General features: G+C 56.1%; 90 protein-coding genes and 2 pseudogenes (2 of these 92 running past the window's edge). 42 read left to right on the forward strand and 50 right to left on the reverse strand.

Annotated elements, in window-relative coordinates; genetic code table 11:
- A protein-coding gene (locus tag P1M51_RS19195; protein ID WP_276275354.1) for a MarR family transcriptional regulator crosses the window boundary here: on the reverse strand, positions 1-588 show its 5' portion. 12 nt of this gene lie to the left of the window's left edge; only the first 588 of its 600 coding nucleotides appear in the window; the start codon lies at positions 586-588; the stop codon falls past the left edge of the window.
- 134 nt (positions 589-722) lie between these two features.
- Positions 723-1025, reverse strand: a complete 303-nt coding sequence (locus P1M51_RS20200) for a YHS domain-containing protein (protein ID WP_369685331.1) — start codon at positions 1023-1025, stop codon at positions 723-725.
- A 185-nt stretch (positions 1026-1210) separates the two neighbouring features.
- Here P1M51_RS20200 and P1M51_RS19200 point away from each other — a divergent pair, with 185 nt between their 5' ends.
- The 5 genes from P1M51_RS19200 to P1M51_RS19220 all read left to right on the forward strand — a co-directional run bounded on the left by P1M51_RS19200 (position 1211) and on the right by P1M51_RS19220 (position 6203).
- Positions 1211-1510, forward strand: coding sequence for a hypothetical protein (locus P1M51_RS19200; protein WP_276249035.1), 300 nt, complete (start codon positions 1211-1213; stop codon positions 1508-1510).
- 22 nt (positions 1511-1532) lie between these two features.
- Positions 1533-2048 (forward strand): hypothetical protein, encoded by a 516-nt coding sequence (locus P1M51_RS19205; RefSeq protein ID WP_276275355.1) that lies wholly within the window; start codon positions 1533-1535, stop codon positions 2046-2048.
- Between the two features lie 536 nt (positions 2049-2584).
- Complete coding sequence (locus P1M51_RS19210) at positions 2585-2782, forward strand: heavy-metal-associated domain-containing protein (protein ID WP_276249033.1); 198 nt, start codon at positions 2585-2587, stop codon at positions 2780-2782.
- Between the two features lie 386 nt (positions 2783-3168).
- On the forward strand, positions 3169-5118 hold the full coding sequence (locus P1M51_RS19215) for a copper-translocating P-type ATPase (protein WP_369685137.1): 1950 nt from the start codon (positions 3169-3171) through the stop codon (positions 5116-5118).
- Positions 5115-6203, forward strand: coding sequence for a succinylglutamate desuccinylase/aspartoacylase family protein (locus tag P1M51_RS19220; protein WP_276275356.1), 1089 nt, complete (start codon positions 5115-5117; stop codon positions 6201-6203). The genes P1M51_RS19215 and P1M51_RS19220 overlap by 4 nt, the downstream gene beginning before the upstream one ends.
- 96 nt (positions 6204-6299) lie before the next feature.
- Here the strand turns inward: P1M51_RS19220 and P1M51_RS19225 are convergent, their stop codons facing one another.
- Entirely contained in the window at positions 6300-7097 is a 798-nt protein-coding gene (locus tag P1M51_RS19225; protein ID WP_276275357.1) for an AarF/ABC1/UbiB kinase family protein, read from the reverse strand.
- Between the two features lie 8 nt (positions 7098-7105).
- Between P1M51_RS19225 and P1M51_RS19230 the strand changes: the two are divergent.
- Positions 7106-7201, forward strand: a pseudogene (locus P1M51_RS19230) (transposase); the annotation flags it as partial.
- Positions 7202-7483: 282 nt separating this feature from the next.
- On the opposite strand, the gene P1M51_RS19235 reads toward P1M51_RS19230, so the two are convergent.
- The 3 genes from P1M51_RS19235 to P1M51_RS19245 all read right to left on the reverse strand — a co-directional run bounded on the left by P1M51_RS19235 (position 7484) and on the right by P1M51_RS19245 (position 9047).
- The gene (locus P1M51_RS19235) at positions 7484-7930 is read right to left on the reverse strand and encodes a VOC family protein (protein ID WP_276249029.1); all 447 of its coding nucleotides are present in this window, start codon (positions 7928-7930) and stop codon (positions 7484-7486) included.
- Positions 7931-8319: 389 nt separating this feature from the next.
- A complete protein-coding gene (locus tag P1M51_RS19240) occupies positions 8320-8553 on the reverse strand; it encodes a hypothetical protein (RefSeq protein ID WP_276275358.1) in 234 nt (77 codons plus the stop codon).
- A gap of 203 nt (positions 8554-8756) precedes the next feature.
- On the reverse strand, positions 8757-9047 hold the full coding sequence (locus tag P1M51_RS19245) for a helix-turn-helix transcriptional regulator (protein WP_276249027.1): 291 nt from the start codon (positions 9045-9047) through the stop codon (positions 8757-8759).
- A gap of 444 nt (positions 9048-9491) precedes the next feature.
- On the opposite strand from P1M51_RS19245, the gene P1M51_RS19250 reads away from it, so the two are divergent.
- On the forward strand, positions 9492-10706 hold the full coding sequence (locus tag P1M51_RS19250; protein ID WP_276275359.1) for an acyl-CoA dehydrogenase family protein: 1215 nt from the start codon (positions 9492-9494) through the stop codon (positions 10704-10706).
- A 115-nt stretch (positions 10707-10821) separates the two neighbouring features.
- Here the strand turns inward: P1M51_RS19250 and P1M51_RS19255 are convergent, their stop codons facing one another.
- Both P1M51_RS19255 and P1M51_RS19260 read right to left on the reverse strand, forming a co-directional pair.
- Positions 10822-11805, reverse strand: a complete 984-nt coding sequence (locus P1M51_RS19255) for a MaoC family dehydratase N-terminal domain-containing protein (protein ID WP_276275360.1) — start codon at positions 11803-11805, stop codon at positions 10822-10824.
- Positions 11806-11808: 3 nt separating this feature from the next.
- On the reverse strand, positions 11809-12831 hold the full coding sequence (locus P1M51_RS19260) for a zinc-binding dehydrogenase (protein ID WP_276275361.1): 1023 nt from the start codon (positions 12829-12831) through the stop codon (positions 11809-11811).
- A 171-nt stretch (positions 12832-13002) separates the two neighbouring features.
- Here P1M51_RS19260 and P1M51_RS19265 point away from each other — a divergent pair, with 171 nt between their 5' ends.
- From P1M51_RS19265 to P1M51_RS19290, 6 genes are all read left to right on the forward strand, one after another.
- Complete coding sequence (locus tag P1M51_RS19265; protein WP_276275362.1) at positions 13003-14685, forward strand: acyl-CoA synthetase; 1683 nt, start codon at positions 13003-13005, stop codon at positions 14683-14685.
- A 211-nt stretch (positions 14686-14896) separates the two neighbouring features.
- Positions 14897-16141: an ABC transporter substrate-binding protein gene (locus P1M51_RS19270; RefSeq protein WP_369685332.1), complete on the forward strand. Its 1245-nt coding sequence runs from the start codon at positions 14897-14899 to the stop codon at positions 16139-16141.
- Positions 16142-16168: 27 nt separating this feature from the next.
- Positions 16169-17077: a branched-chain amino acid ABC transporter permease gene (locus P1M51_RS19275; protein ID WP_276275364.1), complete on the forward strand. Its 909-nt coding sequence runs from the start codon at positions 16169-16171 to the stop codon at positions 17075-17077.
- Positions 17074-18114, forward strand: coding sequence for a branched-chain amino acid ABC transporter permease (locus P1M51_RS19280; protein WP_276275365.1), 1041 nt, complete (start codon positions 17074-17076; stop codon positions 18112-18114). Before P1M51_RS19275 ends, P1M51_RS19280 begins: the two co-directional genes overlap by 4 nt.
- Positions 18114-18860: an ABC transporter ATP-binding protein gene (locus tag P1M51_RS19285; protein WP_276275366.1), complete on the forward strand. Its 747-nt coding sequence runs from the start codon at positions 18114-18116 to the stop codon at positions 18858-18860. Before P1M51_RS19280 ends, P1M51_RS19285 begins: the two co-directional genes overlap by 1 nt.
- Entirely contained in the window at positions 18860-19573 is a 714-nt protein-coding gene (locus P1M51_RS19290; RefSeq protein ID WP_276275367.1) for an ABC transporter ATP-binding protein, read from the forward strand. Before P1M51_RS19285 ends, P1M51_RS19290 begins: the two co-directional genes overlap by 1 nt.
- Positions 19574-19718: 145 nt before the next feature.
- On the opposite strand, the gene P1M51_RS19295 is transcribed toward P1M51_RS19290, so the two are convergent.
- The 5 genes from P1M51_RS19295 to P1M51_RS19315 all read right to left on the reverse strand — a co-directional run bounded on the left by P1M51_RS19295 (position 19719) and on the right by P1M51_RS19315 (position 22933).
- Complete coding sequence (locus P1M51_RS19295) at positions 19719-20468, reverse strand: SDR family NAD(P)-dependent oxidoreductase (protein WP_276275368.1); 750 nt, start codon at positions 20466-20468, stop codon at positions 19719-19721.
- A 79-nt stretch (positions 20469-20547) separates the two neighbouring features.
- The gene (locus P1M51_RS19300; protein WP_276275369.1) at positions 20548-21336 is read right to left on the reverse strand and encodes an enoyl-CoA hydratase/isomerase family protein; all 789 of its coding nucleotides are present in this window, start codon (positions 21334-21336) and stop codon (positions 20548-20550) included.
- A gap of 211 nt (positions 21337-21547) precedes the next feature.
- Entirely contained in the window at positions 21548-21937 is a 390-nt protein-coding gene (locus tag P1M51_RS19305; protein ID WP_276275370.1) for a hypothetical protein, read from the reverse strand.
- Positions 21873-22229 carry a hypothetical protein gene (locus P1M51_RS19310; RefSeq protein WP_276275371.1) on the reverse strand — a complete coding sequence of 119 codons (357 nt, stop codon included), beginning with the start codon at positions 22227-22229 and terminating at the stop codon, positions 21873-21875. Before P1M51_RS19310 ends, P1M51_RS19305 begins: the two co-directional genes overlap by 65 nt.
- Positions 22230-22555: 326 nt before the next feature.
- Positions 22556-22933, reverse strand: coding sequence for a helix-turn-helix transcriptional regulator (locus P1M51_RS19315; RefSeq protein ID WP_276275372.1), 378 nt, complete (start codon positions 22931-22933; stop codon positions 22556-22558).
- A gap of 426 nt (positions 22934-23359) precedes the next feature.
- On the opposite strand from P1M51_RS19315, the gene P1M51_RS19320 reads away from it, so the two are divergent.
- The 5 genes from P1M51_RS19320 (at position 23360) to P1M51_RS19340 (ending at position 30222) form a co-directional block, all read left to right on the forward strand.
- Entirely contained in the window at positions 23360-23695 is a 336-nt protein-coding gene (locus tag P1M51_RS19320) for a hypothetical protein (protein ID WP_276249020.1), read from the forward strand.
- A gap of 60 nt (positions 23696-23755) precedes the next feature.
- On the forward strand, positions 23756-25594 hold the full coding sequence (locus P1M51_RS19325) for a hypothetical protein (protein ID WP_276275373.1): 1839 nt from the start codon (positions 23756-23758) through the stop codon (positions 25592-25594).
- Between the two features lie 337 nt (positions 25595-25931).
- A complete protein-coding gene (locus tag P1M51_RS19330) occupies positions 25932-27191 on the forward strand; it encodes a transposase (RefSeq protein ID WP_276249018.1) in 1260 nt (419 codons plus the stop codon).
- A gap of 31 nt (positions 27192-27222) precedes the next feature.
- A complete protein-coding gene (locus P1M51_RS19335; RefSeq protein WP_276275374.1) occupies positions 27223-28755 on the forward strand; it encodes a hypothetical protein in 1533 nt (510 codons plus the stop codon).
- 753 nt (positions 28756-29508) lie between these two features.
- Complete coding sequence (locus P1M51_RS19340; protein ID WP_276275375.1) at positions 29509-30222, forward strand: 26S protease regulatory subunit; 714 nt, start codon at positions 29509-29511, stop codon at positions 30220-30222.
- A gap of 491 nt (positions 30223-30713) precedes the next feature.
- Here the strand turns inward: P1M51_RS19340 and P1M51_RS19345 are convergent, their stop codons facing one another.
- Positions 30714-31088, reverse strand: coding sequence for a type II toxin-antitoxin system VapC family toxin (locus P1M51_RS19345; RefSeq protein ID WP_276275376.1), 375 nt, complete (start codon positions 31086-31088; stop codon positions 30714-30716).
- Positions 31089-31109: 21 nt separating this feature from the next.
- Positions 31110-31340, reverse strand: a complete 231-nt coding sequence (locus tag P1M51_RS19350; protein ID WP_276249014.1) for an antitoxin VapB family protein — start codon at positions 31338-31340, stop codon at positions 31110-31112.
- Between the two features lie 187 nt (positions 31341-31527).
- Here P1M51_RS19350 and P1M51_RS19355 point away from each other — a divergent pair, with 187 nt between their 5' ends.
- The 7 genes from P1M51_RS19355 to P1M51_RS19385 all read left to right on the forward strand — a co-directional run bounded on the left by P1M51_RS19355 (position 31528) and on the right by P1M51_RS19385 (position 42908).
- Entirely contained in the window at positions 31528-32061 is a 534-nt protein-coding gene (locus P1M51_RS19355) for an ArsR family transcriptional regulator (protein ID WP_276249013.1), read from the forward strand.
- A gap of 583 nt (positions 32062-32644) precedes the next feature.
- On the forward strand, positions 32645-33043 hold the full coding sequence (locus P1M51_RS19360) for a hypothetical protein (protein ID WP_276249211.1): 399 nt from the start codon (positions 32645-32647) through the stop codon (positions 33041-33043).
- A 6-nt stretch (positions 33044-33049) separates the two neighbouring features.
- Positions 33050-34108 carry a hypothetical protein gene (locus tag P1M51_RS19365; protein WP_276275377.1) on the forward strand — a complete coding sequence of 353 codons (1059 nt, stop codon included), beginning with the start codon at positions 33050-33052 and terminating at the stop codon, positions 34106-34108.
- Complete coding sequence (locus tag P1M51_RS19370; RefSeq protein ID WP_276275378.1) at positions 34108-36345, forward strand: VirB4 family type IV secretion system protein; 2238 nt, start codon at positions 34108-34110, stop codon at positions 36343-36345. Before P1M51_RS19365 ends, P1M51_RS19370 begins: the two co-directional genes overlap by 1 nt.
- Positions 36338-40507: a hypothetical protein gene (locus tag P1M51_RS19375; protein WP_276275379.1), complete on the forward strand. Its 4170-nt coding sequence runs from the start codon at positions 36338-36340 to the stop codon at positions 40505-40507. The genes P1M51_RS19370 and P1M51_RS19375 overlap by 8 nt, the downstream gene beginning before the upstream one ends.
- Positions 40508-40509: 2 nt before the next feature.
- Positions 40510-41406, forward strand: a complete 897-nt coding sequence (locus P1M51_RS19380) for a DNA primase (protein ID WP_276249207.1) — start codon at positions 40510-40512, stop codon at positions 41404-41406.
- The gene (locus P1M51_RS19385; RefSeq protein WP_276275380.1) at positions 41403-42908 is read left to right on the forward strand and encodes a primase-associated protein; all 1506 of its coding nucleotides are present in this window, start codon (positions 41403-41405) and stop codon (positions 42906-42908) included. Before P1M51_RS19380 ends, P1M51_RS19385 begins: the two co-directional genes overlap by 4 nt.
- A gap of 780 nt (positions 42909-43688) precedes the next feature.
- Here P1M51_RS19385 and P1M51_RS19390 read toward each other — a convergent pair.
- The 4 genes from P1M51_RS19390 to P1M51_RS19405 form a co-directional block, all read right to left on the reverse strand.
- Positions 43689-44162 (reverse strand): SRPBCC domain-containing protein, encoded by a 474-nt coding sequence (locus P1M51_RS19390; protein WP_276275381.1) that lies wholly within the window; start codon positions 44160-44162, stop codon positions 43689-43691.
- The gene (locus P1M51_RS19395; protein ID WP_276249204.1) at positions 44159-44494 is read right to left on the reverse strand and encodes a helix-turn-helix transcriptional regulator; all 336 of its coding nucleotides are present in this window, start codon (positions 44492-44494) and stop codon (positions 44159-44161) included. Before P1M51_RS19395 ends, P1M51_RS19390 begins: the two co-directional genes overlap by 4 nt.
- Positions 44495-44795: 301 nt before the next feature.
- A complete protein-coding gene (locus P1M51_RS19400) occupies positions 44796-45029 on the reverse strand; it encodes a hypothetical protein (RefSeq protein WP_276275382.1) in 234 nt (77 codons plus the stop codon).
- Positions 45030-45125: 96 nt separating this feature from the next.
- Complete coding sequence (locus P1M51_RS19405; protein WP_276275383.1) at positions 45126-46835, reverse strand: MBL fold metallo-hydrolase; 1710 nt, start codon at positions 46833-46835, stop codon at positions 45126-45128.
- Between the two features lie 198 nt (positions 46836-47033).
- Here P1M51_RS19405 and P1M51_RS19410 point away from each other — a divergent pair, with 198 nt between their 5' ends.
- The 4 genes from P1M51_RS19410 to P1M51_RS19425 all read left to right on the forward strand — a co-directional run bounded on the left by P1M51_RS19410 (position 47034) and on the right by P1M51_RS19425 (position 48398).
- A complete protein-coding gene (locus P1M51_RS19410; protein WP_276275384.1) occupies positions 47034-47324 on the forward strand; it encodes a hypothetical protein in 291 nt (96 codons plus the stop codon).
- The gene (locus P1M51_RS19415) at positions 47324-47650 is read left to right on the forward strand and encodes a hypothetical protein (protein WP_276275391.1); all 327 of its coding nucleotides are present in this window, start codon (positions 47324-47326) and stop codon (positions 47648-47650) included. The genes P1M51_RS19410 and P1M51_RS19415 overlap by 1 nt, the downstream gene beginning before the upstream one ends.
- 95 nt (positions 47651-47745) lie before the next feature.
- Positions 47746-48111 (forward strand): helix-turn-helix domain-containing protein, encoded by a 366-nt coding sequence (locus P1M51_RS19420; protein ID WP_276275385.1) that lies wholly within the window; start codon positions 47746-47748, stop codon positions 48109-48111.
- The gene (locus P1M51_RS19425; RefSeq protein WP_276275386.1) at positions 48108-48398 is read left to right on the forward strand and encodes a type II toxin-antitoxin system PemK/MazF family toxin; all 291 of its coding nucleotides are present in this window, start codon (positions 48108-48110) and stop codon (positions 48396-48398) included. Before P1M51_RS19420 ends, P1M51_RS19425 begins: the two co-directional genes overlap by 4 nt.
- Positions 48399-49241: 843 nt before the next feature.
- On the opposite strand, the gene P1M51_RS19430 is transcribed toward P1M51_RS19425, so the two are convergent.
- From P1M51_RS19430 to P1M51_RS19455, 6 genes are all read right to left on the reverse strand, one after another.
- Positions 49242-49604, reverse strand: coding sequence for a hypothetical protein (locus P1M51_RS19430; protein WP_276275387.1), 363 nt, complete (start codon positions 49602-49604; stop codon positions 49242-49244).
- A 25-nt stretch (positions 49605-49629) separates the two neighbouring features.
- Entirely contained in the window at positions 49630-49875 is a 246-nt protein-coding gene (locus tag P1M51_RS19435; protein ID WP_276275388.1) for a hypothetical protein, read from the reverse strand.
- A gap of 518 nt (positions 49876-50393) precedes the next feature.
- Complete coding sequence (locus tag P1M51_RS19440) at positions 50394-50945, reverse strand: hypothetical protein (protein WP_276275218.1); 552 nt, start codon at positions 50943-50945, stop codon at positions 50394-50396.
- Positions 50946-50967: 22 nt separating this feature from the next.
- Positions 50968-51990 carry a hypothetical protein gene (locus P1M51_RS19445; RefSeq protein ID WP_276275219.1) on the reverse strand — a complete coding sequence of 341 codons (1023 nt, stop codon included), beginning with the start codon at positions 51988-51990 and terminating at the stop codon, positions 50968-50970.
- On the reverse strand, positions 51987-53510 hold the full coding sequence (locus P1M51_RS19450) for a LamG-like jellyroll fold domain-containing protein (RefSeq protein WP_276275220.1): 1524 nt from the start codon (positions 53508-53510) through the stop codon (positions 51987-51989). Before P1M51_RS19450 ends, P1M51_RS19445 begins: the two co-directional genes overlap by 4 nt.
- A gap of 286 nt (positions 53511-53796) precedes the next feature.
- Positions 53797-54078: a hypothetical protein gene (locus P1M51_RS19455; protein WP_276275221.1), complete on the reverse strand. Its 282-nt coding sequence runs from the start codon at positions 54076-54078 to the stop codon at positions 53797-53799.
- Positions 54079-54134: 56 nt separating this feature from the next.
- Between P1M51_RS19455 and P1M51_RS19460 the strand changes: the two genes are divergently transcribed.
- Positions 54135-54662 (forward strand): hypothetical protein, encoded by a 528-nt coding sequence (locus P1M51_RS19460; RefSeq protein ID WP_276275222.1) that lies wholly within the window; start codon positions 54135-54137, stop codon positions 54660-54662.
- Between the two features lie 637 nt (positions 54663-55299).
- Here P1M51_RS19460 and P1M51_RS19465 read toward each other — a convergent pair.
- From P1M51_RS19465 to P1M51_RS19475, 3 genes are all read right to left on the reverse strand, one after another.
- Positions 55300-55662 (reverse strand): hypothetical protein, encoded by a 363-nt coding sequence (locus P1M51_RS19465; RefSeq protein ID WP_276249191.1) that lies wholly within the window; start codon positions 55660-55662, stop codon positions 55300-55302.
- A 72-nt stretch (positions 55663-55734) separates the two neighbouring features.
- Positions 55735-56100 carry a DUF86 domain-containing protein gene (locus P1M51_RS19470; protein WP_276275223.1) on the reverse strand — a complete coding sequence of 122 codons (366 nt, stop codon included), beginning with the start codon at positions 56098-56100 and terminating at the stop codon, positions 55735-55737.
- Positions 56100-56534, reverse strand: coding sequence for a nucleotidyltransferase family protein (locus tag P1M51_RS19475; RefSeq protein ID WP_276275224.1), 435 nt, complete (start codon positions 56532-56534; stop codon positions 56100-56102). Before P1M51_RS19475 ends, P1M51_RS19470 begins: the two co-directional genes overlap by 1 nt.
- 552 nt (positions 56535-57086) lie before the next feature.
- Here P1M51_RS19475 and P1M51_RS19480 point away from each other — a divergent pair.
- Positions 57087-57983 (forward strand): OB-fold nucleic acid binding domain-containing protein, encoded by an 897-nt coding sequence (locus P1M51_RS19480; RefSeq protein ID WP_276275225.1) that lies wholly within the window; start codon positions 57087-57089, stop codon positions 57981-57983.
- 1586 nt (positions 57984-59569) lie between these two features.
- Here P1M51_RS19480 and P1M51_RS19485 read toward each other — a convergent pair.
- Together P1M51_RS19485 and P1M51_RS19490 are read right to left on the reverse strand one after the other, a co-directional pair.
- Positions 59570-60367, reverse strand: a complete 798-nt coding sequence (locus P1M51_RS19485) for an IclR family transcriptional regulator (protein ID WP_276275226.1) — start codon at positions 60365-60367, stop codon at positions 59570-59572.
- Positions 60368-60637: 270 nt separating this feature from the next.
- The gene (locus P1M51_RS19490) at positions 60638-61795 is read right to left on the reverse strand and encodes a hypothetical protein (RefSeq protein ID WP_276275227.1); all 1158 of its coding nucleotides are present in this window, start codon (positions 61793-61795) and stop codon (positions 60638-60640) included.
- Positions 61796-61918: 123 nt separating this feature from the next.
- On the opposite strand from P1M51_RS19490, the gene P1M51_RS19495 reads away from it, so the two are divergent.
- Both P1M51_RS19495 and P1M51_RS19500 read left to right on the forward strand, forming a co-directional pair.
- Positions 61919-63025, forward strand: coding sequence for an ABC transporter ATP-binding protein (locus P1M51_RS19495; protein ID WP_276275392.1), 1107 nt, complete (start codon positions 61919-61921; stop codon positions 63023-63025).
- Positions 63026-63070: 45 nt separating this feature from the next.
- Positions 63071-63865 (forward strand): creatininase family protein, encoded by a 795-nt coding sequence (locus tag P1M51_RS19500; RefSeq protein ID WP_276275228.1) that lies wholly within the window; start codon positions 63071-63073, stop codon positions 63863-63865.
- A gap of 4 nt (positions 63866-63869) precedes the next feature.
- On the opposite strand, the gene P1M51_RS19505 is transcribed toward P1M51_RS19500, so the two are convergent.
- The 5 genes from P1M51_RS19505 to P1M51_RS19525 all read right to left on the reverse strand — a co-directional run bounded on the left by P1M51_RS19505 (position 63870) and on the right by P1M51_RS19525 (position 68515).
- Positions 63870-64247 (reverse strand): RidA family protein, encoded by a 378-nt coding sequence (locus P1M51_RS19505; RefSeq protein ID WP_276275229.1) that lies wholly within the window; start codon positions 64245-64247, stop codon positions 63870-63872.
- A 60-nt stretch (positions 64248-64307) separates the two neighbouring features.
- Positions 64308-65156, reverse strand: coding sequence for a carbohydrate ABC transporter permease (locus tag P1M51_RS19510; RefSeq protein WP_276275230.1), 849 nt, complete (start codon positions 65154-65156; stop codon positions 64308-64310).
- Positions 65153-66094: a carbohydrate ABC transporter permease gene (locus P1M51_RS19515; protein ID WP_276275231.1), complete on the reverse strand. Its 942-nt coding sequence runs from the start codon at positions 66092-66094 to the stop codon at positions 65153-65155. The genes P1M51_RS19510 and P1M51_RS19515 overlap by 4 nt, the downstream gene beginning before the upstream one ends.
- A 19-nt stretch (positions 66095-66113) precedes the next feature.
- Positions 66114-67451 (reverse strand): sugar ABC transporter substrate-binding protein, encoded by a 1338-nt coding sequence (locus tag P1M51_RS19520; protein WP_276275232.1) that lies wholly within the window; start codon positions 67449-67451, stop codon positions 66114-66116.
- Between the two features lie 65 nt (positions 67452-67516).
- Positions 67517-68515 (reverse strand): LLM class flavin-dependent oxidoreductase, encoded by a 999-nt coding sequence (locus P1M51_RS19525; protein WP_276275233.1) that lies wholly within the window; start codon positions 68513-68515, stop codon positions 67517-67519.
- A gap of 74 nt (positions 68516-68589) precedes the next feature.
- Between P1M51_RS19525 and P1M51_RS19530 the strand changes: the two genes are divergently transcribed.
- Both P1M51_RS19530 and P1M51_RS19535 read left to right on the forward strand, forming a co-directional pair.
- A complete protein-coding gene (locus P1M51_RS19530; protein WP_276275234.1) occupies positions 68590-69720 on the forward strand; it encodes a mandelate racemase/muconate lactonizing enzyme family protein in 1131 nt (376 codons plus the stop codon).
- Positions 69717-70541 carry an SDR family NAD(P)-dependent oxidoreductase gene (locus P1M51_RS19535; protein WP_276275235.1) on the forward strand — a complete coding sequence of 275 codons (825 nt, stop codon included), beginning with the start codon at positions 69717-69719 and terminating at the stop codon, positions 70539-70541. The genes P1M51_RS19530 and P1M51_RS19535 overlap by 4 nt, the downstream gene beginning before the upstream one ends.
- On the opposite strand, the gene P1M51_RS19540 is transcribed toward P1M51_RS19535, so the two are convergent.
- Positions 70538-71653 carry a mandelate racemase/muconate lactonizing enzyme family protein gene (locus tag P1M51_RS19540; RefSeq protein ID WP_276275393.1) on the reverse strand — a complete coding sequence of 372 codons (1116 nt, stop codon included), beginning with the start codon at positions 71651-71653 and terminating at the stop codon, positions 70538-70540. The genes P1M51_RS19535 and P1M51_RS19540 overlap by 4 nt on opposite strands.
- 81 nt (positions 71654-71734) lie before the next feature.
- On the opposite strand from P1M51_RS19540, the gene P1M51_RS20205 reads away from it, so the two are divergent.
- The 6 genes and pseudogenes from P1M51_RS20205 (at position 71735) to P1M51_RS19565 (ending at position 78990) form a co-directional block, all read left to right on the forward strand.
- On the forward strand, positions 71735-72661 hold the full coding sequence (locus tag P1M51_RS20205) for an acetamidase/formamidase family protein (RefSeq protein ID WP_369685327.1): 927 nt from the start codon (positions 71735-71737) through the stop codon (positions 72659-72661).
- Positions 72662-72716: 55 nt separating this feature from the next.
- Positions 72717-72965: pseudogene (locus P1M51_RS19545) on the forward strand (PfkB family carbohydrate kinase); the annotation flags it as partial.
- 1413 nt (positions 72966-74378) lie between these two features.
- On the forward strand, positions 74379-75101 hold the full coding sequence (locus tag P1M51_RS19550; protein ID WP_276275236.1) for a DUF429 domain-containing protein: 723 nt from the start codon (positions 74379-74381) through the stop codon (positions 75099-75101).
- Complete coding sequence (locus tag P1M51_RS19555; protein WP_276275237.1) at positions 75098-75784, forward strand: hypothetical protein; 687 nt, start codon at positions 75098-75100, stop codon at positions 75782-75784. Before P1M51_RS19550 ends, P1M51_RS19555 begins: the two co-directional genes overlap by 4 nt.
- 444 nt (positions 75785-76228) lie before the next feature.
- Complete coding sequence (locus P1M51_RS19560) at positions 76229-78034, forward strand: DUF262 domain-containing protein (protein ID WP_276275238.1); 1806 nt, start codon at positions 76229-76231, stop codon at positions 78032-78034.
- 314 nt (positions 78035-78348) lie between these two features.
- A complete protein-coding gene (locus tag P1M51_RS19565) occupies positions 78349-78990 on the forward strand; it encodes a DNA-directed RNA polymerase subunit epsilon (RefSeq protein ID WP_276275239.1) in 642 nt (213 codons plus the stop codon).
- 1448 nt (positions 78991-80438) lie between these two features.
- On the opposite strand, the gene P1M51_RS19570 is transcribed toward P1M51_RS19565, so the two are convergent.
- The 14 genes from P1M51_RS19570 to P1M51_RS19635 form a co-directional block, all read right to left on the reverse strand.
- Complete coding sequence (locus P1M51_RS19570; protein ID WP_276275240.1) at positions 80439-82442, reverse strand: pentapeptide repeat-containing protein; 2004 nt, start codon at positions 82440-82442, stop codon at positions 80439-80441.
- On the reverse strand, positions 82439-83341 hold the full coding sequence (locus tag P1M51_RS19575) for a phosphatidylserine/phosphatidylglycerophosphate/cardiolipin synthase family protein (RefSeq protein ID WP_276275241.1): 903 nt from the start codon (positions 83339-83341) through the stop codon (positions 82439-82441). The genes P1M51_RS19570 and P1M51_RS19575 overlap by 4 nt, the downstream gene beginning before the upstream one ends.
- Positions 83342-83345: 4 nt before the next feature.
- The gene (locus P1M51_RS19580; RefSeq protein ID WP_276275242.1) at positions 83346-85130 is read right to left on the reverse strand and encodes a DUF1998 domain-containing protein; all 1785 of its coding nucleotides are present in this window, start codon (positions 85128-85130) and stop codon (positions 83346-83348) included.
- Positions 85131-85228: 98 nt separating this feature from the next.
- A complete protein-coding gene (locus P1M51_RS19585) occupies positions 85229-88936 on the reverse strand; it encodes a helicase-related protein (protein ID WP_276275243.1) in 3708 nt (1235 codons plus the stop codon).
- An 82-nt stretch (positions 88937-89018) separates the two neighbouring features.
- On the reverse strand, positions 89019-92453 hold the full coding sequence (locus tag P1M51_RS19590) for a hypothetical protein (RefSeq protein WP_276275244.1): 3435 nt from the start codon (positions 92451-92453) through the stop codon (positions 89019-89021).
- Positions 92454-93095: 642 nt separating this feature from the next.
- Complete coding sequence (locus P1M51_RS19595; RefSeq protein ID WP_276275245.1) at positions 93096-94568, reverse strand: hypothetical protein; 1473 nt, start codon at positions 94566-94568, stop codon at positions 93096-93098.
- Positions 94569-94863: 295 nt separating this feature from the next.
- Complete coding sequence (locus P1M51_RS19600; protein ID WP_276275246.1) at positions 94864-98691, reverse strand: exodeoxyribonuclease V subunit beta; 3828 nt, start codon at positions 98689-98691, stop codon at positions 94864-94866.
- 2 nt (positions 98692-98693) lie between these two features.
- Entirely contained in the window at positions 98694-102044 is a 3351-nt protein-coding gene (locus P1M51_RS19605) for a PD-(D/E)XK nuclease family protein (protein WP_276275247.1), read from the reverse strand.
- A gap of 262 nt (positions 102045-102306) precedes the next feature.
- Positions 102307-103155, reverse strand: coding sequence for a MutH/Sau3AI family endonuclease (locus P1M51_RS19610; RefSeq protein WP_276275248.1), 849 nt, complete (start codon positions 103153-103155; stop codon positions 102307-102309).
- 170 nt (positions 103156-103325) lie between these two features.
- Positions 103326-105443: a BREX-5 system phosphatase PglZ gene (gene pglZ, locus P1M51_RS19615; protein WP_276275249.1), complete on the reverse strand. Its 2118-nt coding sequence runs from the start codon at positions 105441-105443 to the stop codon at positions 103326-103328.
- On the reverse strand, positions 105440-109123 hold the full coding sequence (locus P1M51_RS19620) for a hypothetical protein (protein ID WP_276275250.1): 3684 nt from the start codon (positions 109121-109123) through the stop codon (positions 105440-105442). Before P1M51_RS19620 ends, pglZ begins: the two co-directional genes overlap by 4 nt.
- On the reverse strand, positions 109116-109754 hold the full coding sequence (locus P1M51_RS19625) for a BREX protein BrxB domain-containing protein (protein ID WP_276275251.1): 639 nt from the start codon (positions 109752-109754) through the stop codon (positions 109116-109118). The genes P1M51_RS19620 and P1M51_RS19625 overlap by 8 nt, the downstream gene beginning before the upstream one ends.
- Complete coding sequence (locus P1M51_RS19630; RefSeq protein ID WP_276275252.1) at positions 109751-113545, reverse strand: hypothetical protein; 3795 nt, start codon at positions 113543-113545, stop codon at positions 109751-109753. The genes P1M51_RS19625 and P1M51_RS19630 overlap by 4 nt, the downstream gene beginning before the upstream one ends.
- The gene (locus P1M51_RS19635; protein ID WP_276275253.1) at positions 113491-114330 is read right to left on the reverse strand and encodes a BrxA family protein; all 840 of its coding nucleotides are present in this window, start codon (positions 114328-114330) and stop codon (positions 113491-113493) included. The genes P1M51_RS19630 and P1M51_RS19635 overlap by 55 nt, the downstream gene beginning before the upstream one ends.
- Positions 114331-114448: 118 nt before the next feature.
- Here P1M51_RS19635 and pglX point away from each other — a divergent pair, with 118 nt between their 5' ends.
- Positions 114449-115343, forward strand: the beginning of a protein-coding gene (gene pglX / locus P1M51_RS19640) for a BREX-5 system adenine-specific DNA-methyltransferase PglX (RefSeq protein ID WP_276275254.1). It continues 3344 nt past the right edge of the window; the window shows 895 of its 4239 coding nt (coding positions 1-895); the start codon lies at positions 114449-114451; its stop codon lies beyond the right edge, outside the window.

Below are 115343 nucleotides of genomic sequence, written 5' to 3' on the forward strand. Positions count from 1 at the left end.
CTGTTCCAGGTCGTCGCTTGGATAAATCCGGTACGTCCGTCCCTGGCGCTCACGGTATAGCAGGCCGCGCTTCTCGAGAGCACTGACCGTCTGGCTCACCTTGCTCTTCGAGAAGTCCGACCGGTCCCTGAGTTCGATCTGCGTGATGCCTGGCGAGGAGAGGACCGGTTCGAGGATACGCCGTTCGTCGTCAGGTAAGAGGTCCAGCACACGTGCCCGAGGCTGGGTTTCTGGATTGATGGTATCGTTCGATTGGGTGGTGGTGGTGATCGACTGTTCGGATTCAGATCTTCCCTGACCGATTTGATCCGATGCATCACTCCGTTGCTGATCAACCGTCCCAGTGCTGGTGACGTCGTCGCGAATCATCAAATACCCCCCACCGATGACAACCGAGACGAGGATGGTCCCGAGGACGTACCAGAGCGGATTCGTTCCGTGAACTGCTCCCATCGACGTCCCCATCATCGATCCCATCTGCTCGAATGCCTGCTGTTGTTGGTACGCCTGCCAGCTGAGCGCGCCACCGATGACAACGACAGCAGCGACGAGGAGACCGACGATGGCATCGGCTCGCCGTCGATTCATCCATCCCACCTCGATTTGCTGTGATACTCGTTCATGTCTGTGAATTGGCCAGACATCGCTGTACCAGTTGTGATTGACCCCCGCAAGACCCAGGGACGTCTCCGCGCACGCAATTCTGTATCCAGGCGTGGTACTCAGTGCTGCTCATGGCTCTGGGAGGGTCCCGTCCCTGAAATCTGTGGGTGTTTCTGTGCGAACTCGGCTGGGTTTTCCTCGAATGACCGCTTGCATCGATTCGAACAGAAGTGGTAGGTTTCACTGTTATACGACTCGAGGATTCCGTCGGCGAGGGCGGCTTGCATATCTAGACTATCGCAACCATCCGTTTTGTTGGTTGTCCTTAATAAAGTGGGGCAGTAGCCACTCTTCACTGTGGATTCGAAGGTATAGTCCGTTCTCGGCTGTGACCTACCGTTCGAAGATCGCGTCCCCCGCATATCGATTACCGACGGTCACTGGTTCTAGTTGTCGATCGTTGCTAACTCCTCCGATAGAGAGGGCGCAAAAACAAGGATGCTGTGGCGTTCTTTTTCCACTCAATGCCCCCTGTCTCAGGCGAAATGGACCCTGCTTTCGAATAGTAAGAGAAAGTCGATTGAATGAGCCAAGCGTATCTCTAGTCATGAGCACTACTACCACCACCCAAGCCGCGTACGGTACGGACGTCACCGCAGAAGCGATGCGGCTCGACGCGCTGGCACTCGCGGCCGCTGCCGCAGTTGTCTCCGCTGTCGTCATGCTCCTGCTCGGCGTATTCGGCGCGATCGGCGTCTACGAGGGCGCAGTCGCGATGATGGAACAGTGGCACCTGTTCTTTGAACCAACCGTCGTCGGAACCGTGGCCGGCATGGTCGAGGCCGCAGTGATCAGCTTCGTTCTCGTGTACCCCTTTGCGTGGCTGTACAACGTCTTCGCTCGATAGGAGACGAACTGGAGGCTATCAAATGTACGTAACCGACAAAGCCGAAATCGTCATCGATGCCACCCCTGCAGAGATTTGGGAGTATGTGACCGACCCGATTCACTGGACGGCGTCGAATCCGGAGGAACATTACGGGCTCGAATACGACACGCCTGACAACCGCCCGCGGGAGGGAGCAACCTTCCACCAGCGCGAAGCGGTCGCCGGCATGTACGCCGATTTGTATGGTCGATTCCCCTACATTGAGTATCCCAACGTGGCGGTCTGGACGGGGACAGCGTACTATCCGCTCCTTCGCGGTCTCGTCACCGTTCGAATCCCCGAGGGCGGCACCATCCGACTCGAAGAGACCGAGGATGGAACCCGGATGTCACACGCCGTCTGGATGGATTTCCCGAACAACCGTCGTGGTCGTTTCCTGAAGTGGGTGTTTACGAGCGTCCTCGACGGGAAGGCGAAGCTCTACGACCATACCAACAAGGAACTCGTCTTCTTCAAAGACCGACTCGAAACCGACGCTGCCACGCCGACGTCGTGAGCGCCACTGACGGGTCGACCTTCCGATTGTGAACCGGAGGCCGATCCACGAATCAACAGAGAAGTCGATTCGCACTCCCAGATCGGAGCAACCGGTAATTCCGAAACGGACCATATCTACTCTATGGAGAATCATTCCGAACACGGGAGTCACAGTCCGCCCAAGTGAGACAGGCCTGGTGGACACGCTACACTGGGCGGACTCTCGATCGACGCAGAGGGACTCCGCTTCGTCCCGACAGACACACACTTCACACCCAGTGACCCGCCCGACTGGAGCTTTCAAGTCCTCACGTCGAGTGGCAATGTAGTGACCGAGTTCGACGAGGCTCACGGACAGCGTGGTCGTCTGATCGTCGTCCGTCGAGACCTAACTCGATTCCAGCATCTTCATCAAGGTCGTGCATAGAGAAATGACACTGATAAAAAACTAAAGCAGCATACCGAGAGTTACTTCGATTTCAAAATTATTGTGCCCTACAGCCGCGTATTCGAAGGGAAAATCTGGATAAAAGGGGGGCGCGTACGTATTCCTGTATGACGACGACCATCACCGTAGACGGGATGTCCTGCGGTCACTGTGAACAGACGGTAACAGAAGCACTGCAAAGCGTCTCCGGCGTGACCGATGCCACTGCCGACCGTGAGACGGGGCAGGCGACCGTCGATGGCAATGCCGACGTCTCCGCGCTCATACAGGCCGTCGAGGAGGCCGGCTACACCGCCCACGCCTGAGACCGCGCAGAACGTTCGAGAACAACCACCCCTGCCGTTCTCTTTCGAGTCCGTTGCTCCCTCAACCGCACAGTGTCAGGGATCGAATAAATAATGCGAAACGGTACCAATACACACCTATGAGAAAACATCCAGATGACGAGCCCTCCGGACACGCGTCACACGAGCACACGACTCACGACCGGCCAGACAAGACCACCACCAAACCCGAACGAACGGACCACCATACACATCACTCGCACGAAGGTCAGTCGGGGCACAGCCACACCGAGATTGAGCGCGGTCACACCGGCGAAACCGTGCACGACGTACATCACGGTGTGCACGTTGACGAGGGTGGACACAGTGACCACACGGCCCACACAGACCACACCGGTCACGAACAGATGTTTCGCCGCCGATTCTGGGTGTCGCTCGTCCTCTCGATTCCAGTTATCTTCTTCAGCGAATTCATCCAGGGCATCTTCGGATACACGGCACCGACATTCCCCGGCAGCGTCTGGATTACGCCCGTCCTCTCGGTCGTAATCTTCGCGTACGGTGGCGTGCCGTTCCTCTCGATGGCTCGGACAGAGGTCGAAAATCGCGAGCCCGGGATGATGCTGCTCATCTCGCTCGCCATCACTGTAGCGTTCGTCTACTCTATCGTGAGCTTGTTCCTCCCCGGGACGACACCCTTTTTCTGGGAACTCGTCACCCTCATCGACATCATGCTGCTGGGCCACTGGATGGAGATGCGTTCGGTCCGGCAGGCCTCCGGCGCGCTCAATGAACTGGCGAAACTCATGCCCGACACCGCTGAGCGCCTCACCGAGGGTGGTGACACTGAGGAAGTCCCTGTTTCCGAACTGTCCGAAGGTGACGTCGTCCTTGTTCGTCCAGGTGCTTCGGTTCCCGCAGACGGCGAAGTCGCTGAAGGCGAGTCTTCCGTGGATGAATCGATGATTACGGGTGAATCCCGACCAGTAGACAAAGTCCCCGGGTCGGAGGTCGTCGCGGGGACGGTCAACCAGGACGGGAGCCTACGGGTCCGCGTGACTAAGACCGGCGACGAGACGACGCTCGCGGGCATCATGCGCCTCGTCGACGAAGCACAGAAGTCGAAATCACGTACGCAACTGCTCGCTGACCGCGCAGCAGGATGGCTGTTCTATATCGCGCTTGCCGTTGCCGGAATCACGGCTGTCGCATGGGTCGTCGCGACGGGATTCAACCTCACCGTCCTTGAACGCGTTGTCACGGTCCTCGTCATCGCCTGTCCACACGCGCTCGGCCTTGCCGTCCCGCTGGTCGTGGCTATCAACACTTCCACAGCTGCCCAGAACGGGATGCTCATTCGGGACCGGATTGCGATGGAGGAGGCTCGAAATCTCGATACGGTGATTTTCGACAAGACTGGGACGCTCACCAAGGGCGAGCAGGGCGTCGTTGGCATCCAGACGGCAGATGGCTGGGACGAAGAGCAAGCGCTCGAGATTGCCGCCGGTGTCGAGGGCGACTCCGAGCACATGATTGCCCGAGCGATCCGAACAGCCGCTGAAGGACGTGGTGTCCAGCGAGCCAGTGTGTCGAACTTCGAGAACCTCCGTGGGCTCGGGGTCAGAGCGACCGTAGAAGGAGAGACAGTGCATCTCGGTGGACCGAATTTGATTGAAAAACTCGACATCGAGCGATCCGACGAACTCGAGTCGTTCGCCGATCAAGCCGGCTCGAACGCCCAAACGGTCATCTACCTCATTCGTGACGAATCCGAGGTCGTGGCGGCGTTCGCTCTCGCGGACGTAATTCGTGAGGAGAGCCGCCAGGCCATCGAAGCGCTCCACGGGATGGGCATTGAGGTTGCGATGCTAACCGGTGACAGTGAGGATGTGGCACGCGCGGTTTCCGAGGAACTCGGTATCGACCAGTACTTCGCAGAGGTGTTGCCCGAAGAGAAAGATACCAAGGTCGAACGGCTCCAGTCAGAGGGGAAACTGGTTGCGATGGTCGGCGACGGGGTTAATGACGCCCCCGCCCTGACCAGAGCGGACGTGGGAATCGCCATCGGCTCCGGAACGGACGTCGCCATCGAGTCGGGTGATATCATTCTCGTCGACAACAACCCGCTTGATGTCGTCCGCCTCATTCGTTTGTCGAAAGCGAGCTATCGGAAGATGCAGGAGAATCTCGTGTGGGCGACTGGTTACAACGTGTTCGCGCTCCCGTTGGCTGCGGGGATTCTCGCCCCCATCGGAATTTTACTGTCGCCCGCAATCGGTGCGGTGTTCATGTCGCTGTCGACGATCATCGTCGCGATTAACGCCCGGCGACTCAAGGGAGTCGACCTCACGACATGACGCCCAAGCCCATCTCGATCGGTGGACGCACGATCCACGCAGGAGAGAAGCTATCATTCCGGTTTGCGTGTGGCGAGACATATCATGGAGATGCACTCGAAATACCGGTTACGGTCATCAACGGCGAGGCAGACGGCCCTCGTGTCTTCCTGACCGCGGCCGTCCACGGTGACGAACTCAATGGCGTCAAAATCGTCCAGGAGGTCGCCGCTCGCTACGAGCCAAAAAACCTCCATGGAGCGCTCGTATGCCTCCACGTGTTGAACGTGCCGGGGTTTCTCGCCCAGCAGCGCTATGTTCCCATCTACGACGAAGACCTCAATCGATCGTTTCCTGGAAACGCCCAGAGTACGCTAGCAAAGCGGCTCGCGAACACGATTTATGAAGAATTCATCTCGAAGTGCGATTTCGGCCTTGACTTCCATACGTCGACACGCAATCGAACGACGATGTACCACGTTCGCGCCGACATGCACGATCCGGCTGTCGCACGGCTCGCCCGGGCGTTTGGCACGAGTATCATCCTTGACGGCGAGGGGTCACCCGGGACGCTCCGGAGCGTGGCATGCCAGGACGGTATTCCGACAGTCACGATCGAGATGGGGCGTGCCCACCGATTCCAGACGGCGCACCTCGACCGGGCACTTCACTGCGTCGCGAGCGTCCTCGCCGAACACGAGGTGCTCCCGGACCGACCGGTATCTTGGCCCGGCTGGACGCGTGTGGTCTCCCGAGGCGGTGAGAAGAGATGGATTCGTGCCGAGACCGGTGGGCTTGTTTCGATGGAGTGGGGTCCACACCCGCTGGTTGAGGCTGGCGAACCCCTGTTCACGATTTCCGACCACTTTAAGAACCACGTGGAGACGATTCACGCACCGTCGACTGGCCTCGTCATTGGCGTTCTCGAAAGTGCAGTGGCGTATCCGGGCCACCCGCTGTGTCACTTCGTAAGTGTTGACGACACGACCGCTGACATTATTCGAGACGACATCAAGCGAGGTGTCTTCGATATCTATCGTGAGGGTGGTTTCCAATGGCCCGAACCGCGCTGGTACGCAGAACACAGTCAGCAAGAGCAGCTCTGAGACTAAGAGCAGTTATCGAGCCATGGACCCGACGAAGATATGAACAGGGCGATAAATATGAGGGTGATTCCCACACCCACCACCGCATAGGCGATGTCAACAGTGGCAATCAGCGCCGTTCCGATGAGTGATGCCGCAGCGAGTACCGCATAGCCGAGCGGGCGGGTGTTCTGTTGTTGCGTGTGAGCGAGGGCTCTCGTCCGCTCTTCTGCTCGTGCGTCCAACTCGCGTTCGAGTTTTGTCGGCAGGCGAAGCACTGCCCAGAGCGACCCCTCCAGTTCCCCCCCGTACTTCCTCGAGTTTCATCCGCGCGGCTCGTTCCATGAACCCATGCTCACGGAGGAATGCCTGTGCTGCAGCGAGGAAGTCGAACTCCGGATCGAGCTGTCTAAGAACACCCTCACTGACCGAACCAACCCGAAGCACGAGCATGATGTCTGGCGGAATACGAAACGGAAACTCGTGGAGCATGCCCGTCACTTCGTCGATAATCTGCTGCCAGTGCACGGTCTCACTCCCCTCTAGGTCCTCGATGACTAACTCGAGGACGTGTCCGACCGCTGTTCGGTTAGCGTCCGGGTCGAGTGCCCCAAGAGCGACAAGCTCATCGATAATCCCATCAACATCTCGGTTGACAGCAGCGAGATATAGGTTTACGACGCTGTTCTGCATGGCCTCCGTGAATCGGCCACTCATCCCGAAGTCGTAGAAGACGATTCGTCCGTCTTCGTCAACGGCGAGGTTGCCGGGATGGGGGTCACCGTGGTACACGCCGTGTTCGAGCCCCATCGTGAAGTACGCGTTCGCCACATCTCGGGCAACCTTGCTCGGGTCGTGTCCCTCGGCTTCAAGCCCGACGACATTGGTAATTTTCGTCCCTTCGACATACCCCATTGTGAGAAACGCTGAACCCGAATGGCGATTTCCACGCCTACTCCATTACGGAGTCAGAGGGGGAGTCCACTGACAAGCCCACGACTTCAGTCGTGGGTAACTGACAGACTGAGTTCGTACTCGAAAGCAGTGATGCCACCAGTAACGGCGTCCTTGCGCTCGTGTATCGACCGAAGAGCGAGCAGAAATCGGCAGACTCCGATCAATGACGCGGTGCCAAAGACATGGCCCAGGCGGTGACCGCCTGGCTCGGTCGTCGAGCACTCCACCAACCTGGCGAGATTTTCCAAGCTCATACCTCAGCCCGTAGTGGCGTCCTCTTCAGAGAATGGCTTGGGGATGCCCTGGCTTAAAACGGTGACCACCAAGAGTGTGGGGGCGACCAGCTAGGCTCCGTCGAGTTCCTCAGCTAACCCGACGATGATGCCTTCGGGGCCGCGCACGAAGCAGAGGCGGTACACGTCCTCGTACTGGGCGACTTCGCCCACGAGTTCGGCTCCGTGGGAGCGGAGGCGGTCGAGGACGTCGTCGACGTCGTCGACGGTGAACATGATGCGGCGGATACCCAGCGTGTTCACCGCCGATTCCCCAAATCCGTCATGGGTGGCCTTGGGCGTGATGAATTTCGAGAGTTCGACGCGGCTGTGGCCATCGGGGGTCCGCATCATGGCGATGTCGCTCTGGACGTTCTTGAGGCCCACGACGCGGTCTGCCCACTCTCCTTCGACGCGCGTCTCGCCCTCCAGCTGCATGCCGAGCTCCGTGAAGAACGCCTTCGCAGCTTCAAGGTCCTCGACCACGATGAGGACGTTGTCCATTCGCTTGATCGCCATAGTCCGAACAAACTAGGTGAGTGGTGCTCAAGAAGACTTCGTTGGCGGAGGAAGCGTGGCGGGGGAGTTTCGTCGCGACTGTAGACCGGCCCTGTCTGCTAAGGAGGGCGGGGCCGGTCCCAGGCTCTCCTTAGGCCCACTCTGGTCGGGGCGTCGATGTGGCCTTGAACTGAATCGCTGGATTCAGTTCATCAGTTGATGGAATCTGTCTGACCGACTCGCGCCCTCTATTCAGCACGGTCGTAGAAACCTCACCAGCCCCTGTCAGAAGCGGCGTGAGAGTGGACGACCGGTCGCGGGGCATGCAACGGGGCTTGGCGAGGGAGGGGGCTGTCACGGTGGTGGGACCGCAACTTCGGGCGGTTTTGAACCCCAAAGAGGGTCATGTGTCAGGGCTGGGTTGGGAGTCGGAGTTCATCTTCGACTTCGTAGAGGTAGCCTTTCAGGAGGAGTTGCTCGATGTGGTCGCGGGCGTCGGCAGGGGCGATGCCGTGGTCGGTCAGGTGGTCGATGGCGTCTGGGCGGGTAAGCTGGGTCGCTGCGTCGGTCGTCTCGGTTTGGCCTCGGAGGTGGGCGAGAACCTCCTGTTGGGCGGCACTGATCGGCGTCCTCGAATTCCGCATACTGTACGTTTTCACGAGCCATGGATTTGGAACTTTGGGTACAGCTAACAGCTACATCAGCTGGGTGGTTTCACCCTGTACGCTGAATGGAATCAGCATCCCTGGTCCGTCTCGATATATTAATTGGGTCGGTTCACCCAAGACGGTGCCTCACGGGTCGACTCTGTTGTGGTGGAATCCGGCAGAGGGTACGTCCGCGCCGCTTATGGGTCAGTCTCGGACGTGCCCAGATACTGCCGTTCCCATTGCTTTCGTGCAGTGAGTTCGCGCGAGCCACGCCGCGTAACCGTATAGTAATTCGTTCGTTTGTCGAGTTCACCCTTCTCGACGAGACCTTTCTCGACGAGGGTATCGAGGTTCGGGTAGAGCCGTCCGTGGTGGATTTCTTGTTCGTAGTACGCTTCAAGTTCGTCTTTGATGGCGAGGCCATGGGGTTTCTCTGTCCCCGCAATGACATACAGCAGGTCGCGTTGGAACCCGGTCAGATCATACATTGGTCGGAGGTAGGCCACGAGACACAAGGATTTATTGGCCAACGATTTGGGAAGTTTCCCACAGCTCTCGAGACTTTTTTGCCCCAGATACGTTCCGCGTGAAGCCCGATCATCAGTTCTGAGCCCCCACGAGTTAACCAACACAGAACCGCAGTCTTCCGCAGTGTTGGTTAACGGCGTGACAGCGAGTAGTTTGTCCGCGCCTGAGCGGCCGAGGCGCGTCAATACGCGCCGACGCGAGGCGAGTTCCGACCGGTGTAGGCGGTGTCTCCACGATTCGCGGTCCGTGGGGTGTCGAGGAAGGAGCATGGGGCTGTCCCTGTCGATAGCACCAGCCAGTCGACGTGTGACTGTTGCGGCTCGCCGTTCGCTCGGATACAGTGGCCTGTAGGGCCACGTATCCACACCCTTGAATTATAGCGGGTGCGTGTGAAGGCATACCATATGGAGTATACTGAAACTGGAGTCGGGCGAGAGCTGGGAGAGCGTGCACGGCAGTTCATGGACGAAGTTGTGCTCCCGGTTGAACGGGAGCATTCGGGTGACGGAGCTGTCTCCGAGGCGGTAATCGAGGAGCTCCGCGAGGAGGCGCGTGCGCGGGGCGTTTACTGTCCCCAAATCGACGAAGAGCACGGTGGTATGGGATATGACTTCCGTGACGTTCTTCCCCTCTTTGAGCAGGCGGGGCGGAGCCTTCTTGGCGGCCCGGCCATGCGCGTGGCCGCTCCCGACGAGGGGAATATGCACACCATTGAATTGATCGGGACGGACACGCAGAAAGAAAGGTGGTTGGAGCCGCTCGTCGAAGGAGAGATTACCTCGGCGTTCTCAATGACTGAACCGAAACCTGGTGCCGGTTCGGATCCAAAGATGATGCAGACAACGGCACAGAAAGATGGCGACGAGTGGGTCATCGACGGCCACAAGTGGTGGACAACAATGGGTTCTGAGGCGGACGTCTTCATCGTAATGGCGCAAACTGACATGGACGCCCATCCCTACAGTGGAACGAGTCTCTTCCTTGTCCCCGCGAACGCCAACGGTGTCGAAATCGTCCGCGACATTCCGCATCTCGGGCCGTCAATCGTCCATTCAAGCCACGCAGAGATTACGTACGATCGGGTACGGATTCCGGAGGACAACCTCCTCGGGACCGAGAACGAAGGGTTCACACACGCCCAGGAGCGCCTCGGCCCGGCGCGACTCACTCACTGTATGCGCTATTCTGGAATGGCACAGCGCTCACTAGATGTCGCGAAGGCGTATCTCTCAGAACGGGAAGCCTTCGGTGGCCCGATCGCGGAGAAACAGGCACCTCGCTTTGCCATCGCGGAGGCAGAGACGGACCTGTACGCCGCCGGAACGATGATTCGAGACGCCGCAACGAAAATCGCCCGTGGTGAGAGCGCTCGCAACGAGGTGTCTGCCTGCAAGGTGTTCACAGCGAACGTTACGCAGGACGCAATCGATACTGCACTACAGCTCTGTGGCGGGAGTGGGATGTCGAAGGACCTCCCCATCGCTGATTTCTACGCGTCCGTGAGGTGCTTTCGCATCGTCGACGGTGCCGACGAGGTTCACAAGCGCACGCTTGCGCGTGCCGCCTTCGAGGACGTCGACACGGCGGAAATCGAGACGCTGTCACAGTTCGAAAACTAGCGGGCACAGAACCGAATCGTCCATCGAACATCACCGGTTTTTCACGACGCGATACGTCCGACACGATGAGGGCGTACAACAGTAGTCACTGAGAAGGCGAATCGACCACCAACAGTCACGGCTCGTGGGTCGAAAACTCTGCAGTAGTCTCTCCACGAAGAACCACGTCGCCCGTTTGGCGAGTCACCGTCAGTTCTGCGGTCACCGCGGAGGAGTCGACACTGGTCACCGTGCCGCCCACAGTCAGCGTGTCACCCAGCCAGACGCGCGCGGTAAACCGTGTGGAAAATCGGCGAATGCGTTCCAGGCCAAACCAATCCGCGACTACGTTGCCGGCGTAGCCAGCCGTGAGCATCCCCTGACCGAACACACTCGGGTTCCCAAGCTCCTTTGCGTACTGCGCGTCGTAGTGAATTGGATTGAAGTCACCGCTCGCACCGGCGTATCGTACGAAATCAACCGGTGTCAACCCCTCTACGATAATCTGTGGCGCGGCATCGCCAACTGCAACGTCTTCGACCGAATCGACCTTGAACTCGGATGCAGGGTGACGCACACGTGCCCGCCCCTCGTTCGAGATATGCGTGTCCGTCTCACTGGCCCCGTTGGGTCCCTCGATGGCGCTGGCCGTTTCGATGAGGGTCGATCGCTCACTGATAACCTGTGTGCCATCTTCGTCTACGTATTCGGTGTTCAAGACGGCAAATGTCATCGTCCCACCTTTCGCCCCATCTCGCTCGTAGACATCAGTAAGCGTCGTTGTTCCAGAGAGTGTGTCCCCGACGTACACTGGTCGCGAGAACTCGTAGGCCTGTTCTCCGTGCAGTTCGTATCGGATATCGAAGCCAAGATCGAACCCAAGCCGTCCAGAACCTTCGGGTCGATATCGGGGGAACATCGACGTCCGAGTGAACGTGAGCGGTGCCGGAATCCGTTCAAATCCCCGTGTTTCACCACCAGCGTCGCGGAATATCGGGTTGTCGTCACCGATAGCGCCAGCAAACTCTGCTACCTTCCCTGCTTCGACCGTCAGCCCCTCGACTGAGTCGACGGTCTCGCCAACGCGAGGCTTCAGTCGGTCGAATGTTCGGTTCGACATTAGCTATGGTTTCACGATGATTTTCCCGAACCCCTCTCCCGCAGAGAGGCGTTCGTGGGCTGTTGGAATCTCTTCGAGTGGGATGACCGAATCGATGACTGGTTCGATATCGCCCGCAAAAACCGCCTCGAGCATGTCCTCAAACTCGCCCATTGTCGCGCCGGTCGCCCCGATAATTTCGAGTTGTTTCCAGAACACGTAGTGGAGCAGTGCGTGGTCTGCGTCGCCAGTTGTCGCCCCAATCGTGACAAGTCTTCCGCCGCGAGCAAGGCTTCGCACTGCCTGCTCGTAGGTCTCGCCGCCAACAGACTCGAAGATGACGTCGACACCGCGGTGGTCGGTGCGTTCTTTGATTGCCTCGTCGATGTCAACCTCGCCGTAATCGATGACATCGTCTGCGCCAAGTTCGCGAAGCCGTTTTGCTTTCTCCTCGGAGGAACTTGCGGCGTAGACTGTCGCTCCCGCGTGGGCGGCAATTTGGACGGCTCCGTGCCCAACGCCGCCGCTCGCTCCGAGGACGAGTACGTCGTCGGTTGGGCCAATCGCAGCGCGGGTTATCAAGCCACGCCATGCGGTTCCAAAGTTCGACGGAATCGCAGCAGCCGTCTCGAAGGAGACGGTGTCGGGGAGCTGAACGGCGTGTTTCGCCTCGACAGCGACGTATTCAGCGTGCCCACCGTCTCGTTTGACGCCCAGTCCGCCATAGTCGCGACACATCGTCGTCTCGCCGTCGTTGCAGAATTCACACTCACCGCAGTATGTCGTGTTCCAGTAAAGGACCACGCGGTCACCGACATCGAACGACTCGATGTCAGATCCAACCTCGGCAATTTCTCCTGCGACATCGATTCCGGTCACGATGGGTGGGTCACCTTCGTAGCCCCGGCGTATCCAGACGTCGGTGTGATTGACGGCGCACGCTTTCACCCTCACCAGCACGTCCTTGCGTCCGATTTTCGGTTTGGGAACATCTTCTACCGTCAGAACCTCAGTGCCTCCGGTTTCGGGTATGACTAACGCTCGCATGGTCGAGTGAACGAGAATTCTCGGTCAGGGACTTATACTTACCCCGCAGGCCGGACGCTGTGTACTCGACGCCGCAATCTTTGCGGTGGCCAACAGCGGACGGCGTCCCAGTTTCCTGACACGACATAGCCTACCACAACGTGTAAAGTCCCGGTTATCATTTGATGTGGCATGCTAACAGTACCCCGAATCGATGCATACCACTTCTACGAGCAAGCGTGGGACGACTACGAGGAACTTCTCGACGCCTTCGAGTGGGAGGTTCCGGAGTTTTTTAACATGGCAACGTACGTCTGCGACCGCTGGGTCGATGACGACTCTCGCGTCGCTATCTACGCTGACGACGGCGCCGATGGAGGGAAGACATACACCTTCGCCGAACTGCAGGCCGACGCCAACGCGATAGCAAATTATCTTCGCGACCATGGTGTAGAGCGGGGCGATTGTGTAGCGATAAACACCCGCCAGCGGCCGGAAACGGTCGTGGCTCACCTCGCATGCTGGAAGCTCGGGGCCATCTCCGTTCCGCTGAGTACGCTATTTGGAACCGATGCCGTCGAATACAGACTGACTGATGCGGGCGCAGTCGCCTGCTTTGTCGACGACTCTAACGTCGATACTGTTCGAGCGATCGTAGACGAGGTCACGTCGTTGGAGACAGTCATTACGATTGGTAGCGTCGACACAGCCGACGACGAAGCGAGCTTCGACGACGCACTCCAGACGGCTTCACGGGTGTTCGAGACAGTGCAAACCGAAGCTGAAGAGAGCGCCATCATCATCTACACCTCCGGGACGACGGGCGACCCGAAAGGCGTGTTGCATGCCCATCGGGTTCTCCTTGGAAACCTCCCCCTGTTCATCACCGGCTTCTGTAACATGGAGCTCCACGACAGCGACGTGTTCTGGACGCCCTCGGAATGGGCGTGGGTTGCCACGCTGTTCGACGTGGTCTTTCCCGCTCTCTTCTACGGGCAGCCGGTCGTCGCTTACACTGCAGACGAGACGTTCGACTCGGAGACGGCGATGGACATTATCGAACGGTATGAGGTGACGAACTATTTCGCCCCACCGACGGCGTTGCGGATGATGGAACAACTGGATGACCCTGGGCGGTGGGACGTCTCTAGCGTCAGGTGCGTCCCAAGCGGGGGTGAATCGCTCGGACAGACCATCGTCGAGTGGGCGCAAGATGTCTTCGAAGGCGCGGCTGTCCACGAAGCGTACGGTCAGACAGAAGCCAACATGACTGTCGGTGACTGTACGAAGCTCATCGAATCACGGCACGGAAAAATTGGTCCGCAGGCCCCCGGTCACGACATGGCAATCGTCGATCCGGAGACAGCAGAGACAACCATTGAACCCGGCGAAATAGGCGAGATAGCCGTCAGATATGAAGGGAATCCGGTGTGTTTCAAGGGCTACTGGAACAAACCGAAACAGACCGAACGGAAGGTTCGAGATGGGTGGCTTCTCACTGAGGACCTCGGGACGCTCGACGAGGATGGGTATGTTGAGTTCAAATCCAGGAAGGACACCGTCATCATCTCTGCGGGCTATCGGATTGGACCAGTCGAGATCGAAGAGGCGCTTGCGACGCACTCGGCAGTCGCGGATGCGGGTGTTATTGGCGTTCCCGACGCAGACCGGGGGGAGGTTCCGAAAGCCTTCGTTGTCCTGTCAACCGGGTTCGAACCAACTGAACAACTCAAAGAACTGCTCAGAAATGACGTCAGGAACCGCCTTGCAGAGTACGAGTATCCTCGCGAGATCGAATTCGTCGACGAGCTTCCGAAGACCAGTTCGGGGAAGATTCGTCGGGCGACGCTTGCAGAACGCGAAGATAACAACTGAATGACAACCTGCTGTTAGGCGCGTTATTTCCATTTCCATGTAGAGTTGTCATAAGGGAAATCGTTATAGTAATACGGAATCACCGTGGTGTATGCGACCACGCCTCAAGCCGGATGGAAAGATAGTCAAACAAGGAATCCCTCCTGTTGACCCTCACATTAATCGACGAACGGTCCTGAAGGGCGCCGGTGTTGCAACGCTTGTCGCATCGATGGCGGGCTGTAGTAATCCCGCATCGGATGACAGTCTCGGCGGTGGAAGCGATGGCGGTGGAGAGATACCCAGCGAACCGCTCCGCATGGCCTGTATCGGATTTACGTCCGGTCCGGCGGCCGTCTTTGGCACGCCAATGATGCAGGCCGCCCGAATGATCGTCGATCAGATTAACGAAAACGGTGGCATTCTCGGCGAGCGGAACATAGAGATGGACGAGGTGGACGAAAACGTCTCTGATGTCGTTCAGGTGTACCGACGGTTGGCAACCCAGGAGGACTACGACATCATCATCGGGTTCATCTCTAGTGCGAATGCACTCTCTGTCGCACCGGTCGCAGAGGAACTCAGCCAGCCGACGATTATCTGGGACACTGGAACGACGGAGCTGTTTGATTCTGCAGTCACCGACCCCAAGTACACGTTTCGAACCTCAGCAAGTAGTTCGACTGACGCAGTCGGTGCTGCGCGACTCCTTGACAACGCACTTCCCGACGTCCAGACGGTCGCGGGTGTCAACCAGGATTACGCGTACGGGCGAAATAACTGGAACCTATTCGAGCGCGCACTTCAGAGTCTCGGAACCGACGTCGAAATCGTCGATTCTCGGTTCACGCCGTTTCCGAACGAGGACTTCAGTTCGACCATCAGCGCCTTGAATGACGTGAATCCAGACTTCATCTTCTCTAGCCTCTGGGGTGGTGACCTTGTGAATTTCATGACGCAGGCGAACGACCGAGGCCTGTTCGATGACACACTCCCCTGTTTCAGCGGTGGTACCCACGTGTTTCACGACGCACCGAATGAAGTTCCAGATGGACTCATCTTCGGGCCTCGAGGACCCCACTTTCCATATGGCACGATGGAGTGGAACTCGCTACACCAGAACTTTGTCCAAAACTTCGAGAGTCGCTACGGTGACACGCCGTATGCTCACGGTGCCTGGCACGCGTGGACAGCATTGTACGGGTACGTCTACTCGGTCGAGCGGGCGTACAACATCAGTGGCGAATACCCGGATGATGACGCCTGGGTGAAGTCGATGGAGGGGATCGGTTTCGACACTCCAAGCGGGTTCGCCAACATCCCCAAAGGGAGCCACAACGCAGTCGAATCTGCGTTCTGGGGCTATTCGGACACCAGCGGGGAGAACCTTTCGCTGCGGGACACCGTCTGGATCGCAAAAGAGGAAGTGAACCCACCGGTGAACTTGACGACCGGCGAGTGGATTGACAACTTCTAGGAGTGTTCATGAATGATTATAGACATAATGGCACAACAGTTGCCGATACTCCTGAACTCGTTATTTAGAGCCTCCACGCTATTCTTGCTCGGAACCGGACTCTCGATTATCTACGGGATGCTCAACTTCATGAATTTGGCTCACGCGGCGTTTCTGGCGTTAGGGGCGTACGTGTCTGCAAGTCTCATACAAGGAGCCAGCAACGCCATTGGTGGGACGTTGGGGACCGCCGCGATGTTCGTTGTGTTTCTCGTAATATTATTTGTCATTGTTCCGGGGGTCATCTCCGTGGTTGGCCTCGGGATGGAGCAGACTATCTTCAAACCATTGTACGGCCTCGAAGACGACTACCAGTTGCTAGCGACGTTCGGCGTCATCCTCATGATGGAGGATTCGATGAAGTTCATTTGGGGCGGTCTTCCGGTGACTTCGTCGGCCCCATCCAATATGCTGGGTGGTTTCAATCTGGTCGGGAACACCTATCCGTACTGGCCGATTTTCGCTGTCGTCGTCACGATGGTCATTGCCACAACGCTGTATTACTTCTTCGAGGAGACGCGCCTCGGGAAAATCACGCTTGCCATGGCCGAAGATGAAGAAGTCGTCAGCGTCACGGGTATCGACACCCGGTCGGTGCACATCAAGGTGTACGTCATCGGCGTTGCGTTGGCCGCACTCGGCGGCGCGCTGTACCTCCCAAACGCCTCGATTACGACTGGACTCTCACTGGAGTTCGTCATCTTGGCGTTCGCCGTCCTCGTCATCGGCGGGCTAGGGAGCCTGAAGGGCGCGATCGTTGCTTCGCTGCTCATCGGGTTCATGCAATCGTTCGGGAGCTACTACGTCCCGCAACTCTCACTCGCCATTGTCTTCCTGCTAATGGCTGCCGTGATGTTGATCAAACCGACGGGACTGTTCGGGGATATCAAAGCATGAGTCAAAATACTGCAACCGGGGTCGCAACGGCACTCAAACGAAATCTCACCACCGCTCCTGGAATCGCGAGTATCGTCCTTATTCTCGGGGCGTTTGCCCTCCCGTATCTCCCCAGCACCGGACAGTTCGAGGTGTTCTTGACGGCCCAAATACTGGCGTTCGCTATCGCGGCGATTGCGTACAACGTGTTGCTCGGATACACTGGCCTCCTCTCGTTTGGCCACGCCGCGTTCTTTGGTGGGTCGGCCTACGCGGTCGGTCTCGTCATGCGGTACACGTCGATAAATGAGATCTTCTTGCTCATCCCTATCGGCATTCTCGCTGCGGGAGCAATCGCGGCCGTCATCGGCTACATCTCTGTGCGACACACGGAGGTGTACTACGCCCTGTTGATGCTCGCACTTGGCTTCTTGCTGTACATCGTCACGCTCAAGTTCTACACCTACACTGGCGGAACGGACGGGGTCCCCATCTCAACCCCGACCGTCGCCGGGATAAACTACCTCGAACTGTGGGGATACGCAGGTTATCTCGGCGGCGTACTGTACTACATTATTCTGTTATCGTTCGTGCTGTCGGCGGTGCTACTCTGGGTGTTTATGAACTCTCCGTTTGGCCTGACGCTCAGAACCATTCGTGACAGCCCCGAACGTGCCCGCGCAATCGGCATTCCCGTCCATCGATACCGCTGGTATGCGACCATCATTTCAGGGGTGTTTACCGGTGTTGGTGGCGCGATGTATGCGTTCCTCAACGGCCACATCACGCCTGACACCATGTTGCACTGGAGTCGGTCGGGTGAGCTGGCATTCATGACCGTCCTCGGGGGTACTGGCTCGTTCTTTGGGCCAGTTGTCGGTGCTGGCGCGTTCATCCTCATCCGTAGTCAGGCCCAGCAGATTACCGAGTACTGGCACTTCATGATGGGGTTCGTCCTCTTTCTCGTCATCGTCTTCGAGCCCCAGGGCATCACCGGCATCGCAAAGCGGGTTCGCGATGCTGTCACCACGAAATTGAACAACCGAGGTGAGAACTAATGGCGATTCTGGAAACCACCGACTTGTCCAAGAAATTCGGCGAATTCACCGCCGTCGACCGGATGAACTTCGAGATCGACCGCGGAGAGATTGTCGGTATCATCGGACCGAACGGTGCCGGGAAGACCACGTTCGTCAACCTGCTCACCGGCGTTCTGGAGGCTACCTCCGGAGAAATCGTCTTCGATACTAAGTCCCTCGGGGACTCATCGGTTCACAGTCGCGCACAAGCCGGACTCGTCCGGTCGTTCCAGATCCCACAAGTCTGTGATGACCTGACGCTGCTGGAAAACGTCCGCAGCGCGGTGTTATCGAGAGAGCAACAGAACAATTCCTTATTCACGATTCTTCCATGGGAGGATTCCTCTCGGGAGGAAGCGCTGGAGCTGCTTGGCAAGTTCGGACTCGAAGACCGGTCTGAGATGAAGGCCGAAATCATCCCGCACGGCGACAAGAAGATTCTCGACGTCGCAATGAGTGTCGCGATGCGGCCAAAACTGCTCATTCTGGACGAGCCGACGAGCGGTGTGGCCACGGATAACAAACATGAGATAATGCAACGACTCAACGATTACTTTCAGACCACCGATTCAGCGGTCTTATTCATCGAACACGACATGGAACTGATTGCGGAGTACGCAGAGCGCGTACTCGCAATGGACCAGGGTCAAAAGCTCACCGAAGGTACTCCAGAGGAAGTCCTCGAGAACGCGGACGTTAAACGTCGCATCCGAGGTGAGGAGTGATGGTGCTGGAAGTGGCAAACGTTCATGCCTCCATCGAGGGGGTCTCCGTCCTCCGGGGAATCGACGTCGCGGTCGAAGCGGGTGAGACAGTCGCCCTCATCGGTCGTAACGGCGCTGGCAAGACGTCGACGTTCCGCTCGGTGATGGGGCTTCGAACGGTTGATAGCGGAACGATTCGGTTCAAAGACGAGAACATCACGAACTGGGATACGTTCAAGCGAAAGCGCCTCGGAATCGGGTTTGCTCCCGAGAACCGACAGCTCATCTCTAAATTAACCGCCCGAGAGAACATCGAGATGTCACTCTGGGGCGCCGACAAAGCGTTCGATGTCGAAGCGCGGATGCAATCCGTTCTCGACATCTTCCCCGCCATGGAGGAATTTCTCGACCGGGACGCAGGAAACCTCTCCGGTGGCCAACAGCAGATGGTCACCGTCGCCCGCGCGCTTATCGCCAATCCCGACCTGGTGTTGCTGGACGAGCCATTCGAAGGACTCGCCCCGAGTATTAAAAAAGACCTCCAGAAGAGCATCTCAGCTATCAAGAACGAACTCGGAACGACCGTGTTCATCGCCGAATCCCAACTCAACCACATCGAACGCGTCTCTGATCGTCTGTACGTCATCGAGCGGGGCGAGATAATCGCACAGACAGACGAGCCTGCGTCGATAAGAGACGACGAAACGTTGATGCAGATAACTGGTGGAAGTTAGAACGCGTTGGCAACCGTTCTTATTTTCGGTAGCAATTGGTAGTGACCCGGTTAAAACGGGTCGTTCCAAGCATCGCTGGGCTTGATGCACAATGGATGCAGTTCGACCGACGAGAACCGGCACGCCATCTCATTTTGCGAGACCGTCAGGCGCACGAATAGCCACCGTCAATTACAAGCGCCTCGCCGGTAATCCAGTCTGCTTCGTCGCTGGCGAGAAACAACACTGCGTTTGCGACGTCCTCGGGTTGGCCAAGGCGCCCCAGCGGGTACTCCTCTGCCATCCGCGAGGCGACATCTTTCCACTCTTCTGCAGAGAGATTACCCTTCGGCATGGACGTCTCGGTGATACCCGGACAAACGGCGTTCACGCGCACGCCCTCAGGACCGGCTTCTGCGGCGATAGCACGGGTAACGTTGACTACGGCACCTTTGGTCAGCGAGTATCCAGCGTAGTTTGGCGACCCGATGATACCTGCCAGCGATGCCGTGTTGACGATCGACCCCGAGCCCTGGTTCTTAAAGTGCGGAAGCGCAGCCGCACAGCCGTTCCACACTCCGTTGATATTGACGTCGATGAGACGGTTGAGTTCCTCGTGGTCGAGCCTCTCCATCGGTGTTGCGTTGTGCATGAGGCCGGCGTTGTTCACGAGGATATCGAGCCCATATTCGTCAGCGGTCGCGTCGATAGCGGCCCGAACTGCCTCGAAGTCACGGACGTCGAGTTCGAACGCCACCGCCTCACCACCAATGCTGTCGACAGTTTCTTTGACGCTGTCGTAGTCTACGTCGGCACCCACGATAGTCGCCCCTTCGGCCGCGAATCGCTCCGCTATGGCGCGACCGAGTCCCGATCCTGCTCCGGTGATGAACGCAGTCTTGTTAGCAAGTCGCATATGGTGGCGATGCGTGAGCGAACCCTTAAAACGAGAGTATTCGGGTGAAATCTGCGTCTGCGTCTGTGTCTACGTCGACTTATCGACCTCTGAATTCGGGGTCACGCCCGTTCAGTCGCGCCTCGAACCCCTCTGTACGGTCGTGGGTCTTGTAGAGAGGCATTGCCAGTCGGTGTTCGGTCGCCAGCCCCTCATCGAGGGGGACATCGAACGTCGCCTGGAACGCTTTCAGTGCGTTCTGGATGGCAAGCGGTGCTTTCTCAGCCAGGTCGTCAGCCAGCAGTCGGGCCCGCTCGTCAACGTCGGCTTCCGGGACGACCTCGGTAACGAGGTTACAGTGTTCGGCTTCTGCTGGGTCGATGTACTCTCCGGTCAAAACGAGTTCTTTCGCTTTCCCGAGGCCGACGATACGCGGGAGCAGCTGCGTTGACCCCTGGTGGGGAAAGACTCCGAGAGTCACTTCGATGACGCCATACTTGGTCTTCTCGCCCAACACGCGGAGGTCTGTCGGGAGTGTTAATTCGAAGCCGCCAGCGATGCCAGCACCCTTGATGCCAGCGACAATGGGCGTCGTCGACTCGTCGATTGCGTTGAGTAGCGTCCGGAACGACCGCTGGAACTCGTCCTGTTCGCTGGCCGTTTTTTCGTACATCATGTCGAGTTGGAGTCCAGCGCAAAACACCGAGCCGTTCCCCAACAGCGTGGCGGCACGGATGTCGTCGTCGTCATCGATGCGCGTTATCGCTTCGGTGAGGTCTGCGACGGTTTCCTCGTTCATCGCGTTGCGTTTCTCCGGCCGGTCGAGAATCACGTCCGCGCGACGCTCATCGTATTCCACCCTTACGTGGCCGTTTCCTATTGCTGTCATACGTACGCATCGAGCATTGCGACAAAAAGTGTTCGTACGGGGCGGCTCTCCGACAGCCGTCTCTCATGTTACCATATCCCACAAAAGTAATCTCGGAAAAACCAGTGGATGAAATTTGCACTTCAAAGCCCGTGACGCTTGATTTCGAACCCTTAGCGTCTCTTCTTGACATGTAAGCGTTTATACGCTGGAAGAGTCAAGATTAGATTGATCAATGAGTCTTGATGAGGCGGTTGACGAAGCGCTCGCGACGTACAATATGTCGCGCAGCGAAGAGGCCGAGGAAACAGGCCGAACAGTCGCCACGCTCCAAGACTAACAGAGCTGCTTGGTCGAGGTTCCGAATCTTTTCAGCGAACGCTGCTTTCGATAGCCCCGGCGTTTCCTTCAGCTCCGGATAGTCTGCGCGTTCGACGGACTCCTCGGCGAACTCGATCCAGAGGTCTTCGTGCTGCTCCGCGTAGACGACCTTCGCCTCGCTCGGGTACATATCCAGCTCGTATGCAGTCAGGTCGATTTCGACCGCTTGTTTCCGCTCAAGTGTTCTCGCGCCGAAGCGGTACAGGTGCTTGAAGAGGACGTTCTTCCGCCGAACGGTCAACAGCCGCTTCGAGCAATTCCACCAATCGAAACGCGACGACCTGCCCCTCACGGGGGAGTTCGGCGATTCGGTCGCTGAGCCACTTCTGGTCGAAATCAATCTCGTTTGCGTCTTTGATCTCCGTGCCGCTCTCATACAGGACGTAGACGGGGGTATCAAACGGATAGCCGATGAGCTTCGTCGCGCCATCTGAATCTTCACGACGGGACAGAATCTCTGATTGAGAGGCCGAGCTATACTTCAGCGAGAAGTTCTCGGCTTGGGGATGGTGATAGTAGACGACACGAGCCATCTGTGCAGAGGGGTTGGTGACACGTGCTTAAATCAACTCGGCGTTCGCGCTATCAGGCTCTGGATGTGGCTTCGCAGTGACACCACAAGATATGGATGCATTTAGTCTGAGGATATCGAAGAACGGGACTTCTCGCGGCAGTTGTGATTATGGCCACGAACGTAATGAGAAATACTTCTCCAACGGTGAGAGATTAACCAACAACACAGGCCTATCTCGTAATCTGTTGGTTAAGAGGGCGCAGGAGAGATTCCTGTGAAGACCCGGTCACTCGAAAATCAGGACTCGACTCTCGCGTTGACAACCAAATTGAATTCACAGGTTGCTCATTCATCATGAGGAGCGATCATCTCCCGCACGAACCGGAGATACTCCTCCGTAACCCATTCACCGCGGCCAGTCAGCGCATACTCCTTTCGCCGTTTGTCGCTTTCCTTCGTCTGTTTGCTGATCAGTCCGGAATCGACCATCCGGTCGAGACTCGGGTACAGTCGCCCATGATTGATATCCTTCGGGTAGAGGCCTTCAAGCGCGTTCTGGAGGGTCACTCCTTCCGCGCCCTCAAATCGATGGATGAGACAAAGAAGAACTGTCTGAAAGGCGGTGAGATCTGTCGGAATATTATACCGAGAAAAATCAGTTGCCCCGGAGGGAGCGTCACCGTTGCTTGCTGTGTTCTCGTCCACCGGGTCTGAATCAGCCATATCATTTCATCCAAACACAGATGTATAAAATTCTGTGCTTCACAGACGTCAAAGCACAAACGGTGTCATACCAATCAACGTAGTTGTCTTGCGATTTATCGAAATTCTTCGCGTTACTAGATTAGTGTTTGGTGTGGTTCTCTAACTTCACAACCGATTCGCTGGCAACTCCATCGTATTGGCACCTGAATCCGTCGTAGCGCCTCATTGCACTAACACGCACTCGGTGGATGCCTGGGATCTGATCCCCTCTTACGTCACACATCTGAACACCACCGACATGCTGCACCTCAATTCTCTCTAACTCTTCCAACTTCTCGATTAGCCTCTTGAGATTACGTTTCGAATTCACACTAAACCATCTAAATTCAACACTTCAACAATGTTAACTAAGGTTTTTAGTGATGGTACGTTGATGAAATAAACATGCGCTCTCGACACGGAGTCCAAAGATTCCTGGTCGTCCTGACCGCGTTTATCACCAGTACCGGCGTCGCTGCTGCTCAACAGAACGAAATCAGCAGCTCGCTCACCCAGATCGAGCAGTTCGTCGCCACAACCCTCGGTCAACTCGGCGTCATCGTCTTCCTCGTTGGCGCTGCCGTCTGGTTCGTCTCCAGGCGGAGCGCCGACCGCGCCCAATGGGGCTGGCGCGGCATGTGGGGCGGCGCGGGGATGATTGCCCTCTCGGTCAGCTACAGCGTATTCGTCGGCCTCTTCGAAAACCTCGCCCCCGGGATACTCGTCCCAGTCCTCCCCTAAGAACGGCTTCGGGTGGTTCGAGAGCGGGCCACCGCTCGATACCCCCTATCACAGTGATTAATGACGGACAGACGTCCCCTCACCGGCCTGGTACTCGTCGCCCTGCTCGCACTCCCCGTCGTGAGTGCGATCACACCACCAACTGGTCTCACACCCAACAACGGGACGCGTGCGTTCATCTCCGACGACCGTGACCCAGACGCCGGGACCCTTCCGCCGTTCGTACTCTCCACCCTCGACGCTGTCGTCCGCGCGGAGAACGTCTCTGTGGCGAACATCAGTCGAATACGCGATTTCTCGTACGCGACGACCCAACCACCGTATCGCGTCGGGCCGAACCAGCAGACACTCAGCGAGTATCGTCTCGCTCAGTTGAACTCGATTCAGCGCAACGACTCGACGAGTCTCTGGCTCCCCGACTCAAAGCGCTCGAACGGCACGGTCGTCAAAGACGCCCATATCACGATCCTCGGGACAAACGAGGGCGTGCGGACTGGCATCGGTGCCGAAGAGGGTAACCACGCTGCAAACGACAGTGATCGACTGCTCATTCCCCGGAACGGGACGGTGCTGACGCAGCTCGATTACTCGACGCTTCTCCCAAATCGGACGTGTACGGTTGCTGGCGACACCAAGACCTGTCTCTCGTACGATCTCCTCGAGCAACAGGTCGACCGAAGCGTCCGGATCGGCACTCAGACGTGGGAGAGTGATTCAGCGTCGGCCCGGCAACTTGAGTACGAGGGAGCGAAGGCAACCGAGCCCACGACGTTGCAGGTTCGTGCGACGATTACCTCGACCGTCGCCGTTACGACGAAGACCTACGTCCGCGATGCCGTTGGCTGGCAGCTGTCGAATACAACGGCCGATGAGACGCTCAGCCTCTCGCATACGGTCCAGGACAGCACTCCTGCGGTCGTCACGTCGAACCAGAATCTTAGCGTCACGCAGACGGTCGTCCGCTCCGAAGAGGGGATCGACCGAATCATCCTCCAGTTCGAGGGCCCACAGACGCTCTCCGACCGCCGACTCTGGAGCTATGCTCGGTCCAAGGGGTCGACTGGACGCGTGCAGAACGTCTGGAGTGTCTATTCGCAGCGCCGGTACACGAATGCGACACGCGGTCGACGGCTTCTCACGACGTCGAACACCACCCTCTCGCTCTCACCGGGTAACACGACGCGACTCAACCAGACGCTCGCTCAGCAGCTTGCGGCCACAAACGAACGGCAGCGCACCGTCCCGTTCCCGAACGTCCTCGAACAGCGCCTCACCGCTCGCAGTCGGCAGCCGACGCTCCGCTGGACACAGAACACGAGCGTCACCGCTGCTCCCGAGATCACGAGACTAAGCGGCTTCAATATGACCGGCGATGCGACCCCGCTCGACCGACGTGTGAATCTCACCTCAGTGCCGCCTCGCGGCTACACGACGATCGTCATCACGAACGTCGACCAGCCGATTACGGAGGTCCGCGACATCCACAACGGTTCGATTCCGGTGACCACACAGACCGTTCGCGAGCAGAACGCGAGTCTCACCGCGACGACACTCAATGAGACGCACGCCCGGGTCCAACTCACAGACGCGCGTACTGGCCAGCCGCTGTCGAATCGAGCGGTCTGGCTCAGCGGAGCCGCCCAGGGACGAGTAACAACGAACGCCAACGGCACGGTCGTCGTCGAGCGGCGTGACCTCTACGTCACCGCCTCGTTCACGGGCGCAACCAACGTCTCCGAGAACGTCTACTACGGACCCGCACAGACACGAGTCGCGTTCCAGCTGGAACCATTCAACATCTACCAGCTCCTGACCAGTCTCGCGGGTGCACTCGTCTCGGTGGCGGCGTTCCTCGTTTTCTTTGTACCGTTTGCGTACATGCGGAGGGGAACTGGCTAGCACCCGTGGCGTACTTACTTGGATTTCCACGCTGAAGCTCACGCAACAAACACACCACCGAACTCAGACCAAATGATGGCATATAATCAAGCGCATTCCCCTGCCTTCAGGCGCGAGTCGAGCGACCACAGAACGACGCAATCCACCGACGGCACTCAGTCTGGGGTCTCCACGTTTTCGAGTCCCCGCTCCAAAATATCTACGTATGCCTCTGTGAGATTCATATCGTTTTCATCGGCGTATTCGTGGATTCGACCGTTCAACGACCACGGTATATCGACGTTAGGGCGCATGGTCCAAAAGACTTTTAGTCGATTTGGTCCAAATATCTATCGGGATGAGGCGTACCAACACATTCGTCGTTCGACCCCGCTCCAAACAGGATGCGGCGTTGCTACACGACCTGTTGGACGCCTCAGCCAGCCTCTGGAACGAACTCACCTACGAGCGCCGCCAGAACTACTTCGACGGCGAAAGCGTCTGGGACACCGCCGACTACCGCAAACAGTACGTCGGTGTTCTGGGGAGCGCCACTGCCCAGCAACTCATCCGAAAGAGCAAGAGCGCGTGGAAATCGTTCTTCTCGCTCAAAGAGAAGGGCGAGCAGTGTTCCCCGCCCGGCTACTGGGGCAACGAAGACGACGGTCGCACCTTGCAAACGTGCATCCGAAACGACCAGTACACGCTGGAAACCGGCGACCGCTCACGCCTCGAAATCCCCGTCGGAAGCGAGCTCAAAGAGAAGTACGACCTCGGGTACGCAGAGCGTCTTCGCCTCGAAGTGGCGGGCGTTCCGAAGTGGGATGGCAAACAGGGTCGGCTGGAACTGTTCTACGACGAGTCCTCGGACCAATTCAGGGCCTTTCAACCAGTCACCGTGGACGATTCTCGACTGGATTCACCACTGGCTTCGGAAGAAGCCGCTCTGGATATTGGTGCGAACAACCTCGTCGCCTGTACAACCACAACCGGCCAACAGTATCTGTACCATGGACGCGGCCTGTTCGACCAGTTCCGCGAGACGACGCGGGAGATTGCCCGGCTACAGTCCGAGCTCCGCGATGGGCGCTACTCCTCGAGCCGGATTCGACAGTTGTACCGTGGTCGGACGCGACGGCGCGACCACGCACAGAACGCGCTGGTACGCGACCTTCTCGAACGCCTGTACGAGGACGGGGTTTCGACGGTGTACGTCGGGGACTTAACCGACGTGCTGGAAACGCACTGGTCGGTTCGGGCGAACGAGAAAACGCACAACTTCTGGGCGTTCCGGGCGTTCATCGACCGACTCGTGTGTACCGCCGAAGAATACGGCATCACGGTCGAAGCACGGTCGGAAGCGTGGACGAGTCAGACGTGTCCGAATTGCGGTTCCACGACAGACACGATTCGCCACCAAGACACGCTTACGTGTCGGTGCGGGTTCGAGGGTCACGCCGACCTCGTTGCAAGCGAGTCGTTCCTGAGACGGCACACAGACGCACCAAGGCCGATGGCACGGCCCGTGCGATTCGAGTGGGACAGCCACGAGTGGCTGGAGTCACCACGCTCTCCCCGTCCCAAAGAAGTGCGCACGAACCGGAGTATCCACGGATAGGAGAAAGTCGCTCACGTCGGGGGTGGCGCTAATGCCAGACCCCGAACGTGAGGTTTCCCGCGCCTTTAGGCGCTTGGAGGATGTCAACGGATCGAGAGTCCACATCCCACTCGACGTCGTCCATGACAGCATCGGTCCCGATACCCTGGCGTCCCTCCAGCACGGCATCGCGACGCTGCCGACAGATGCCATGCTGGTGCCGCTCGCCGCTGGCTTCACCGACTGGATTGCGAACTTCTTCACCTACATCCTGACCGGAATCCTCGGCTTCATCGGCGAGCTCATCGCCAACGGGATGCGGACGTTCATCATCTTCGACAGCCCCTACTCCGACCCGACGATGCAGGCGGCCTTCCAGCACAATCTCGATATCTTCCCGCAACTACTCGTGATCATGTTCATGGCGGGGGTCGCGACGAAACCGTTCGCCGACCAGCACGAGGCAACGAACTTCATGCTCGTCTGGAAGGCGCTAAAAGTGATCATCTTCGTCGCCGTCGCCCGCCAGATAATGCACTTCGGCCTCCTGCTGACGAACGCAATTATTCGCCACATCTTCACCGCAGACTACGGTACTGCGTTCGGACCGGAGGTGCTGCAAGCCAGTCTTGACGGGGCTGCGGCGTCGAGTGCTGGCGTAATCATTGGCGGACTGATCCTGAGTATGGTGTCCGTGGCGGGCATCGTGCTAGCGCTCGGGGTCTTCGTCCTACGGGAGTTCCTGTTCAATGCGACGTTCATTCTCCTGCCTGTCCTCGGGGCGATGCTCTTCCTGGACTTCGGGCCGCTCCGCTACACGTCCGAGATCGCGAAAACCGCTCTCCGGGCGACGGCGTTCATGCTCCTCGCCGGGATCGTGATGGCCGGTCTCTTGCAGACCGGCGCTGCGGCTGCTGGTGCGTACGCGGACATGGCCGGACAGGGTGCAGCAGCGGCACAGAGTCAACAAGCTGGTGACCCTGGGTTCGGGGAAGTCCTTGAGGCGTACCTCTTCTGGTTGATTGGCCTCGTTGCGCCCGCACTCGTCGGGATCAAATCTGCGGCGATGGCCGGGCTGTCGCCGCGTCGAATCTCCGGTCGTCAAGGGGCGAAAAGCAAATCGAGTTCCCAGAGTTCGTCGACGAACCAGTCTGGTGGAAAATCGACTCGTACCGCCCTGATGGAACAGGCGAGGCATGGAACGTCAAAGGGGTTGCGAGGAATCGACAAACGAACTAAAGGAGTGGGAAGCACCGCTGTGAGGAAGGCAGGCTCTGCTGCAGGACGAACAAAAAGTACGATTGGGAACGTTGCTACGAGCGTTGTTTCCGAAGAGAAGGTTGAGAAGGGAAAGCGAATCGGAAACTCCGGAAAGCAAGGTGGGAAACGAGTAATCTCAGATGCACATGCAGGTGCGGACTATGCAACGCGAAATCTCCATCAATCCCCGGTTGATTGGGCTGAAGCAGGCCTTGAACGCTACCGAGACAACCCGGTTGTCGATACATCAGATGATACCGGACCGAAGCAACGTGAGCTGAATGACTGGTCTGACAGCTCTTCTAACAAGGGCCAGTCAAAGTAGGGTTGACCGAATACATATACAACGGGATTCCATAAATTAAGAATAACAATGGACGGACAAGAACACACTACGTCCACAAACGGGGGGAGAACCAGTAGTCAGCGGAATTTCGATGAGATATTCAAATCAATTATCACATCTCTATTTTCAACTATTGTACTTTCCGCGTGTTACCTTCTGGTTCCGTTAGGCGTGATTTGGGTAGCGGCCAAGATGCCTAACTCAATCGGGTGGATTGCAGCAATCCTTAGTGTGCCTGCTATTTGGTTCGTACCGAGTGTTATTGCAATAGTCGCGACTACAACTATAGAATTCGTAGTTGGGCAGGACGACGAAGATGTGGAAAGGGGATGGTTTTTAGGAATAATCGTGGGGTCAGCGGTGTTAACTGCGGTCTGGCTCCTTCCGCTTTTAGAGGGGTCCTGGCCATTGGTTGAAGGAGTAATTCAGCCATTACGGATTGCTGCCCTATTTGACGATCCTCTGCTTGTTGGCCTGAGTTGGCTAGTTACCGTACCAATGATGGCGTATGCTAATCTTGCCGGACTCACGGACCCTAGCCCAGAAAGTGATACCTCGAAAACAAAGGAGAAGCAGCGCAGCCAGTCAGGTACGTGGTCTGCGAATCCATCTGCATCCACGAATAACACGGATGGCCGGGACAGGAAGGCACCGAAGAACGAAGATCAGCCGAGAAATCGAAGCTATCAATGGGAGGCTGCACCAGAGACGCGGTTTGCAGATATTGGTGGGATGGAGTCGCTGAAAACGAAGATCGAGCGATCAGTCCTCCGACCTCTGACCCGAATCGACGAAGCCTACGAGCGATTCAAAGTCTCCCCACCGAATGGAATCCTCCTGTACGGCCCACCTGGAACCGGGAAGACCCTGTTCGCCCGAGCAGTCGCTGGTGAACTCGGCCATCCGTACCTCGAGCTCTCTGCAGGCGATATCAAATCTCGGTGGATCAATGAATCAACCGAGCAGGTCAACCGACTGTTCGACGAAGCCCAGCAGTTTGACCGGTGCGTCATCTTCATCGATGAGATCGATGCGCTGCTCGCCGGTCGTGGAAACGACCTCCACCGTGAACATGCCCAGGTCGTCAACGAGTTCCTCGCGCACCTGGATGACGACGATCCGAATTTCCTCGTCATTGCAGCGACAAACCGTGCCGACCTCCTCGATGAGGCTGCCACCCGCCGAGGGCGATTCGACCAGCAGTACGAAATCGGCCTCCCTGACAACGATGCTCGTGAGGCAATTTTCCGCGTTCGACTGCGTGAACTGCCGACCGCGCTCGACGAACGCGACTATCACGAGTTAGCTCACCGCTCAGAGGAGCTCAGTAGTGCTGATATCGTGGGAATCGTCGACGACGCTGCCATGCACGCCGCGGAGCGTGATGCAGAGGCAATCACGCTCGATGATCTTCACGAATCGTTCCCCAACACATCGATTCGATGATGTGGAGTGGCTCTGTTTTACTCCTTAACTAGTGATCGCTATCAGTAAGCGTGCTGAACAGAGAGCGCAAATCGGTCACAAAATGAGGCCCGAGACGCAGAGCCTCGTGGCTGGTGTGATAGAGTGGTGTAGAACGAGTAGTAATTCACTGGTAAGAATCATTAACTTATGGACTGTGTGAACCAATCGTTAATCGCTCTATGACAGCCCGAAAACTCTTCATTCAAATTCGAGGAAGTAATCTGCCTTGAACTCTCGATGACCCTCGGAGAGATAGCTACCAATACTCTGTGAGGCAAACAGTTCCACCTCTGGTTCAGGGTCGTCTTGAAACTCTAAGAGCCTCTCGAATTCACGATCTCTTCTACATTTCCTGACGTAATACGTGAGCCTGTTCCGCTCCGGTGAGATCTCGTGAGGGAATATTTCACTGCGAGCGGTGACCGCTGTATAGCAGTAGATTGGAGTCGAGTAAGACTCCTATAGGTGTGTCAGTAGGTTTCGACTTCGAGGTTCGGAATCTGGTCGAAGTGGCCGACGTTCTTCGTCAGCACCGGCTCCTCGTGGACGAACCCTGTCGCACCAATAAGTTCGTCGCTCGGGTCGTTCAATGGCTCGTCTCGGCGAGTGAGTTCGCCTGCAATTCGTCCCGCTTTCCGCGCGATAGCGGGCGTCACCGGGTACACCTCCTTTGTGCCGAGAATCGCGTCGACGTTGTCGCGTTCGGCCTGCGTTCGATCGACGTAGCCGATGCCCCAGTACAGTTCATAGAGCGTCATCACGGAGAGGCGTTCTGGAATTTGCTGGTCTTGTAGTTCGATGGCTTTCTCGAGGGCGGCCGCATCCTCCCGTCCAACATCTTTCAAAAATAACGTATACAGAATCAGTCACTCGCGCTCCTCACGGTGGCGAGGGGAATAGTCGTCGTAGGCTCGGCTTTGGGCCGTCCGGATTTCTTCGACCTCTTCGTCGGTGAACAGTCCGGCAAGGTCGCTGATCGGTCTGTCGCGTGCCAGCCGCGCGACTGCCTCGGAGACGGTCTCGCCCTCGCGTTTGCGCCGTTCCAGTGCGTGATAGGCGTCCTTCGTCAGGCGGACATTCTTGTAGTCCGTGCTCACGTGTATACATATGTATATAGAGTGGATATTGCTACCGGTCACTGCTGACTACCTTTTCTGAATTCAGAGAAACTAGATTCCTATCAATTTCTGAGTCTTCGAGCAAAATCTATGAAAACCTTCGGCCAACTGACGAAATATCTCTGCACGAGGTAAATATATTAGTCTTGGGCCTAAATCGTCCTCCATGCCCGAACCAGACACTAACCCAGTGGCGGAGTTCAACCTTGCCGCCGAGTTCGGGGCTGAGTTGGCTGCAGCACCGACCGACGAGCGTGTCTACCGGGTCGCCCTCCAGCTCTACGAACCGACACGCGTTGCGGGAGTTGCTGAACGGGCAGAGTGCTCACCCGATACTGCACGTCGGCATCTCACCCGGCTCGTCGATATCGGCGTCCTCGACCAGGTCGGCGACTCACCCGCAACCTACCAGCGGAACGAATCGTACTTCGAGTGGCGAAAACGCAACCGGCTCAAACAACTCTCGACGGGTCAACTCCAAACTCGCCTCACAGAGCTAACCGCTCGTGAACGAGAGTTCCGCGACCAGTACGGCGTCGCCCGACCTGACGATGTCGACGCGTTCGACCACGCCGACTACGATCAGCTCGAAGACGTATGGTTAGACCTCAGCGAGTGGGAAACCGTGCGGCGCCGCATTCGCCGACTGGAAGACGTCCGTCAGCAGCGAACGGGTGACTTCCCATCGGAGGCCGCCTGACTGTGGGCGAGCCGGGAGACAGTCAGCGAACCATCGACGCGGCAACGCTTCGCTATCTGGCACGGATTCTCGCACAGCAATCGGAAGTGAGTGGAACATCGCTCTTCCCAGCGAACAAGCAGGAAAGCCTCATTGTGCATCTCAGTCGTGACTACTATCCAACGGCGATGACGGCTGTCTGGTTGGAGCTCCGCGTCTATACGAACGGAGAATTCCACGTCTCATATCTCGAACGGTATCGTGGGGACCAACGTCGGTGTCGGTGGGACCGTCACGACCAATCACACAACAGCCGTGATCATTTCCATCCATTCCCGACTGCGAGTACAACCGGAGCTGAAGATCGAGAGTTCCCCCCAGACCTCACGACAGTGCTTCAAACGGTCGTCCTCCCATGGGTTGAAGACCGCCTTGGAGAAGTCTGGGAAGAGTAAAGCGGGTCGCGATTGGCGGAATCGCTCCGAGACCAACCACGTAGCCAGGTCACCAAACTCGGCAATGGTAGCACAACGAATATATCGAAAATCTAATACTATTTGGAAAAGTAACGTAGTAGGGTAAATATTAACTGTCTGACTTTGTAATGAATTACCACATGGAGACCTTCCCCATCGCAGGTCGAATCATCAACACCAAGTTGGTCTTCGGCCTCACCGCCCGCGAAGCAGGCGAGGTCCTCATCATCCCCTTTCTCGCCCTCGGCATCGCTCAGAGCCTCGGGTTCACCGGCACACTGTTCATGATCGCTGGTGGCATCGGTCTCACCCTCGGCATCCTCATCCTCCTCGTTGCGCCCGCTGGCCAGCGACCAATCAGCTACGCCCGTGCTGCAGCTGACTATTATCTCTCGTCGAATACCTACTACAATCGCCGTACTCGCCCCGAAGAGGAAACACCCCTGGTCCAGGACGTCGTCGGCGTCCGGCAGGACGGCCTCGACATCGAGACGATCGAAGCAGAGCAGGAGACCGAATCGAGGTGACTGTGCATGGGCTCTGCCTCCTCCGACGAGACCACCGACGGAACCACCGCCGAAAGCGATGAGGAACACGCAGTAGACGAGACAACGAACGGGAACGCTTCATCCGATACGTCGCCCGGACACTCAACGAGTGCGTCAGCGAGCGAGTCGGGGTCCACTTCGGACCCCGAGCTACAGAATGATGCCCAGCCGACCGCTGCGCTTCAGAACGACGCATCGCCGACAGCACCGGAGTCAGACCTCGAAGTCCTCCAGGCACTCGATACGTTCCTCGACGATATCGATACGGATCTCCCGACCGCTCGCGAACGGGCTCGGGCTCGCGACCACTTCGACCTCGAAAACCGGCTCGGCGAGTCCACGACCACGCAAGAGAAACTCGGCTTTGACTACGTTCGCGACGACGGCATCGCCGTCGACGAGAACAGCTACATCGGGCTGCTGAAAGTTCATCCGCAGAACTGGCTCTCGCTCAGCGACCAGGCGAAACGCGACACGATGAGCGCGTATATGTCGTTCCTCATGTCGCTCGAGTCCAGCGTCGCTGTCCCCTGTTATCCGAAGACCTTCGACCTGACTGGCCACCTCGAACGCTTCTACACCGCCGGCGCGAGCATGGCCTCGCGTGGTCAGACGCCCATTCTCCAGTACGGGCGCAAGTTCTACATCCAGTGGGCGAACACGAACATCGAAGACGAGGACCTCAAACAGCGCGATTTCTACATCGTCACGCGCGTCGACGCCGATCAGGTACACAAGGATCTTGAGACGGGGAGTGTGTTGAGCCAGCTCGGGACGCTTCCAGTCATCGGGACGGTCTTCTCGGGGATTGTCGATCGAACACCACTGGGTGACTCCCATGAGGAAGCCCGGACCGAACTCTGTATCCGCGAGGTTCGGCAGCGCCAGCGACGGATTACGAACAAGCTCGGTCGGACAGATGTGTCCATCGAACGAGTCACCAACCGTCAGGAAACGATGGAGATCCTCTATCACTACTACAACCACGTCGACCCAACGTTCGAGAAGTTCTCGCATGCGACGAAAACGGAGGGTGAGCACTGATGGCGGGGCGATTCAATCGCCTTCTCTCGTGGCTACCCGTGGGGAATCGCGAGCAAAGCATCGATGATATCGACGACGAGACGTTCGACCGGGCAGCGGAAATCCTCGAAGCGAACGGGGACGACCTCACGAAGGAGAACATCCGCGAACAAGCCCAGTACCTGCTTGAGGTCGAGGACGTTGACGAGGGTGAACTCCGAATCGGCATCGTGCAGGACGAGACCGAGCAGACGCTTGCCGACCGGGATGTCATCGCACCTCGCCAGCTCCAGGAGGTCTCGAATCTCTTCGAGTCGGGCTACATGGTTCGCAATGACCAGTTCGTCCGTACGCTCACCATCCACGGCTACCCCGAGCGCGTTCCCCTCGGGTGGCTTACGGACCTTTACACGACGAACGACCAGGTCCGCGTCACCCAGCATATCGAGCCACGCGATACCGGATCAGTGCTCCGGAAACTCCAGAAGCGTCTCACCCAGTTGCGAGCCCGCCTCCACAAGAAACACGAGAAGAACCAGACCGACACCCACGAGGCAGAGGCGGACCGTGACATGGTCAAAGACCTCATCTGGGACATCATCCTTGGTGAGACGAAGCTCTTCGACTTCGCGATCTATATCGAGATCATCGCTGACACCGAGCAGGAGCTCGACGACGCCACCGAACGCGTCGTCGAAACGCTCGGCACAGCGAATGCCAAGGCAGTCACGCTCGACAAGCGCCAGATCGAATCACAGGACGCCCTCGCCCCGCTCGGCGACGACCCAATCAAAGCGACCCAACTGATGCAGGAAACCGCTGTGGCGACGATGTTCCCCTTCATCGAGCCGGCTGTAGCCGACCCTGAAGGCGTCTTCTATGGGTTCGACGGGACGAACACGCCCGTGCTGCTCGATCGCTACCGGCTCTCGTCGTACTCGAAGGCGATCGCCGGGAAGATGGGGTCGGGTAAGACGTTCGCCGAGAAGCACGAAATGTACCATCGCATGATGATGGACCCCGAGATCGAGATGCTCGTCCTTGATCCGCTCGGGGATTTCGTCGACTTCGCGAACGACCTCGGCGGCCAGGTCATCCGCTTCGGTGGGCAGAATACGGTCAATCCACTCGAAATACGGCGCGGCATCGACGACGTCGCGGACGACCCGTTCAAGAAGAAGTTCCGCTCGGTGATGGAGCTGTTCCGCACGCACTTCTCGGCGGTTGCCGACCAGTCACTGAGCAAGGAGCAGGAAGGCATCCTTCGTCGGGCAGTTCGTCTCGCCTATCTCAAACACGGTATCACTCCCGACCCAGCGACGCACGAAAACACGAGCCCGACGATGCAGGATGTTCTCGACATCCTGCACGCACTCACCGACGGCGACCGACCATCGGCGTTTCTCGAGCTGCACGCGGATGCAGACGAGGAGCGCGTTCGCCCGGAGATCGAACAGCTAGAGCTGCGGTTCAAAGAGGCCGACGAGAAGTACGCCTATCAGCTTCTCCTCGGCCTGGAAGCGTTCCAACACGGTGGGGAGAACGACAATCTGAACGGGCAGACGAACGTCGAACTCGACAACCGGCTGGTCGTCATCGACATGTCGATGTTCGCCGACACGGGACAGGCACCGCTGTTCATGCACGTCATGTTCGACTGGATCTACCAGCGCGCCCAGAGCAGTGACCGCCGGACGCAGGTCACCATCGACGAGGCCCACTACCTCCTGCGGCGAGCGGCGACGACGGACATGATCGACCTGTTCATCCGGCACAGCCGCCACTTCAACACGGCGATCACGCTCATCTCACAGACCGTCGACGAGTTCATCGCGAAGTCCGACAAGAAATCCGAAGAGGCCGTCGAGAAGGCGCGGAACGTCTACAATCTCTGTGACATCAAGCAGATCTTCCATCACGAATCGGTCAGCGACGCAATGGTTGACTTCCACGGTCTCACGCCCTCTGAGCAGAACTTCATCGCGACCGCCCAGACCGGCGAGGACGGTGGCTACTCCGAATGCCTGCTCGCGGTGAACGACTGGACGAAGTCGCTCGCCCTCCACGTCAACGACTACGAAGTCCAGGTCCTCGATGACGACCTCGACCCGTGGGAGTATCTCGTCGACCAGCGATACATCGACGCCGGCGACGTCGAGTATCTCGCCCAAGAGGGTCGTGTTGACGACTACGCGATTCCGGACTCGTTGCTCGATGAGGCCGGTGTCTCGACAGCACCGCAAGAGGCCGATGACTAATTCGCGTCACTACATTCGAATCGAGCCATCGCGGGAACGTGTCGACCCTGCGGATATCGTCTCCCGGCTGGCTGGCCTGCGCAAGCTTCGAACGGGCTGGAAGATCAAATTCGATCCACGGAAGAGTCCCCCCACGTTCGAATTCCTTGCCCTCACCCAGGGGACGGATGCGCCGGTTCGATTCTATCTGGGCGTTGATGACGAGGGATTGCTGCCGACGCTCGAATCCGAATTACAGACCGCCTATCCAGCGAGTTACGATATCTACGAGGAAGCAATCGACCTCCGAACTGAACTCTGCAACGATGACCACCTCGGTGACGGTGGAGAGAACACGGAGGCTGTCGATGATGGAGGCGACACCTCACTTTCCGAGCGGACGCCACTCGCAGCCCGCTGGAGCGGTATCGGTGAACGGAGTCGCGACTGGATGACGCCGCTCAAGCAGTACTCACAAGTCCAAGAAGCGGGAACCCAGTCGGGAAATCCGGCACGAGCACCACTCGCGACGGCCGTCGAACGGCTTACGGAGGCCACCGCACCCACCGCGTTGCAAGTGTTGTTCACCCGCTACGGGAACTGGCAGCGAGCTGCCGAAGGTCGAAAAAAGCAGATCGAGACCAAACACGATGGCGCACTCCAGTCCGCACGAACCAGCCTCGCCGATATGGTCTACGGTGCCGACCAGGAGCGCATTCGCGATCGTCGACGAGGTCGTGACCCACCGCACGTCGGCGAGAGCACCCGGCAGACGTCGAGTGCCGCGAGTGGAGCGGTTGCCTCCCGACAGGCACTCATCGACCAGAAGGGGCCCTCACAGACGTTTCTCGTGAACCTCCGCACCGTCACCGTCCTTCCAGATACTCCCGAGGACGCAGTCAGAGCCCAAGCTGCGAACAATATCGAGACGCTGGCGAACGCGTTCAACCACCTCGACGGCTACTTCTATCACCTCGACGGCAGTCGCGTCTCGAAGAGCCTGACGAACATTCGCGACCCAGCTCGGAAGGAACTGAGCCGACTGCTGAATCGGTCGTTCAACCAGTCGTGGATGGGGAAACGTCGCCCGCAACTCGTGTTGAACGCGGACGAACTTGCGAACTTTGTGGCGGTGCCGAGCGCGCAGACACTCACAACTGAAGGGTCACGCGGTGCTCGTGGCAAGGAACGACTCCGCCAGCCACTGCCGTTACCCGACCCGGATCTTCTCGAAGCGTTCTCGGGCCCAGGCATGGCGGTTGGGAAGCCGCTCCGGAACCGGAACGAATCGCTGGACGAGCCGATCCGCATCCCACCAGATCTCTTGACGACGAGTTACATTCGGGCGGCGTCGACGGGGAGCGGGAAGTCAACGGCCACGCAGGCCGAGATGCTCTCGCTTCACGAGCATGTCGACGGGCCGACTGTGCTCCTCGAGGGGAAGGGTGACGGGATGGCCGAGAACTATCTCCACGCCCACTACGCCACGAACGGAAACCTGGACGACGTCTACTATTTCAACGCGCCAGACACCCTGCCGGCGGTCTCGTTTTTCGATATTCGCCCGGCGCTTGCAATGGGGCGTTCTCGTGCGGACGCTGTCCAGGATAAAGTCGAGCATTTCCACGAGATCATGCGACTCATCCTCGGTGAGGAGCGCCATAATCAGGCGTACGTCGCCAACGAAATCCTCACGTTCCTGATCAAGGGGCTGTTCGACCGGGAGTACGGCCACGACGCGTTCAGCCTCGAAGACCTGATACAGGCCGTCTTCCGAATGAGCCGAGAGAAGACGCTCCCCGAACTCTGTGATGCGAACGCGCACATCGAGCAGTCGCTGGTCCAGAAGTGCCAGGTCGATGAGCGTCAGTTCCAGCAGACGATGGGTGCGGCAGCGAATCGACTCGACAAGCTCGTCGAACACGAACACCTCTACCAGATGTTCACCCACGTCCCTGAGTGGGACGACGAGGCCGAGGAGTACGTCGGGAACGCCTTCGACTTCCGTGAGTTCGTCGACGACGACGCCGTCATCCTGTTCGACCTTGGTGAGTTCCGGGCTGAATCCCAGCACGCCCTGACGATGATTCTGTTGAGCAATCTCTGGGACGCTGTGCAGGGTCGCCGCGGAAGGGGCCGGTCGCTGACCGGGGATGGCAACGACGACGAGGATGCCGATGATACGATTGTGAATATGATCATCGAGGAGGCTGCCCCAGTCGCGACGTCCTCGCTGGTCTACGAACAGTTCATTCCTCAGGGGCGCGCGTTCGGCGTGAGTCTCGGGTTGATACTACAGTACCCCGAGCAAGTAGCGCAGTACAGTACGTCCGATCGGGCGTATACGGAGATTCTGAACAACGTCAAGACGAAGCTCATCGGGAATATTGCGACGGATGCGAAGCTCGCCGAGTCGATGGCGCACGAGAATCTCAGCACGTCCGAGTTCCGTAATCGCATCAGTCGGTTGCCGGACGGCGAATGGATCGCTCAATTACCGAGCCCTCGGTTCGGAGAGACTGGTCCGGCGCCGTTCTCGCTCGCATCGCTGCCAATTCCCGAGGGGCACCCAGAGAGCGAGGCACCGCTTTCGGGCGACGACCGGCATCTCTTCGAGGAGCAACAGATTCCCCGGGTGATGCGACGAACGCAGGACGAGTGCAGTTTACCGGGACGGACGAGTCGATTCGCTCGCGAGGAGGTTCGGGAGACGCTCGACGAGGTGGGCGATGACGTCGACGGAGAGTCTGCGTCGGCGAGCGAAAGCACAGCCGCCGCTGAAGCAGCTGCCGGCGGCACCCCATCGGAAACCTCATTCTTCGGTGCACGTAGCGCGAGCGACGACACAAGCGCGTCTGTGGACCGCGAGCAAACGACCGCGACGAACGAGGCCCAAATGTCATCGACTGAGGAGCGCTCCATCGGTAGCGCGCCCATGTTCGGCGCAGCTGCCGACGAGTCACAGGATGCTGAGAGAACTCCACAGTCTTCGACTCCCGAGCCGGCAGGCACGACGGCTCAAGAAGAACGGGCCGACGATACAGCGGAGACGTCGGAGACGACAGAAGCATCGGGTGGGACGTCACTGCCCGAGCACATCCGCCATGATGCGGATGCCGATCGCTACATCTGTGGCCTCTGTGGAGCCGAGTATACCCCGTCCGAGGAGCGGAAGGCCAGTGCGTGCTGTCAGTTCGCGTCGAAAGACGACGTCTTCGTCGCAGCCCGCCGAGCGCGGTCCACGGCCGAGAGCTCCAGCGAACTGTTCACGCGACTGGGGAACATCACCGAACATGCCGACACGTACGGTATCGAGATGACGATCCAGGACTTCGCGTCGTTGGATGCGTCCGCTGGCGAGACCGCCACCGCCCCCAACAGCGGTACAGAAGCATCACCAGAACCAGAGCAGGACCCGACCACCGACAACTCACCCCCGACTCGGTTTCAAGCGGCAACGACGACCATTCCGGATGAGACTCTCCGCGAGGAAGGTGTCACACGCGATGAGGCGGCATTTCTCGGTCTCGTGCTGGATGCGATGAACCACCAACTCGAGGAGTATTCGCTCACGGAGAGTATGACTGCGCTCGAAGAGCCCTTCTCAAATCTCGACATCGAGACGCTTACACAGAAAGCGTTCCTCGAAGAACACCGCTCGTTCCGCCAGAAGTACTACACTGTGTTACCGGCTGGCCGTGAGTTTCTGGATCGCTCGCTTGAGGCCAATCCGGGCGTCGGCGATCTCGGTGAGAAAACCCCACACAAAGCTGGCGTCGTCTTCCTCGAAGCCTGGCTCGCCCAACAGGAGGACGTCGCTCGAACGGAGATCTACTATCAGCATGGGGACGACACAGTCTTCGACGTCGCTGGCTTCGATGCTTCTGACGATCTTGCCTGGGTTGGGGAAGTGGAAACGCCGAGCAATAATTCCGAGGCGCTGCTCGCGGACTACGAGAAGCTTGCGAGCGTCGACGCGGCTGCTGTCTGGGCCGGTGAAGATAAGGCATTCATTCTGGACGCGATCGAGACACTCACCGACGCCGGGAAAGTCGATTTCTCGCTGAGTTCGACCCAGCGACGGACGATTAGCTCGCTTCGCGCAGCAATCGGCGAGTACGACGATCCGGGGATGAAGGCACTCCACACGTTCCGAAGTCTCGAAACGGAGGTGCCTGAGTAACGATGGCCCTCTCATGGCGAGAGGCGACACGAGAGGAACTCCACACCTACTACACGGAGGCGTTTCCCGAGTACGTTGACGAACTCCCCTCATTCGTTACCGTCGATGGGCCCAGAGAATTCGCTATTGCGTTTCGTGAGGGATACCCGATCCGGAAGCAGGACGCTCCGGATCGGTCGTTCATTCGCCGCAATACGTGGCAAACGAGTCGGTCAGGCGACCGGACAGTGCAGCAGTTCGAGGCGACTGAGAACTTCGTCGAGTTCATTCAGCACCCCGCACGGTACGACCCCGCTCAGGGCAGTGCCTACGCCCTCGCCGATCCGGACCTCTTGGATCGACCGGAGCCACGCCCCGACGCGGTCTACTATGCGCTCGATCACTGGGATCGGCCGTGGGTGCTCGCAGTCGATATCGACGCGAAAGACATCGCCGCAGAGCGCGCTTCCCGTGAAACCACCACTGGTGAATCAACCGACGATGTCGAGACTGAGCAGCTTCGAGCCGCCGGGATACTCGACAGCCCCCCTGAGGGATATCCCTACTCGTTCGACGATATCGAGCAGGCCCTCGACTACGGCTTTGCAGTCCAAGAGATCTTCGAGGATGACTTCGCGGCCGACGAGACGATGGTCGTCTACTCGGGCCAGGGCTGTCACGTCTACCTGCTCGATACGGATCGCGAACACCACTACGACGAACAAAGCCGCGAGGTCATCAACGACCTGCTGCTCGACGAATATGAGATTCCCATCGACCCAGTCGTCACGGCCGATCGACGCCGGGTAATGCGGCTACCCTACTCGCTACACGCCGATGTCTCGCGTGTCGTCCAGCCCATCGACGGTCCAGGATTCGACTTCCGAACCGAGGCGACGCCCAACTTCCTTGACTCATGAGTCGAGACACTCCAGTAGACGACGAGTATACGGCGTACCGAGTGGCCGCCCTTCCACGGGACGAAGGCGAGTTCCAGCTCACGCAGCTGTTCGAGCGTGGGTATCAGCGCTGGATGGTCGATGGCGAGCAGCAAACGGAGAAGATGCTTGCAGATATCGAGCGGTTCACCACCGAAGCGTTCGCGCCGAGCACGCGAGAGCAGGCAGCCGAGCGCCCCTATGTGGACGATCCGGGAGCGCTAGCCATCCTCACGACGCTCGGGGCAGTCTGCATCATGGACCATCCGAAACTCGCGGATACGCCGTCCCGTCATCTCGCGCTCCTCGGTGATCTTCGCGAACTCTACGTCAACAATATCGGGTCGCTCGTTCGCGAGTACGATGACTGGTCGCTCCATCAGGAGATCGCCGAAACCCTCTACGCGAAAGCACCCGGCGAGGACGGCGTCCATCCAGGACGTGTCTGTACGGACATCACGACCCGTCCTGAGTTTGGCGAGGGGTACTATCTCGAAATCCCACTCGTCGCCGCCTCACGAAAATGTCTGGCTCGTGCAGAGGGCGATGAGAACCAGCAGGGAGAGATTCAGGCCCACATCGCGGACAACCACCTGTACGTCCCCGTCTCGGATTTCATGGAGAAATACCGCGAGTACGCAGAAGACGCGTTCGGACGTCTGCTCGCGGTGCAAGAAACGGCGCTGACTGCAGACCAGCGGAGCTGGCTCACCGCGAACGAATCAGCGATCACCGACCGCATCGACCGGTTCTTCCAGGCCGGGCAGACCCACCGTGTGTGGGAGAACTGGAGTCGGCAGAAGCGCGATATCCGGACGATCATCAACGCCGTCAAAGCCGCGGACGCCGACACTGCACAGCTCGATGAGCCGCAGACAGCACGAGATCTGCACGAGGCGCTGGAGGGGTACGAGCCTGACCGGACGTGGGAACGGCATGCCTGTAACTCCTTTTCGACGCCACGGAGTCTGGGGAACACCCTGACCGCGATGCAGAATCACGCGAGCGTCTCTGTCGAGCACAAGTGGGAGAATCGCTATACGCTCACCGAGTACAGCGATGGGGCGCGCCCCATACACGTCGACGGCCTCGAGGACTTGTTCGAACTGCCCTGTCTGGCGGCGATGGACGACCGTCTCCACGAGAAGAAGCCTGTTCGGAAGGATCTGTTCAATTTGGTGCGGATGGCGTGGTGGCTCCCCCAGTACCGGGACGCGAGTACGGAGGAATTCATCAGCGACGTGAAAGCCCTGTTCTCGCGGTGGTCCTGGTATGACGACGAGGTGACGGAGTACCAGATCCGGTACGAACTCGACAACGATATCGGCGGTGAAATCCCCCTCCCGATGAATTGTGCGAATGATGATATGCAGCGGTACTGCATCGGACGTGACCAGTGCCCCTACTCGATCTATGGGAGCCTTCCGTTCCCAGAAGAGATGTACGAGCAGATCGACGACCAGCCGAAACACGCGCCGCAGTAGCCGGTGTGGAACCACCCTATCTATCAAAACTCAAACTCACTCTACTCATGGCTAGTCCGCTCCCCATGAGGTCCGTTTTGCAAACACGATGTAGGCGTTCTATCCAGTAAGAATAGCAGCGTGAGCCGTTCTCCACCCTTCGTTTTCATATAGAACGAGTGATGGTTTTCATATACGATTGGAAACATGATTCGGGCGTCTGACCGCAACTCCGTAATTCCTCGGTGAGAGCGTTGGATACTGTGCATATACCATCTCGTGGGTTCGAACTCGTTTGCAAACACGATTTGAGGGGACGAGAGGACCCCTAAGCATGTCTCCAAGTGTCTACGTTTATTATCACCCTGCCTGTACCTCGCAAATCGTCCAAAGAAAAGGTGGGGTGCAGGGGGGAGAATGGATGGTGTGTGCAAGGAGGACGAATCAACCGGGTAGCGATGACTGAAATCACAGACCTATCAGCAGTCGTATCTAAACTGATGCGACGATATCTGGAACTGGACTGTCGGTGGTGGGGGAGAGCGTGAGCCAAAGAAGTACAGAGGAAATGGCAGTTGGACCTGAGCGAAATACAGCCGCTGTCTTTCGGTTGAATGTCCAGCCACTATCCTGATAAGTTGGTTGTGCGTGGTTGCTCTCTGCGCCGCTCTGAGTGGTGGTGACCACCACGTGAGTGGCGGTGGTGACGGCTGGCGCTGACACCGGGACTGTCTTCCCTCACGGATTCCGGTCAGCACCAAGCACTGCGGTGTGGGACCTTCGGCCTGGGCGGCGACTGACCTACTCGGCTTCCGGGTACTCGACCAGACGGGCCAGGTTCTCCAGACTCATGCCCCACCCGGTGGCTGCGTCCTCTGCAGGGATCGGCTTGGGGATGCCCTCCTGGCGTACGGTCACCTTGGTTCCATCCGCAACTTCTTCGAGGGTGATGGTCACGGTCATTTCGCTCTGCATCTCGGGGGTATCCGTCTCGAATTGGTCTGTCTGGACGATACGCTCGTTGGGCACCAGCTCGACGTATTCGCCGCTGAAGCTGTGCTCGTCACTCTTGTCGAGCGAGGTGAACGTCCCGCGGTACGTGCCACCGACCTCACCGTCGGCGTGGTCGTATCTTGCGGTGTAGCCTGCCGGCGGCGAGAACTTCGCCAGCGCGTCGGCGTCCAGGAACGCCTTGTAGATGCGCTCGGCCGGTGCCTTGATCACGCGGCTCACTTCGATGCTTCCAGTCTCCGGTTCGTTAGGTTGGTCGCTCATGGCTGATCGTCTTCTTCGACTTCTTGCGCGATGGCCTCCAGCGTGTCCTCCCAGAAGATCCGGTATTGGACGATCCAGGAGAAGGCTTCGGACAGGGGCTTGCCCTGGAGTGCGCACCGGCGCACTCGGCCGTCGCGGGTCTGCTCAAGCAGCCCAGCGTCTTCCAGCACGCGCAGGTGCTGGCTGATCGCGGGCAGGCTGACGTCGTGGGGTTCGGCCAGCTCACTCACACTTTTCTCACCCTCCGAGAGCTGCTCGATGAGCGAGCGTCGGGTGGGGTGAGAGAGTGCAGCAAAGACCGCGTCCAGGTCAACGTCAGGATGCTTAAGCATCTTCTAAACTATCGCGTCCACTATACTTAAGCATTTGCTTAAACGAGAATAGAGGCCAAAATTCTGACCCCGGCCAACGTTCAAGCATTCCACGTGGTCCGGACGTGACGAACCCCCCTGCTGAACTACTTCTGGGAAGGCACCCGATCCAACCACTCTCTCGATTCCTCTGGTAACTATGCACCCTGTATCTTGCACCCCCGTTCTATCAGCTACAAGAAGTGTGCCAACCGAATCTCTGGGTCATCCGCGAATCCCTATGAGAAGCGGCATACAGAAAAGCGAAGTAGGCCTCGCTCCGTCAGATCCTCGATGGCAGCCGCAGTTCGTCATCGACTTCGTAGAGATAGCCCTTCAACAACAGCTGCTCGATGTGCGCTCTCGCGTCGGCACGTTCGACGCCCTGCTCCATGAGATGATTGACGGCGTCCTCCCGGGTGAGGACCTCGTCGTTTTCCGCTGTGTCGAGGTACTGCTCGATGTGATCGAGTGCAGCTTCCTCGCCGGAGTTGATTGGCGTCCGCGACTCCCACATTGGTCCATATACGAGGACGACAGATTAGGAATTTCTGGTCGCCGTCACTAGACTGTGACTCCCCGCTGATGCGTCACGCAGAGACAGCTACGTATCTTAAGCCGACTGATTGTCATCCCTCTCTGAGTCTAGGCCGTTGAGGAGACGGACGCGGAGCCGCTGGCCGTGTTCGAGATGGCCCGGTGGACCCTCAAGGCGGAGCAGAATCGCCCCATCACCAGCATCAACGACGCGGGCGTCGATGTCGTGGCCCGTGACTGCCGATTCGATTCGGTCGAGACGGGCATCAATCCCTGACAGGACGGAATCGATATCCGGGTCACCGTCAGTTGTTGGTAGCTCACCAGCCATCCCGTCGGTCATCACACGACCTGTGGAAGGCACCGGACTGTCAGTCGCTTGCTGCGGAGCAGGCGTTTCACTCGACGCGTGCTCGGTGTGTTCTACTGAAAGCCGGTCACGAAGCGCGGTCAAATCGAGGCCTTCCGTGCCGAGATCAACATCGTCGAGTCGCGTTACCGTCGGGAGCGGTATCTCCGCGTCCGCAATCGCATCGCCAAGCACTCCGCCCATCGTGGTCGTCCCGGACTGCACCCGACGCTTCGTCGACTCCGTCACCCACGGTGGCGGTGTCCAGCCCGACTCATCCAGAAGCGTGTAGCAGTCCGTGTTATCGGTGACCCAGACATAACTGGCGTACTTGTCCTTGTACTGGTTCGCAGCGGCGCCCTGTTGATGTGTAATCACCACGTGGACCGGAGAGAGTGCCTCGACGACGTCGTCGATCGTTTTCGGGATGGGGTGATTGCTGAGCGAAAAATGATGGGTCGTACACGCCGCACTCGTCACCGGGGAGCTTCCGCCATTGATGAGCTGAACGAGCGTCGCACCTGGGTCGTCCGCGATCGTCTCGAAGAGCCGCTTGGCGCTCCCGTCGATCGGTACCTCTGGCCCTGCGATCGTCACCCCATCCGCTTCCAACACTGCCGACGGGTCAGCAAACTCGGGGGTCGTCGAGACGTTCGGGACGCTGTAGTCAAGCCGGTCGTAGAGCTTTGCCACGTGGCCAACAAGCCTGATCGAAAGCCGTTCGTCCCACTGCTCGGCGAGATGCCCGAGGAGATACGCCACCTGCAGCCCGGTCAGGCCACTGGCTGTCGTGAGAACAGTCGAGCCGGCCCAGACGCGTTCACAGATCGTTCCGACAGCATCAGTGAGTGTCGCTTCGAAGTCCTCGCTCGTGGCGGCCGTCAGGACGAGAACGTCGACATCCACGGGGAGGTCGAGATCGAAACCCGGATAGCCAGCAGTACGACGGGTCGTGAAATCGCCGGTGACGAGAATCATTCGGCGCTCGTCGTCGGCAGTGACCTCGAAGAGAAAGCCCGCAGCCCCCGGCGTGTGGCCAGCTGGAACGGGATGGACGCGGAGGTCAGGAACGATCTGCGTCCACTCATCAATCGGTTCCAGCTGCTCGAGGACGCGATCCGTATTCGAGAGGTCGTAGTGGTCCGCACCGGCCGCGAAGACGTCCTCGAGGATGGTGGCCGTATCGGTGGCGGCGTACACTGGCGCACCATGTGTGAGGGTGTCGCCGAGCGAGTGATAATGATCGAGATGAGCGTGTGTGAGACAGACTGCCGTGAGATATTCGTTGGCCGCTTCGTCGAGGAGCTCATCGATTGCGACGTTCTGTCCAGCATCGACCAGCACACAGACTGTTTGGTCGGGAAGTAACCCATCAATCCGGAGGACAACCGACTCGCGCCCGGCGTACGGGTTCGCGTGCTGGAACTGGATCTCCATCGATGTCTCCCTCTTCAGAGCCCGACAGTATATATCATCACCACGACGGTGGAGCAAACCGCCGTGCAGGTCTGATGAGGTGCAACGACCGAGTCGGAGGGTCGCAGCGAGTCCTTCTGGATTTCGATATCGTTAGTGATGTTTATCGGCGCCAGGAGGCGCGAGGCGCACTTACGATCGTGCCTCGCGTGAGTTCCTATGACTGGTCCAGACATACTCGACGACACTGCAGCCGATCACGAGCGGCTCGAAACCGAACTTCTCGCACAAGACCGGGATGCAGCCCGGGTGGTGACAGCGGATATCGACGAGACGACGGCGCAAAAGCTCGTCAGTGACCTCGTCGACGATGGCGTCGTGACGGCGGTCGCCGAACAGCGAGTCCTCGTTCACGAACCAAGTACCGAAGCCTTCGACTCAATACGACAGCTAGCTGTCTTCCATTGTGGCTGGTCGGCGGCCCGCGACGGTCACGAGGCAGACGAATGATACAGCAGACGCTGTCCGGCTGTGCTTTCTGTGAAGCAGTGCCCGGATCCACGACGGGAGTAGCGCATACGTGGGGGAAAGACGACCGAATCACTCACCAGATCTGCGTCGACTGCGCCGTCCAAGAGCATCCCGATCCCGACGAGCGTGATTACCACGCCTGCGATGGGTGCGGGCTCGTGGTCGACACGCTCACTGCACTGACGCGATTCCGTGTTGAACTCGGGCATCTCGAAGGGCCGGTGCAGCTGTGTACTCGCTGTAACCCCGGTGGGCCCGCGACGTACTGGACGCGGGGCCTCGAGACGCACGTCGTCGATGAATAGCCCGCTCGGCCCACCACTCCCAGTCAGTCAGCGAGAACGAACTGGCTCAGAAATACGTCGATACATCTAATACATACAGCGACAAAGCAATACATATGCCCATCGACATCGAGACGTTCGAATCCTCCCCCGAGGACCACCTCCAGCACTCCGGGGAGACGAACGCTGATCGCGTGATGCGATTCCTCGCTACCCATCCTGATCAGGCGTTCACGCAGAGCGAGATCCGCGATGCAACCGACGTCAAAGCCGGGAGCATCAGCGTCGTCCTCTCCCGACTCGAAGATCGAGGGCTCGTCCGGCACAAGGGCAACTACTGGGCGCTCGGTGAGGCCGACGACGTCGCCGCGTACACCAGCATGCTCGAGAGTACGCGAGCGGCCAACGACCGCTTCGGCGAGGAGGACATGGACGAGTGGTTGGAGCACGCCGTCGACGACGAGGACGAGGCGACTGAATGAGCTACCAGCGCGGGGATGTCGTCTGGGGACCCGATCCGTTTAAGTCGGGTGAGAACCCGCGTCCGTGGCTGATCCTCAACAACGACAGCCATCCGTTCGGTGATGAGGAGTACATGACGGTCACGCTGACGACGACGCCCCACGACGAGGGGGTTCCCCTCGAAGACGGCGACTGGGTTGAGGGTGGGATGCCCAGGCAGAGTTACGCCTCGCCGTGGACAGTCGCGTCGCCGAAGCACGCTGCGATCGTCCGGCGGCAGGGTCGAATCGACGAGCTGAAGACGTAATCTCGGACCCTCCAGCCGACACTCGATAGCGAGTGGCGTCTATGGAGTGAAACTCGCCTCAGCCCCAAACAGATTGAACGCATCGTGCTGCGAGAGGAAGTCCTGGGTGACCTACTCATCGCCCTCGTTGAGTTCGTTTTCAGTTACCCAATTTCCGTCAACATACTGTAAATAACAGGAGTACTACGAGACAAATCACTGGAAAGAAATGGTTTCTACTGTCTTCAATTTTTTAAGATCCTATTGCATGAATAAAAACACTCTCACTCTGTATCTATCGACATGAATACGACGCGACCACGCCACCCGGAGGACTGGGGTAGCTCGATACTTTGAGACCGACTAAGGTTTGATCGTCGCAATTGGCACTCGCCCACGCGAAGATTTCGCTCTTGTTAGTGGACACGACGACTACGAGGGCACCGTTTTGAGGGAAGTTCTTGATAGAACTCTGGTTTTCCTGGCCTGGTTCAAGTGTATACTGGCCTCGAAATTGAGCCGACTCCGTAAAGTCAATTTTTGTCACCGTACGCGGGCCTGTATCGTGGTTAGATAGCCCTTGATCGATTTCAGAATCAACAATCGTCCCGTCTCGATATTGGACCTTCATAGAAGCTGGGAGTTCAACAACGTAGACTTCGAATGTGTTGTTCACGTTCGCTGAATTGTTGACGACGAGTTTGACCGGCTGCTCTTGTTCAGTAGAACCACTGAACGGTGTGGTACAACCCGCTATGATGAAGAGAGTAACGAGGCAAAGTACTGGAAGAAAACGCAGAACGGACATATTCATTGTTATATTGTGGTGATTTTTACTACGTTCTCTATTCTCTTAATCCTAGTTCAGATTGGGGCTAGTGAGCCAGGAAACAACGGGTTCGATAATTGATTCCTGACAGCATCCGCGGTAGTCTGGGTTCCATCAAGCTCATAATCCATTACCGGATGGGGCCCAGACCCCGATCTAAATGCGGTCTTATAGCCCCACGATCCCAGCCTATCGAACGGCGTGTACAGAGTGAAACTCGCCTCAGCCCCAAACAGATTGAACGCATCGTGCTGCGAGAAGGGGCCTTGGGTGACCCACTCGTCGCCCTCGTCAAACTCGTTTTCGTCTCTCAAGATCCCGCCCACATTCAGCGTGTGAGCCGGATAGACGCTCGCGTCCCAGACTCGAACGAGCCGGGCGCCGTCGGCCAGTAGCATAACCCACGAGAGATACGCCGGGAGCTTAGAAGAGTCCGCCCTCACAGTTGTACGCCGATCCCGGCCCGTACTCGAACAGGGTGACGTCCAGGAAGACCAAATCACCGTCACAGTGAGCAGTCACATACGAGATGATTTCGGCCTCGTCCCGGGAGATGACGACAACCACGGCGAAGTCCGCGGGGAGTTCCTTGACGGAACTTCGGTTCTCCTCGCCGGGGGCGAGGGTGTACCGCCCGTGCAGCCGGGCCGAGTCGGGCAATTCAACCATCCTGAAGGTGTGATTATCGCCTGGATCATGTGCGCCTAGTCCCGGGCTAATGGGCCCCGTTGCAGTAAGCCCGTCATCACGTCGCTCCGTTACATTCGCTGGGAACTCAACGACCCAGACCTCGAAGGTGTGCGTCACGTTCGCCGAGTTGTTGACGACGACCGTGACGGGCCCCTCTTGCCCGGTCGGCCCGAATGGCCCAAGGGTGCAGCCCGTGAGGACGAGGAACACGCATACGCACAGGATTGGGAGAGGACGCATGAGAATATTACCTGTCGCTGTGGTTGGTGGGTGCTTCGTCGCGAAGTTGCTTAACCTGTGTCATGGAAGCGATGGGAAGAGGGGGTCCGATAATGTATTCTCGACAGTCAGGGCAGAGAGGATCGCACCATTTTCATTATGGAACAACAGTGGATGGTCACCAAGCCCGCTGCGAAAGAGGTTCGCGTACCCCAACGACCCGAACGTGATGTGGGTGGCTGTGAATGGTGGTGAGATGAGGTTCATCATCGAGTCACTCAGAAGAGCCCTCCCTCACAGTTGTATGCCGATCCTGACCCGTACTCGAACATGATGACCTCCACGAAGACCAGGTCACCGTCACAGTGAGCTGCCACCAGCTCCCGGACGCGGTCACCATCATAGATGACCACGACAACTGTAGACCCCGTCTCGAACTTCTCAATGGAACTCCGATTGAGGTTCCCCGGATCAAGAGTATACCGGTTGTGGAGCCTAGATCGGTTGGAGGGCAACTCGATGGATGTGACGAAGCCGTAATCATCATCGAGCTTGTACGTGCTTAGTCCCGGGCCTGGTGACGCTCTATCGACCGTTCCATCTTTCTTCCGAATGCGGACCTCTTTATTGATTAATTCTCCCTCAACCACCCACACCTCGAACGTATGCGAGGTATTCGCCGAATTGTTCACGACGACTGTAACTGGCCCCTCTTGGCCAGTCGGGCCGAGGCTACAGCCTGCGAGCACGACGAGGACGCCCAAACACAGCAGCGAGAGGAGACGCATGTTTCTGCCTTTATTGACCTCCGTCTTTGTTACGGTCTTCATTCTACTCTCACGTACTTGCATATCATGGAAGCGGTGGGAAGAGGGGCTTCGAGAGTGTGCTCTCGAGTGTTTCGATCGACAATATCGTCCCAGGATCACTAAAGTCCAGTAGAGGATGGTCACCATGCCCGCTGCGAAAGTGGTCCCCGTACCCCAACGATCCGAACGTCTCGAAGGGTGTCCGCCCGAGCAAGCGGCTATCTAACACGAACTCCCCGAACGCCGTATCCTGCGTCACCGGCCCATCCCGCGTCCACTCGATCCCTTCCCGAAACGGCCGCTCGTCTCGCCAGAGCCCACCCACGTACAGCGCGTGGGCGGGATATCGACTTGCGTCCCAGACCCGGACGACCTTTGTCCCGTCGGCCATCACCACGACATCCAGGAACGCGTAAAACGACGGGATGTTTTGCCAAAACAGCAGTACCGCCAGCGGGATGTTCCCGGCGAACAGTTGGGCGAGCGTATACCCATCTTTCAAGGCGACGATGTAGGGGTCGTTGCCCCCGAGGATGATCGAGGCACGCACTCCCTCGACGGTCCCGCCGCTGCCGTCCGGCACGGTCACGAGCTCGTCGGTCGTGTACGGCCCCTTCACGTTCGCGGGGAGGAAGTTATCGGCCCCATCCAGAGAATCCAAGATAGTGACGAAGAGGGTCGACTCGCCGGGACCACCCTCTCGCGTGATCGACGAGACCGAACTCGGGTTCTGCATGCTCGGGTCGTCGTACAGCGCGTCGTACTCGCCATTGAGGACTGTCCGGCCGTCCGTGTCGAAGCCGATCTCGACAGCTGTGTTGATCCGGAAGTTCGGGAACGGGTCAGTGTACTCCTCGAGAGTTTTACTCCCAAGGGCGGTCGAGATAGTACTGGGCAAGCTCTGTCTGTCATCGCCGTGGAACCCCTCGTCCAGAAAGTCGGGGATGGCGCTGTTTCGTGCTGTCGCGGTGGGATCGTTGGGATCACCACTGTTCTCGTTATGTCCGAAGATGGACGTAACTACGTTCGCCTCCTCGGTGATATCCCAGGGTACTGGGAGGGTCATGGTGATCCCCCATGGAACCGGAAGGTCTCTCCATCGATCGTCACTTCGCAACTTTCATCTGCCAGAATCTCCGCCTGATAGGGAACCTGGGTGCCGTCCTGATGATTGAACGTTCCCTCTCGAAGCGAATCGGTCTGCGTCTGGACGATTGTGTCCACACAGGGACCGTAGGTTCGCGCGAGCGCCCGGCGTTTCCGGGACATCCGCGTGACAGCGACATCATCCGGATTGTCGGTCAGGTGGACGTTATCAACGTAGACCACCCCGCTGTAGTCGAAGCCCGACCCCGGCGGGTAATCTTCTGGATACCACACGAGTTCCAGCTTGTCAGCCGAGGCGAGCTTCGTCGCACTCAATCCGCTCAGATCCCACGCGATTCGGCCGCCGAGCCGCTGTGCGACCGTCATCTCAGGAGATTCCTCGACACCACCCGGATCGGTGTGATGATACCGGAAGCGGAATGTGACCGCCGACTCCGAGTTCTCGACCGATGCTGGAAGCACATCGGCCAGCAAGCACGGATAGTTCACGAAGTCAGCCCGGTAGGTCGCCTGCTGGGTTTCGATGCTCGGCTCAGGGTCGCTATTAACGCTCACCTTGAGTGCATACTCACCCTGACTGACGCAAGCAGGCTGCTGGGCTCCACTTACTCGGCTACACTGATTCGTGCTGTTCGCCGTCCACCCATTTAGTCCGTGTTCGAATCTGCCGAGTGCCGTCGTCTTCACGAGCTTCCAGGTGTCATAGTACCGGTCGACGGAACTGGCCGCGGGCAGGAAATAGCCGAAGCCACCGCTCACCCAGGTCGTATCCGAGGCCGTAAGTTGCGCTGTTTGGGTCCCCGAACTATCGAAGTGCGTAATCGTGAACGTACCGTCAAGCCCCCACTGGACCTCGATTCGGTTCCACCCGACGATCGAGAACGCCGCCGTCGAACTCGCGAGTTCTGTCCACTGAATTCCATCATGGACATAGAACCGGAATTGTCCCGCCGATTCGAGGCGAATCCGATACTGTTCGCTCTCTGGTTTGTCGTTGGCGTCTCCCTGTGCGCCGAAGATGACGAGGTGTTGATCCGTGTTCGCGGTATCTTGATAGAACCAGAACTCGAAGGTATCTCCCGCCTGAGGGGCCTGCGGAATCTGGGCCGGCATTGCAATCGCGTAATCGGAGCCGCCATTCCCAGCCTTCGCCCGGAAGGCGTAGCCACCCGAGTGAGTGGGACTTTGCACCAGATCGAACGCAGTGCTGTCGTCAGTCGTGTATTCGGCGAGCGAGCCATCGTCGTAGTCGTCGATGACCGTGATTGCTGCGGCTGCAGGCTTCGATGTTGCTGCGAGGAGGGCACTCCCGCCTCCGATAAATCCTGCAGTGAAAACACCAGCTGTTTTTAAATAATGACGTCGCTTGAGCGGAAGCGGTTTTCCGCTTGTCAAGAGGGAAGGAGTCTCAGACCGATGTCCATCGGTGGATTCGGTTTTATCGGGTGTGTGGTCGGCCTGATTCTGCGAATTACCCATCTTCTAACACCAAACTCACCAAAAACCTCAAAATACATATAATTATGTATTTTCTATAATTCACTCTATCCAACTATTCTTCAACTCGATACAATCAAACGAGTCACCGCTTGGGAGTGACCCATTACTGGTTGCGCCCGACACCCGGACTCGGTCTGTCGGCACATTCGGTGAACAAACGCCGAAACAACCGAACGTCGGGTGCTGACTGCACCCTCTGTATGTGTCACGCTTCCAGTCATAGTCTGATCGTTTCAGCAGAGCTCACGGCCTCACTCTCTCACGATCAGATCGTCGTTGAGCGACGTTCTACACGCCCATCGGTTACCGCGACGGCGTCTTTTGCTTCCAGCCGTCGCACAATCTCCTGTACGTCCGCTGCTGGCCAGTCGAGTTCCTGTTGCAGGTCAGCCACCGACTTCGGGTCGTCAAGCGCGTGCAGCACTTCGAGCTCCTCGTAGACGCGCTCAGTGATCTCGGCCACGGGGTCGTGCAACGGGGTCGTCACGTTGTGTTGTTCCGTGAGATCGGCCAACGCTTCGTTCACGGTCTGACTGTAGACGGTCAACTCACAAATACGCCCTACAGACAAGATATATGTGTTTGGGCCGCGAACGAACGAATATGAGTGACGATCGGTCGCCAACGGTTGACGCCGCAGAGCAGTGGCGTACGGACCGAACGACCTTCCAACGTGTCTACGATGTCCTCGTTGGGACGGATGAGCCGGCGTCTGCACAGCAGTTTGCAGAGTGGGCAGACTGCTCCGAGAATGGAGCCCGACAGGCACTCCAACAACTGACCGAGATGGGTATTGCAGACAAAACCGACACACGGCCTGCAACCTACACCCGTAACACCTCGTACCTCCGGTGGAAGCGAGTTGAACAACTCGCCCGTGAGCAGAGTCCGAGTGACCTTCGGGCACGGGTTGAGGAACTCATTTCAGAGGATCAGAGCTTCCAAGCAACCTATGGTGTCCCAGAGCCGGACGCTGTGGTCACGACTGAAACGGCGGTAGCTGATCACGAGATGCTTCACCAGCAGTGGGAGGACCTCTCTGACTGGCGGACCATCCGCCGTGACATTCAGGTCATCCAGCAAGCAGTCCACCGTGCAGAAGCACTGCGCGACGACCGAGCACGAGTCTGACCCGTGACCGAACGGACAGAAGGGCCAAGCGGCCCACTCGACATTCCAACGCTCACTGTGTTGGCACAGCGGGCGGCGACACACCCACTCATCACCGAGTGGCAGTTTCGGCCAGATTCACTCAGTCCACGTCTCCTCAAACTTCAAATCGATCCAACCCAGTACCCAGCGTCACTGAGTGGTGTGCGACTTGACGTCCGATGGTTCGAAGGCGGAATGTATTCATTCCACTATCTAGAGACTGCGTCGAATGAAACATGGCAGTGCCGCTGGGATAGACATCCGAAGCCACACGCGCCGACTGCTCACTTCCATCCACCCCCGGACGCAAATGACCTCGTTGAGCCCTCACCTCTCGAAGCAGACCACCACCTCGCGGTTCTGTTTGCTGTCCTTGAGTGGCTCGAAAAGCGAGTGAGTAAGCACCACGACATCTCGTGACACTCAGATCGTCACCGGAGGAGCGATGAGGTCGATATCTTTGGTCGTTTCCTTGAGTCCACGAAACGCCATCGATCCACCGCCGATAAATCACTTCCGTAAAGATGGGCTCGACGATTGAACCCCGGCGACTTCACGGGTGACTCACGGAGACTGAAGTGAGGCTTTTGGACTGAGATACGAACTAACGACGGACTTAATCGATAGCTTCAGCCGCTGTGATGTTTTTCGGACCAATATAGATTAGCAGGCTCTCTGGCCCGGAATAGTCGAACGTGTGAGTAAGCTGCTTGCCTTCCGATCTCGCAGTAATGTTGTATACTCCATGCCCGCTGTTTAGGCTGACTTTCTTGTTTTCTCTTCCGTCGACAGTATAGGTGTCATCAGCGATTGTCGAGTTGTTTTTCGTGACGGTCAGTGAAACCTCTGTAGATTGGTTCTGTTCATTGTACAGATATATTGTCGGGCCGGAAGGGTCATTGGATCCCCCGATACCGCCTATACAGCCCGCCAGTGAAACAGTACTAACCAGCAGCAAGCCGATTATGATTTTCTTCATATTCGTTACTACTATTTATTTTCATGATATGGTTTGTGGAATAATATATGTGCTGGTAACTAAACACCTCACTCATGACATTCCGAGGTTATAGACGACCTCTTGATTCACATCACCATACCGGTGGGTGAGGATATTCCGAAATCCGACTGCTTCTTCCAGCTGTTCCTGGACGTCGTGTGAGATAATATCTGCATTCCCGAGCGACTCAATCTCCTTTTTTGCGGTCCCACTGGGTGAGAGCCCCTCCGACGCGCGAATATGCTGGGCGAGGTCGATACAGGACTGAATAAGATTCATGAACGTCCGCTCAACCGCTCGCTGGACGATGATCTCGTCAACATACGCCGCCTTCGACAGTCCCCGCATTTGCTTCAGGTCATTCGTGTACTCGTTGATGTACCGGAGCTTGTCAACAACAATATCCTCGTCGACCACTAGACGTCACCACGAGCCAACCGATCGATGAATTCCCGTTGTTCTCGTTCTCGCTCGCTCGCACCTGCAGTATACGCTGCGTCGACGTGCTGTTTGTACGCGGTAATGACCGCTGGATCACCACTGATGCGAATCCCATCCCTGAGCGCAGCGTGCGCAACGTGCGTTGGCAGCAACTCGATATCGCTCACGTCGACGAATCTGTCTGCGTATGCTTGGAGGTCTGCGTCGATACGGTTGCGTCGGCGGAACCGCTCGGCTTCGGACAGGTCATCCGGGAACTGGAGGGCAATATCGACATCCGATGTCTCCTCTGCCGTTCCTTTCGCATGCGACCCAAACAGCACTGCGGAGATGACCTCGGTTTCATCGAGATAGTCCCTGATTCCTTCGAGGTCGATTGTTTCGACAGCGAAGTCGTCCGGTTTGGGCATACGAGTACTTCACGGTCTTGGGTAATATATGTCCGTACTCTCTGGCAATCGGTACGGCTCGCCCCGCTCGCCGCGTTCCGCCTTCCGGTGAGCAAAGCTCACCGTCGTCTCGTTCGCTTCGCTCACGAGCCCTCCGCGGCGCTCGCGACCGACCATTCCGGGCTGTCGCGGTCTCGTTCCTCCGTCACTCGACCGCGTTCCGGGCTAAAGTGCATGTGCCCTCGACGCCTGCATTAAGCGCGTTTTCGGTTGCGCCCCTCGCGGGCCGGACACGAGAAACGGCTTAACGCTGGCCGCTCGCTCCGGGCGGGTCGTTGTCGCACTCACTCCGCTCGCGCGACAAGCCTCACCTCGCTGCGCTCGGTGAGACGGCGCGCGGTGCTGGTTGATTGTCCGCCTCAGACGCGCTCTCGCTCGCGCCCCAAGGGGCGCTTGCGAAGGCGCGAGCGAGAGCGCATAGATGGGTCTGTCGGTCGGTGTCGTCGAAGAACCGCGATGTAATGGCATCGCGGTGTCGGGCGCTGAGCGCCTTCGGAACTAGGTTGAGTTCCAATGTCAAGTAAGAACGTTACCACTGATGTAGTTTCGGTCGACGAACAGGCATTCGAAAACGCGGACGAAGCGGCGGTCGACGAGGACGGCTTCGAGGTCGTCGATGAGACGCCGGCATTCCAGGCGACGGTGCAGATGGAAGTTCAGGCAAAGGTCGATGCGAACCACCCGGACGGGATGGTCGACACCAGTGACGAACGGATCTATGGGGCGACCCTCGAACAGGAAGAGCGCATTCGGGCGCGGGAAGCCGAACTGGAGCGCATCAGTGCCCAGGCAGAGCTGGGGACGCAGGACGGTCGGGAGAAGCGGACGCGAGACATCGCGGCGAAGCGGAGCGTTGAGCGGCGTGCAGCGTTCCAGAAGCGGGCGGCGAGCGTGAACCCGTGGGCAGACCCGAAGCGAGGTGATCCCCGTGCAGAACTCACGCAGGAGCAGTTGGCGGCGGTGAATAAGCAGTCGATGCGGCTGTCGAAGAAGCTAGATGGCTGGTCGCGAGCGGCAATTGGTCGGCGGCTGGGTGAAGCCGTCGTCGGTGGGAAAGACCTGATGAGCGCGGTCGTCGGGGTGTTCGAGGAGTTGCAGACGGCGCCCGGGACGGTGGTTCCCATCGGGAAGCTTGAGGACGTCAATCGTAAAGAAGTGAGCATCGAGGGCCGTGTGACGCAGCTTTGGGAACCTTCCAGTCCGAGCATCGCTCAAGTTGGGCTCATCGAGGACGAGAGCGGTCGTACAAAACTGACGAGCTGGAAGGCGTCGGATGCTCCGTGGATCGAAGAGGGCGAGCGCGTGCGGATTCACGGGGCGGCGAAGAACTGGTATAACGGGCGCGTCTCAGTGGCCCTCACTGGGTGGAGCACCGTGATGTTCCCCGAGCGCGGTCGGTGGTGGGAATAGCCAGTCTTCGCACCCTTCTTTTTGCTAAGTCCCGAACCGACCCGGACCCCACCTCCCCACCCTCCGCTCCGTGCTCGCTTCGCTGCGCGCGCAGCCACGACCTTGTCAGGACGTATCCAATCTTTTTTCATGGTCGGGATGTCGTAGCCGCAAAATGTATCATATGTTGTTCAAATTGCTGGATGTCTTCTCTGGTAACGGAATCGTTGCTTTGTGCGAGGTCTTCTAGCCCCAAGCACCAATCCTCGAATGCTTCTTTGATTCGGAAGACTGTGAACGGATTAGGTCTCATTTTATTTGGAGTTCGTAGTCGTTGTCGATCAGTCTCTGGGAGAAGTCCCAGTCTCTTCTCCAGGTAATTGTATCTTCGTCGAATTCGCGTTGACAATCTCACTGAATTTCAGGCAGAAGAGGTGGAGGAGCGTGATTTAATCCAGTGACAAGTCCGGTGCGGTCAGACGTAGTATATACTAGAAATTCGTTGCTGTCCATCGAGAACCATTTCCATGTTCGTTCACTGTCTAGGGAGGAGGCACACCGGCAACATCTCTTGGTAGAATTGGAATGTAATCGGAATCTCCGGATACCGGTAGAATAAGCAGGATATCGATAAAATACTTGTCCAAAACATTTTGATTGTTTTCCTACTTGTTTGATTTGTTGGGAGAGTAATCACTAGAATATATATTTTTAAATAAAATGGTATATTGTTTTTCTCTCTGAATCTAATTTAAATTTTGTATTTTATGCCTATTTTATTGGTGTAGCTTAAATAATATCGTATATTAACGGTGTATCAAGACATTTAAATTCCAGAAATTCAAATGGCACAATAAATTTGTCATATAATTTGTCAAAATATAGAAAATTATGGGTGTCAATGCTAGCACGTATCGCGGATGCAAACAGGCGACTGTACGGGCGTTTTCTTCAAGCAGTGTGACAATAAGATAATCCGCGTACTCATCGAAGTAGTCCACCAACTGTGAAGTACGGACAACGTCAAACGCTCCAAGTGGGTTGAACACCATGAGTGGCACTTCCTCGGGTACCTCGTTAATAAGATACACTGCAAGCCCGAACACGAGACCCGACACCTGTCGATCTGACTCCCAAAGGGGGCAAACAGGAGCCATCCTAACTCACTCCCGCGTCGCTCGTTTGGCTCAGGTATCCCTTGTTTGTACTCCGATAACGCTCCTTCGTACCCGAGAAGAATTCTCCGATTTCGTCCTCTGTGAGGTTCGCGACAGACGTTACAGCAGTATGAATCAGCCCCTACAAATAAAAATTTGTAAATATCAAAACCAATATTTTCAGATAAAATGAAAATTACAACCATACTTTTGTAAAGGATTGATGGAGTGCAGATACGCACTATCTCCAATTTTCCAATTGGAGGCTTGCTGAGTCGAGGTGTGAGTGCGATTTCTCACCGTAGAATCACGCTCCCAAATCTATTAATTGTAGACAGAATGCCAAGCTAACTACACCTACACATCAATAATTACTCCCGGCCCTCCAATGAAATTTGTTATATACAAAACCAACGGGTTTTCGGTCGATATCTTGCAGTTGGATTGTACCTATTCCCTATAGAGCTCCCCAGTCTGAACGTTTACTTCGATAATATTTGCTGCTTCCATTACCGCCTCGGGATATTCTTCGACGAAGGTATTTCTCTTCAATCGACTCGATGGGGCGGAAATACTGATCGCTCCGATCGGGTCTCTCTGAGAGTCCAAAATTGGGGCCCCCACTGCTCTGATTCCAATAACAGCCTCTTGTTGATTTACGGCAAATCCGCGTTCTTGAATTGTTTCCAGTTCGGCGGCGAGTTTGTCAGGGTTGGTGATCGTATTGGGAGTTTTCGCCATTAGACCGTGCTTGTCGATGATATTGTTGACCTCTGAACGTGGTAGGTGAGCAAGAATCGCCTTCCCGCTGGCCGAATAGTGAAGATAGCGATCAGAATTTTCTCGATTTTTAATGTAAAATTCGATCCCGACGGCATCTTTTCCGAATGATTCGTAGAGAATCACTTCGAGTCCGTCGTCTTCGATGATGAGGTGGACCGATTCACCTGTCTTGTTGGCCAGGTTGTCTACTACTTTACGTCCATGTCTGTAGAGTGTATTGTGGTTCTTGACGTACTCACCAGCGAGGACAAACCGATATCCAAGGTAATACTCGTGAATGTCTTTGCGGACCAGACAGTGGTCCTCAAGCGTCGAAAGGTACGTATGGACTGTCCCCGGAGATAACCCAGTCGCCTCTGCAATTTCTGTGAGTGTCGCTCCGTCGTGGTCTTGTATCGATTCGAGGAGCTCCACTGCTCTGTCCACGGATTGAATCTTGCGTGGTTCGTTAGTGGTGTCTTCCATAGTATGAGCATCAATAGCATTTGCCATAATGGTTTTGATATATCCAAAATTCATTGGCCTCAACCTGCTGCTATGTTCGCTCCAATAGGCTCCCAATTATTCGAGTACCATGGTAAAAGAAATCATACGGACCGTTCGACACCCAATCACCCGAACTAAAAACTTGCAGTAGTGTGGTAAATGCAATCCGACAGTGCAGTCACTACAGAATAGTTCCAGAGAACCAAAACTGAATCCACGCTCGAGAAGTCAGTGAGACAGAAACTGAACCTACCGATAGGGACGAATCGCTTCGGTGACCCACTCGATGTTCTGTTCGGGAAGGAGGCCGTAATTGTAGAACGAAATCCGTGGCACTCCTTCCTCGATAAGTCCGGACACGATATTATCGAGAGTGGACGCATCATCGACGATTGGATATCCAGGGAGTACGCCCGCGTGTAATGGAATTTCAGGTGTAAGTTGGTCTGCTTCGCGTACACAGTTTACCGCATCTGCTCTCGTCGCTTCGTACGCTGCAACCGTATAGTAATCGACGAACTCGGAAAGTGCGTGGAGGTCCGCTCCTTGCATCCACGTTTGACCGACAGAAACTAACCCGACGTAGTACCCAAGGTTCGCACTTCCTGCAGCAGTTGCAATGTCCTCGTACAGTCGACTCAGAGTTTTGAACCGAACATCTGCGTACGCTGCGACGGTTGGGTGGCTCTTGAGCCACGCAGCCATGTCGGCGTCGTGCGGAACCGTGCCTCCGGTGATTCCATCGACAGTCTGTTGTGTGGTTGTCTTTGCCAGGTCGGAGTTGACTCCAGCAGATTCAGCATTCGCTTGACACTCCGAACAGAAGCACAAGCCAAAGAGGAACTCGCCGAGTGTCCCGAGTTCGGTGTGGAACTTGTCGTGGTGCCAGCCGAATCCAGAACCGTAGAAGTAGTCGAACATCTCCAGTTCGATTGCAGAGAAGATGTCCCGACCAGCTAGGTCTTCAACCACGTTTGTGAGGTATGCCTGCACCATTGGCTTCGAAGGACAGAGGCCAAACGCGAGAGAGTCACCGAACGCGTTTTCGATAGTCGCCTCGGGATGGTTCAACCCTAATCGAGAGTTGTGGACACCGACTGTCCACGAGTTCAATGCAATGTCGACGTCTCGAAGTTCGTCCGCAATGGTCTCGATCCAGTCGTTATCTCCCATCGTCTCATTCACGACCGGTTGGAGTGTCTCGTAGTGGTCCCCCGGTTGGAAGTATGAACTAGCCTGTGCGAAGAATGTTCGACGCTCGGGATTATGTGGTGTGAAGGCCTGTACAGAGTGGTAGTTCGTCGCGAGATTGAGTTCTGTGATCCCAGCATCTACCAGACGATCGGCGACAAACTGTGGATCTTCGTCGAGGATGTCCCACGGGTATGCCCAGAATGCAAATTCCATACTACTTCCTCTTGGGGCTAGCCCTTACTATTTATCTAGTAAAACTGCCAACTCGTCGCCCTTCTTTCGGAACCTGAGACAGAGTTAAGTGAGCGTAGAGAATGGGTAGTGATAGGATTTGTCATGGGAGAACTCGAACTCGAACACGTAACGAAAGTATACGGGGGTGACCCCCCGATTACGGCGGTCGAAGACATCAACATCGAGATTAAAGATGGGGAATTCCTCGTCATGGTTGGTCCTTCCGGATGTGGAAAGTCGACCACGCTTCGAATGATTGCAGGTCTCGAGGAGGTTACTGACGGCAATATTAAGATCAACGACGAGATCGTCAACGAGCAGCAGCCGCAAAAACGGGACATAGCGATGGTGTTCCAAAATTATGCACTCTATCCGCACATGACTGTCCGTGAAAATATGGAGTTCGGGCTTCGACTGTCTCACGACCTCTCTGACGGGGAGATAACCGACACTGTCGAAGAGACAGCGAAAACCCTCGAGATTGCGGAATTACTCGACAAACTCCCGAAACAACTCTCCGGGGGCCAACAACAGCGCGTCGCCCTCGGCCGTGCGATCGTTCGTGACCCGGCGGTGTTCCTTATGGACGAACCGTTGTCGAACCTCGATGCGAAACTTCGTACACAGATGCGGACGGAACTCCAGCGACTTCAATCAGATCTCGGAACAACCACCGTCTACGTCACGCACGACCAGACGGAAGCGATGACTATGGGTGACAGAATTGCGATTCTCGACGATGGCGAACTCCAACAAATCGCTCCTCCAGAAGAGTGTTACGACAACCCGAATAACCGGTTTGTCGCCGGATTCATTGGGAGTCCGTCAATGAATTTCTTCGAAGTCTCGGTTACCAACAATTCAAGCGGAATCTCAGTAGATGGTCCCGGTTTCAGCGTGGGGCTCGACGGTATCAACCTCGATTCGGGGGAGTATACTATCGGAGTCCGACCAGAAGACTTCAGTGTTGTCGAAACAGGTGGAATCGAAGCCACAGTCGACGTCGTCGAGCCGATGGGGTCGGACAACTTCCTCTACCTCAATACACCTACTGAGTCCGAGTTCACTGCGCGTGTCGACAGCGAGTTCCGGCCAGAGGAGGGAGACACTGTGCGAATTGGATTCTCTTCGTCGGAAGTTCATTTCTTCGACGACACTGGGGACCGGGTCAACTCCGATGTGGAGACACAAGTAAATACAGCAGCGTGAGACGCGGGTAACGATTATCGAACTATCTATAGACTTAAAATAACAATGTACGAACATATAGGGTCCTCGAGTGTGGATTGGGCTGGAAAGTCGTATCAGGAAATCAAAAACATCGGCCAACAGGATGGATCAGTGCTTATCATTCCCGTGGGGAGTATCGAACAACATGGACACCACCTCCCAGTTTCTACGGATACCATCCTCGTCGACGCAGTCGCCCATCTTGGAGCGACTCGCGTCGAAAAAGACGTTCCCATCATGGTCACTCCAACGATTTGGACCGGATACTCTCCACACCACATGTCCTTCGGAGGAACCTTCACGCTCGAACACCGAACGCTCCTCTCAGTATTAGAAGAGAGTGCGTCATCAGCGCTCGAAAACGGGTTCGACGCTATTCTCTTCCTGAACGGGCACGGGGGGAACATCTCACTCATCGGATCCGCGGTCAGTACAGTTGGGACGGAGCATCCAAATTCGCAGGTTCTCGGACTTACCTACTTCCAACTCGCGGCATCTTTCATCGACGAAATTCGTGACAGCGAACTCGGTGGGATGTCTCATGGTGGAGAATTCGAGACGTCTCTCATGATGCATCTTCGGCCGGATCTCGTCTCCGAAGGGGATGCCAAGTACTTTCACGAACCGTACGAACACGGCGGGAAAGATCTTGTTCAGGGCGGCCCGCTCTCGGTGTACCGTGGATTTGACGAGTACTCACACACAGGTGCAATTGGCGCACCGGAGCTCGCAAGCACAGAGAAAGGAGAAGCGATTTTCGAGTTGTTAGGGGACGAGATGGAATCCATCCTCACTCAAATCCACGAACTGAACCGATAGACTCCTACGGCGTCCGAGCAATGACTTCGATTTCTACACCGATATCGATTGGGAGGTCTGCAACCTCTACAGCACTTCGTGCTGGGTACGGTGCGCTCATGTACTCTCCATACACTTCGTTTACAGCGTCGTAGTTAGCCATATCTTGAACGAACACAGTCGCCTTCACAACGTCGTCGAGCGATGCCCCTGCCGCTTCGAGGACTGCAGCGACGTTCTCCAGTGTCCGCTCAGTCTGTTCCAAAATCGTCGCGCCAACGATATCGCCAGTCGACGGATCTACTGGCCCCTGTCCGGAGACGTAGATACGATCGCCATCGATGATTCCCTGTGAGTACGGACCGATACTGGCTGGTGCATTGTCTGTCTGTATCTCTTGCATTACAATACCAGTTTTACAGTACTGTGCAAAAAAACTGCGGACGAAACGGAGTGGAGAAACTTAGTCCTTGACGGCACCGCTCGTCATTCCGGCGACGATGTACTCTTCGAGGAACGCGAAGAGGAGGAGGAGCGGAATGACCCCAATGACCGCGACTGTGAGCATCATGCGCCAGTCGACACTCAAGACGCCGACCATCGAGAAGATACCTCGCGGCACGTTGTACTTCCCACTCGACGTAAGGAACGTCAGCACGAACAGCAGACGGTTCCAGGCGTAGAGGAACGTGTACGTGATGCTCGCGACGAGAGCAGGCTTCGTCAGTGGGAGCACTATCTTTCGGAGAATCAAGAATTGACTCGCACCATCGATGCGTGCCGCTTCTTCAAGTTCGACCGGAATCGTCTTGAAATATCCATACAACATCCAGATGTTGAACGGCAAGGTAAACGCGGCACTCGGTATGATGACCGACAGATACGAGTCCATCAGGTCCAAGGTGACAATGATGTCGAACAGGCCGACGATGAGGATGACCGGTGCGAACATCTGGACCACAAGGACTGCCAGCAGGAACGTTCGCTTCCCGACGAAGTCTTTCCGTGCACAGACGTAGGCAGCAGGAATCGCTAGCGAGAGCGTCAATAAAACGGTACTGATGGAGATAATGAACGAATTCATAACCCACGTAATGACTTCTGTTTCCCCCCATACCTGGAAGTACGCAGAGGGGTTCAGGTTCTGCGGGATGACCTGTGCAGGTGAATTGAATATCTCACCGGCTGGCTTGAGGGTCGTCGAAATCATCGTATAGAACGGGAACATCATTATCCCGAGAATGATAATGAGGACCCCGTAAATTCGTACCTGTTGGAGTGACGAACGCGATTCAGAGAGCTTGATGCTCATATCTCCTCACCTCCCTGCATGTAGATACGGAGATACAGGATGGCGAACACGAGGAGGATGGCGAAGCCAATAGAGCTGTAGGCGGCGGCCATTCCAAGGTTCCCGTTCTCGAACCCAGTCTTGTAGATCCAGATAACGAGGGTTGCCGTCGAGTCGAGAGGGCCACCTCGGGTCATCGTCCAGATAACGTCGAACCCGACGAAGGTCCAGATAGTCGATAGGAGAGTGGCGATGAGAATCACCGGCTTGAGCTGCGGGATAGTGATGTATCGGAACTGCACCCACCGATACGCACCGTCAACTGCCGCTGCCTCGTAGAGTTCTTCCGGGATAGACTGAAGCCCTGCAAGGAAGATAATCGCCATAAACGGCGTTCCAATCCAGATGTCTGCGGCTATCGCACCAAGCCACGCGATACTGGGGTCACCCAGGAGGCCAATTTGCTGATCGATGAGACCGAGTTTCAGTAGGATTGCGTTCAGGTACCCGTACTGAGGTTGCTCGATCCACCGGAAAATCACAGCAGAGATTGCGTACGGTATCCCCCACGGGATGAGGAACGCCGTCCGGAAGAACTTCCGACCTTTGATGTCCTGGTTGAGGTGAACGGCGATAAGTAACCCTAGCAGTGTTTTTATCGTCACCGCGAGCGCAACCCACCGGAACGTCTGCCAGAGCAACTGGTAGAAGAACGGATCGGAAAATATCTCATTGAAGTTTTGGAGGCCGACGAACACCTCGACAGTCGACGTTCGGGGTGATTCGTAGAACGCAAGTCTGAGCGTCTCGAGGATGGGATAGAGAACAACAGCTGCGAGGAACACAATCGATGGCGTAATGAGTGCGTACTCAGTCCAGTGGTCCTGCAGGTACGACACGGCCCGCTCGACGGTTCCTTGCGATTCACTGTCGTCCTGTGCATACTCAAATGAAGACATAATCAATGGCAGAGACCAGTTAGGCCTCGATCATTTCCTCAAGGTCGGCTTGTGCCTCGTTGAGGGCCTTCTCTGCCGACTTCCGTCCAGAGACAGCTTCTTGGACTGCCTTCACGAGACGGTTCGTTACCTCGCTCAAGTTCGCCAGCTTTGGCCGTGACCGGGCGTACTGTGACGCTTCGATGAAGGGTGACCACAATGGGTCCTCAGCGAAGTAGTCTCGGTTACCGACCTCTTCCAGCACAGGCATGAAGCCTTTCTTCTTCGAGTACTCGAACCGGCGGTCCGTGTCGAAGTAGAAATTGAGGAGGTCCTTGACTGCGTCTTTGTTTTCGGCCGACGAGTACATAACCATACTATCCGTCGTCGCAAGACTGTATCGTCCATCGGGTCCTTCTGGCATTTGGACGATGCCGTAGTTGGTCCCTGTCTTGTTCTCTTCGATGTTGATACCCACGTAGACGTGACCGATGTGCATCGCAACGTCACCCTGCTCGAACAGTTTCCGCACGTCGTGTCGGGTCGACGAGAGTGGAGACGATTGGGTTACCTTGTGCTCCGTGACAAGGCTACTGTAGAACTCAAGCCCTTTCACGCCCGCGTCGGAGTTGACGGCCGGTTTGCCGTCATCGTTGATGATGTCCGCACCGTGGCTCCAGTGATATGGCAGCCACTGTGAAACGGTCGTGAGTCGGTCTGCAGCGGGAAGGCCGTATGCAGGCGTATCGGTGTTCTCTGTGACTTTCTGTGCTGCAGCGAGAACGTCGTCCCACGTGTCAAGTTTCGGGTTCTCCGGGTCGAGGCCTGCTTCCTCGAAAACGTCTTTGTTGTAGTAGAACGCCTTGTTCGAATAGGCCCATGGGACGCCGTAGTAACTGCCGTCTATTTTGGTCGTGTTTGCGACTTTCGGGTAGAACTTGTCTAGGAACTCCCCTTGCATGAGGTCGTCGAGTGGGTCGATGGCCTCGAGGTTCTGGAACTGTGGAATCCACCGGGATGGAAGCCGACTCACGTCTGGGGCTTTGCCACCCTTCACTCGAGTGACTAGCGTCGATTGGGCGTTATCCCACGTGACGCTGGTGAAATCAAGTTTGTATCCGTTCTCTTCTTCGAATTTCGCGTTGTTCTCTTCGAAGAATCCCTTGATATTGTCCCCGACACCCATCGTGAGGAACTGGACGGTTTTTCCACTTGAGCCGCCTCCCGAATCGTCACCGCCACCGGAGTCACCGTCTCCGCCACCACCTCCAGTACACCCTGCAACAGCGATCATACCCCCTGCGCCCCCGAGCGCACGCATCAGGGTGCGTCGAGTGACATCTCCGCTACTCTCGTCAATGTTGCTAGCTTGCTCCATCGACAAAACCATACTCCTTATCAGATATATAGGTTTGGGAGGGCATCACATAGCACTCGAAGATGTCACTCAAAATGAGGAATTACGTCGGATTCAAACACGTCGATCGTCTCGTATGGATCTCCACAGTTCGATCCAACGAGGACGCGAGTGACGCCCGCATTTGAAAACTCCTCTAACTTCTCGATAATTTCTACGGTGTCGTCGGTAATCGTATTCAGTTCCCTAATCTCTCGGTCACTCATATCACTCAGTTCTCTATTTGCCACCGCTTGGACGCTCCGTGGGTCGGGGTTGGATAACTCAGCGTGGTCGGGGATGTACTCACCACGCTCTCGAATCTCCCGAACGAGTTTGACGGGGTCGCCGTAGTTCACCGAAACCTCGGTGGTCACGTCGACATCTTTTAAGGAACGCCCAGTTTCGGCCAGCCCGGCCGATAGGTTCGGGAGTATTTGGTCCTCGATGAGTGAGGCAGATGCCGCCGTAATAAGGTGGTCAGCATACTTCCCCGCTGCACGGGACGACTGTGGGCCCCAAGCGGCCCAGTGGATGTCGATGTCTGAACGGGGGGGCGTGTGGATTTTGATATCCTCGTACTCGTAGTACTTGCCCTCGTGGGTAATGTAATCGTCTTCGGTCCAGAGACGCCGCATCAACTGAATCGTCTCGATGAGCATTCCAACACGTGTCCCCCACTCCGGCCACTCACCATCGACGAATGCAGCTTCGTTCAGCGCTTCACCGGTCCCGACGCCGAGTTCCAGACGGTCGGGGAACATATTGTCCAAGGTCGCGAGTGCTTGTGCAAGCACGGGTGGGCGGTACCGCATCGTAGGACACGTCACAGAGGTTCCCACCGGAACATCCGGAATCTCGCTCATCAAAGTCCCGAACCACGGAAGGATGTGGTGGGTGTATGGCCGAGAATCGAGCCACGGTTGAAAGTGGTCACCGATCCAGATACCCTCAAATCCCGCATCTACAGCAGCCTTCGCCAACTCGATATCCTCGTTTGGTGGTCGAAAACAGCCGTAGACGTTGTAGTGTATCTCCAACGTCATCACCCGATCAACGGGAGTTTCTCACATAAAATGCAGGGGCAGGGTTTATGTTGACACATTGCACATCAAACCTCATGGAGGTAGCTAGCGTTGACGTCACTACTGTCGAAGTTGAACGAAAGTTCGGGTTCGGAACGAGCACTTGCACCCTTATTGAACTTACAACGGATACCGGTGAGTCAGGGGTCGGTGAGATACCAGACATTGAGGACCCCGAAGCAGCCCCATCTGACACCGAGATAGAAGCCGAAATTGAGTCGTTTCTTTCCGGGCGTGATCCACGCCAAATTCAATTGCTCACAGATGAAATGTACGACGCCGTCTCGTTCGGAAAGTTCGAGTTCCACTCGTTCCAGCAACTCGCCTTAGGTGCCATCGATACCGCTCTCTATGACCTCGTGGGAACTCATCTCAATACACCAGTTCACCAATTGCTGGGTGGTCGGTCCCACGATGTACCCATTACCTGGGTTGTGTTCACGAGAGGTGGAGAAGACGAACTTACCGAACTGCGTGCAGAAGTTCAGGAGAAGGTCGAAGAAGGATTCACAGCGTTCAAACTCAAAGTCGGGGAACGTGAACCATCGGTAGACCTCGCACGCATCGAGGCTGTACGAGACATCGCAGGCGACGACGCGACAGTCCTCCTCGACGCACAAGGACTGTGGAGTAAGTCGGAGGCAATTTCGACGATTCGCAAGTTTGAACAAGCAGGCATCGATGGTGTCGAGACGCCCGTCGGCCACCCGGACAAACAAGCCGATGCACCGGGATATTACTACGACATTCCACTGTTCCCCGACGATATTGCTGAGGTTCGTGCTGCCGTCGACACGGCACTCATCGAGCACGTACTCGACCCGGCGTTTGGACTCGAACTGATCCAAGCAGACGCTGTCGACGTGTTCACTGTGGAAGTGTGTTCAGGTGGCATCACACGTGCAAAACGAATCCTCGACATCGCTGCATCGGCCGGTGTCGACGCACGTCTCGGGAGTACCGTCGAACTTGGCCCGGGAAGTGCAGCGGCGACGGCACTCGCGACTGCGTCGACGGCAGTGACGTATCCATGTGACCTTATCGGTCCAGCACTTTACAAAGGAGCAGTTCTCTCGAATCGCATCGAATATCAAGACGGGTGTCTCTCAGCACGTGACGCACCCGGATTTGGAATCGACGTCAATTGGGAACTTCTCTCTCCATGAGAGAAAAGCTACTCGCCGACGACGTCGCGATTGTCACTGGTGCAGGTCAGGGAATCGGCCGTGCGATTGCAGAACGGTTTGCCGGTGAAGGTGCGTCTGTGGTCGTCTCAGATATAAACTCCAAAACGGGGGCTGAGACTGTCGACCGAATCCACGCCGACGGCGGTAAGGCGACGTTCGTTCGAACAGACGTTAGCAACCACGAGGACGTCAAAAACCTCATAGATATCGTCGTCGACGACTACGGGGGCCTTGACATCCTCGTCAACAACGCAGGTGGAAGCATAGACGACGATAATCTTCATCGAATCGACGAGGAGACCTTCGAGAAGAATGTGAACGTGAATCTCAAGGGAACGTTCTTCTGCTCGAAAGAAGCACTTCCGGTCATAGTCGCAGATGGTGGCGGGCGCATGGTCCACATGTCGAGCGTCAACGCACTCACGGGAATCGGATTGACCGCGTATTCGGCGGCGAAAGGTGGAATCCTTTCCTTGTCTCGCAATATCGCCACTCAGTACGGTCGACACGGGATTCGGTCAAATGCACTTTGTCCGGGAACCATCGAAACAGAGAGTCGGCGCAAGGAAATGGCCGAGACTGGCGACACAACTGCACACGTTGAATGGTTAGAAGAATATGCCCTCGGTCGATTCGGCCGACCAGCAGACGTTGCCAACGCAGCACTCTACCTTGGATCGGACCTCTCATCGTTTGTCACCGGGACCGAACTCGTCGTTGATGGTGGACTTACGTCGGGTCTCAACCACCGACTCGAACAAGAAGTCTACGACGTAGACGAGGTTCCGACCCGTGATTAGAGACTGATTCGGTACTGTTCGACCTTGTCTTCGTCGACGACCACTCCCAGACCGGGGTCGTCAGGGACCTGAATTTCACCCTCATCGATAGTGAATGGAGTTTCGATGATGTCGTCTTCCCACGCGTAGTATACCGTGTCCGGTGGGAGGTTGATTTCTGGGGTCGATGAAACCGCATGGAGAACTGCAGCAGTCTTCACGCCGAGGTCAAACGCATTGTGGTGCGACAGGGAGATACCTAGGTCACCTGCGGTGCCAGCGAGTCGTTTCATCCCGAGAATTCCGCCGGATGGGATGATGTCGACGACGCCTACGTCGATTGCATCCTCTTTTCCAAGTTCGAGGAGGTTCCGCTGGAAGTACATATCCTCATTCGCACAGATGGGAGTTCGAAGACGGTTTCTGAGCCGTTTGAACGTCCCGAAGCTGTCAATTCGAATTGGTTGCTCCATGTACTGGAGGTAGATGCCCTTGTCTTCGAGCATCGCACCGACTCGAACGGCATTTTCAAACGTCCACCCTTGATTGGGGTCGAGGCGGAACTCAAGGTCGCCGTCGGCCTCGTCGTGCATTGCTTCGATACGCGCCACGTCCTGTTTCCAGTCACGACCAGCCTTCGTTTTCAATACAGAATACCCTCTGTCGAGTGCTCGTTGGGCGTGCTCCCGAGATTCAGAGGGACTGAGGATACCAACACAGTACGCGAACTCAACCACATCGTCACATTTCCCCCCAATGAGCTCGTGGACGGGCGCTTCACGATACTTCCCCAGGGCATCCCACATCGCCATTTCGACGCCCCCAATGAACGTGTTGATGTCCATGTACTCGAAGAAGAAGCTGTCAGTGAAGTCTTCTATCTCCCACACCTTCCGTCCTTTCACATGGGGTGCGATGTCGTTCTCCAGAATCGTCTTCGTCGCCTCAGGTGAGAGCGTGTTCCGCATTTCTCCCCAACCTGTGATTCCGCCCGACGTCTCGAGACGGATCAACATCCGTCCCATCGTCTCAACTGCGCCGTGATTCGTTACGTAGGGTGCAAGTCCCTCTGGTTCGTCTTTTGATTTTACACCCATCTCAATCGGAATCGCCTCTAGCTGTGTAACTTCCATCTTGTATTTCACCGTGTGGGGGACTATCATAAAACCCTACGCTGACAGAAGTTCTATGACTCTTCATCGAAATACCGTACTATGCATCGGATTACTCGAGAGCAACAAGCATCAGTTGGGTTTCGCTACGCGTTTACTGACGACGATGACCCGCTTATCGAAATTCAGCCCGGAGAGACTGTCGTTGTTGAGTCTGAGGACTCATACCATGGACAAGTCTTGAGAGAAGGGAGACGTAATCGGAGTACTGAGCCACGGTCAAATCCGCTCTCGGGTCCGATATACGTCGATGGAGCAACACCCGGGGATACTCTCGCAGTCCACATCGAATCTATCGAACCGCTCGACGGGCGTGCGTCGACATACGTTCCGAGTTGGTGGTGGTTTCTCGGTGGCGTTCCACTCCGTGAAGCGATGGACGAATTCCTCGAGAGTACCCATCCGGATGCTGGCGTCTCGTTCAGTATCGAAAATGGAACGGTGTCGGGTGGGGGGTTAGAAATGGAATACGACCCGATGCTCGGGACGATCGGAACTGCACCACGCGGCCCACCTGCACCGAACGGTCCTGCGGGACCGCATGGCGGAAATATGGATCTGCCGTGTATCAAACCTGGTTGTACGGTGTATCTCCCGGTGTCTGTCACTGGTGCAAATCTGTCCCTCGGTGATGCACATGCTGCTCAAGGCGAAGGAGAGATTACAGGTGTTGCAGCTGAGATGGCTGCTCGGACGAAACTGCAGATTGACGTTATCTCGGGTGGGAATCTTGCTGCACCCCGCGTGGAAACGGACGACGCGTTGTTCGCTGTCGCTCCTCGAAACCACTTCGCTTCATTCGAGGAGACGATTAGGCTGGCATACGTCCTTCTCGTCAACTGGCTCTGCGAACGTGGTGACGAAAAGTGGGATGCGATGCGTCGGTGCGCCCTCAGTGGAAGATTAGTCGTCGGGAACACGAACTGTGTCGCAGCAGGATTAGATAAGTCACGTCTCCCGTACCGTTAGGAACCTTTTTCCCAACGAGTCGTGATAGCAAGCCACATGAGCTACGAGTCGCTGAAAGCGAGCCTTCGAGAGGGAGACATTCGACCCAATCGGAACTGGGGACGCGTTCGTCGGTGAGCATCTCGCAGCTCGGATTACCGGAGACGGTCAGTTTGAGGCACTCGAACAAGGAACCGCAGCTGCTGCGCTCAAGCGTACTCATGAAGGTGACCTTGCCGTAATCACACAAGATGAAGTTGACTGGGTTCGAGAGTGCGTGAGATACGAAGTAGTTTTGAAGAATTATCAAAAGATAATTTATTAGCTATTATTTGTCATGAGTGCGTTGATGATACTCCCAATAAACCACATCTTCCGAAGTTGTTGGCTCGCCTGGATAAGAATACCCATATAGTGTTTTTCACACATATTACTTCCTACATTTAGTGGTATTGTTTGCTAATTTACGGTGCGTATCTCCCATTTCCCCATGGCAGATACATCAAATATTATCCTTGTAGAACGATGGCGTTCTCAAGTCCAGAATGGCCCTTCTCTCCGGAGAATCAGTCTTTGACATACTCCCACGACTGAACTCAAGGGAGTCCAATCACAGACTTGGTTTCCACGACGACGTTCCCACCTCACCGATGGGTCGGTTGAGGGCCGAGTCAGTACGACCCCCGACCGAGATAGCGGACATCAAATATGGTCTCGATGAGGGCATATCCCTCCCTCAGACTGGGTTGCACAACCAAACGCAAGGCAATGGTTGTTCCGGGAAATGTCCGATTTTCACGACTCAAGCCGTGGGTTTTTTCTCCTCGATTCTATGTAACCCGACTATTCATCTTGTACGGACTCGCTCAACCGATATTGATGTAAAAATTCTATTGTTTCATGCTTCCTCTCAAAATTAAATCTCTTTCGAGGTGCTTTACTGGAACTATCGGAGAGAGGGTGTTCCGTCGTTCTCCTCAATCGATCCCCTCCGCTAGCTACTGATTCGTGTTCTGACCGAGTATACTGGAAACGCTGGGGTCTAGGTAGTAACTAATGGAGCCTTTACTGGAAATGCTGGAACCTCGTGGTCTCATCCTCTCGAATTGACCTCTTCCAGGACCTAAAGTCACGGGAATCCAACCATGGGGTTTCAGGCCGAGCGCAGCCCTAAGTTTTCAAGACACATTTGTTCCAAGCGTCTCTTGCTGGGTATCATCGGCTTGACTGTCTTGTGAGACGGTCAAACGCCCCCCTTCCTCAGCCAAGTAATCGCCATTCGCAAGATGACCGAAGAACAATACGACAGTGAACGCAGCCTCCAGGAAAGTCTGACAGACTTTCCACGGTTACTGGCTGGCGACCAGATGACTGAGGGAAACGCTCGTCGGTGAGAGTTAGTCGCGAGATGGCTCCGAGTCGGAGGACAAATGAAACTCCGGAAATTCAACAAATAGTCCCAAATACGTGAGACTTCGATCCCTTCGTCGGAACACTCATTCCATGTCTATCCATCTTTGAGGAAGGATGTCGAGCGAAAAAGAAGGAGCCGATACAGCGGAGGTAGGAGCAACGCTACAGAAACTCACAAAAGCGTTCGAGGAGATGGGATCTGAGGTAAGAGTCCCCTCAATTTTCAGAATTCGAACTCGTGAGCGGCGTCTCACGCGCTTTTACGCGAGGATCAACGCTCTCCATAATACCAGCGAGTCTTCCATCGGTGTACTCGCCGAGGACTATGCCAAGAGCTGAGAGCGCGGTCGGTGTCGATGCCTGCCCATATGGGTGGTTCGCGACTGTCCTTACCGGGGGCAGCATCGAAACGGAGCTTTACGAGGACTTCTCCGCTGTTCATTCAGATTACCAAGAGGCTCGAGTGTTGGTGGATATTCCAGTCGGGCTCCCCACGGGAGGCAGGCGCCGCTGCGACATCCAGGCGCGTGACCTCCTCGGCTGCCGTGGGAACTCCGTGTTCTTTCCGCCGTGCGAATCTGCAGCCTCCCTTGCGAATTACGACGAGGCGAACGCGAAGCATCAAGAGGTTATGGAGCACGGTCTCTCCCAGCAAGCCCACGCTATACGTGAAAAAATCAACGAGGTAGGAGCGGTCGTGGGCGAGACCTACGACGGACCAATTTACGAGAGTCATCCAGAGCTCTGTTTCTTCGCGCTCAACGGGCAGCCGATTGCCTACTCGAAGTCTTCGGAGCGAGGCCTCGCGTTCCGTCGGCACCTCCTCGAACAGAAGTACCCTGGTATGAAAGACGAGTACGAGCAGGTACTTGACGACACTCTCCGGAAGGATGTTAGGCGAGACGACATTCTCGATTCGATGGCTCTCGCACTCGCCGCACAGAGTGAGGAGTTACAGAGCGTCCCAGAAGATCCAGAGCCGGAAGTCCCGCGTATCTACTACCCGACCACACCCGCGCTTACAGATAGCCCGTGGAGTAAACCATGACGGTTCAGGAGGCAATCAATCAACTGGACGCTGAGTTTCAAGAGATTCCTCTGGGGTTCACAGTCGAGACCGCGCTTCAAGCCCGGCTCCTTGAACTCCTACGGGCCAAGGTGGGAACGACGATTCAGGTACGCGGTGGCTACAACACGGCCGATGCGACCGGGTACAAGCGAAAGTATCTTGATCGAATCGCAAAGCCACAGTCCATCAGTAGTGTCCAATCGGAGGTGAACTTCGGAATGTCCGGCGACGGGAATCGGAGCCTCGATATTGCAATTCTAGAGCCGTGTCACGAGTCGGAATATGACGACCTCGACTATCTGCCAGAGGTAGAGGGTCCGAGGGTTACAGTTCGCCTCGTCAACGGAAGCAAGTACTTCTCTGCTGCATCGATCAAACACGCGATCGAGCTCAAGTACATCAAGAACGTAGACGTCGCCGGTGCAAGGTTCGAATGTGACAACATCGACGAGTGGTCGCATTTCTCAGCGGATTTAACCAAACTCGGCGACCTTCCGGGTGCTGAATCACGACACCTCATCGTCGTCTCGAATAAGAATCCATTCCAGCAAGGAGAGGCCGACAGTCGGAGCACGGCGAAGGCTCGGCGTCGCTACGAGCGAGTCGAAATGGCGTGTGCAAAGCGGGGCGTCGAACTCACCGACATCCATCCACGGGACTAAGCCAGTTAAACCAGTTGAAGAGGTGTGCTCTATTAGCGACCAAATTAATTTGGTCTGAGCCACAATTCAACTGACCCGATGTCCGTACTAGATTGAGTTTATCGACTCTTGGTGGATGAGGGTACGCCGTACTGGCAAATGTCCAGAAACCCAGTATCAAAACAGGGCGATGAAATATGTCTACGAAACGAGCACCGACGAGAATGTCCACCAACTGCCGCTCCTCACAATTCAGGCTGACCAGCTTGTGCACCTGTTCGTTCAACTCCTTCTGCAATTCCAAAATTTTATAAACGCCGCATTGGGAGCCTAGGAATACAACGCCTCAGCACTTGATTTTTAGCTTTGAAGGAAAATCGTTTCCCGATTAACCGCTGACCCCACCAGACTGAGTTTTATGTTCCCACCGGTACCTCTGAATAATATGATGAGAGCGGGTGCGAAATGACTCAGGATAAGCGACCGACGGAGCGAATGCTGGACGAAATCGACGACGGGAACTACGTCATCCCGCATTTCCAGCGTGGCTTCGAGTGGGATCCCGGGATGGTCTGTGACCTGTTCGCCTCCGTCCTCGACGAGTACTACACTGGGACACTGCTCCTCTGGGATTTGGAATACTACAATGGGAGCGGCGAGATGTGGGACGTCGTCGAGGGCGTCCCCGAGGACCGGCTTGCTGACAGTCCGAACTACGCCATTCTCGACGGCCAACAGCGGCTCTCGTCAATTTACTACGCTCTTCACTCACCAGCGATGACCTTCCCCAGCCGAAAGTCGTACTACTACTTCTTCCTCGATATGGACGCGTGCCTTCGAGAGGAGTACGACGGGGCCGTCGAGTACGAGTACCGCCTCAATCCCCGTGATACGGCAGATTTCAAGAAGCGGCTACCAGAGCTACTGCCCGAGCAGGGTCTGTTTCCACTCTGCCTACTCCGAGACGCCGAGTTTCGGAATTCGGAGACCTTTGAGGAATGTCTCACAGCGTACCACGACCGGCGGAGCGAACGGGGACACCCGGTCTACGAGATGAGTCAGATGAACCTCTACCGGGAGTTCAACGGTATTTTCGATCGTATTCTGAACTACCGCTTCTCCGTCGAAATCCTCGACACGGCAAAGCTGGAGGAGGTTTGTGAGATTTTTACCCGAATCAACAAGAAGGGCATGACGCTGTCGACATTTGACCTGATGAACGCATTCCTTTACCCGGAGGGCATCGCCCTCCGCAAGGAGTGGGACGAGCTTACGGGTTATGATCAGCTGAAGGCCGTCGACAACTCGATGAGCACGAACGTGCTGAAGACCATTGCGCTGCGCCGGCGTGAGTATTGCTCCTCGAAGTACATTTATCAGCTCATCCCCGGCACTGAAGTCGAGCGTCGGGACACTCCAGGAGAAAGCCGGATGGAAGTGCCCGTAGCGACCGTCGACGAGTTCCGCGAGTTATGGGATACCGCAATCGAGTACAGCGAGGCCGCCCGCCAGCGCATCATCAACACCGGCACGCACGACTTCGGTGCCATCAAGAATGGGTTCATTCCAAACACCACCACCTTGTCCGTGCTGGCCGCGCTCCTCTGGGAGTACGACGAGCGGCTCACCACGGCACTCGAGGAGCCTGAGTTCAACGATCGTCTCGTCCGCTGGTACTGGTCGGCGGCCCTCTCACGGGACTACAGTGGCTCCTCTGACACCATCATGTCGCAGGACTACCGCGAGATGCGCACCTGGTTCGCCGACGACAGCGAGGTGCCCGAACGAATCCGAACGGTGGACGAGGACTTCGTCTCGAACGCCCTCGACCTCCAGAGCGTCACGCAGGGTGGCCGATATAAGGCCATTCTCGGACTGTTCGGCCTCAACAACCCCAAGGACTTCCACACAGGCCGGCGGCTGGGAACGTACAACGCGTCACAGATAGACGACCACCACATCTTCCCGAAGAACGCGGAGGGGCTGTCGCTCACGGGCGAGCGTAAGCACTCGATTCTCAATCGGGCGCTCATCCTTGATGAGACAAACCGTACGGCAATCAGTAACCGCAAACCGAGCGACTACCTCCGGGACATTGAGGCGACAGCGGACGAATCGGTCGAAGAGCGGCTCGCCGAGCACCTCATCCCTGCGGATGGCGTGGATGCACTCTGGAACGACGATTTCGACAGCTTCATTGATGCGCGAGAGCGGGCAGTGCTGGACGAGGTCCGGAGGCGCCTCGGGATTTCGGAAATCTACGGCAGGTGAGTAACTAATCAGCACTCACCATTGATACGGTATTAATATCGGTGTCGACTGGGTGGGAAAGGGATGTTTTGCGGTGAGTGTTCGTTCGAGAATTATCTATTGCACACCCAATACGTTTTATTTTATTGACCAAAATTTCCAGTCGGATGTGTACCGGCGCCGGATTTCGTAGCCCCCAGGTTATTGGCTCACACTACCAGTTTCGAATGTATTGGGGACATCGTATTTACCCTGATACTGAGATTGGGAAACATTGGCTAATTGTTAAGTAATTTGGGAATGTATTGAGTAAATAAGAATATTTTCTGAATGCCATGGTTGACCAACCACCAATAAAATCGACTGAAAAGGATGAGTTCGACACTACTGATGAACAACTCGATTTCAGACCTTCAAAATCACAAGAGCTGGACCATTCTCCAGACGCGTTTACCGTAGGCTATGATCCAACTGGCAGTACCCGCGTGGGAAGTGGTCGTTCGAAGGGACGGACGCTTCGACTAATTCGCCTAAACGAAGGCCGTCATCACGCAGATGGAAGGCATAGTATTCGTGAAGCAGCACGAGATAAAAAACGGATTATTCAGTCGTTTTGCTCAATTCTGGAAGTTACTCCGCACCAGCAACGTGAAGCGGTCGCAATCATTGGTCGACTCAATCTGGATAGATTCGGTCAACAAAAACGCCTCGAAAAAGTCGCCCTTGGAATTATTAGATTTGTCGTTGATAGTGACCGGGAACGTCACTTTTTCGAGGGGCAGGACCCCACAAAACTCAACTTCCGCAATGTAGACCTGTCTCGTTTCCCTCCTAAGTTCGCTGAGAATCCTCAGTACCGTGCACTCTGTAAGCAGTACAATCTCTCTGGAAAGGACCAGTATAGTATTTCCCAACTAATAAAACGAGAACTCAAACGTACTGGATATTTTTCTCGCGCCAGGTCAGGGCGACGTTGAGGACAAGTGAGTCAAGATACTCACGAACATGCACACATATTCTCTAAACAGTATTCCAATATCCCCTATCTATTACCCTCACGCATTTTCCTTTAAGCCTTTCCTGCAACAATAAATTGGTGAGGTCGGTCGGCCGGGGGGGTCGCCGAAGGCGAAACGGCTGACCGGAATCGGGGCCCGAAGCTCCGGCTTCGAGTATTAACCACCGAAGCCGAATGGCTTGAATAGCCCCTGGCCTAGAGTAGATGTCCCAGAACCCTCTGGCTACTACTAAACCCTTAATTGGAATCGATTGTCGATTAGGGGTTAAAGCCTTTTTACTAATCGCGCTATCGTATCCCGCGCGAAACTGAATAAAGTGACTGACTCATCCCTAGGGGTTGTCCTCAATACGCTACTCTCTTTGACGTAGCGAAGCCAATAGCGAGGACTCCATCCTTCTTGCTACTTCGACAATAAATCGACTCAACATTCGATTAGTGGCAATACTGTAGCGAACCCCGATTCAGTGCCTCTCAGAGCAGTCAGCACAAGGATACTTCTTCGACAAATGTCAATACATTATACACACTTAGAGTCATACGTACCGCCAATAAACGAACCACACGCGACCGATAGATGGTGTGAACGCACACCCGCAGAAATCTCCATTGAACAAGCCTGGAAATTAGCGATTCCAGTCGAAGCACCCACCATAGATGCCCAAGACGTTCGCCTCTATTCTCCCTATGGCGCAGTACTAATCCTTCGTGCAGGACTGGTCCGAACAACTTACCTAAGTGATGAGAACATCGATATCTCCAGCTTGGCTCCGTGCAAATCGTGCGAGGATTTAATCGATCCGCTCAGAGGAGATACCTGCCCATGGTGTGGAATCGAGATTCGCGGCCAGTTCCGAATCAGACATGTCATAATCACACGGAAGGGTGACCGTCAATGAGTGGGTTGCCGTACGTCGAGCTCGGTGATCTCGATGGCACCCACGGGTTGATTCGCACGAGCGGCTTCGTGAATTGGGAGACCGATATTTCTACGTACAAGCCGTTTCAGCGAGTTGGGATTGGAGATAGTTCGATAAACCCTCGGTCTGTCGTTTGCACGGTCTGGACGCCAGATATTGACCTCGAAGTGGGTGTTGGGTACTATTTTGTTGGCGTCGACACGGTGTGGGAGAAGGGAAACGAGATTCAATTGAAGCTCTACGATAGGTGCCGAGCAACCGAGTTCTGGCGACGGGAATAGGCATGCAATCGCCAATATCTGTTTCGAGGCGGTCAAGGCGGTTCAAGAACCGCACCAATGACACATACGTATTGTACTAGCTCATGAATCTCACCCGGAGACAACTGAACAGCAAGATTTCTCACCTCTTCGAATTCCGGCTGTTCCGTAAATTTGAATCTGTAGCCGTACGACTGGCGGTATTGGGCGGTCCGTCAGTAATGCCGTCACCGGCCAACTTGACGTGTCAAGACGAAGACTACCAGCGCGAAGAAGAGCACACCCAGCCCTGTCTCGAGCGTCGCTATCACTTCACCAGCAGGACTCACGCTGAGTTGTCCGTATCCAAGCCCGGTGAACGTTGAGAGACTCAGAAGGAGGCCGAACAAAGGCGCGATATATCCAACCTCGAGGTACCCCACCGGCCCCAGATTAGTGTGTGTCAACCCCATTGCAGGATAAACGAAGGGCATCACTCCAATGACGAGGACTGCCGTCCGCTTCACTAATCGTGAAAGCGACTCTCCGTAATCCGTCGTAATCTGGGAGAACCGGTTGATATAGAGTGGGACAGTCGCTCCCTGTTCGCGGTGGAAGCGTTGTTCGAGCTCTTTCCTGTTACGGAAGTAATGGGTAGCGAAATCGCCGAAGGCGTTGTCCCTCATGACTTGCTCGAGCGTGCCGTAGACGGACATCGCCTTCCGAATCGATGATGTTTGCGTAGTAGCAGTCTCGTGGACCTCGGCGTCGGAGCGCGGGTCATAATTGACGTACAAGTTCGAATTGATTTCAGCTAGGTTCTCTTCGGTGTTAATCTCATTGAACTCGGTTCCCCCTCCGATGCGTGCCGATTCGAGCATCGCCCCGTACATCGATGCGCCCTTGAAATCGGCGCGGAAGAGCTCGGTCTGATCGAACGCGACCCGTTCAACGTTCGCGTTGACGAAGCTAGCACCACTTGCCTTCGCGTCCGTGATTACCGCGTCGCTGATATCCGCACGGTCGAACCGAGTCTCGACGAGCCGAGCCCCGGAGAACCGCGCAGCGTCCAACCGGACGTCGCGTAAATTACCACCACTCAAATTAGCGTCGGTGAAGTCGAGCCCCTTGGCGTTCTGCGATTGTAAAACAATACTCTCGAGGTTTGCATCCTGGAACGATGCCTCGTCGAGGATTGCTTCCGTTAAATCGGAACCACTGAGATTGGCTTCGTCGAAGACGCTACCCTTGAGATTGCACATTCCGAAGGTCGTATCAGGGATGGAGGCATTCCTGAAGGAGACTTCCTGGAGGTTCGCGTCTATGAACCGTGCATTGGACAACGTCGCATGTTCGAAGGAAGCACCGGTCAGCGTCGCCCCATCTAACAAAGCGCCAGAGAGGTTCGCACGGTCGAAGCGAGCTCTCCTAAGAAACGTTCCGGTTAGGTCCGTACCCTCTAGTCGTGCGCCGCTCAAATCGACGCCCTCGAGCGTCGCCCGTCTGAGATTCGCATCGTCGAGGATGGCCCCGCTGAAGCGGCATTCCGCGAGATCCTCGGTCAGGGTCGCGTTCGTGAGGTTGGCGCCACGAAAGTCTGCCCCCTTGATTTTCGCGTAGGTGAAGTCCGCACCTTTCAGCTCTGCACCACGAAGATCCGCACCCTGGAGATTCGCGCCGCGGAAGTTCGTTCCGGCAAGCTCCGAGTAGGAAAGGTCAGCTCCACGAAGTTGTGCATCCTCGAGTTGCAAGGTTCCGAATGAGGATCCAGAGAAGTCCATTTTATCACCGATGATTTGCTCCCTGGATTTCGAAATTGCATGGAGCGTCAACGGCTCTTCATTGGAATTCTTCGTTTCCTCTGTCACGCCATCGTCAGTCGAGGCGACGTCTGCGACCGTCTTGGAGTCATCAAGCATATCCAGGAGAATCTCGGCTTCGAACTCATCTTCCGGGGCACCACCTGCAGCGAGATCCTCCCTGCGCCAATCATTCTCGATTGGGGCAACCTTCAACGGGTAGTCGATATCGAATGGTATTTCGAACGATTCTTTGGAGTCGTCGGGTATTGCGCCCGTCAACGCTGCAGAGATTGCAGCCACGAACGGGCCGACGATTTCTGCCGTATCAATACGGTAGACGATGAGTGGGTCGCCCGATTCGATATCCAGCGGCTCGGGATAGCGGAGCACCCCGTCTGCGATGGTCGTTTCGAGGAATGACTCGTCGCCAGGGAACACCCAGACGGTCATCGCCCACCCACCGGGAGGTCGACCAATCGGGCGCTTGCGAACACCTCATCGAAAATCGTCGCGATATCGTCCACCGGTGGACCTTCGATAAGGACGCCCACCTCGAAGTTCGACCCCAAGCTCGTCGTCGTTAGGTTCGCGCTTCCGACGTAAGCGATGGAATCATCGACGACCATCACCTTCGCGTGGGTCGCCACCGCCTGTCTCCCTGATTCGTCGAGCTCGAACAGTTCACGGACGTCCAACAGCCGCCGGGCTTCCGCATCAAGTTCATTGTGCATCCGGTTGAATGTCGCCCTGTGGCTCGGCTCTGTCACCTCGCGCGTCAAGATTTTCGTCACCGCCCCCTTCCGTGGGAGGCCGATGATGTCACCGATAATCCGTTGTTGTGGATCGAAGTACGGATTCGCGATACGGACCGATTCGCGAGCTTCAAGCAACAACCGACGGAGGCGCGATGGCAGCGGGCCCACGGTCTGACTCGCCAATCGGGTCACGGTCGTGCCGGGGGGGACCGTCGTCAACGTCTCGACCTGAGTCAGGTCGGACTCCAGGGGACCTTCGCTCTCGAGCGCTCTGACCGCGATTCGTTGCTGGGTCAGGACCTCGAGGACGCGATCCCGATTGAAGGCGTACTCCGAGTCGACGAGCGATCCACCCACGGCGACCCGGCTTGCAGCTTCGGTCTTCAACAGCCCGATTAAGACCGCTTCCTGTGCCCGTCTGCCGAGAGCCGAACCGCTCCGATTGAACACCGCTCGGCCGCTCGCAATCATTTCGTCCGCCGCCTCGAACCACTCTATGAGCGTCTGGATGGCCTCCTCGTCTCGAAGGGACCCTGCGATGGTGTAGTCATTACAGAGATTGTTGAACCGGTCCTGGGAGTGCTCAGCGACCATGCGATTAGATATCCCAGAAGGCCGGAACCTTTGCTCCATCCCCCACAAGAACGGTCCTGTCCAGTGTGTTGTTGAACGACTGGCAGGTGAACTCGCTCACGTGCATGCATGCGTGACAGGCAGCTCCCGACTCGTCTTCGATGCATGCGGGATCGTAGATACACTGGACGGCGTGCTTCTTCGCCTCGTCGACCCAATCATGGAGGCGGGTCTTGAACAGGGTGAACATCCCGCCGAGAGCGAAATGCTCCATGCTCTCGGCGTAGAGGATAATGGATGGTACCGTCGGGAGGATGAGCTCCGAGATGCTGTCGGAATCCAACCCACACTGCTGGCTGGCGGTCGACATCAGTGCATGGCTCATCGTATGGAGCAGCTGGTACACTTGCTCGGTCATCTCGTCCTCAATCGGTGTGAACGGGTTCTGCAGCTCCGTCGGGTCGATGTTCTCGAGGAACCAGGTCTTGAGTGCGACCTCGTCTTCGAGGTCGGGTGCGTTGGCTCCGTTCAGCACGCCAGCATCGAGCAGCCACTCGATGATAGCCTTCCTATCTATCTCGAGGACGATAGCCTCCGATGGCGATCGATCGCCGTACGCGGTCAGCGCATCGCTCGAGGCGGACTTCTCGAACGCCTTCAGGTCGACCTTGCTCGCCTGGATGTCGTCTCTGGTGTAGCCGAAAACCACTGAGAGCAGTGGGAAGCTGTCGACAATCCATGCGTCAGACACGTTGATACTTCGCAGTCGTTTGCGGTAGAGTCCGGCCTGGCGGTACTTTCGCTCGAACTTTGGATCGTCGACGTAATCTGAGAGTGGACGCGGGACCGGATGGCGGTTCACGTTCCTGACGTGCTGGCGCGGTCCTTCGTACCCCTCCGTCGAGCGGATGAAGGTGAAGAGCTCGTGGGCGATATGCGAAAACCGCGTCGAGTCGTTCGGCAAATCTACCCTCGTTTCGTTCTTTTTCGCTATCTCCACACGGCCAGGAAGCCCGGTCTGTGCGCTCCCGAGCGCGTCGAGGATGTCATCAGCAACGTCAGCAGGCACCTCTTTGAGGCGGTCTTCGATACCTGCCAACTGCTCGCCATCGATACCGCGTCGCGTCGCGACCGATTCGAGGGTGATGCCTTCCTGGTTCAGGTCGAGTAACCCAAGGTGCGCATGCATTAGCACCCGCGCCCACTCGTCGTTGAAGACGAGATCTCGAGCCTCCGGTCCCACGGGTGGAATCTCGACCATCACCTCCCGCTGTGGGTAGTAGACCGAACCGCTCTGAAGCGGGCTGGCCTCGCTGACGTACTCCGAACACCCGCTACATGGGCCGGTCAAGGATTTAATCTTCTGGCGGCACTTCCGACACCGGAACTCGAAGGTGTTGACGTTGTCTGGATCCCCACGCTTCAGAAAGACGTCTTCCCAACCGTGGCCAGGCTTATCACACGCTTTCGGCATAATGTTCGAGACCGCCCCACAGTCATGGGTCAAGACCCATTGCAGCTGGTGTAACTCGCCTTCACTACACCGGGTACAGGTTCCCTTCGTCGACGCGAGGTGCTTGTGGTTCTTTGGGTTGAACACCGCGTTGCACTGTCGACACACCATCGTCATTGGGAAGAGGTCGCCCTGGACCTCCTTGGGTCGGTAGATATCGATGGCCGCGTTCTCGATGTCGTTCCACGGCTTCTCGTCGCTGTTGCGGAACTCCTTGACAGCGCCGGCGATGCGTTTCATCACCCGCTTCTCGTCGACGTTCTCCATGCGGTCGACCTTCCAGTCATCGACCTGCATTGAGAAGCCCTCGCGCCCGTAGCTGAACAGTGCGCCAGGCGTGAACGAACTGAGTACTTGTGCGATTCCACGCCGCATCTCCGCATTACTATTATCCATCAGTGGCCACCTTCTTTGAACGACTCCACGACGACGGTGGAGTACCGGTTCGGAATGATGTCGATTTGTTGGTCGATATCCCGGAGGCTATTCATCGGCCCGTGCTCGTCCTCGGCGTCACCCGTCACCACATTCGCGATGAACTCCTCGCGGGGATCCTTCCCCAGGGGATCTTCGACCAGCCGGTCCCACACTTTATCGAACTGATCTTTGATGCGCTCACGGTAGAGGTTTATCCCGTGAACGTCCGACCACTCTTGTTCCTGTTCCTCCGTAACCGAGTAGGCCCGCTTGATAAACTCGAGGGCGTCCTCGCTGGTGATAAGGTCACGGTCTAGGGCTTCGTTGTACCCCTGGAATTGGTAGAGCGACTTCTCGGTCTGCCCTTCGAACTCGTGATGGTAGTACTGGAGGAACAGCCCGACTATGAGTCCGGGCATTGTCCGGTCGATAGCGAATTGGGCCCATCGCTCGAGCGGAGTCGCCTCGACGAGTAGGTCCTGGTAGCGGTGGTAATGTTCGAACTTTGTGTAATGCGAGCGATCTCGAGCGCGAATCGCGTCGAAGAGGACGAACACTGTCCCAGGATACCTTCGACCGACGCGTGAGTACGCCTGGATGTACTCGGCAGTGTTCCGAGGCATCCCGAAGAAGGAGATGAAGTTCAGCTTGTCGATGTCTACACCGTGTGAAATCATCGACGTCGCGATGACGATATCGATAGGCCGATCGGGATTGTCAGATTCCAACCGCGCTAGCGCGTCGCGGACCACGTCCATGTCTGTCTCTCCCGTAAGGGGGACCGATTTGAGTTCGTGATAGGGCTCGCCGTACGCCTTCAGCTGCTCGTTGAGCATCTGGTTGACGTTACGCTGCAACATATCACTCTTCGTCTTCGCGATGTTGTAGTTGACCTGTACCTCATACATTCCGAGCAATTTTTGGTAGATGTCCTTGCGCTCAGCCACGTCCGTGGGCAGGTCGAGTGGACCACCGAGTTGTGATTCCGGAATCTCCGCGAGCGCAGCATCCAGTCCGTCAAGGTCATCAGATTCCAAATCTCCCTGGAGTTCCTGGACGAGCATTGCCCGTTCGCGGATGATGGAGTTGATGGCCAAGGTTCGCGAGATGGTCCGAGGTATCGCCCCAACCATTCGACGCCCGAGTTGATATGGATCTTCGTACGCATAGAAGGACTGCCGCAGCCGCGGCCCCTGTGTCGGGAAGACGTTCGTGTCCCGCCAATAGAGCGCGTTTACCTGTGACGAAGCTCCCTTGATGGTCGCGGTCGCCGCCACGATTTTCATCTGCCACCGGCCGTCAGTGTAGCGGTTCACCAACTCTTGGATGAACGTCTCGTAATGAGAATCGAACGCACCAAATTCCTCCCGGAGCAGGTGCAGCTCGTCTTGGATGAGTATGGATGGCGGATCTACAGGCTCTACCGGAGTCAAATCGGCGCTGTCGCATCGGAGCTTTTTCGGGTAGGAGTTGTCGGCCATGAAGCACTCCTCCTCGCTGGTGAGGCCGTGCTTCTGGCAGCGATGCTTGACGCGACCGAAGAGCGTCCGCATCCTGCGCTGCCAGCCGACGATGGCGATTTTGTCGATGGTGCTCACCACGAACGTGGGAGCGTGACGGTAGACCTCCTCGTCGGTGATGTAGATGGGTAGCTCTGCTGTCTTACCACCCTGGTGTTGCACCTCTGGGCACTCAGGGTTCTCGCACTGATGGATGATTCGCATTCGCTCCAAGTCGCCCGTGACCGAGACCGTCTCGTCAGCGTCGCAGTACGGACAGTCCTGGACCATCAGCCACTCCTGTTGCTTGTCAGGGTCGTCCCTTGCCTCCTTGACGTAGTTCGTGTCGCCTCCACGATCGCTCATCGAGTAGGTCTTGTTCGGCGTGTTGTTCCGACCGACAAAGTAGCCGACACTGAACGATTCACCTGCCATCGCCGAATCGTCCCGGCGGATAGTTTCGGCCATGCAGAGGACGTCGGCGATGCGCTGGAGTTGTTGCAACGAGAGCAGGCGCAGTGGGAACTTCGTGAGCGCGGTCATCCCGAACTCCTTCCCCCGGAGGCGGTCGTAAAACGCCGCGAAGACAACCAATCCAAGGTATGCTTCGGTCTTCCCACCACCAGTCGGGAAGTAGATGACGTCACCGACATTGAGCGCATCAACGATATCCCGCTCTGGGTCTGCTTGCGCGACGATATCCGGGAGCGTCATGACGATGAAGACGATTTGGAAGAGCCGCCATTGCACGTAATCTTCACCCATCTCGGTGAAAGTCTCGTTCAGCGCGCGGAACGCCTTCTCAACCTGTGGGTCGTTCGCGATGAGTTCACGCCCCTGATGGAACCGCTCTCGTTCGGCAGCAAAGTCCCTGAGCGTCTTCTGGTACTCCTTCTGTGCCGCCGACGTTTTGCCAACCAGTATGTCATCTTCGAGATTTTCGTACTGCTCGTAGGCCGAGTCCATTTCAGCTTCGATGTTCGCGAGGACGCCATCAATGTCCCCATGTGCCAATTCGCTGAAGGGCGCGTCAACGGTCTCTCGGGAGTGATACTTCGGCTGCTCATATACAGGGACAGTGGTCGTCTGAAGACCGGTGACCGGATTCTTGCTCATACGCTCGACCGCGCAGTTCTCACCGATGGCGTAAATGTTCCCGTCGTACTGGTAGTGATCTCGAATCTCCTCGGATGGGAAGGATTTGAACAATGGCGACCCGGCCTCGACCCCGAGAGTGACATCGAAGAGGTAGGACTGCCAATCCTCGTCGGGTTCCTCTGAGTTTGGATAGTCTTCACCGAAGCCGTTGACGAGCGAGACCGAGACGGCTATTCGTCCGTCGTCACGCTGGCTGGCGGTGATTCGGAGGTACGCCGTCCACTCGACGGGTTTGGGCGTCTCGGAGAACACCTCCTCGAGATGTGCCTCGAACGATGGTTCGTCGGTAAGGCTCTCCGCTGGAACAGAGTCGGCCTCCCAGCGTTCGACACCATCTGTGGATTCGCAATAGACCCGCTCGGCTCCGTGGTACGCCTCTCGCGCCGCCTGTAACTGATTGGTTATATCGTAGTGTAGCCGTCGGTCGCGTTTGGCGGCGTCACGAATCTCCGCCCCAGGGACAGAGATTGGTTCAATGGACGGCGATAGCCGCTCGAACACCCTCAGGAGGTTTTGTTCATCGTAGGTGGCGGTCCCTCCATCTGCGTGGACCTCCCGGTCCTCGTTCGTCACCGCGAGTTCGCCATAGGAAGCCTCCTCCAATTCCCCGTATCGGAGTTGCTCCTCGTATTTAGGATAACGACGGTAGAAGAGCTTTAGATTGGGTTGGAACTCGAACTCTGCGTCGTCGAGCTCGTCGGAATCGACCTGGAACGTCAGCCCAAGCGAGAACGGTGCGACATCTTGGCCGAAGTTCTGGAAGCTATCGTCCTCTGCTTGCGCCTTCCGGAAGCGATACTGACTCGCAACAACGCCGGCGAAACATCGACGACTCGGTGTGTTCCCGTAAAGCGTCTGTTGCTCTGGTCCTCGTCCCGTAATCCGGTCGATTAACCGTCCTGTAATGACATGGTCCATCGCCTGATGGCGACGGTACTTGGTATCCCCCTCTGTATCGAACGCCTCTTCGGGTGGTCGGGTGTACTCTGGATCGTTCCGAGGTGGAATTGAATCGAAACGTGGTTTCATATAAGGAATTTGTCTGTTGCTGTAATAAGATTACCGTCGAATAACTTCATCCTCTACCGATTTCATCTCTGGAACATAATCGTCAGTTCTCGGTAACGTCGATGACCGCTTTGACGACATAGCTGGTCGAATGTTGGAGAATCATTTCACAGTCGTCACCTCCTTCGGTGAGCGTCTTCGCGACGTGCTCTCTGATTTCACTCCCTTGATGAATATGTGCACCGCGAATCTTCCTAAGTCCAGCGTCGATGAGATTGCCGTTCGAGCCCTTCAATGCGGGCTTATCGAACGCCTTGCCGATGAGTTGGATATCCTCGACGGCCCGGGGCCCCATCGTCAAACTCGGGTCTCGAGCCAGCTCGAGAGCGTCGTTGGCGATGGCGACGCTCTCGAACCAATCGCGAACCCTGACCGAACTACGATCGATACCGACACTTCTCGCTTCCCCGATTATGTAGTGGTAGACGACGGTCTCGGTGGGTTCATCGGCGCCGACCTCCTCCTGAATCTCCGTCAGTATCTCAGAGATTGTATCGTACCACGTCCGCAACTGGTCGGTCACCCTACCGCCTTCTATATCCGCGTAACGCTCATCGAGCCATTCGTCCCAGAGCTTGTTCCAATACCATGAATCAATCTCGAGGATAGTCGTCCCTTTGGAGAGCTCGGCTGGCGAACGCCACCCGTACTCTGTCTCGACATCTTGCCAGTGAGCGATACGCTCCTCGACGAGCAACCTCGTCCCAGATTCCCGGTGGAGCGTCTCGCCATCCTCGGTCTCGATATCGAAGTCCTGGTGGACGTAATCGTCGTACCGACTGGTGTCGTGGTCGAACTCGCGACCGAAGCGAGAGTTATCAAGGTGCTCAGAGAGACGGTCCTCGAGCGAATCAGCTTCTTCCGCCACCCGTGAACCTGACTCTTCCTCTACCCGTCCTTCGAATCCATCCGTATCTGCATCTTCCGTGGCCTCCTCACCTTCGGACCGATTAGAGACGGAAATCTCCGGATATGGTAACAACGCGGAATCGGTCACCTGGAAGGCAGCGTTGATTCGGTCGATGAACTGGTGGAGGCGGTTTTGGAGGTTCTTTTTATACCGACCTTCGTAGGTCAATATCGTCACATGCTCTGCGTTCGGATGCACGAGACACCCAATGTGCTGTTTACGCTGCGGCCCGGCGATGAGCAATTCATTGCACCGGTCGATGTCGCGAACTGATTCGCGGTCGGTCACCTGGACCTTGTTTCCAAGAGTGTGTCGGAACAGTGCCTTGTCCTCGAGAAGGCGTTCCATGAGAGTATGACGCCACGCCGGTGTAGGCGTGAAAATCCCGAGCGAACGATGTTCGGTGACGGCAGCTTCGACACGGTCGCGGATTGCATCGTAGAGTTCGTTCCGTTCATCAAGTGCTAGGAGGAGGCGCTCCAATTGCTCGTGGACGTCCGATGCGCCGGCACGAGTCATCATATCTGCGTTCGAAACGAAGGAACCGAACTCGTCGACGAACTCACCCATCGTCCAGGATTGTCGACCTCGTTTCCCCCGTCGACGTTTGTCCAGGACCCACCTATCGTAGTAATCCGCGGGGACAGGCAAGCGCTCGAATCGCTTCAGGTACGAATATGACTTCCACCCACCGAGCTCAGCGCCGTTCTCGACGAGGAACATCGCCGCTTCATTAGCATCTTCGAACATCGGTATCAGCCGTTTCGCATCGATTGCGTCAATCCGAATTTCTTTTTCCGTCGCTAGGGCCTCGAGTTCAGCATCGCTCGACAACGGGACCGGTGATTCCGGACGATAGACACCGTCCCCATCGACTACAGACCGTACCGCTTGGGTTCGGGGAAGCACATCGACCTCCGACAAATCAGGTGGGAAGTACTCTGGAACGCGGTTCTCACCGTGTTCTTGCTTCGTGTAGATGCTGTAGATAGGACAGACGAGCTGGTCCCTATCGACCTCGTCGACGACTCCCTCTTCTTCTGCTGTGACCCGAGAATGAAAGTTGAAGAGTATGGGGCCGCGGTCAGCGATTACCTCGAGTTCAGTGTCTCGCGACACGAGGACGAGGTTGGCGATACCCCCGTCTTCATTGCAGCGGTGTTCGCCGTCGTAGACGAAACTATGTGGGAATAGCTCCTCGAGCGGCTTGTGCCCCCCATTTGAATCCACACGGAACCGACCCGGAATATCGATGCCATATCGCCTATATTCTTCTCGAATCTGTTTTTTACCACCCCAATGGGAGGTCGTTCCTTTGGTATAGAGGATGGTATCTTGTCCCTGGAGTGAGCTTTCCAGAAGGACTTCGATGGCGAGGGGGAGCACGATTTGCGGTTGAAAGCCAGGCCAGAGAATGGGAACCGTCCGACCCTCTTTCGTCGCCTTCCGCAGACCGCTCATCATGGACGCTCCAAGTTCGCCGACCGAGACAGGCTTCCAGTCGCCTCTTTCTTCGTAGCGGAGCACCTCGAGCGATTCTGCCAACCAACTGTATGCTGGCTGGCCACCAGTTGACTCGAGTAACGCTTGGAGGTACGATTCCGCATCCTCGGCGATTGCAGCCGCGTAGCGGAGGATGACGACCACGGCCTTGCAGCCGACCTCGTCGGTCTCGACAGCGAGTTCGGCGACCGGGGCTAGGTTCCCGGACAACAGCGATGGTGCGTGTGTAGAGATGGGCGTGAGGAGCTCGAAAGATTTCTTCTGGACGGTAGTATCGTCGCTCTCGAGCCACTCCAGTGCCTCGGACATCGCGTTCTTCACAGCGTCGATTCGGGTGTCGGAGCGCAACATGGCGTCGAGGCCGTTGGCCGCTGCCTGAATTAACTCTGGGCTCGAGTCCGGGGACACGTCAATAGCCTCGACCAACGTGGTTTCTGACAGCTCGCTTCCAGCCTCCGTCGCCAGAATTTCTACGAACGCATCGACCGCGATATCACCGTTCGGAGATTCGAGTAAATCGAACAGTTCAGTTTCCCATTCAACGACTAACATCGGATGATGCTTGGCCAACAATCGGAGCCCATCGCCAGTACTCGAATCTGATGGCACGTCTTCGGCCAGCAGGTTTTGAATCAGGGTTTCCGTGGCGATTTCGAGACCACGCTGTATCTCGGCCGCTGCAGCCCCGTATATCTCCTCGTGACGTTCATGAATCGCTTCGATAGCATCGAACCGGCCAGATGCTCCGAGTGCACATGCGACCGGCCCGGAGTCGCCACATGAATCTGAGTCGAAATAGCGAAGTATCGGATCGAACGCTGAATCCGGCAACGACCTGAACGCCGTAGGGTGATAGCTGGCGAGTTTCGAAATCGCCTCGATGCTCTTCAGCTTCCACATCGCATGGGTACCGCCCATGAACTCGAGTAGGTCCGGAAGAACCTCCTTTGCGGTCTCCTTCGAGATGGTCTCGTTCGCAAGGGTTTCTAGGGCATCGTATCGCGGCTGGTACTCATCGGAGCGAAGCGCCTCGATGAGTCGATCTTCCGAGTTGGTCGCACTCATTCGAAAATCCCTACTTCAACTTGGTACTCGGTATCCCCCAACATCTTATCTGGTATTCAGTGGTCAAGTTAGTTAATTGTTAGGGGGCTGTCTATTTCTACCGGGCGGGTCCCCATCGAAATAATCGTCATACGGGGACCGGGTGGACTTCCTCGTAAGAGTGGTGGCCGTGGAAAAATGAAAATGAACGGTACACCATCAAGGATACCGAATCGAGGTATTTGACCAAGGTCCAATTGGACGTGACGCTTCTGTCGAGGAAATCGATGCAGGTTCAGATGCACACCTCGGTCACACGTTCAGGAATCTCGTATCGAATGAACTTGACAACGCCGTTGAAGGTGCAAGAGTGAAATAATCGTAATGAGCCCCTCGAGATTATGCTACTCTCGACCTCCTCCTCAACTCACAGCCAGGAGAGAACGTCGTGCCTGCGAATACGGACTAATCGGAAACGAAAGCCACCGGTGAGTGCACCTCACCGCTCCGTTTTATTTACCTCCTCAGCAATGTGAACAGAATTCTATTACGGAGCAACCGAACTATACTATTGTGAAAGTCACCGACAACACTCAATGATTATCATATTCAATACTTGAGCAGAAAAACGATATTACCGCAAACTGAGGTCAATGAATCTGATTAGTTTCGATTCGATAATGAATCGATACAGTCTCGTAGAAACTGATATTCCGAGAAGAGCTGGTTTGCCCCGCGAACAGGGTCAGTCAAGGTAGATCCATCACTCATCGTGTGAATAATCGGGTTGTAGTGTGCCACAGAATTTCGAAGATGAACCAAATCACTGAGCTCAATTTCATACCCTCGAATATCACGCTTAATCTCGGTTTGCAAATCATTGCTCTCTACAAGTTGTACGAGCTGATCAAGCCGTCCACATGCAAGCTTATCAGGGTATAGAGACCTATCACCGCGATAGCGAATCGAAACATTTTGATCATCTTCCCAATTCGGGAGGTGCTCTCTGATTAAGCTGCGTAAACCGATTTCGAATTCTGAAAACAAGTCAAACAGATGGAGATAGACTGGTAAGCTGTTGAGATCGAATCGTGTGACGATACCTTCAATATCTTCATTCGAGCCAACGAAGCGAAATCGTTCCTGACTTAATTCGTCGATAACTTCTCTTATCGATGCGGTCGGTTGTAGAAGATTGTGCGAAAAGAGTGGTTCAACGATATCACCAATCGTTACGCCGTCGTCGATGCGGGTCCCTTCTCGTGAGATATACCCTTGAAGACCGGTTCGTGTAGCTGCGTTTTCGAAGACGAGAGCAGCATCGAAATCATGACATATCATATCGAGGAAGACATCGGCAATCCGTTGGTCAACCTCGTACCCGTATGGATTCAGGGTCATCATCGATGTAATGTCCAGTTTGGGGTTCGACTCATCCAATCGCCCCATCAGATTTCGCTCTTGTTCTGATGGGTTGTAACGATGCAATCTATTTCCATCAGATGTAGTCAGTTCATTCGAGATGACTGTTAGCAGTCTCGGAGATTCATGCAAATGGGCCTCAAGATTGATTTCTTCTATCGCTTCGGTCCGATAATAGAGGAGCTTTCGAAGAGGGGCAGCAGATTCATTCGTTTTGAGTTCGTTTGAAGTCAACACTACCGCCCGACCAGACTCGCTTAATCGACGGAGTATTTGCTCGATGTACAGGAAATCTGAATCGACTGGTGAAGCATCCTCATCGGTTATCAGTGCGGAGTTTATCGCATAATCTCGCCGTGTTTCCTTATCTAGGTCGTCCCAAGGGATATGAGTTGGTGAACAGATGATATAGTCAAAATCCAATTCAAGATTGACTCCTCCACGGAAAAAATCATCTTCAATTATCTCTATGTTGTTTTTATTCCGGTAACTGTCACATATTTCACTTAGCTGACCTTCATCTTGCCCGAAAACGTATCCATTCGGCACACTCCATGACGCGTTCTCTTCACAGAGACGGTCTACTGTATCGATGAGTGTGCCATCTGTACATCCGAGATAGAGAATATTATCGAATTTTGTTGGGTAGGTTCCTCTGAAGAGATATTGGACCATCGCCTCCGCAATGGAATCTGGAATCGGTTCGTCAATCACATGAACAATTTCAACAATCTACCATATCAATACCCTCCCCATAGACTCAAGATATGCTGTCTATGACGTAGTCACTAAATTGACCGGGACACCCTATCCGAAGCGGACATCATCATTCAGAATGTCGGGTAAAGGTGAATCCCAGTAGAGCGAAGAATTGTATATACAAGGCTGTTTCAAGTCCTATTCGAAGTTCATTCCGAGCCATATCAATGACTGGTGAACGTGGATAAGCTAATCAAGGTTCCATGTCCGTACGATGTCAACTCCAATTCGAAATTCCATCTCAGAGGGTTTACCTTGCCCCAAAATAGTCCATGGACTCTGCAACACAATCCTCGATACGATTCTCAAGTTGGTTCGCGAGTTTATCGAGTTCTTTTGAATCATATTGTTGCGTCCAATAGTCCTCTACCGAAGTGAAGAACAGCGTCGTCCGAACTCCCCGTGTCAAATCCGCCTGGTGTAGGGCGACGGCGTACGCCTCCAACTGATTCTGATATCTAGTCACTGCAGATTCGATATGATCTTGTGGGACGTCTCCCGTTTTGTAGTCGATGATGTGAAACTCATCATCCGTGACGAGCAACTGGTCGATGAGTCCTCTTACTTCTCCATGTTTGAACTCTGCGGTCACGATTGTCTCTGCATGTGAGGAGGCTTCCGATTCGATTCGAGATTCGAGGAACCGCAATGCCCGTCTCGTGTGCATCTCGATGAGTTCCATATCCAACGCATCCACGGACACGTCTGGCTCGGCAGCGATGAATCCTTCCGCGATGGTCTTCCACTGCTCCGCAGGGGCCCGAAGTTCACAGAGTTTGTGTACGATATCTCCGAGTAGGGTCGCGGGTAATTCAGACTCCGGTCTCTCCGAGCCGCCTTCAGCAGGCTCGTGGACCAATATCACCCGATTTTGAAGTTCATCGTAGACGAGTTCTCCCTTCCGTGCGAAGAGCGCCTTGAGACCTGAAGGAGTGAACCTATACCGTGAATTTGCAGACATCGGAATCGACCGTTCGATGGTGGTAGTTGGGTTCGATGATTGCAGCTTCGGTTGCCAATCGACCGCCTGTTCTGGTAACCGTACGGTGTAGGTTCCGTTTCCGAGCGAGCCGGTCGCACTTCCGGTTGATTCGAGCTCATCGACGATTTCTGGGTCGAGCAGTGCATCCTGTACCCAATCGCGCCACGAGGTGGCCGCTTCTGGATTTGGTGCTCGGATGGCTGAAAGCCCGCTCGTAGACACGTCGGCTGACGATTCTATGGCATGGGTGCCAGAGAGGATGAGGTGGTCCCGGGCCCGTGTACAGGCGACGTAGAGGATACGTTTCTCTTCGGCGCGCTCTTCCAGTTCTCGCTGTCGTTTGATGCTGATTCGTGAGACTGTATCCGTCTCGTGGAACGCATCATCAGATTTCGGGGCTTTCATCCCGACAGCAGGACCGCTAGGCAAGGTTTCGAATTCTAGTTTCCCATCGGCGATGGAACCCCTGTTCATGAACTTTCGCGAAACTCCAGGGACGGCGACGACCGGGAATTCTTCGCCTTTCGCATCGTGTATGGTGAGGATGCGGACTCCCTCTGCATCTTCGGGGATGGTTGCTTCACCCTCACGACGGGCATTTTCGACCCGTCGCTCGAGTCGCATAACCAACGTCGCAAGGCTGGTGATGTCGGTCGCGTTTCGAAGTTGATTTCGCAACTTCTCTACGTTGGCAACCGCTTGACGAGACCGTTCACCTGCACTAATGCTGACGAGGAAACTCGTTTCGTCGATAATACTGGTGAGGAGTTCACTCCAGGATTCGGTAGCGGGCGAGGTCGTTGTCACTCCTGCCGCAGCTCGCCATTCGTTGATTCGTCTCACGATTGCACCGATTTCTGGGTCGGATGCTCTTCGGAGTGAGTCCCAGAGGGGGGTTGAGCCGGTCGAGCGGTCGTCCCCGAGGAGTGCGGCTATCTTCTCATCTGGTAACCCGAACACAGGGGATCTGAGAGTCGCGTACAAGGCCCGTTCGTTCTCTGGAGAGACGAGCGTTCGGAAGAGATTGATGAGTGCTTCTATCTCAGGGGTTTCATAGAAGCCGATTCCCGAAGCGACTGTGTACGGAATCCCAGCGACGGAGAGTGCTCGCTCGTACGTCTTCAGGTGCGTTCGACTCCGAATGAGAACCGCGACATCGGTCGGTTCGACCGGGCGTGTCTCGAGTTCGTTCGCTTCGCTTCCTTCACCTCGTACACGGTTCAACACTGCCTGCCGTCCATCTTGTTCCTCATCGACGGTCTCAGATTCGTATACCAACGTCTCCTCTGCGAACAGCCGAGTTAGCCGTGCTGCGAGTGCCTCTGCTTCGAGTTCTGCCCCATGTGAGACTTGCGTTGCATCGATTGGTGCGTTCTCCTCGTAGAGGTTCTCGATGAGCTCTTCGTTCGTCGGGACGCAGAGGTACTCTACGGAGGCGTCGATGTCCTCAGGGTTATTTCGAGCTGGTTCGAGGGGTTGTGGACGCGCCTCGAAGGGAGCTGCCGTATCGGCCACGAAGATTCGATTGAACAGGGCGTTCAGGAAGTACAGGACGTTCGGAAGCGTCCGGAAATTCAAGGATAGCTGCTCACCGTTCTCGAGAGCATCCGAAAACTCCTCACCTTCGCCAGCATCCGTCGTCACTGCGCCCCGATGTTCGTTCGCCGCTTGGAGCTCCGCCTGTACAGCCCCGAACATCGTCACATCCGCGTTACGGAAGCGATAGATGCTCTGCTTGCTGTCACCCACGACGAAGACGTTGTCTCCCTCGTAGGACGTAGGATTCGAGGTGGTCAGGTGTTTGATGATATCCCACTGTCGTGGATTCGTATCCTGGAACTCATCGACCATCACGAAGGCGAACTGCGACCGTAGCTCGTGCAATGTCTCTTCCGATGCATGGTCCTCGAGGAAGGTGTAGGCGAACTCGATTTGATCTGTGTAGTCGACGAGGTTCTGACGGCGTTTCTCAGCTGCGTACCGGTCACCGACCACGATGAGGACTTTAGCCAGTGCAGTTAGATACCGAAAGCTCCGCGCATCGGACTCAATGTTCACGTCCACTAGGAGTGCCGGTGGGTTGAGCCACTCCCACAACGTTTCCATCGCCTCAGCGACCGATTGTTGTTCGGCTTCGTATCCGTCCCAATTCGAATCGATCCCGTGATAGTACGCATCTGAATAGCGCTCCCCCTTCGATGTGGTCAGGATATCACAGATTTCGTTCACGCATCTCTGTCGGGCTCGATTGTCAACATCGACATCTTGGTCTCGGATGCCGTACGCTTGGAGTCGCTCGAGAATTGAGGTGAGTTGCTTCCACGCTTTATCCTTCTCACTAATCGGTGGTGATTCGTCGGCGAGCCGTTCGAACGTCTCAAACGCGTGCGATGGGGGACCCTGGAAGGTCTTGCGTGCGAAGGTGGGACTGATGGGATACAGGTTCTCCCATACGTACTCTGTGTACTCCTCACGTGTGGCATCCCGCCACCGTTCGGCCCACTCGAGGCTCTCAGGGCGCTTCGTTAACAACGATGAAAGTATCGACTTGAGGTCGCTTCGTGTGAAACGGCGGGCAAGTGTCCGAATCTCATCGGTACCTTCGAGCGCTTCGATGGACGACGCGACCGTCCGTTCGATGAGTGCGACGGTCTCGTCTTCATCGAGCGTCGTGAATCCAGGGGCTATCTCCGGTACGTTGAGTGCGTGTTCGCGTAGTAATCGAGAGCAGAATCCATGGAGAGTGTGAATGTACCCGGATTCGATATCATCTGCGATTCGCTGCCACCGTGCGAACGATTCCTGGTCGTCGATGGTCTGTAACTCCTGGGATACCTCCGTCCGTATCTTCTCTTTCAGCTCGCTAGCAGCACGTTCGGTGAAGGTGGTGGTGAGGATGTTCTCGGGGCTGAGTCCTTGAGAGGTGTCATCGAGTCCACCACTATCTTCGAGAACGGTCTCTCGGAGTAATTCCATATACCGTGCGGTCAGGGTCGTTGTCTTCCCCGTCCCTGCACCGGCCGTCAGTGAGATGTTTCGGTCGTGTGTTCCGGCAGCAATCTGTTGTTCCTCAGTCAGTCGGTCCCAGTCGACCATCTTCAGGCACCCCCTTCAGTATCACTTGCTTCATAATGGATTCCTCGGGCCATCTCTGGGATGTACGAGGGTGATTCGGACGTCTCCAGCTCTTCGATGGTTTCGTGGCGTTGATGCGGTCGAACATCGCAAACAGATTGGTAGGCACAGTACCGACACCCAGCATCGTTCGGGTCCAGTATCGTCGGGTGGAACGCTCCTTTCTCAATCGCAGCGGTAATTCGTCCGATACGGCTCACGATTTCTTCGTCGATGAACGTCCGGAATTCTGCGTGCGTCTCGAACCGAGGATACTTCCAGGCAAGCATCGCTGCTCCGCCCCCTTTTCGCATATGGGCAGTGTGCTCTTTCGAGCCGATTTGACCTTTATAATGGTTGACCTCCAGTGGGGGTTTGAGTTGGTAATATGACCCTCCAACGGTTGAAATATCAGCGTCGTCTCCTTTCTCGAGGACCGACTCGGCCATATGCGCGTAGAGTGGAAGTTGGAAGCGCAATCCATCCAGGGTCGCGGCCTCGTTAGGCGTATTCCCTGTCTTGTAATCTCTGACGACGAGATGGAGTCCGTCCTCGTCGCGATAGGTGTCGATTCTGTCGACGGTTCCGGAAATCGGAATCCTTCCGTTCTGGGTCTCGAGTTGGACGGGCTCTTCTTGCAGGACGGTGGTATCGAACTCACGTCGGCGTCCGAAGCGAGCCTCGAACCAGGTGGGAGTCACGGTCGTATTGGAGAGTAGTTCTTCTTCACGGAGGAACCGACAGAGAACGCCGATTTCCGGTTCGTCGGGTCGGCGATTCCCGTAATAGGGATTCGAGGCTTCGTCACCTAGTCCAGCGAAGACCGCTTCGAGCCAGGCTCGTTGGAACGGCGTGGGCTCTCGGGTCAACGTCTCATCTAACTCTGCAAGTGCGATTTGGAGTAGTTGGTTCTGCCAGTACTTTGTGTCAGAGATGATTTCGTCGACGGGCTCTCCGAGGGAGTCCTGCTGTTCGAGGTAGAATCGTTCCACGACCGCGTGCACGAAGCTGCCCTTCTGGAGTGGACTCGCTTCTGCGGTCAGCGAATCGTCCTCTTCGATTCCAATCACCGTTTTCATGTAGAACTTGAATCCACAGGCCGCGTAGGTTTCGAGGGCGGTCGGACTGTAGGATTCAGAATCGGTCGGATGGAACAAGGCTCGACGCGTTTCCTCAGACAAGCGGGCATCGTACCGGGTGAGGCTGGGTTCGCTTCTGGATGCCGCACATGCACCTCCGGCTTGAGCTCTTTCAGCACGCTCTGCATCGAACGTGCCGACATCGGCCGCGGCCTCGACCCACTCAATGACTTCTTCTGGTCCATTGATGGCGAGTGTGGAAGCAAGGGACCGCTGCACGTCCTCTCGACAACCAGTCTCTTTTGGAATCTCGCGAGCGTCGAGTCCACTCACACGATGTATCTCTGCCAGGATGTCGGCTTCGACGAGAGGGGTCCCATCAAGTTCGTGTGTGGGTGCGGAGAGAGTTACTGAATCAGCCCCTGCCATCAGGGTCGCGACGTGGTACCGGGCACGGAGCTGTGTATCGGCACGGGCGAAATCCTCATGGGCCTCGTTAATCGGGTACGTAAACGCCAATCGGGTTCGATTCGCTGGGAAGCTTCCAGCGGTAAGCCCAACGATGTACAGCCGGGAGAATGTTTGAATCCCGACTTCGGACAAGGGTTGGAGGACCACTCGATTCGACGAACGGTCCACGGATAAATCGACGATTTCTGCTTGGAGCGCACGATTAAATCGTTCTTCAGTACCGCCATCGATGTCGTCATCGACCATCGGAGCTGTTTCCGCGAGGGTTCGCGCTGCGTGCAAGATTTGAGAGTGCGCTCTCTCCTCAACGCTCGCCGAGTACGGTCCTCGTGTGTCTTCTAGTGCCGTCGAAATTCCGAGGTATTCGAGGAGTCGTTCAAGCTCCCCAGGAAGCTCGTGGAGTGATGTGTCACATCTCGCATTCAACTCTTTGAGGAGTGAATCGACGATTCCCTGATGTTCCTCGATTAGATGGTGGTATGCCCGTGCTAATCGGGGTGAATCGAGGCGTTGGTCAAGATTCGACAGCGCTGCCACCACTCGCTCGGATTCATCACCTGCGACGGACACAAGCGGGTTCGAAAGTAATCGAACGAGCGAGTCCGTATGTGCTGATGAATCGATGACTTGGAATGCTGTAGAGATGGCGTCTCCAACGCGCGTCTCGAAGACCGGATAGTCGAGCGAACTCGTATACGGTATCTCGTATTGCTCGAATACCTCCCTCGTGATATCACGATACGACTCAGCGTTCGTGACCACGACGCCGATATCCTTCGGTTCGATACCGTCCGCGATATCGGCTTGTATCGACCGAGCGACGCCACGAACCTCTTCAGGTCTGTTCATCGAGGCCATCCGTTCGATATCCGGCACAACTTGTTCCGGTTCGTCGAGTGCGCTGGTTGTAGTGTAACACTGCCTGACCAGTTCCGCACGCGCATCACCACCCTCATCCAGAGGCGGAACCCACCGCGATTCGAAGCCCATCTCGAGATAGGCTTCTAAGACTCGGCCGACCGCTCGGTCGACGCCAGGTGCGTTTTCAGAAGAAGGGGAGAGAGATTCCTCATTCATGAGTGGCAGAATCGCTATCGTCGGCCACGTTTCGACCACACGTTCGATGACCATCCGTTCGAGGGGGGAATAGAGGGTGAATCCACCGATGACGACCACGTCGATTGACGGGCGGAGGGTGGTGAACGGTTCTTGAGTCTCGACGACACGCCCGTAGCGCTCGCCCCGAATCGATAACGGAGGACCGTCATGATGGGTCGCGTAGTCTGCGCGCATCTTCGAAAACGAACGTTCGAATTCGGCGGTGACCCTCGCTTGGTAGTCCAACCCGAGCTCGCACAGTCGAGCTTCGATTTCAGACGAGTCCAATAGGTTCGCGAACTCCATGAGCGTCAGCAGCTCGTCGGCTCTATCAGCCAACCCTCGTGTCGGTAGCCCGTCTGGGGTGAGCGGGTTCGCTGGCTTGTCGAGATGTTCGAGCGCGAGCTCTACGAGCCGATTCCGTGTTGGACTCCGCATGTGCGTGTGGATGGTTTCACCGAAGGCACGTTCATGACAGCTGTGAACGAAGCCATCGATGGTTTCCACCGACAGTTGGAGTGGACGTCCAACGTCATCCCACCGCTCCTCGATGATGGGAATACGCTCTTGAGTTGGCGTGAGATACAAAACGCTATCGACCATCCCCGTGGCTACATCGGTTGCCTCGGTGAGTGCGTGTCGGTCCAGGCGTTCGGCATCTGGACCGGTAAGAAGCAATCGAGACATCTGGATTACTAGTCAATTTCGGAGACAATCTCCATGTAACTTTCCCTCACATGGATTAATTAGAGAAAGCGCTAGTCTTGTGCTTCCCGTCCTTTTTCGTCAGACCATACATTTCATTCAGAATACTACTTAAATACACGAAGGGATGCTGGTCGCGAACACCGGCCGTCCATTCGATATACTCGACCCAGAAGTCGAGGACGCAGTTTCAAACTTTAGCAACTCGACAAAATCGCAAGGGCGATTACTTGATTTTCAACCGTCAAAAATCGTTAAATGTTTTCTGTCTATTGGTTCCTGTGAATTCTTTCGAGGATTGTAAGTTCGATATTTCCCATAGTTCGTCTAGTTGGATACCCGAGGCACCACCTCGCTTGCAAGGAGGGAGTCCGGTTGATTCATGTAACACCTCTAACATCGCCCCAGACTTAATAGTCCAGCCACGTCTCTCTGCATATTCGTTGAATGGATGATTTCCCGGTGCAACGAGGGCACTCCGCGATGAATTCTCGGGGTTTTCCTTGTCGAATCCACCTCCATGTTTCGGACACGTACCCAGAAACTCGGTATGTCGCTCGCTGGGTGACTCTCTTTGCTGTACTTTCTCCTGGATTGTTTTGAAGTCTGCTTGAATTTGCTTTGAACGCTCTTCAGATGGTTCCCAGATATTGTGCCAAATGATAGGGAAGTTCGCGCGGTTCTCCCCTTGTAGGTGAAGATACCAGATGATGAGCAATCGCTGTAGTTTCTTCTCCAAGGCGGGGACCTCTGTCCAATGGTCGGCTTTCACGATGTCTCCATAGTCGACCATACTAAGGACCAGACGTTCCTTCGGGCGGACTAGTTTTCCCCCTCCAGTTGTCTTCAGTGGTGTGACCTTAAGTTCGATTCCTGCTTGTTCAAAATCGGGAGCTTGGTCACTGTTAATCTGGATTCCGAAGTAATCCTCCTCAATAAGATTCGCAACAGCCATTTTCGAGCGGTGTCGTTCTGAGTTGGCACGACCGTGGATTGACTCGCTAATTTCCTGAAGGGTTTTTCCGAGCAGGGCATCTGACGCTGCTTTTATCTCGTCCTCATTTGCATTCCTTCCGAGAGCCGGGTTAACCATGTTTCCCCGCTGATGGACACAGGTTCATCGGTGAATCTTCTGAGCGAATATTGAACGCAGTTATCCTTAATGATTGTGCATTGGATTTTTATTCACCCAATCTTGTAGTCTAAAAACACTCAGGAAAATTCGAATTCTCCGATACCCATGGTCGAAATCGACCATCTTAGTCACTTTTGTTGGATTTCAAGAAACGACAACATGCACTCTTGTGGAAGAAGACCTCCATGATAGTACCGGCTGTCAGTGTAGCCTTGCTTGCTAAAATGCTGTCGAGGGTCTACAAGGAGACGAATATCGTCCTCCAGATATTCCAATCCGGGTGTTGTAGACGGAAGATAAATTCCACCGGATGCCTCAGAAGCTCCTTTGCCGGCGACACGGCGAAATTTCACCTCGATGTCACTGGAATCAGGGTTTACTGACTCCATGGTCGTTCCCTTTGGAAGCAAGACGAACCCATGGTCTGTGACAACGTAAATATGCTTCCAGGTTTTCTTCTCGAGCATTTGTTTGATGAGTTCAAAGAGGTCGTCGACGTACGCCTGGAAGTGTGCCTCGATATCACCAACCTCTCCCTCACCAACGTCGTCCAACTCCTTGTCGTAGTAGGCAATACGGTGATGCTGCCAGCCCTTGTTAGGCATGGTTGGTACATCCCATCCTTTCTTAGTAAGGAAGTCCACACGGTTCTGCTTGGACGCAAGTGACTGCCCCCCCTGTTCGACCGTCAAGGACCCGTCCTTCATGCGAACCGTAAATCGGCGCGACTCACCCGGCGTGAGTGCGGCCATTCCGAACTTCGTCTCCGAGGGGAGGGTCGACATTCTCGTCTCTTGTCTCACCTCGAACTGCTCTGCGAGGCGGCTGGCAAGCTGCTGGGCTAGGTCGAAGCGAAGCGCGTCAATGAATAGTATAGCGACCGTCCCTGCACTCTTGAACTCCTCCTCGTGGTCATTCCACCACCGATGAACAGACTTGTGCTGAGCAAGGGATTTGTCGGTCTGCATCGATGCATCGACCGCCTTGGCAAGTGTCTCGAGATATGTTCGGTATCGGCTGGTCGCCAGTTCATTTCGCAGTTCCGCGAGTGAATCGGTCGCCGGGTGCGTCGCCGGGAGGGCCTCCTCTGGTGACCCCGTCAGTTGCAACTGCAGGACTTCATTGTCGATTTTCCAGGTTCCATGATTTCGGTCGGCGTATAGTTTGAATGGATTTTCGTCTTGGTCTCGGTTCTCCCAAGCGCGGAAGTGTGCTTGCAGTTGTGCCAAGTTCGCTGCCTGTTGCCAGAGGGCAACCCAGGGTGAATTCTCCGAATAAATCGATAGCACCTTCGTACGCTGTCGTGCACGCTCGAGACAGGTCTCTGAGTCCTGCTTCTCGAACGCTGTCTGCCATGTCTCCCAAAGGGCGGCATCAAGTGCACCATCGACCGGACATTCAGCATAAATCCAAACATCATCGAGGTTGTCGATGACCTCGTCCCAAAAGTGATTACGGATGTACACCTGAGCCCCATCGGTCGATCCACGATACTGGAGGATACTAGGCAGCGGACTATGTTCCGACTCCCCGAATCCACTGGGGAAAAGATTGGAGTCGATGCCAGCGTCGACAAGCCATCGAGCGACCGCCCATCGCCGGACTGTCTCGGTTATTTCCTCAGGGTCTTTATCACCCTCGAGTGGGACACTATGTTTCGTGTGGATTCGGTCGGCGACCTCCTCGACCGTCATCGTATCGCGGTCAATCTCGGGCCATCCCTCACGGAGAAGATGCTCCAAAAGCTGACCATCGCCTTTTGTAAGAATCTCCTCGCTAAGGGCGTCAAACCGTGGGATACCACCGGTCGCGAACCGCTGCTGGATGATTTCGGCAGCCTCTTCGCGAGCGGCCTTGTCAAAGCGTTCCACATCGAAGATGTCCCATGGGGAGACCTCATACAGTTCTGCGAGGAGTTCTTCGAGGCTGCATTCGATTTCGCCGCCGGTCTCTCTGATGTCGCGGAACCAGTCGCGTCTGTTCTTGCCTTCTGGAATATACCACACCTTCGGCCCATCGACGACGCGCTCCTCATCGACAGCCCCGACTCGAAGATCGAGCGGAAAACGGTCGGCAGCTCGAAAACCGATACCGAGCTGATCGGCGGCTGCTTCGACGACATCAGCGAGGAAGCCCCCGTCATCCCACCAGACGACACGGACCGGGCCGGAGTGACTGTCTGGGAATACAGCCTCAATCATCGCTGCAGCCTGTTGTTCTCTTGTTTTAGTCGGCTGTGTCTTCATCGATTCCCCTCCGTGTCGATTACGACGATGGTTCCATCGTCGCGGCCTTCAATCTCGTTCCACAGTACCTCGAGTTCTGTCATCTTGTCTACGACGTCTTCACCGCCCAGAACGGTCTGGCCTTGTGAGAGCAGTCGTCGAGCTCTTTGGGGGGTTGGAATTTCCATGCCGGAGAGTACCCGTTCGATTTGCCCGGTGATGAACGCGTTCGGCTGTGATTCGGTGAGCGACTCGTGGAGGGCTGTGAGGCTCTCGTACAACGACCCGTCGTTCGTTTCGAGCAACGAGCGAGCCGCCTCCAGTTGTGCGGCCTCAGATGTCACATCCGACTGAGCAAACACCTCTTCCGCGAGTGATTCCGTCGTTGAAGCTGCTCGTTCGTTGAGCGAGTGAAGCGTGTCGAAATCGACCGCTGGTAATGTTTCCTTAATCGACTTCAACATCTCTTCGAATGTCTTGCTACCGACCAGTGTGGTTAGCTCTGTACAGAGTGCCCTGCGGTCGTCCGTCTGGGTCGGCGTTCCAGACAGCTTGTAAACCAGCTCTTGCAATCGTCTGGTTCTGAGCTCGTGTGCGTTCTTTATTTGGGTTTCGATGGTCTCGACATCGGGAATCGCCTTGCCTGTTGCGTAAGCTTGCATTTGTGTCACCTCTGGTGCGTCTTCGTAGAGCGCTGCGGCATTCGTGGAGGCTGCCTGGAACCGATCCCAGAGAGACTTGGTATCTGACTCCGACGTGAAGAGCGGTGCGACCTGTTCATACAGCGTCGCCTGCTCTGCTACCGTTGGGTTCGTCAGGCGGTCAGCATCGAGCTCATCTCCTGACATCGCCGGTTCAAGTGCTTTCTTCAAATCCTTGAGGTTGCCCCTGGACCCAAACGCCATGTTCGATTTGGTGACAACAGAGCGGATGGTCAAGGCGTTTTCATTGACCCACGAACTGAGACCGACAAGTAATTCAGCTGTATCGTCGGTCTCGGGGGTCGACCCGACAAGTGCCTCATAGACTTCAGTAAGTCCCTCGGTTGGTGGTTCTGGGTCGAAGTCGAAAACAGCTTTCTCGAGTTTCGTTCGGCGTATAATGGTTCTAGCAATCTCAGTCGTGTCCGTCAGACGTTCTCCGCTGACGCGCACCTCGACACGATTGGTTGCGACCAACACGAATAGAATAGCATGAAGTGCCTTCAGCGGTGATCCGAGGAAGGCCCCACGGCGACCTTCGAATGTCTCGAGGATTCGCTCACCGCTGATACGATTATCGTCGGGGAACTGCTCCTCGAACTCCGTCACCCAGCCGTCATCAATCGTCCGTGGGACGATGTTCACACCTAGGACCTTTGCATCTGCTTTCTCCCAGGTTGGTGGCCATTGGCCGCCATCATGGAAGAACTCTGTGAGTGCTTTGAGGTCCTCGATTTGGATGGATGGCTCAATGCTTCGACGGTTCGGGAACTTGTCCATGACCGCTGCTGTGACGGCTGCATCGAGATGCTTGAGATACGACCCGAATGCGGCCTCGTGAGAGGGTGTGTAGACCGAGCCATCGTTGAGCCGAGTCTTGAGATTTTCCTGGAGCTTCTCTTCCTCGACTTGTTGCTGGATTTGAAGCTCTGGCTCGGGATTCGCCATTCCACCGAGTACAGACCGCATCGCGATGAGCTGACGGTATCGTTCTCGAATCGCATCGGTCAGTTCGACAGCAATCAGCACGTCTTCTGTTCCACCCGGACCGCTGTTCGCCTTCTGCCATACCTTGCGTTCCTTCGTGAGAGTGTCCTTATCAGTCGCAAGCAGTCGGATGACGATTGCATCGTAGCGGTCGTTCGGTGCCTCCGGTACCGACTGGGTGATGCTATATCGAACCGTGTACGAGACGTCCTTTAGTTCGCCGAAGGTACCAGAATTGACACCATCAGGCGCAGTCAATCGAGTCGATTCGACCTCCTGGAAATCCTGCTGGATGTTGCTTCGGAGTTGATGTGCGGGCAGGTCTGTCGCTTCCTTTTGGACCTCCTGCCAGAACCGGATGTCCGCTTCCGAGAGGATAGTGTAGGTCGTTGGCGACGCCTCGACATCCTCACGGATGAGGTTCGCCTCGGCGAGCACCTGTAATTGCGTTTCGACATCAGCCTGCAAGGCCGCGACGTCTACCCTCACATCGTCCACCATGAGCCTAGCGAGGTTCTCCGCAGTTCGTGGAACCTCCTCGACCTGGCTGAGGAGGAACAGTGCTTTGGCCGTTCGAACGGCGAGAGCGTCATCGAACGTGTTGTCGACCCTATCGATGAGGTTCTGGGCCCACTCCTCGATTAGCGTCGTGTCTGTTGCGATGACGTCATAGAGGACATCCCATGAGACGATTTTTCCCGGAGGCAGCTCTGCCCAGCCATGTTTGTCGAACAGCGAGCGAACACGCACCAACAGTGCCCGACCTTGAATGTACTCGCGGTCGGTCTCCTTGTCACCCTCGATGAGGCCTTGCATCACCTTCCGGAGCAACCAGAGGTCGTGATCGCGGAAGGGGTATGACTCCACTGGGTCTTCGTGGATGGACACCTCCGCATCCTCGATGACCGTCGGTTCGATTTCAGGGGCTTCTGAGAGCACTTCGGTGTCAATCCACTCGTCGCCAGTCGTGGATTTTTGCAGCCATCGTTTTCGGACGATGGTCTCCGTGTCTGCTCCATTCAATTCGATTTCCTCGGTATACCACGCCTCCTCATCGACCTCTCCGATGAAGTTTCGTTGCATGTCACGCATACGCCACTGACCGGTCCCGATGATGGGTGGATTGAGTCCCTCTATCAACGCTGTAATCGTCTCAACGACCTCCTCGTACCGATTTGGCTGTGTTCCTACGTAAATCGCAATCTCATCGAGACCAATGAGGAACTCGTAGGTGTCACCGTCTTGTTGGAGGAACTGCTTCGTTCTTGCCAGACGGTCGACGATGTCATTCGGGCCGAACACGTCGTCGGTGACGTTCTTGGTTGCCGCCTCGATTTCTTCCTTGACAGCAGCGGCTGTATCCAAACCAACATCGTTGGCTCCATCGAGCCGTGGGATGGCCGCTTTAAGCCACGGTCGGAGCGAGGATGGCCGGTCAACAACATCGGAGAGCGAAAGGTCGCCGTACGTATGCTCTGCGAGTTCGTCCCAAAGTCCATGGACTACCTCGAGGCGCCAACAGAACTCCAGAAGCCAAGTTCGGCTGGTCTCGTATCCACGCCGACGCCCGAGTTCCTCGAATAACAGCATCGGCAACTCGGCGTCGGCGCGATCTCTGTCGAGAAGGTTCATGAACAGCGGCAGTAGATGGTCGATGTGCGAGTTCACGAGCGCATCTCGAATTGCCTTGAACCCGGACGTTTCGTTTGCCAGTTTGTCAGCATACTCCTCGAGACCTTCCATTTCGCCAGTTGCGACACCGGTGAGCTTCAGCAGATGTGATTTCCCTGATCCGAACGTAGCATGGACGTATCGGAACCGGTGGGGCTGTCCACTGTTCTCGATGATATCTGCGATGGCCATGAGCACGCGCTCGGCACTCGGCGTCTCATGGTACTCCTCGATGTCTTGCTCGATTTGGTCGGTCTGGTCGACCTTCTGAATCGGTTCGAGCGGACGGGTTGGATGCCGTCCTGGCGCGAAGAGGTCCGCGATGGTCTCGAATTCAGACATCTGTTAGGTACCCCTCCTCGATTTGCTGGTTGATTCGATGTGCTGGATAGTAATGTCTCGCATCTTCATTGTAGAAGCTCAATCGACCGCCGATGACGGAGCCAGGGAATGGGATGCCGACGGTCGTGGTCACGTTTCGCCGGTCAAGCTCATCGAGCAACTCCGAGGCCCGAGTAAACGGGTAGAGACTGCCCAAGTTGAGCAAGACCAGGACGGATGATTGGTCGTTCTCGATGCCGCCTTCGTGGATGTATGTGTTGATGAGTAAATCGATGAGCTCTGTTGCAAGATTCCCCTCAAGGGTCTCCTCGACCGACCTCGTGGACACATTCGGTAAGGGGCCAAGATCCCGACAGGTCTGGAAAGCGGTTGTTTCAGGGAGTAGCTCATCGAGTCTGACACCAGTCACCGTAATCGGGTCACCACTACCACTGGTGACACCCTTCCAGTCTGCGAGGCGATGACCTTCCTCACCTACTGTCCACCGCTCCAGAATCTCAGTCACCCGCTTCTCTATCGGTGGGTCGACCGGAACCATGACGAACGGGTTGCGGATACCTCGTCGTTCACCGCGTGCGAAGTCGACCAGTTCGGTGGTGAACTTAATCAACGGGTTGTTGACCCCACTCATCGGAGCACCACCCCCCCGTCGATTTCGACAAGTTCAGGCGGGTCGTCCGTGACGAGCGCCTCGATTTGTGATTCGAGTACGGTTGCATCCACATGGAGAAGTCCGATACCGACCACTTCTGTCGGCCCTGCATCACCGACCATGCGGTCGAGTGTAGCCAGCTTCTCTCGCCGTTCTGTGACGGTCGCTTGTGTGATGGCCGACCAGTCGACACCGCTCTCGAGGATGCCCAGCGCCTCCGTCAGCCCCCCTTCATCGTCCACTCCTGGCACCGATTCTGTCAGTGGTTTCATCACATCCCTGATTCGGTCAACGGTCGTCCGGAACCCCCGGAGAGCATCCAAGTACTCGACGCGGAAGCCATCGTGGACACTGTGGTCCGGAAGATTCATCGGATTGATGAGCCACGGATGGTCCGCGAGGTCTTCACGGAGTGTCTGAAGATCGGTGGTGACCTGTTGTCTCTTCCAGGCTGTTGCTAGGGCATCGATGGTCGCTGCCCGAGTCTCGAGATTTCTGACGAAAGGCTTCCATCCGTTTTCAGCCCACCACTCGCTATCCGACGAGTTCCCGATTTCGGTACTGAGCGAGGTCACATGCTCATCGAATGAGTTGCCAAGCCAGTCCACGTTGGCGGTCCCAAGACGAACAATACCCTCCAACTGCAGGAGGAACGAGCGGCGTTCGTTCCAGCGGGTCTCGGCCGTCTCGAGCCATCCTTCGGTGTCGACCATCGTACTCACGATTTCCTCGAGTCGGTCGGTATCATCGGTCAGCGCATCTTCCTTGTCGGCCGTTGCCTTGTCGGCTTTCGCCCCCGCCGCTATCGCTAGCTTTTCGACCAACGTCGAGACCTCAGATGTCTTGAAGCTCGTTTCCGCGTGGACACGTGTGTCATCCGCCAACGAGCGAGCGCCTTGCTCGAGTTGTGTGAGCCGTTCATTCAAGACGATGTACCCGCTGTTCTCACTTGCTGTTGGTTCGATGAGGTCGTGGTTGACGAACACCTCCTTCGGACGTTTGCCGGGAACCACAGTTCTGAGAGTCAATGTGGTGTGCTTGGTTGTTGTCAGTAGATGGTCGATTTCTGTCGGCTCTCCCGCTGTGGTCACGACTCGGAACACACTTGCTCGGCAGAGGCCCCAGAGCACTGCGAGGAGTGCGGGTGAAGGGTGGCGCTCGCCATCGCTAATCTTCCCGAAGAGAGGCTCGGAAACGATGACCCTGTCGAGGATAGTCGAGACATCGAGTCTGGACTCACTATTCTGAATCTCGGAGCCAACGAGCTTCCGTACCTCGAAGGCGAGATTGCTGAACGTCGCGAAGTCTGTCGTCAACTGTGACGGAACACCGATTTCTTTCGCCCACTCGGGGAGGTCATCTCCGTCGTCGAGCTTACGGAGTTCCTCGAGATGGCTGTCATCGATTTCGACCAGTTTCGGATGGAAGTAGGATGGGTACGCGTCGTCGATGCAGTCATCGAGTGCAGCAACGAAGGAGTTGAGTGGTGAAGCACCTACCTTGAATGATCCCCCCTCGAGCGTGGTGACGAGTTTGTTCACAACCCGACCGGCGGCGTCTTCCAAATCTCGAACGAGCGACTCCGGCGGGTTCGTCGCCTGCGTTGCTTTCCGGAGAGCCCACCATTCAATGAGCTGCGAACGAAGGTCTTCCAGCCCTTCCTCCTTCGGGAACCAGTAGACGATGCCGTCCGCGATACGGTCATCTTCGTTGTTCGGGTCGAGTCCACGGATGACAACTTCGATGTCGAAAACGACATCTTCACCAATGCGGCTCTCGAGACGCTGTCCATCGATAGTATATGTGTACCCTACAGGGTAGGATTCCGTGCCATCCTCATCGCCGTACTCGTGACTCGTCGGCAGTTCCACCTCAGCCAGCACCTCATCCCAAAGCGCCTCATCGAGCATGGCGATGATATCGTCCCACACTGGGTCGGCTTCGAGGTCGTGTGCAGTGGTGATGAGCTGTTGTTCCTCCTGGTCGGTCAGTCGGAGTTTCGCACCGTCAGGGCTCGTATCTGGGCGGACGTACTTCTCGAGACTACCGTCTAGCGATTCTCGAACTCGTGATTGGATGTTTGAACGTGTGCTCCCCTCGAGGTCGTCCATCACCGCTGTGGCTAGGTTAGGGTCATGTTGTGGAACCAGGTCGGGTACGTACGAAAGGAGCAGAACCACCTTCGCGACGTCGACATCGAAGTCGCTTGTCCTCGAGTCATTTTCGATGGCCTGGATGACCGAGGTCTTCTCAGGAATAACATCCTCGAGCTCGTACTGGACGAGGTCATAGAAGTCAACCAGGCTGACAATCGGCTTGTCTCTGTTCTTCTGCGCCCATTCTTCGCGTAGCCCGGCCACGAGTGCCATGATTGCTCGCGCTGTCCCCGAGAAGATGGACTTGGTCACATCAGCCTGATTATTACGGAGATTCGAGAGAATTTCCAGGAAGAGCGCCGGCTGATAAGGGAGCAACGGATAGTACTGGATGAATTCGTCCTCATCGATGGCATCCAGTGGTGGCTCAGTGTTCTGCCCCTCTCCGGTGTAGGTGAGCATCGATTGGGGGTCAATAGATGAGTTTAGCGCCTCTTCGCGAACCCATTGTTCTCCGGCCGGTGACTTCGTGAGCAGCCGTTGTTGGACGATATCTCCGACGTGCTTGCTCGGAAGAGCATACTGCTGGGGAAACCGGTCTTTCAGGATGCCGAGATCGAGTTGCTTCTTCGCTAGTCCTGGCCTCGCATCTTCGATGTTCGATTGGGCGGTGACGACCGACAGGATGTTACCCCCACCCACTTTCTGGATGCTCTCAGCGAGGGCGTTCAACTCGCCGAGTCGTTGGTCGTCTCCGCCGATGAACAAGGTAACCTCGTCAATCAAGAGGACGATTTTCACCGGGCGATTGTGTTCTTCTTCAAGTTCCTGACGATACGATTCGATGGCCTCCATGGCGAGCCCTTGACCAATGTTCTGGTTCTGAATGTCAGTCAGGTTCTCGGTCATCCCGGTCGCTTCTTCGGTCAACCCCTCGAGAACGAGATCAGAGAGTATGCGATATCTTCGAACGTCGTTCCAGGTATATTCCGGGTTTGGAACACCCCTCTTCAGGAGGATGTCGTTTAGCAGTTCTTCCCGATTCCCCCAGACGGATTGCGTGTCGAACAGACCGCCTGATTGCTGGAACTCCTCCTCGAAGAACGCGACGTCCAAACGATTCGAGAAACCGCGTGCACTGTACACTTCCTGAAGGATGATTTCGCTGAAGCGCTGTTCGCGGACTCCCTGGTACCGCAGGAGGTTGATTGGCAGTGGAACGACGAGGACGTTTTCGTGTAGCGAACACCAAGCATCACGAAGCTCATCGTGTTTCCCCTTTCCGTCAAGCCGCTGCCAGAGTGCCATCCAATCGGAGCCTGAGAGCTGTTCGGAATCCAACAATAGGTTGAGAACCTTCAACAGGTGACTCTTCCCACTACCGTAGTAGCCATAGAGCCAGTGGTTGAGTTCCTCCGAGTCAGGGCTCGAATCTTGTATACGAGCGACGAGGTCTGTGAGGAAATCGACGGAGGCATCGGTCAGATAGTAAGTTTCGATGTACCGCCGGTAGAGTCGTTCACATTGTTCCGCAGGGTCATCAGTGTCGAGCGCCCGGTCGATGCGGACGGATTCTTCGAAGGTCGGGTCGGCTTCGTTGAATAGCTCTCTCTCGTCCATCATCGCGTCCCCTCTCCAAATGCGGCGTAGAAGTCTGCTACAGGTTCGTACCAAAGTCTGCCGTGTGCCTCATGTGAACTCCAGCGGGTCGACCTCGCCAGCCGTTGGCTCTGAGGACTCCAGAACGATTCAGGCTGGAAGAGGTAGCGCCATCCAGTGGGATTGGTCAGCCACTCATCTCCGCGCTCATGCCATGACCAGTAGGCGGCAATCTCCAGCGGGACGTCACCGATAGTAGGCACTTGGGCATCCGCCCCTTGCTTCGAGGTGATGACGCCAATTTGTCGAAGAACAGAACGACAACCCTTCGCCCACCGTTTCCGTGTCGAGTCGGCGATACCGAGTGGCTCACCGTCGGCGAATCGGAAGTTATCGAGTAACCTGTAGAGATATTCGTCGGAAAAGTCGAGTCGGTCGATGCTCTGGGAGGTGAGTTGTCGCAGGTACTCGTGAAGGACGTAGCGGAGCAGTCCGTCGTCGGCGACAACGTAGCAGTAAAGTACCTGCCGTCGGTCAAGGTCATTCCGACAAGCATCGAGAATCGCCGGGAGGTGCTGAACCGATGGCAGATTGCCACCGGCCTGCTTCAGGCGAGATTTGATGACGACGAAAGTGCGGCGGGCACTCCCTCGAGAGGAGCGCTCCGAAAGACGTTCGTCGAGCCAAACGTCCTCGACGGTTGTCCAGTCGCCATGTTCGAGATAGAGATTCAAGATGTCGCGAGTCTGGTCGACCAAAATGCCGGCAGCATTGAGGTCGAGTGACGCCTCCCCATCCCTGAGCGTCCCATTCAAGGAGGGAAGGGTCGAATCCAGACCGCCTTTCCGACCTGTAGACATGACTAGAGATGGGAATCCATGGTCACTTAGATGTTCCCGTTGGTCTAGTTATGGAGTCGTTCGATAGCAACGTGACAAGGTTGATGTGGGTTGCCAAGCAGGTATAAGGTAACCATCCATGTCTAACGGATACTCTTCTAAACGGAAGGCCCAGCTCGACAAGGCCGAACGTGAACATCTTGAGAAGGTGGTAATCCAGTTGCGCGAATTGGTCGAGAAAGAAATCGACTACGAACTCGACCACAAGTACGACCTAAAAAAAAAGAGGGAGGGGAGTAAGAACCTTTCTGATGAGATGCAAAAGACCAGGGAACGTCTCGTTGAGGCGATTGAACACGAGAATAGTGGTGAGAAGTCCTGGAAGTGGTGCTACAACCAGTATGTTTCTGGGGTTGGATACACTATTATCAATCGGCTTGCGGCTTTCCGTTGTATGGAGGTTCGAGGATTTTTGGACCTTCCCGTGACTCAAATTGGCGAATCTGGACTTACCCCTGCAGCAGAGAAAGTTCTATCTGAGAGTTTCACCGTCGGTCGCGAAGAGTCCCTCGTCGTTGCCTATCACGATGCCTGCGAAAAAATGCAAGACGAAATTGAGATTCTCTTCAATCTTCGCTCTACACACAGCGTAATCGATCCGAAGCCAGCCCACTTTCGAAAACTTGTGGAGATGATTGATGATATTAGCGACGAAATCTGGCTTGCTGACGACGTTCTTGGGTGGGTTTATGAATATTACAATCGACCTGTGGTTGAAGCTCTTGACTCAAAGGATACGCTGAAGGCTGAAGATGTAGGTCCAGCCAATCAATTCTACACACCCCATTGGGTTGTACGTTTACTCGCTGATAATAGTCTCGGGAAGTTATATATCGAATCGACTGGGCAGCAGTCTATCATTCCCAGTCCGGAATCACTATCCAGAGATGAACGTAAAAATCGAATTGTCTCGCCCGAGGATGCACCTGGGGTACCTGAACTCTGTACGTATATGATTCCAGATGAGGGTAATC

The organism is Haladaptatus sp. QDMS2, assembly GCF_029338295.1.
In the GTDB taxonomy this organism is placed as follows: domain Archaea; phylum Halobacteriota; class Halobacteria; order Halobacteriales; family Halococcaceae; genus QDMS2.

Coding starts and splice junctions, on each gene's coding strand:
- P1M51_RS20200 (WP_369685331.1), bottom strand. CDS start 1,025: ATGCGGGGGACGCGATCTTCGAACGGTAGGTCACAGCCGAGAACGGAC.
- P1M51_RS19200 (WP_276249035.1), top strand. CDS start 1,211: ATGAGCACTACTACCACCACCCAAGCCGCGTACGGTACGGACGTCACC.
- P1M51_RS19205 (WP_276275355.1), top strand. CDS start 1,533: ATGTACGTAACCGACAAAGCCGAAATCGTCATCGATGCCACCCCTGCA.
- P1M51_RS19210 (WP_276249033.1), top strand. CDS start 2,585: ATGACGACGACCATCACCGTAGACGGGATGTCCTGCGGTCACTGTGAA.
- P1M51_RS19215 (WP_369685137.1), top strand. CDS start 3,169: ATGTTTCGCCGCCGATTCTGGGTGTCGCTCGTCCTCTCGATTCCAGTT.
- P1M51_RS19220 (WP_276275356.1), top strand. CDS start 5,115: ATGACGCCCAAGCCCATCTCGATCGGTGGACGCACGATCCACGCAGGA.
- P1M51_RS19225 (WP_276275357.1), bottom strand. CDS start 7,097: ATGGGGTATGTCGAAGGGACGAAAATTACCAATGTCGTCGGGCTTGAA.
- P1M51_RS19235 (WP_276249029.1), bottom strand. CDS start 7,930: ATGGCGATCAAGCGAATGGACAACGTCCTCATCGTGGTCGAGGACCTT.
- P1M51_RS19240 (WP_276275358.1), bottom strand. CDS start 8,553: ATGCGGAATTCGAGGACGCCGATCAGTGCCGCCCAACAGGAGGTTCTC.
- P1M51_RS19245 (WP_276249027.1), bottom strand. CDS start 9,047: ATGTATGATCTGACCGGGTTCCAACGCGACCTGCTGTATGTCATTGCG.
- P1M51_RS19250 (WP_276275359.1), top strand. CDS start 9,492: ATGGAGTATACTGAAACTGGAGTCGGGCGAGAGCTGGGAGAGCGTGCA.
- P1M51_RS19255 (WP_276275360.1), bottom strand. CDS start 11,805: ATGTCGAACCGAACATTCGACCGACTGAAGCCTCGCGTTGGCGAGACC.
- P1M51_RS19260 (WP_276275361.1), bottom strand. CDS start 12,831: ATGCGAGCGTTAGTCATACCCGAAACCGGAGGCACTGAGGTTCTGACG.
- P1M51_RS19265 (WP_276275362.1), top strand. CDS start 13,003: ATGCTAACAGTACCCCGAATCGATGCATACCACTTCTACGAGCAAGCG.
- P1M51_RS19270 (WP_369685332.1), top strand. CDS start 14,897: ATGGCGGGCTGTAGTAATCCCGCATCGGATGACAGTCTCGGCGGTGGA.
- P1M51_RS19275 (WP_276275364.1), top strand. CDS start 16,169: ATGGCACAACAGTTGCCGATACTCCTGAACTCGTTATTTAGAGCCTCC.
- P1M51_RS19280 (WP_276275365.1), top strand. CDS start 17,074: ATGAGTCAAAATACTGCAACCGGGGTCGCAACGGCACTCAAACGAAAT.
- P1M51_RS19285 (WP_276275366.1), top strand. CDS start 18,114: ATGGCGATTCTGGAAACCACCGACTTGTCCAAGAAATTCGGCGAATTC.
- P1M51_RS19290 (WP_276275367.1), top strand. CDS start 18,860: ATGGTGCTGGAAGTGGCAAACGTTCATGCCTCCATCGAGGGGGTCTCC.
- P1M51_RS19295 (WP_276275368.1), bottom strand. CDS start 20,468: ATGCGACTTGCTAACAAGACTGCGTTCATCACCGGAGCAGGATCGGGA.
- P1M51_RS19300 (WP_276275369.1), bottom strand. CDS start 21,336: ATGACAGCAATAGGAAACGGCCACGTAAGGGTGGAATACGATGAGCGT.
- P1M51_RS19310 (WP_276275371.1), bottom strand. CDS start 22,229: ATGGCTCGTGTCGTCTACTATCACCATCCCCAAGCCGAGAACTTCTCG.
- P1M51_RS19315 (WP_276275372.1), bottom strand. CDS start 22,933: ATGGCTGATTCAGACCCGGTGGACGAGAACACAGCAAGCAACGGTGAC.
- P1M51_RS19320 (WP_276249020.1), top strand. CDS start 23,360: ATGCGCTCTCGACACGGAGTCCAAAGATTCCTGGTCGTCCTGACCGCG.
- P1M51_RS19325 (WP_276275373.1), top strand. CDS start 23,756: ATGACGGACAGACGTCCCCTCACCGGCCTGGTACTCGTCGCCCTGCTC.
- P1M51_RS19330 (WP_276249018.1), top strand. CDS start 25,932: ATGAGGCGTACCAACACATTCGTCGTTCGACCCCGCTCCAAACAGGAT.
- P1M51_RS19335 (WP_276275374.1), top strand. CDS start 27,223: ATGCCAGACCCCGAACGTGAGGTTTCCCGCGCCTTTAGGCGCTTGGAG.
- P1M51_RS19340 (WP_276275375.1), top strand. CDS start 29,509: ATGGAGTCGCTGAAAACGAAGATCGAGCGATCAGTCCTCCGACCTCTG.
- P1M51_RS19355 (WP_276249013.1), top strand. CDS start 31,528: ATGCCCGAACCAGACACTAACCCAGTGGCGGAGTTCAACCTTGCCGCC.
- P1M51_RS19360 (WP_276249211.1), top strand. CDS start 32,645: ATGAATTACCACATGGAGACCTTCCCCATCGCAGGTCGAATCATCAAC.
- P1M51_RS19365 (WP_276275377.1), top strand. CDS start 33,050: ATGGGCTCTGCCTCCTCCGACGAGACCACCGACGGAACCACCGCCGAA.
- P1M51_RS19370 (WP_276275378.1), top strand. CDS start 34,108: ATGGCGGGGCGATTCAATCGCCTTCTCTCGTGGCTACCCGTGGGGAAT.
- P1M51_RS19375 (WP_276275379.1), top strand. CDS start 36,338: ATGACTAATTCGCGTCACTACATTCGAATCGAGCCATCGCGGGAACGT.
- P1M51_RS19380 (WP_276249207.1), top strand. CDS start 40,510: ATGGCCCTCTCATGGCGAGAGGCGACACGAGAGGAACTCCACACCTAC.
- P1M51_RS19385 (WP_276275380.1), top strand. CDS start 41,403: ATGAGTCGAGACACTCCAGTAGACGACGAGTATACGGCGTACCGAGTG.
- P1M51_RS19390 (WP_276275381.1), bottom strand. CDS start 44,162: ATGAGCGACCAACCTAACGAACCGGAGACTGGAAGCATCGAAGTGAGC.
- P1M51_RS19395 (WP_276249204.1), bottom strand. CDS start 44,494: ATGCTTAAGCATCCTGACGTTGACCTGGACGCGGTCTTTGCTGCACTC.
- P1M51_RS19400 (WP_276275382.1), bottom strand. CDS start 45,029: ATGTGGGAGTCGCGGACGCCAATCAACTCCGGCGAGGAAGCTGCACTC.
- P1M51_RS19405 (WP_276275383.1), bottom strand. CDS start 46,835: ATGGAGATCCAGTTCCAGCACGCGAACCCGTACGCCGGGCGCGAGTCG.
- P1M51_RS19410 (WP_276275384.1), top strand. CDS start 47,034: ATGACTGGTCCAGACATACTCGACGACACTGCAGCCGATCACGAGCGG.
- P1M51_RS19420 (WP_276275385.1), top strand. CDS start 47,746: ATGCCCATCGACATCGAGACGTTCGAATCCTCCCCCGAGGACCACCTC.
- P1M51_RS19425 (WP_276275386.1), top strand. CDS start 48,108: ATGAGCTACCAGCGCGGGGATGTCGTCTGGGGACCCGATCCGTTTAAG.
- P1M51_RS19430 (WP_276275387.1), bottom strand. CDS start 49,604: ATGCTACTGGCCGACGGCGCCCGGCTCGTTCGAGTCTGGGACGCGAGC.
- P1M51_RS19435 (WP_276275388.1), bottom strand. CDS start 49,875: ATGGTTGAATTGCCCGACTCGGCCCGGCTGCACGGGCGGTACACCCTC.
- P1M51_RS19440 (WP_276275218.1), bottom strand. CDS start 50,945: ATGAAGACCGTAACAAAGACGGAGGTCAATAAAGGCAGAAACATGCGT.
- P1M51_RS19445 (WP_276275219.1), bottom strand. CDS start 51,990: ATGACCCTCCCAGTACCCTGGGATATCACCGAGGAGGCGAACGTAGTT.
- P1M51_RS19450 (WP_276275220.1), bottom strand. CDS start 53,510: ATGGGTAATTCGCAGAATCAGGCCGACCACACACCCGATAAAACCGAA.
- P1M51_RS19460 (WP_276275222.1), top strand. CDS start 54,135: ATGAGTGACGATCGGTCGCCAACGGTTGACGCCGCAGAGCAGTGGCGT.
- P1M51_RS19465 (WP_276249191.1), bottom strand. CDS start 55,662: ATGAAGAAAATCATAATCGGCTTGCTGCTGGTTAGTACTGTTTCACTG.
- P1M51_RS19475 (WP_276275224.1), bottom strand. CDS start 56,534: ATGCCCAAACCGGACGACTTCGCTGTCGAAACAATCGACCTCGAAGGA.
- P1M51_RS19480 (WP_276275225.1), top strand. CDS start 57,087: ATGTCAAGTAAGAACGTTACCACTGATGTAGTTTCGGTCGACGAACAG.
- P1M51_RS19485 (WP_276275226.1), bottom strand. CDS start 60,367: ATGGAAGACACCACTAACGAACCACGCAAGATTCAATCCGTGGACAGA.
- P1M51_RS19490 (WP_276275227.1), bottom strand. CDS start 61,795: ATGGAATTTGCATTCTGGGCATACCCGTGGGACATCCTCGACGAAGAT.
- P1M51_RS19495 (WP_276275392.1), top strand. CDS start 61,919: ATGGGAGAACTCGAACTCGAACACGTAACGAAAGTATACGGGGGTGAC.
- P1M51_RS19500 (WP_276275228.1), top strand. CDS start 63,071: ATGTACGAACATATAGGGTCCTCGAGTGTGGATTGGGCTGGAAAGTCG.
- P1M51_RS19505 (WP_276275229.1), bottom strand. CDS start 64,247: ATGCAAGAGATACAGACAGACAATGCACCAGCCAGTATCGGTCCGTAC.
- P1M51_RS19510 (WP_276275230.1), bottom strand. CDS start 65,156: ATGAGCATCAAGCTCTCTGAATCGCGTTCGTCACTCCAACAGGTACGA.
- P1M51_RS19515 (WP_276275231.1), bottom strand. CDS start 66,094: ATGTCTTCATTTGAGTATGCACAGGACGACAGTGAATCGCAAGGAACC.
- P1M51_RS19520 (WP_276275232.1), bottom strand. CDS start 67,451: ATGGAGCAAGCTAGCAACATTGACGAGAGTAGCGGAGATGTCACTCGA.
- P1M51_RS19525 (WP_276275233.1), bottom strand. CDS start 68,515: ATGACGTTGGAGATACACTACAACGTCTACGGCTGTTTTCGACCACCA.
- P1M51_RS19530 (WP_276275234.1), top strand. CDS start 68,590: ATGGAGGTAGCTAGCGTTGACGTCACTACTGTCGAAGTTGAACGAAAG.
- P1M51_RS19535 (WP_276275235.1), top strand. CDS start 69,717: ATGAGAGAAAAGCTACTCGCCGACGACGTCGCGATTGTCACTGGTGCA.
- P1M51_RS19540 (WP_276275393.1), bottom strand. CDS start 71,653: ATGGAAGTTACACAGCTAGAGGCGATTCCGATTGAGATGGGTGTAAAA.
- P1M51_RS20205 (WP_369685327.1), top strand. CDS start 71,735: ATGCATCGGATTACTCGAGAGCAACAAGCATCAGTTGGGTTTCGCTAC.
- P1M51_RS19550 (WP_276275236.1), top strand. CDS start 74,379: ATGCCAAGAGCTGAGAGCGCGGTCGGTGTCGATGCCTGCCCATATGGG.
- P1M51_RS19555 (WP_276275237.1), top strand. CDS start 75,098: ATGACGGTTCAGGAGGCAATCAATCAACTGGACGCTGAGTTTCAAGAG.
- P1M51_RS19560 (WP_276275238.1), top strand. CDS start 76,229: ATGACTCAGGATAAGCGACCGACGGAGCGAATGCTGGACGAAATCGAC.
- P1M51_RS19565 (WP_276275239.1), top strand. CDS start 78,349: ATGGTTGACCAACCACCAATAAAATCGACTGAAAAGGATGAGTTCGAC.
- P1M51_RS19570 (WP_276275240.1), bottom strand. CDS start 82,442: ATGACCGTCTGGGTGTTCCCTGGCGACGAGTCATTCCTCGAAACGACC.
- P1M51_RS19575 (WP_276275241.1), bottom strand. CDS start 83,341: ATGGTCGCTGAGCACTCCCAGGACCGGTTCAACAATCTCTGTAATGAC.
- P1M51_RS19580 (WP_276275242.1), bottom strand. CDS start 85,130: ATGCAGGTCGATGACTGGAAGGTCGACCGCATGGAGAACGTCGACGAG.
- P1M51_RS19585 (WP_276275243.1), bottom strand. CDS start 88,936: ATGAAACCACGTTTCGATTCAATTCCACCTCGGAACGATCCAGAGTAC.
- P1M51_RS19590 (WP_276275244.1), bottom strand. CDS start 92,453: ATGAGTGCGACCAACTCGGAAGATCGACTCATCGAGGCGCTTCGCTCC.
- P1M51_RS19600 (WP_276275246.1), bottom strand. CDS start 98,691: ATGGTCGACTGGGACCGACTGACTGAGGAACAACAGATTGCTGCCGGA.
- P1M51_RS19605 (WP_276275247.1), bottom strand. CDS start 102,044: ATGTCTCGATTGCTTCTTACCGGTCCAGATGCCGAACGCCTGGACCGA.
- P1M51_RS19610 (WP_276275248.1), bottom strand. CDS start 103,155: ATGGTTAACCCGGCTCTCGGAAGGAATGCAAATGAGGACGAGATAAAA.
- pglZ (WP_276275249.1), bottom strand. CDS start 105,443: ATGAAGACACAGCCGACTAAAACAAGAGAACAACAGGCTGCAGCGATG.
- P1M51_RS19620 (WP_276275250.1), bottom strand. CDS start 109,123: ATGTCTGAATTCGAGACCATCGCGGACCTCTTCGCGCCAGGACGGCAT.
- P1M51_RS19625 (WP_276275251.1), bottom strand. CDS start 109,754: ATGAGTGGGGTCAACAACCCGTTGATTAAGTTCACCACCGAACTGGTC.
- P1M51_RS19635 (WP_276275253.1), bottom strand. CDS start 114,330: ATGTCTACAGGTCGGAAAGGCGGTCTGGATTCGACCCTTCCCTCCTTG.